General features: G+C 41.8%; 67 protein-coding genes (1 of these 67 running past the window's edge). 43 read left to right on the top strand and 24 right to left on the bottom strand.

The window, feature by feature from the left end; translation table 11 throughout:
• On the top strand, window positions 1-136 hold the final stretch of the coding sequence (locus AB5217_RS13095; RefSeq protein WP_032843054.1) for an ATP-binding protein. Its footprint begins 2,675 nt before the window's first position; 136 of the gene's 2,811 nt are visible here — the last part of the coding sequence; the start codon falls outside the window, past its left edge; the stop codon is at window positions 134-136.
• Window positions 137-276: 140 nt separating this feature from the next.
• On the opposite strand, the gene AB5217_RS13090 is transcribed toward AB5217_RS13095, so the two are convergent.
• The 11 genes from AB5217_RS13090 to AB5217_RS13040 form a co-directional block, all read right to left on the bottom strand.
• Window positions 277-1,716 (bottom strand): NADH-quinone oxidoreductase subunit N, encoded by a 1,440-nt coding sequence (locus tag AB5217_RS13090; protein WP_032843055.1) that lies wholly within the window; start codon window positions 1,714-1,716, stop codon window positions 277-279.
• Between the two features lie 37 nt (window positions 1,717-1,753).
• On the bottom strand, window positions 1,754-3,238 hold the full coding sequence (locus AB5217_RS13085; RefSeq protein ID WP_004305342.1) for a NuoM family protein: 1,485 nt from the start codon (window positions 3,236-3,238) through the stop codon (window positions 1,754-1,756).
• A gap of 13 nt (window positions 3,239-3,251) precedes the next feature.
• Window positions 3,252-5,141, bottom strand: a complete 1,890-nt coding sequence (nuoL, locus tag AB5217_RS13080) for an NADH-quinone oxidoreductase subunit L (RefSeq protein WP_004305340.1) — start codon at window positions 5,139-5,141, stop codon at window positions 3,252-3,254.
• 55 nt (window positions 5,142-5,196) lie between these two features.
• Window positions 5,197-5,505 carry an NADH-quinone oxidoreductase subunit NuoK gene (gene nuoK, locus AB5217_RS13075; protein ID WP_004301460.1) on the bottom strand — a complete coding sequence of 103 codons (309 nt, stop codon included), beginning with the start codon at window positions 5,503-5,505 and terminating at the stop codon, window positions 5,197-5,199.
• 32 nt (window positions 5,506-5,537) lie between these two features.
• Window positions 5,538-6,050 (bottom strand): NADH-quinone oxidoreductase subunit J, encoded by a 513-nt coding sequence (locus AB5217_RS13070; RefSeq protein ID WP_004301461.1) that lies wholly within the window; start codon window positions 6,048-6,050, stop codon window positions 5,538-5,540.
• A gap of 2 nt (window positions 6,051-6,052) precedes the next feature.
• Entirely contained in the window at window positions 6,053-6,541 is a 489-nt protein-coding gene (locus tag AB5217_RS13065; protein ID WP_004305338.1) for a 4Fe-4S binding protein, read from the bottom strand.
• Between the two features lie 12 nt (window positions 6,542-6,553).
• Complete coding sequence (nuoH, locus tag AB5217_RS13060) at window positions 6,554-7,630, bottom strand: NADH-quinone oxidoreductase subunit NuoH (RefSeq protein WP_004315645.1); 1,077 nt, start codon at window positions 7,628-7,630, stop codon at window positions 6,554-6,556.
• 20 nt (window positions 7,631-7,650) lie between these two features.
• Entirely contained in the window at window positions 7,651-9,243 is a 1,593-nt protein-coding gene (locus tag AB5217_RS13055; protein ID WP_004312112.1) for an NADH-quinone oxidoreductase subunit D, read from the bottom strand.
• Between the two features lie 27 nt (window positions 9,244-9,270).
• Window positions 9,271-9,873 carry an NADH-quinone oxidoreductase subunit B gene (locus AB5217_RS13050; protein WP_004301465.1) on the bottom strand — a complete coding sequence of 201 codons (603 nt, stop codon included), beginning with the start codon at window positions 9,871-9,873 and terminating at the stop codon, window positions 9,271-9,273.
• On the bottom strand, window positions 9,864-10,214 hold the full coding sequence (locus AB5217_RS13045; protein ID WP_004312114.1) for an NADH-quinone oxidoreductase subunit A: 351 nt from the start codon (window positions 10,212-10,214) through the stop codon (window positions 9,864-9,866). The genes AB5217_RS13050 and AB5217_RS13045 overlap by 10 nt, the downstream gene beginning before the upstream one ends.
• A 118-nt stretch (window positions 10,215-10,332) precedes the next feature.
• On the bottom strand, window positions 10,333-10,710 hold the full coding sequence (locus tag AB5217_RS13040; protein ID WP_032843056.1) for a hypothetical protein: 378 nt from the start codon (window positions 10,708-10,710) through the stop codon (window positions 10,333-10,335).
• Window positions 10,711-10,970: 260 nt separating this feature from the next.
• On the opposite strand from AB5217_RS13040, the gene AB5217_RS13035 reads away from it, so the two are divergent.
• The 21 genes from AB5217_RS13035 (at window position 10,971) to AB5217_RS12935 (ending at window position 52,074) form a co-directional block, all read left to right on the top strand.
• Entirely contained in the window at window positions 10,971-12,575 is a 1,605-nt protein-coding gene (locus AB5217_RS13035) for a DUF6377 domain-containing protein (protein WP_032854614.1), read from the top strand.
• A gap of 192 nt (window positions 12,576-12,767) precedes the next feature.
• Window positions 12,768-13,292, top strand: coding sequence for an RNA polymerase sigma-70 factor (locus tag AB5217_RS13030; RefSeq protein WP_004301470.1), 525 nt, complete (start codon window positions 12,768-12,770; stop codon window positions 13,290-13,292).
• A 78-nt stretch (window positions 13,293-13,370) separates the two neighbouring features.
• Window positions 13,371-13,601, top strand: coding sequence for a hypothetical protein (locus AB5217_RS13025; protein WP_004305330.1), 231 nt, complete (start codon window positions 13,371-13,373; stop codon window positions 13,599-13,601).
• A 12-nt stretch (window positions 13,602-13,613) separates the two neighbouring features.
• Complete coding sequence (locus AB5217_RS13020) at window positions 13,614-16,178, top strand: glycoside hydrolase family 38 C-terminal domain-containing protein (RefSeq protein ID WP_032847476.1); 2,565 nt, start codon at window positions 13,614-13,616, stop codon at window positions 16,176-16,178.
• Between the two features lie 18 nt (window positions 16,179-16,196).
• Complete coding sequence (locus AB5217_RS13015) at window positions 16,197-18,536, top strand: GH92 family glycosyl hydrolase (RefSeq protein ID WP_032847474.1); 2,340 nt, start codon at window positions 16,197-16,199, stop codon at window positions 18,534-18,536.
• A 48-nt stretch (window positions 18,537-18,584) separates the two neighbouring features.
• On the top strand, window positions 18,585-21,320 hold the full coding sequence (locus AB5217_RS13010; RefSeq protein WP_032847471.1) for a glycoside hydrolase family 2 protein: 2,736 nt from the start codon (window positions 18,585-18,587) through the stop codon (window positions 21,318-21,320).
• Between the two features lie 45 nt (window positions 21,321-21,365).
• Window positions 21,366-22,772 carry an SGNH/GDSL hydrolase family protein gene (locus AB5217_RS13005; protein WP_050486436.1) on the top strand — a complete coding sequence of 469 codons (1,407 nt, stop codon included), beginning with the start codon at window positions 21,366-21,368 and terminating at the stop codon, window positions 22,770-22,772.
• A 9-nt stretch (window positions 22,773-22,781) separates the two neighbouring features.
• Window positions 22,782-25,457 carry an alpha-L-rhamnosidase gene (locus tag AB5217_RS13000; RefSeq protein WP_032847467.1) on the top strand — a complete coding sequence of 892 codons (2,676 nt, stop codon included), beginning with the start codon at window positions 22,782-22,784 and terminating at the stop codon, window positions 25,455-25,457.
• A 940-nt stretch (window positions 25,458-26,397) separates the two neighbouring features.
• The gene (locus tag AB5217_RS12995) at window positions 26,398-29,553 is read left to right on the top strand and encodes a glycosyl hydrolase (protein ID WP_032854330.1); all 3,156 of its coding nucleotides are present in this window, start codon (window positions 26,398-26,400) and stop codon (window positions 29,551-29,553) included.
• A 263-nt stretch (window positions 29,554-29,816) separates the two neighbouring features.
• Window positions 29,817-31,670 carry a RagB/SusD family nutrient uptake outer membrane protein gene (locus tag AB5217_RS12990; RefSeq protein ID WP_032854329.1) on the top strand — a complete coding sequence of 618 codons (1,854 nt, stop codon included), beginning with the start codon at window positions 29,817-29,819 and terminating at the stop codon, window positions 31,668-31,670.
• A 21-nt stretch (window positions 31,671-31,691) separates the two neighbouring features.
• Window positions 31,692-32,147 carry a DUF5004 domain-containing protein gene (locus AB5217_RS12985; protein ID WP_032844424.1) on the top strand — a complete coding sequence of 152 codons (456 nt, stop codon included), beginning with the start codon at window positions 31,692-31,694 and terminating at the stop codon, window positions 32,145-32,147.
• Between the two features lie 17 nt (window positions 32,148-32,164).
• The gene (locus AB5217_RS12980) at window positions 32,165-33,229 is read left to right on the top strand and encodes a DUF4961 domain-containing protein (RefSeq protein WP_032844425.1); all 1,065 of its coding nucleotides are present in this window, start codon (window positions 32,165-32,167) and stop codon (window positions 33,227-33,229) included.
• Between the two features lie 51 nt (window positions 33,230-33,280).
• On the top strand, window positions 33,281-36,403 hold the full coding sequence (locus tag AB5217_RS12975; protein ID WP_032844427.1) for a SusC/RagA family TonB-linked outer membrane protein: 3,123 nt from the start codon (window positions 33,281-33,283) through the stop codon (window positions 36,401-36,403).
• An 11-nt stretch (window positions 36,404-36,414) separates the two neighbouring features.
• Window positions 36,415-38,178 (top strand): RagB/SusD family nutrient uptake outer membrane protein, encoded by a 1,764-nt coding sequence (locus AB5217_RS12970; RefSeq protein WP_032844489.1) that lies wholly within the window; start codon window positions 36,415-36,417, stop codon window positions 38,176-38,178.
• 6 nt (window positions 38,179-38,184) lie between these two features.
• Window positions 38,185-41,274 (top strand): SusC/RagA family TonB-linked outer membrane protein, encoded by a 3,090-nt coding sequence (locus AB5217_RS12965; protein WP_032844428.1) that lies wholly within the window; start codon window positions 38,185-38,187, stop codon window positions 41,272-41,274.
• Window positions 41,275-41,292: 18 nt separating this feature from the next.
• Window positions 41,293-42,618, top strand: coding sequence for a DUF5005 domain-containing protein (locus AB5217_RS12960; RefSeq protein ID WP_032844429.1), 1,326 nt, complete (start codon window positions 41,293-41,295; stop codon window positions 42,616-42,618).
• A gap of 211 nt (window positions 42,619-42,829) precedes the next feature.
• Window positions 42,830-44,818, top strand: a complete 1,989-nt coding sequence (locus AB5217_RS12955) for a sialate O-acetylesterase (protein ID WP_050486401.1) — start codon at window positions 42,830-42,832, stop codon at window positions 44,816-44,818.
• Between the two features lie 54 nt (window positions 44,819-44,872).
• On the top strand, window positions 44,873-47,146 hold the full coding sequence (locus AB5217_RS12950; RefSeq protein ID WP_368112719.1) for a GH92 family glycosyl hydrolase: 2,274 nt from the start codon (window positions 44,873-44,875) through the stop codon (window positions 47,144-47,146).
• Window positions 47,147-47,175: 29 nt separating this feature from the next.
• Complete coding sequence (locus AB5217_RS12945; protein WP_032844432.1) at window positions 47,176-49,332, top strand: GH92 family glycosyl hydrolase; 2,157 nt, start codon at window positions 47,176-47,178, stop codon at window positions 49,330-49,332.
• A 176-nt stretch (window positions 49,333-49,508) separates the two neighbouring features.
• On the top strand, window positions 49,509-50,642 hold the full coding sequence (locus AB5217_RS12940; protein ID WP_032844433.1) for a glycoside hydrolase family 130 protein: 1,134 nt from the start codon (window positions 49,509-49,511) through the stop codon (window positions 50,640-50,642).
• Window positions 50,643-50,691: 49 nt separating this feature from the next.
• On the top strand, window positions 50,692-52,074 hold the full coding sequence (locus AB5217_RS12935) for an SGNH/GDSL hydrolase family protein (RefSeq protein ID WP_032844434.1): 1,383 nt from the start codon (window positions 50,692-50,694) through the stop codon (window positions 52,072-52,074).
• Window positions 52,075-52,287: 213 nt separating this feature from the next.
• Here AB5217_RS12935 and AB5217_RS12930 read toward each other — a convergent pair whose 3' ends face one another.
• The 3 genes from AB5217_RS12930 to dxs are packed head-to-tail and all read right to left on the bottom strand — an operon-like array spanning window position 52,288 to window position 57,009.
• Window positions 52,288-53,739, bottom strand: coding sequence for a TrkH family potassium uptake protein (locus AB5217_RS12930; protein ID WP_128857587.1), 1,452 nt, complete (start codon window positions 53,737-53,739; stop codon window positions 52,288-52,290).
• 23 nt (window positions 53,740-53,762) lie between these two features.
• On the bottom strand, window positions 53,763-55,103 hold the full coding sequence (gene trkA / locus AB5217_RS12925) for a Trk system potassium transporter TrkA (RefSeq protein ID WP_004305310.1): 1,341 nt from the start codon (window positions 55,101-55,103) through the stop codon (window positions 53,763-53,765).
• A 1-nt stretch (window position 55,104) separates the two neighbouring features.
• Window positions 55,105-57,009 carry a 1-deoxy-D-xylulose-5-phosphate synthase gene (dxs, locus tag AB5217_RS12920; protein WP_004301493.1) on the bottom strand — a complete coding sequence of 635 codons (1,905 nt, stop codon included), beginning with the start codon at window positions 57,007-57,009 and terminating at the stop codon, window positions 55,105-55,107.
• A gap of 167 nt (window positions 57,010-57,176) precedes the next feature.
• On the opposite strand from dxs, the gene AB5217_RS12915 reads away from it, so the two are divergent.
• The 5 genes from AB5217_RS12915 (at window position 57,177) to AB5217_RS12895 (ending at window position 65,246) form a co-directional block, all read left to right on the top strand.
• Window positions 57,177-58,196, top strand: coding sequence for a GSCFA domain-containing protein (locus tag AB5217_RS12915; protein WP_080706896.1), 1,020 nt, complete (start codon window positions 57,177-57,179; stop codon window positions 58,194-58,196).
• Complete coding sequence (locus tag AB5217_RS12910) at window positions 58,172-60,664, top strand: bifunctional UDP-N-acetylmuramoyl-tripeptide:D-alanyl-D-alanine ligase/alanine racemase (protein ID WP_032854328.1); 2,493 nt, start codon at window positions 58,172-58,174, stop codon at window positions 60,662-60,664. The genes AB5217_RS12915 and AB5217_RS12910 overlap by 25 nt, the downstream gene beginning before the upstream one ends.
• Window positions 60,665-60,821: 157 nt before the next feature.
• Window positions 60,822-61,043: a twin-arginine translocase TatA/TatE family subunit gene (gene tatA, locus AB5217_RS12905; RefSeq protein ID WP_008642149.1), complete on the top strand. Its 222-nt coding sequence runs from the start codon at window positions 60,822-60,824 to the stop codon at window positions 61,041-61,043.
• A gap of 17 nt (window positions 61,044-61,060) precedes the next feature.
• A complete protein-coding gene (gene tatC, locus AB5217_RS12900; protein WP_004324871.1) occupies window positions 61,061-61,897 on the top strand; it encodes a twin-arginine translocase subunit TatC in 837 nt (278 codons plus the stop codon).
• Window positions 61,860-65,246, top strand: coding sequence for an AAA domain-containing protein (locus AB5217_RS12895; protein ID WP_070782704.1), 3,387 nt, complete (start codon window positions 61,860-61,862; stop codon window positions 65,244-65,246). The genes tatC and AB5217_RS12895 overlap by 38 nt, the downstream gene beginning before the upstream one ends.
• A gap of 392 nt (window positions 65,247-65,638) precedes the next feature.
• Here AB5217_RS12895 and AB5217_RS12890 read toward each other — a convergent pair whose 3' ends face one another.
• The 3 genes from AB5217_RS12890 to AB5217_RS12880 all read right to left on the bottom strand — a co-directional run bounded on the left by AB5217_RS12890 (window position 65,639) and on the right by AB5217_RS12880 (window position 69,875).
• A complete protein-coding gene (locus AB5217_RS12890) occupies window positions 65,639-67,156 on the bottom strand; it encodes an MFS transporter (protein ID WP_032844438.1) in 1,518 nt (505 codons plus the stop codon).
• 327 nt (window positions 67,157-67,483) lie between these two features.
• The gene (gene kduI / locus AB5217_RS12885; RefSeq protein WP_004324875.1) at window positions 67,484-68,404 is read right to left on the bottom strand and encodes a 5-dehydro-4-deoxy-D-glucuronate isomerase; all 921 of its coding nucleotides are present in this window, start codon (window positions 68,402-68,404) and stop codon (window positions 67,484-67,486) included.
• A gap of 64 nt (window positions 68,405-68,468) precedes the next feature.
• On the bottom strand, window positions 68,469-69,875 hold the full coding sequence (locus AB5217_RS12880) for a PTS galactitol transporter subunit IIC (RefSeq protein ID WP_004301502.1): 1,407 nt from the start codon (window positions 69,873-69,875) through the stop codon (window positions 68,469-68,471).
• A 301-nt stretch (window positions 69,876-70,176) separates the two neighbouring features.
• Between AB5217_RS12880 and AB5217_RS12875 the strand changes: the two genes are divergently transcribed.
• The 4 genes from AB5217_RS12875 to AB5217_RS12860 all read left to right on the top strand — a co-directional run bounded on the left by AB5217_RS12875 (window position 70,177) and on the right by AB5217_RS12860 (window position 79,165).
• Window positions 70,177-71,376 carry a glycoside hydrolase family 88 protein gene (locus AB5217_RS12875; RefSeq protein ID WP_032844441.1) on the top strand — a complete coding sequence of 400 codons (1,200 nt, stop codon included), beginning with the start codon at window positions 70,177-70,179 and terminating at the stop codon, window positions 71,374-71,376.
• 9 nt (window positions 71,377-71,385) lie between these two features.
• Window positions 71,386-72,357 carry a pectinesterase family protein gene (locus AB5217_RS12870; protein ID WP_004309409.1) on the top strand — a complete coding sequence of 324 codons (972 nt, stop codon included), beginning with the start codon at window positions 71,386-71,388 and terminating at the stop codon, window positions 72,355-72,357.
• 358 nt (window positions 72,358-72,715) lie between these two features.
• Entirely contained in the window at window positions 72,716-74,464 is a 1,749-nt protein-coding gene (locus tag AB5217_RS12865) for a pectinesterase family protein (RefSeq protein WP_032844442.1), read from the top strand.
• 165 nt (window positions 74,465-74,629) lie between these two features.
• Window positions 74,630-79,165 (top strand): two-component regulator propeller domain-containing protein, encoded by a 4,536-nt coding sequence (locus tag AB5217_RS12860; RefSeq protein WP_022199668.1) that lies wholly within the window; start codon window positions 74,630-74,632, stop codon window positions 79,163-79,165.
• Between the two features lie 144 nt (window positions 79,166-79,309).
• Here AB5217_RS12860 and AB5217_RS12855 read toward each other — a convergent pair whose 3' ends face one another.
• The 7 genes from AB5217_RS12855 to AB5217_RS12825 all read right to left on the bottom strand — a co-directional run bounded on the left by AB5217_RS12855 (window position 79,310) and on the right by AB5217_RS12825 (window position 93,008).
• Complete coding sequence (locus AB5217_RS12855) at window positions 79,310-80,806, bottom strand: pectate lyase (RefSeq protein WP_032844445.1); 1,497 nt, start codon at window positions 80,804-80,806, stop codon at window positions 79,310-79,312.
• Window positions 80,807-80,841: 35 nt separating this feature from the next.
• On the bottom strand, window positions 80,842-82,503 hold the full coding sequence (locus AB5217_RS12850; protein WP_032844446.1) for a pectate lyase: 1,662 nt from the start codon (window positions 82,501-82,503) through the stop codon (window positions 80,842-80,844).
• 31 nt (window positions 82,504-82,534) lie between these two features.
• Complete coding sequence (locus AB5217_RS12845; protein WP_004309414.1) at window positions 82,535-84,118, bottom strand: hypothetical protein; 1,584 nt, start codon at window positions 84,116-84,118, stop codon at window positions 82,535-82,537.
• 93 nt (window positions 84,119-84,211) lie between these two features.
• Window positions 84,212-85,840, bottom strand: a complete 1,629-nt coding sequence (locus AB5217_RS12840) for a pectinesterase family protein (RefSeq protein ID WP_004305292.1) — start codon at window positions 85,838-85,840, stop codon at window positions 84,212-84,214.
• An 84-nt stretch (window positions 85,841-85,924) separates the two neighbouring features.
• Entirely contained in the window at window positions 85,925-87,802 is a 1,878-nt protein-coding gene (locus AB5217_RS12835; RefSeq protein WP_032844450.1) for a DUF5123 domain-containing protein, read from the bottom strand.
• 15 nt (window positions 87,803-87,817) lie between these two features.
• Complete coding sequence (locus AB5217_RS12830; protein ID WP_004301514.1) at window positions 87,818-89,725, bottom strand: RagB/SusD family nutrient uptake outer membrane protein; 1,908 nt, start codon at window positions 89,723-89,725, stop codon at window positions 87,818-87,820.
• A gap of 25 nt (window positions 89,726-89,750) precedes the next feature.
• Window positions 89,751-93,008 (bottom strand): SusC/RagA family TonB-linked outer membrane protein, encoded by a 3,258-nt coding sequence (locus tag AB5217_RS12825; RefSeq protein WP_004301515.1) that lies wholly within the window; start codon window positions 93,006-93,008, stop codon window positions 89,751-89,753.
• Window positions 93,009-93,354: 346 nt separating this feature from the next.
• On the opposite strand from AB5217_RS12825, the gene AB5217_RS12820 reads away from it, so the two are divergent.
• From AB5217_RS12820 to AB5217_RS12765, 12 genes are all read left to right on the top strand, one after another.
• Window positions 93,355-94,149, top strand: coding sequence for a LiaF transmembrane domain-containing protein (locus tag AB5217_RS12820; RefSeq protein ID WP_004301517.1), 795 nt, complete (start codon window positions 93,355-93,357; stop codon window positions 94,147-94,149).
• Window positions 94,150-94,152: 3 nt separating this feature from the next.
• Entirely contained in the window at window positions 94,153-94,971 is an 819-nt protein-coding gene (locus AB5217_RS12815; RefSeq protein ID WP_004301518.1) for a LytTR family DNA-binding domain-containing protein, read from the top strand.
• A 118-nt stretch (window positions 94,972-95,089) separates the two neighbouring features.
• On the top strand, window positions 95,090-96,619 hold the full coding sequence (locus AB5217_RS12810) for a pectate lyase (protein ID WP_004320967.1): 1,530 nt from the start codon (window positions 95,090-95,092) through the stop codon (window positions 96,617-96,619).
• Between the two features lie 395 nt (window positions 96,620-97,014).
• Window positions 97,015-97,899 carry a hypothetical protein gene (locus AB5217_RS12805; protein ID WP_032849846.1) on the top strand — a complete coding sequence of 295 codons (885 nt, stop codon included), beginning with the start codon at window positions 97,015-97,017 and terminating at the stop codon, window positions 97,897-97,899.
• A gap of 12 nt (window positions 97,900-97,911) precedes the next feature.
• Complete coding sequence (locus tag AB5217_RS12800; protein WP_008650719.1) at window positions 97,912-99,717, top strand: DUF5123 domain-containing protein; 1,806 nt, start codon at window positions 97,912-97,914, stop codon at window positions 99,715-99,717.
• Between the two features lie 34 nt (window positions 99,718-99,751).
• The gene (locus tag AB5217_RS12795; protein ID WP_032849848.1) at window positions 99,752-102,139 is read left to right on the top strand and encodes a BACON domain-containing protein; all 2,388 of its coding nucleotides are present in this window, start codon (window positions 99,752-99,754) and stop codon (window positions 102,137-102,139) included.
• Window positions 102,140-102,183: 44 nt separating this feature from the next.
• Window positions 102,184-105,396 (top strand): SusC/RagA family TonB-linked outer membrane protein, encoded by a 3,213-nt coding sequence (locus AB5217_RS12790; RefSeq protein WP_368112721.1) that lies wholly within the window; start codon window positions 102,184-102,186, stop codon window positions 105,394-105,396.
• A gap of 25 nt (window positions 105,397-105,421) precedes the next feature.
• Window positions 105,422-107,323 carry a RagB/SusD family nutrient uptake outer membrane protein gene (locus tag AB5217_RS12785; protein ID WP_004301526.1) on the top strand — a complete coding sequence of 634 codons (1,902 nt, stop codon included), beginning with the start codon at window positions 105,422-105,424 and terminating at the stop codon, window positions 107,321-107,323.
• Window positions 107,324-107,343: 20 nt separating this feature from the next.
• Window positions 107,344-108,996, top strand: a complete 1,653-nt coding sequence (locus AB5217_RS12780; RefSeq protein WP_008777425.1) for a DUF5123 domain-containing protein — start codon at window positions 107,344-107,346, stop codon at window positions 108,994-108,996.
• A 55-nt stretch (window positions 108,997-109,051) separates the two neighbouring features.
• Entirely contained in the window at window positions 109,052-110,908 is a 1,857-nt protein-coding gene (locus AB5217_RS12775) for a fimbrillin family protein (RefSeq protein WP_368112720.1), read from the top strand.
• A 41-nt stretch (window positions 110,909-110,949) separates the two neighbouring features.
• Complete coding sequence (locus AB5217_RS12770) at window positions 110,950-113,361, top strand: pectinesterase family protein (RefSeq protein ID WP_032844456.1); 2,412 nt, start codon at window positions 110,950-110,952, stop codon at window positions 113,359-113,361.
• Between the two features lie 25 nt (window positions 113,362-113,386).
• Window positions 113,387-114,961 carry a glycoside hydrolase family 28 protein gene (locus AB5217_RS12765; protein ID WP_032844457.1) on the top strand — a complete coding sequence of 525 codons (1,575 nt, stop codon included), beginning with the start codon at window positions 113,387-113,389 and terminating at the stop codon, window positions 114,959-114,961.
• Window positions 114,962-115,343 lie beyond the last annotated feature (382 nt).

Here is a 115,343-nt window from a genome sequence, read left to right as displayed (position 1 = left end):
ACTTTCTATCTGTCAGAGCATCGTTGAACAATTAGGTGGGCGGATTGGTGTTGATTCTGAAAAAGGAAAAGGATCAAGGTTTTGGTTTACTATTCCCGGGGTGATCGTGACGGAAGAGGTGGGCTGTGCCCGGTAGAGTGGTAATGAGGCAGGTGAATATCTTCCTTCCTCATTAATAAAAGTGGGTTTTATATAAAAGAGACGGTCTTGGTTTTGATGTCGATTGATACTGACATGAAACCAAGACCGTTTCTTTGGTGAAAAGGTGTAGTCCGTTTAAATTCCGAACGACAGTTTATCGATGGATTGATATACGATACTTGCGATACCCAGTCCGATAATACCTAGCGTGCAAAGTGCCAGTCCCCATTTTGTGCAACGGTCGCTGCGAAAAGTAGGAATCGGGTTGTCGGAAGGAATGATATACATTGCTTTTACAATCAATAGATAGTAATACAACGAAATCACTGTATTTACCAATGCGATGAATACCAGCAAGTGGAAACCTGCATCGAAAGCAGCCATGAAGATAAAAAACTTAGAGAAGAATCCGGCAAACGGAGGGATGCCTGCCAATGAGAACAGAGACAGAGTCATCAAGAGAGCGATTTTGGGATTCGTTTTATAAAGTCCTGCGTAATCTTCGAGCGTGAATTTCTGACTGCGTAATGCCACGATAGTGATAACGGCAAATACTCCGAGGTTGGCGGCAGCGTACACTAATACATAATATACCAATGCCGTCATGCCTTGTGCCGTACCACCGATAACGCCTAACATAATGTATCCCGCTTGCGAAATACTGGAGAACGCCATCAAACGTTTAAGGTTCTGCTGACGGACAGCAAATATATTGGCAATCGTGATAGAAGCGATGGTTACCCAATAAAGTACTTCCTGCCAGTCATTAATCATTGGAGCGAATACTTTGATAAGGACAGCCAATAATACAAATGCTGCCGATCCTTTTGATATAACACTCAAATAAGCGGTAACTGCACTCGGAGCACCTTCGTAAACGTCTGCTGTCCATAAGTGGAACGGAACCAGTGATAACTTGAATGCCATTCCTGTGAAGAAGAATACAAATGCCATGATCTGTAACGGATTTCCGTCGATATGGGCAGGGAGGTCATCGAAATAAAGAGTCCCGGCAGAACCATAGATCATGGACAGACCAAATAACAGCAATGCACTGGAGAAAAGAGCTGTCAGAATGTATTTGGCACCTGCTTCGGCAGAGTTGTGACGGTATTTATCGAAGGCAATCAATGCTGCCATCGGAATAGAAGCTGTTTCGAGTCCGATGAAGAACATCAGGAAATGTCCGGCGGAAATCATGAGGTACATACCAAACAAGGTAGAGAGTGTAAGTACATAGAATTCTCCTTGCTTGAATGAAGTATCTTCTCTTTTCATCCATTCGTGCGCCATCAGGAAAACAATCAGTGTGCCGACGTTCAGGATGGATTTAACCACTGTGTGCATCGGTACATAATGATACATACCGCCGAATGCATCGGCAGCAGTCCCCGGAATTAAGTTGATAGCTGTATGGATAGCCATCAGAATAACGGGCAACATTGTGTTCAGGCGTGCTTTCCCACCATTTTTGTGTGCATCCGGACTCATGAAGAGGTCAGCTAGAAATAGCAGCAGTAGGACAGCTATGAGCGACAGCTCTTCTCGCATATATAGAAATTGTGAATAATCCATATTTACAAATTAATTATTAAAGATTAAAAATTAAAGGTTATGGAATCAGTTGTGAGACTACGGGGAGTACACTTTCACCAATCATGTGGCTAACCCAGAAAGGAGCCATACCTAGTCCGGCTACACAAACGATGAGGCAGATAACGGCTACACGTTCGTCCCAAGTCGCATCAGTCAGTTCGAGATGATGTTTGTTGGTGCAGGTTCCGTATAGAATTTTACCTACCAGACGCAGAATGTAGACTGCAGTAATCACAATCGAAGAACAAGCGATGATAGTCAGTACACGGTGGAACTGGTCGTTGTTCTGGAAAGAGCCGACGAAAATAGTCATTTCAGCAATAAAACCACTTAATCCCGGCAGACCGAGGTTGGCAAGACCGGCAATTACATAACATACACTAAGGAACGGCATCACTTTCATTAAGCCGGCAAGCTCGCGAACGTCACGTGTGTGTGTACGTCCATAAATCATACCGATAAGAGCAAAGAATAAGGCTGTCATCAATCCGTGTGAAAGCATCTGAAGGATAGCTCCTGTTGCTGCTGTCTGATTCAGCATCAGAATAGCGAAAAGAACCAGTCCGCAGTGAGATACGGATGAATAAGCATTAATATATTTCAAGTCGGTCTGTACGCAAGCGGAGAATGCACCGTAAACTACAGAGATACCTGTCAATATCAGGAATATCCATGAAAGTTCGTTAGCAGCTTCCGGCATCAGATACATGGCGATACGAAAACATCCGTAACCTCCCAGTTTCATCAATACTCCGGCATGAAGCATAGATACGGCAGTCGGGGCGGAAGCGTGACCGTCAGGGCTCCATGTATGGAACGGGAAAAGGGCACCTAATACACCGAAACCAAGGAAAGTCAGCGGGAACCAGATGCATTGCTGTGCAAAAGGTATGTTGTGCAACTGTGCGATTTCAAGAAGATTCATGGTCGTTGCTCCCGAACCAAAATAGATTCCGAGAATACCGATCAGCAGGAAGGCAGAACCACCCATCAACATGAGGGTCAGCTTCATGGCTGCATATTCTTTACGTCCTGATCCCCATACACCAATCAACAGGTACATCGGTATCAATGCGATTTCGTAGAACATGAACATGGTGAATAAATCGACGGATATAAAGAATCCGAATACTCCCATAGACAATAGGGTGAACCAGAGGAAATATTCTTTTGTCAGCGGTTGCAGACGCCAGGAAGCGAATGTACCGGTGAACACAATGACAGCGGACAATAACAACATGGCTACCGAAATTCCGTCAACACCTACTGAATAGGATATGTGAAGCGGGGCATACCAAAGCGTATCTGCACGGAAAAGCATTTCTGCCGTGTTTCCGGCACTACGCTCTCCCAGATACAGGAATGTAAGTACGACGGAGGCAATCAGAAGTGCCGATGCGCCAGTAACCATAACCCCTCGGATGGCTTTGATTCCTCGTGCTGCCCAGAGTCCGGCCAGCATCAATAAGGGGATAAGTACGAATATTGATAAGAAATTCATATCGTTCTGTGCTTTATAAGATTAATAGTAGGATAAGTGCCAGTGCACCGCAAAGGAATACGTATGCATATTGTTGTACCTGACCGCTCTGCAAACCACGGATCTCGTCGCTTGTTGTGTTGGTTGCCCATGCCAGGAAATCAAAGAATCCATCCACTACATGACGGTCGAACCATGCGATAGGAGTAGAGATGCAGCGGAAGATAATCTTATGCGTGATAAACTGGTATATATCGTCAATATAGAAGCGGTTATAAGCAGCCTTGTGCAGACCTTTGAACTGTTTTTCCAATGAATCGGCAACTGGTTGTTTGGCATTCTTGTACATCCATGTAGCGATTGCAATCGAAATAATCGCAATGACAACGCTCGTAATAGCCACCGACGGATCGAGATGGATAGAATAAGATTCACCATTCGAACTGATGAAGTGTCCGAAAGGAATAAATCCGGCTCCACAAGTTACTACTGCCAGGAACATCAGCGGGAAAGTCATAGCCAGCGGACTTTCATGTGGTGTGTGGTGTGCGTGGAGTTCTTTGTTTTCCTTGCCCCAGAAAATACCGTAGTACAGACGGAACATATAGAAAGCAGTCATCGCAGCAATTACTGTCATTACCCATCCCATTACAGGGCTGTATTGGAAGCAAGCAGCCAGAATTTCATCTTTCGAGAAGAAGCCCGAGAACGGAGGAATACCGGCAATAGCAAGACAAGCAATCAGGAATGTCCAGTGAGTGATCGGCATATATTTGCGTAAACCTCCCATCGCGGACATTTCGTTAGAATGTACAGCATGAATGATACTACCTGCACCGAGGAAGAGCAATGCCTTAAACATAGCATGTGTGAAGAGGTGGAACATGGAAGCCATGTAGCCCAAACCTCCTTCGTGAGGATCCATGGAAGTACAAACACCCAGAGCTACCATCATGAAACCAATCTGTGAAATGGTAGAGAAAGCCAGTACGCGTTTAATATCTGATTGTACGCAAGCCACACTTGCTGCATAGAATGCGGTGAATGCACCTACCCAAGCAACCATGTGCAACGTATTCGGTGCATAGGCAATGAAAAGCGGGAACATACGTGCCACCAAATATACACCGGCAACGACCATTGTAGCCGCATGAATCAATGCACTGACCGGAGTAGGACCTTCCATTGCATCCGGCAACCAGATATGCAACGGGAACATGGCACTTTTACCGGCACCACCGACAAACATCAATCCGAGAGCCAACGGGAGCATAGAAGCTCCACCGCTTATCAAGGATACCGTGTCCGGGGTAAATCCGAATGTACCACCATAATATCCGTAAATCAGGATACCGATCAGGAAACCCAAATCAGCAAAGCGAGTAACAATAAACGCTTTCTTGGAAGCAGCGATGGCAGCCGGTTTTGTATAATAAAAACCGATTAGCAGGTAAGAACTTACCCCCACCAGTTCCCAGAAAAGGTACATCTGGAAGATGTTGGTTGCAACGACCAATCCCAGCATAGACATGGTAAACAGGGATAGGAAAGCGTAATAGCGTTGAAAACCGACTTCTCCTTTCATGTAACCGAAAGAGTAGATATGTACCATCAGTGACACGGTAGAGATAACAATCAACATCATTACTGATATAGGATCGAGCAGGATGCCCAAATCAAAGTGTAAGGTCTCTGTAAAAGGAAGCCACGTGAAGTTGTAAGGTATCAGTGTGGCGAATGTTCCGTCTTCCAGTCGTGGAGCCGAGAAATATTGGATAGCTGTAACGTAGGATAGTACCGCTACTGCTCCCAGTATCAGCGTGCCAATTGTGCCCGCTGTCCGGTGGGACATCCATTTACCTCCGATTCCCAGTATGAGAAAGGAGAAGAAAGGAAGAAGGAGTATTAGAATTGTTAGTTCCATACAGTTTTATTTTTATTACTTGATTTATTATTATTTGTTCTTGGTGAGAAACAAATCACCACTTCAGCTCGTCCAAGTTGCGCACTTGGATGCTTCGGAGATTACGATAAATGTTAATCATGATGGCGATGGCTACTGCAGTTTCCGCAGCCGAGATGGCGATGGAAAAGAGTGCAAAGAAATAGCCTTCCATTCCCTCCGGAAAGAGAAAACGGTTGAACACGGCAAAGTTGATGTCCGTGGCATTCAGCATTAACTCTACAGAAATCAGGATAGCCAGTGTGTTCCGGCGGGTAAAGAATCCATAGATTCCTGCAAACATCATGATGGTAGAAACTACCAGATAATATTCCATGTGTATCATATTCGAACTCTATTTTGATAGTTAATACTTGTTTATCTCTTACGTGCAATTATGATACCACCGATGATACAAGCCAGCAACAGGATGCTGACAGCTTCGAAAGGTAATATATAACCGTATTTGTCGCTACTAAGCAAAGCGTTCCCGATAGCATGAATGTTGATCTCGTGCGGGGCAAGATTAGCCGTCTGCATGAAATTATGTTTCAACGTGATAGTCAGGATAATTGCTAAACCGGCAATCATGGTAATGAGCCCGGCCAGGAGCTTACTTCGTTTTGCTTTCTCGGCGCGATCACCTTCTCCGCTGGTCAACAGGATGGAGAATACATAAAGAACGACGATACCACCGGCATAAACCATTATCTGAACAGAGCCCAGGAAGGTGTAACCCAGCAAAAAATAGATGCCGGCCGTGCCGAAGAGCACGAAGAGCAGGTAGGTAGCCGAGCGTACGATACGTTGGGTAGTCACCGTCATGATGGACATTGCAATAATAAATGCTGCCAAAAAGTAGAATACTACTGTTTCAAGTGTTGATCCCATATCTAAACTTCTTTTTTCTTTTCTATTACTTTACTACCGTCATGATTTAATTTCAGGACAAGTTTCGTCCGGTCGAAGACTGCATGTTCGAAGTTCTGGTCGAACGTGATGGCATCGTGCGGACAAGCATTGACACAGAGCTGGCAGAACATACAGGCGCCCAAATCATATTCATAGGTTGCCAGGATTTTCTTTTTCTTTCCATCTTCTGTTTCGACGGTTTCGCTGGTCACTTTGATGGTATCGTTCGGACAAGCCATTTGACACAGTCCGCAAGCTACACAGCGATGTTCATTATTCTCATTGTGGGGCATATTCAGCGTACCACGGAAACGGTCGAACATTTTCAGCTCTTTCCGGTTTTCGGGATATTGCTCGGTCACTTTCTTACGGAAGTATACCTTGATGCTGGTTTTCATACCCGTTGCCAGTGTGCTGATGCCGTGCACCAGACCACCTAAGTACGTATATTTTTTATCTTTATATTCCATAATTTTCATTTATCAAAAGTGGAAGCCGAAAGCTACGCAGCATGCCATTAATAATAGATTTACCATAGAAATCGGAACCAGATATTTCCATTCCAGATTCAAGATCTGGTCGATACGCAAGCGTGGGAAAGTCCATTTGATCCACATCAGAAGGAATACCACAAAGAATGCTTTGGCGAAGAACCAGATAAAGCCCGGAATATAATCCATTACAGTGTTAAATCCATCCAAACCAACAATGTGCAGCGGCATCCATCCTCCCAGGAAGATAGTGGCGGCAACACTGGCTACGATAAACAGATTCAAGTATTCTGCCAGATAGAAGAAACCGAAACCCATACCGGAGTATTCAGTATGATATCCGGCTGTCAGCTCACTTTCCGCTTCGGGAAGGTCGAACGGGCCACGGTTACATTCTGCATTTCCGGCAATCAGATAGATGATGAAAGCAATGACCGCAGGAATATGTCCCTTGAAGATGAACCAACCATCAGCTTGTCCTTCTACGATTTCAGAAAATTGCATGGTTCCCGTCAGCACTACCATTGTCATGATACTCATACCAACAGAAAGTTCATAACTGATAATCTGTGCACCGCTTCTCATGGCACCAATCAAAGAGAATTTGTTGTTACTACCCCAACCGGCCAGCAAGATACCGACAACTCCAATGCTGGAAGCTGCCAACAGGAAGAACACGCCCACATTGAAGTCCAGAATCGCCGCACCTTTATTAAAAGGAATACAAGCGAAAGTCAGGAATGAAGCGATAATCACCATGAATGGAGCCAGGTTATAAAGGAAATGGTCGGCACCCTTCGGCATGAAGATTTCTTTGGTCAGCATTTTGAGCACGTCGCAGACCACTTGGATAGAACCCCATTTACCAACACGGTTCGGTCCAAGACGACACTGGAAGAAACCGCAGACCTTACGCTCCATGTAGATCAATATGATAGCCAGGATGGCATACAGTGCTACGAGGCACACGCCGACAGCTACACATTCTATAAAGATGGCTAATCCCTCCGGCATAATGGAGAGCAGTAGCTCATGTATCCAGTTTGTTACTATACTAAAGTCGAACATATATTTTTAATAATTAAGTATTATCTGTCAATATCCGGAACGACATAATCTATTGTTCCGCCAATAGCAATTAAGTCGGCAATCTTTGTTCCCCGGCAAATGGTGTCAATTGCAGCAACAAGCGGCAATCCCGTAGCACGGTAGTGCAGACGGTAAGGCGTTTTGTCACCCTGACTTTCCAGGAAGACACCAAATTCACCACGACTTCCTTCTACTGCTGCATAGTAACTGCCTTCCGGAACACGGATGATAGGTTTCATCTTCTCCTGATAAGGTCCCTCGGGAATATTGTCTATTAATTGTTCGATGATGTTCAGACTTTCCATGATTTCATCCATACGCACCAGGTAACGGGCAAAGCAGTCGCCTTCCGTATAAACGATTTCTTTGAAATCGACTTTGTCATATACACCGTATGGCATTCGTTTACGTACGTCACACGCCCATCCTGATGCACGGCCTGTACCTCCGGTACAACCGAAAGAGATGGCATCTTCACGGCTTAACACACCGACGCCTTTCATACGGCTCTGTGCGATGATGTTACCCGTGAATATATCGTGATATTCGTGGATAATTCCTCTCATATATGGAATGAACTCTTTTACTCGTTTGACGAAGTTAGGATGAAGATCAGCCTGTACACCGCCAATCGTATTGTAGTTCATAATCAGACGCCCGCCGCAAGTTTCTTCAAAGATATCGAGAATTTTCTCGCGGTCACGGAATCCATAAAAGAATGCTGTCAACGCTCCTAAGTCCATAGCAAGACAAGAGTAGAACAGCAAGTGAGAATCGATACGTTGCAACTCGTCCATTATGGTACGGATGTACTGTACGCGTTCACTGACCTCAATGCCCATGGCTTTTTCAATGCACATACACAATGCATGGCGGTTCTGATGCGCGCCCAAATAGTCCAGACGGTCTGTCAAAGCCAATGTTTGAGGGTAAGTGAGGCTTTCATTCATTTTCTCGATGCCTCGGTGGATATACCCGCAGTTCGCATCAATCTTACGAATAATTTCACCTTCCAGAGAAACACGGAAGCGCATTACACCATGAGTAGCAGGGTGCTGCGGACCGATGTTGACTACATATTCTTCTTCGCCGAACAATTTCGTCTCTTTGTTCTTGATGGTTCCGTCCGGGTTCAGTTCTATTTCTTGAGTCGTATCAAACGTCTCTTCATTAGTCATGCACAGTGGGTTATCCTTTTCCGGGTCGTTATCTTTACGCATCGGATAACCGATCCAATCGTTGCGCAGGTAGAGCCGGCGCATATCAGGATGACCGACAAAGGTGATGCCATAAAAATCAAAAACTTCACGTTCGTAGAAGTCGGCTATCTTCCAGATGTCGCTGACAGACGGAATTTCCGGTAGCTCGCGGTTGGTTGTCGCTGTTTTTAGTGCTATCCGTTCGCCTGTAATGGTAGATTCCAGATGGTAGACTACGCCTAAGCCGCGGAGTTTTTCCGGAGCGTCTTTCTCATCGGCTACTCCCCAGTCCATACCGGTGAGGCTTTCGAGAAAGTCCATCTGTTTTTCATTTCGCAAGCGCAGCATCTCGTCGTGTAACGCTGCAGGAGCTATAAATTGTATTTCTTGCATAAATCCTTTAAATTACAGAATGTAGAATCATTCTTCATTTTTTAAATAATCCGGTTTCTTCTCTTTTCTGTTTACTCCACCAAAGAACTTTTCTATTTTCACTTTGCGTTGCAATTGCATCATGCCATAATAGAATGCTTCAGGACGTGGCGGGCATCCGGGAATATATACATCTACCGGAAGAATCTTGTCCACTCCGTTCACTACGTGATAGGACTTCTTGAAAGGACCTCCGCTGACAGCGCATCCGCCTACGGCAACCACATACTTCGGATCGGGCATCTGGTCGTAAAGTCGTTTCAGTACCGGAGCCATTTTATTGGTGATTGTTCCGCATACCATAATCATATCAGCCTGACGCGGGCTGGCACGTGCTACTTCAAACCCAAAGCGGGCCATGTCATAACGCGCGGCACCCAGTGCCATAAATTCGATACCACAACAACTGGTTGCAAAGGTAAGCGGCCACAGTGAATTGCTGCGCCCCCAGTTGATAAAGTCGTCAAGTACTCCGAGGGCAACATTGGCTCCTCCTGCATTAAGTTCTTTGACCAACTTTTCCAATGATTCATTGTCGATAAACTCATCATACGGAATAGATTTTATTTTTGGCTTTTTGGTTATTTCCATTCCAAAGCTCCTTTCCTCCAGGCATAAGCAAGACCCAGAACTAAAATGATAAAGAAAAAGAGAACACTAATAAGTCCCTGTGGTCCCATGTCACGCATAACTACCGCCCACGGAAACAGAAAAGCTGTTTCGACATCGAACATAAGGAATAGGATGGCAAACAAGTAGTAGCCTACACGGAACTGCATCCATGATTTACCACGTGTCGGTATACCACATTCATAAGCCTCAAACTTTTGCAGGTTGTATGAACGGGGAGAGATAGCACGCGAGAGGGCTATTACTACACCGACAAAAGCAAGCGCTGTCAGTAAAACAACAACTAAAAATGTAAAATTCATAATTCAATAGCTGTTTAGATTGAATATTATATAGAAATAAGCAATTAGTCTATTCGCCCTATGGAGAATAAAACCAACTGTAATAAATGACGAGCAAAAGAGTCTACTGTACTGTAGGCTAAATGACAATCTTTCTCAACCCATATATATAATAGGAGATAGGATCGTAATAATATGTAGGAGAATGGGATGAGACAGGGTAAAGCGGACTTTGATGTTTGTAATGGTCACAGAAATAAGCGATTAACAAAAACATGCTTTTATCTGTCGGAACATGTGCGACGTCTGTATGACTCATGTCACAGGTTTGAGTCGTATAAAGATTATAAAGACGTTCTAAAGCATCCTGAATCGGACGATCTTGTGATACATAGCATTTCTCCTGCCGATAAGTCGGGGAGGAAACTTTGCACATATCTTCCATTGCTCCATTAGTTGCACAATGGATGAGCAAAGCCAACACTAAAAGTAGTCCGAATTTTAAGCTTTGTTTCATCTTTCTCCTTTAACGGCTGCAAATATAGAACTAATATTTATACTTTTTGCAAAGTCCGTATGGCAAAAAAGCTTTTTTTAACTCCATATCTTTTAGATTCATTTTTTAGTCAGCATGGTTTCACAAATATCATTTAGAATGGGGTAATTTCTCCATCTTCATTTGTTAAAAGATGCAATAAAAAGAATGATTTACGCTCTTTTTGGCGAATAACACAAAGAAAATACATTTTTTTGCAGATTAAGAAAGAATACATGATTATGAAACGCACACTTTGGTTTATATTTTTCCTTCTAAACTCCTTGTTTTACCTCTATGCAGATAGTGAGAATGATTCTTTGTTGAAGGTGTTAGACAAAGTGATTTCTGAACGTTTGATATATACCCAGAAAAAAGAAGCTACCATAAAAGAATTAAAGAAAAAGAAGGTTGGCCTTAATTCGTTGGAGGATATATACAATTTAAATAAAGAGATTATCCATCAATATGAAACCTTTGTCTGTGACTCGGCAGAACAATACATTCATGAGAATATTGATATAGCAAAAACAATCGGTAATAAAGAATATCTTTTGGAAGAGCAGCTCCGGTTGGCTTTTGTCTATTCTTTATCCGGTTTGTTTATTCAAGCAAATGATATTTTTAAGTCGATAAAATGTGCGGATTTACCCGATCATTTGAAAGCTTTGTATTGCTGGAATCGTATACGTTATTATGAAAATCTCATTAAATACACGGACGATGTACGTTTTTCAAACGAGTATATATCGGAAAAAGAGGCTTATCGGGATACCGTGATGAGCATCTTATTTGACCAATCGGATGAATATAGAAAAGAAAAAGCTGTGAAGCTTCAAGATAAGGGAAGTACCAAAGAGGCTCTTCTGATTTTGACAGAGATATATGATAAACAAGAGCCGGCATCCCATGGCTATGCTATGATGGCTATGGGACTTGCCAGGGCTTATCGGTTGATTGGGAATTATGCACTGGAAGAAAAGTTTCTAATGCTGGCTGCTATGACAGATACAAAACTAGCTGTCAAAGAGAATGAGGCATTATTGACATTGGCAGTTAATTTGTATCATAAAGGAGATATAGACAGGGCTTATAATTATATAAAAGTAGCGTTGGATGATGCCATCTTTTATAATTCCCGTTTTAAGAATACGGTAATTGCTCGTATCCATCCGATTATTGAAAATACATACTTGATCCGGTTGGAAAAACAAAAGCAGAACCTCCGTTTCTATATATTTCTGACTAGCTTGTTTGTGGTAGCTCTTGCTATCACCCTGTATTTTACATATAAACAAACAAAAATTGTATCCCGGGCTAAACGGCATCTTAAAGCTATGAATGAGGAACTGGTCGGACTGAATAAGAATCTCGACGAAGCTAATCTGATTAAGGAAAAATATGTGGGGTATTTTATGAATCAATGTGCTGTTTATATTAATAAACTCGATGAGTACAGGAAGAATGTGAACAGGAAAATCAAGACCGGACAGATTGATGATTTATATAAGTCATCCTCCCGACCTTTTGAAAAGGAACTTGAAGAACTATATCATAACTTTGATAAAGCGTTCCTTAAATTGTATCCTAACTTTGTGGAAAAGTTCAATTCTTTGTTGAAACCGGAAGAGCGTTATAAACTGGAAAAGGACCAACTGAATACAGAATTACGCATATTTGCATTGATACGATTAGGAATTACCGATGTTGGACAGATTGCTGTATTTTTGCATTATTCTGTGCAGACAATCTATAATTATAAGAGTAAAGTGAAGAGAATGTCCACTCTTGATAGTAATATCTTTGAGGAGGAGGTAAAAATGCTTGGTTCTTTGTCTCAAAAATGATTCTATCCGGTTTACCAAAACTAAAAAATGGTCTTGTTATAAACTGTTGATTATTAAATGTATATATAATAATTGATCTGTAAAACGTTTACTTTCCCGCCTACTTCCATTAAGAAGTAGGCTTTTTTCATCTCTATATTTGCATCACAAGATTTTTGATAACTGAATACTAATCTAAAGAAACACACAACTATGAGTTTTTCAGAATTGTATCTTATTTATTATCCCAAACTAGTTCGGTTTGCAAAAGAATTTGTGATGTCGGAAGAGGATGCGGAGAACATAACACAAGATGTGTTTACAGACTTATGGGAAAAGAGAGAGTCAATGAATCATATTGAGAATATGAATGCTTATCTTTTCAGGCTTGTAAGAAACAAATGTTTGGATTATTTAAAGCATAAAGTATTCGAGCAAAAGTATGTCGAGAATGTGAAGGCTTCTTTTGAGATTGAGTTGAATCTGAAATTGCAATCTTTGGATCGTTTTGATGTATATGATATATCAGAAAGAAATCAGATGGAGAAACTGATACGGGATGCTATCAATAGTTTGCCTAAAAGATGTCGTGACATATTTTTGTTAAGCCGCATGGAAGGATTGAAGTATAGGGAAATATCCGAACGTTTGGGCATTTCGGTAAATACAGTGGAATGTCAGATGGGAATAGCACTAAAAAAGTTGAGAGCAAAACTCAATGTGACATTGGCTGCATAACTTTTTAATGAATTTATCGGTATTTTTTAGGGGTATTTATTGAGATAATCGTTCTTTGATAAAAAAAGGACTGTGTATATGGAGAATTGTCTGAATAAATATTTTGCGGATGAATTTACTTCTGATGAAAAAACAGAGTTTCTCATAGAAGTGGAAAACAACGAAAGGCTGAAGGAAGAATTTATAGAAAATCAGAATTTGCTGGCACTCGTTGATTGGATATCTCCGGAATATGAAAATAATAAAGAAGTTGTCCAACATAAATTATATGAATTTATGCGTAGAATGGAGCAACACAAAGATAAATAGCTTTAGGATACTATGAGTAAAATTTATATCATATTACTGACTGTTTTCTTTTATGCAAATGTTTATTCTCAACAAGCTTATTTTGTTGATGGGTATCATGGCGGGATATATGGACATTATCCGGTAAAGTGGAAAACTCAATTTATTGTGGATCAGCTGGCTATGCATCCGGACTGGCGGATTTGTATGGAGATAGAGCCTGAAACATGGGATACAGTCAGAGTACAGACTCCGGAGGCTTATTTGCGTTTTAAAGAGATGGCTACTAGTAATCAGGTAGAGTTTACGAATCCTACTTATGCACAGCCTTATTGCTATAATATCTCGGGAGAGAGTATAATAAGACAGTTTCAATATGGTATTGCTAAAATAAACAAACATTTTCCGGGGATGGATTTTGTAACCTATTCGGTAGAAGAACCTTGCTTCACAAGTTGCTTGCCACAAATCCTTAAACAATTCGGCTTTAAATATGCTGTATTAAAATGTCCCAATACCTGTTGGGGAGGGTATACTGCTGCTTATGGCGGAGAATTGGTTAATTGGGTAGGACCGGACGGGACTGCAATATTGACTGTTCCCAGGTATGCTTGTGAAAAACTGGAGCCGGGATCAACCTGGCAGACAACTGCGTGGGGAAATTCGGATGCTTATTTAAAAGATTGCCGTAACGCAGGTATCAAACACCCCGTTGGTATGTGTTTTCAGGATGCGGGATGGAAGAACGGCCCATGGCTGGGAAGTGGAAAGAACACAAAAAATAATTCTATATATATGACATGGAGAGATTACATTAAAAATGTCTCCATCGGAAAAACGGATGATAATTGGTCTTTTTCACAGGAAGATATACATGTGAATCTTATGTGGGGAAGTCAGGTTTTGCAAAAAATAGCGCAAGAAGTACGCGTTTCAGAAAATAGAATTGTCATGGCAGAGAAAATGTCTGTAATGGCTTATCTGGAAAATAAATATATTTGTCGACAGGCAGATATGGATGAGGCTTGGCGTACACTGATGTTGGCACAACATCATGATTCGTGGATTGTGCCTTATAATGGACTGAATAGGAAAGGAACATGGGCTGATCAGATTAAGCGATGGACAGACAGTACCAATCATCTTGCAGATGGAATTATTGAGGCATCTATGCAGAGCTTTAATGAAAAGTTTATTCCGCAAAATAATGCTCAACAGCAATATATACGTGTTTTTAATACATTAGGAATGAGAAGAAAGGAAGTCGTAAGTGTTCTTCTGCCTACGGAATCTGAAAATGCGGATTTAAGTGTCTATGACTGGAAAGGTAAAGATATAGGTTATTTGGTAGAAAATGAAGGTAAAGAGATAAGATTATTTTTTGAGGCAGAGATTCCTCCCTTTGGTTATTCCACGTATTGTATAAAAAAGAAAGAAGCCGGTAAGAAAGAGGCTTCGGAGAGTAGATTCGTTTTGGAAGGTAATAAGGTGAATAAACAGGAATACGTGGTTGAAAATGATATGTATAAAATTGTTTTTGACTTATCAAAGGGAGGAACCATAAAAAGCCTGATAGCTAAAAAAGAAGGGAATAAGGATTTTGCAGGTAAAACGGAGAAATATGCTTTAGGGGAGTTACGAGGCTTTTTTTATGAAGAAGGCAAATTTCGTTCTTCTATAGAGACTCCGGCCAAGCTGACAGTAGTAAGGGATAATGTATATGAGCAAAAAATTAAGATAGAGGGTGAGATTGCTTCCCATCCGTTTACACAGGTAATCACTCTCACTAAAGGAACGAGACGGATCGATTTTGATTTGACGGTTGACTGGAAAAAGAATGTAGGTATTGGTGAATATAAAGAGGAACGTTGGCGTGATAATCGTCGAGCTTATTGTGACGATCGGTTTAAACTAAGTGTATTATTCCCGACTGATTTACATGCTCCCCGTGTCTATAAAAATGCACCGTTTGATGTATGCGAAAGCAAACTGACTGATACTTTCTTTGGTTCTTGGGATCAAATCAAACATAATATTATACTTCATTGGGTTGACTTGGCTGAACAGGAAGGCGACTATGCTTTGGCTTTATTATCAGACCATACTACTTCTTATTCTTATGGAGAGGACTATCCGCTAGGACTGACTGCTCAATATTCGGGTGGAGGACTTTGGGGACCTGATTATAAAATAACACACCCTTTGAGGATGAAGTATGCAATTATACCTCATCGTGGCAAATGGGACAAAGCATCAATCGCAGATGATAGCGATTGTTGGAATGAACCATTGCTGTATTCTTGCTATCCAGTGGCAAAACCGGAATCGAAATCATTTATTGATTTACAGAATACTGGTTATCAAGTGAGTGCTCTTCAAATGAAAGATGGAAAGGTACTATTGCGCCTGTTCAATTCTGAAGGAGACGAAAGATTACAAAAGGTTACCATTGACATGCCATTATCCGGAGTGGAGGAAGTTGATTTGAATGGACAATGTATCGAAAGAAAGAAGATAAAAACACGTGCAGGTAAATCGGAAATGACGATTTCAATGCCTCGTTTTGGTATTAAGACTTTCGTTCTTAGTTTGACTTAAAATAATTAGATTATTGTTATGTATAAAGCGACTGCTAATCTTTTAATTGTTTGCTTTTTGTGTTGGATGACGGGTTGCTCATCAACCAATACCGTATCGGAAGATTTGGTTCCGACTGATTATGTAAACCCGTTTATTGGTGCCAGTACTAGTGTAGGGGCTGCCGGTGTTTATCACGGATTAGGTAAAACTTTTCCCGGAGCTACGACTCCGTATGGTATGGTACAGGTTAGTCCTAATACAATAACGGGAGGTGATAATGGTTCCGGATACAGTGATGAACATAAGACAATCGAAGGATTTGCCTTTACCCAGATGAGTGGTGTGGGATGGTTTGGTGATTTGGGCAATTTTCTTGTGATGCCTACAACTGGTGAATTATATAAAGTGGCAGGTAAAGAGAATAATGATAGTATAAAAGGATATCGTTCGGTTTATAACAAAGCCACTGAAACGGCTAAGGCCGGATATTATTCGGTAGAATTGACTGATTATCATATCAAAGTAGAAAGTAGCGCGACACCGCACTGTGGAATTTTACATTTTACTTATCCTTCTAGTGACCAATCGCGTATTCAGATTGATTTAGCTCGTAGAGTAGGGGGAACATCTACTTCGCAGTATATTAAAGTTGTAGATGATTACACCATTCAAGGATGGATGAAGTGCACACCTGATGGTGGTGGATGGGGTAATGGTGAAGGAAAAGCCGATTATACTGTTTATTATTATGCACAATTTAGTAAACCTTTGACTAATTATGGCTTTTGGAGTGCAGATATTCCCGAGCATTGGGTTCGGAAACGTGATGAAGTAGTGAGTATTCCTTATTTGACTCGTGTATCACAAGCTCCGGTTATAAAAGACAAGAAAGAACTGACGGGTAAACATCTGGGCTTTTTTACTGAATTTCCAACGAAGGAGGGAGAGACTGTAGAGATGAAAGTTGGTATCTCTTTTGTTGATATGGAGGGTGCTGCAAATAACTTTGAACAAGAAATAGCCTCTAAAAATTTTGGACAAGTAAAGCAGGAAGCTACTGAATTGTGGAATAAAGAACTTAATCGTGTCCGGATATCCGGTGGTACGGATGATGAAAAAACGATATTCTATACTGCCATGTATCATACGATGATTGATCCTCGTATCTATACAGATGTAGACGGACGTTATGTAGGCGGTGATTATAAAATACATACGGCTGACAGCACTTTTACAAAACGTACTATATTCAGTGGATGGGATGTATTTCGTAGTCAGTTTCCTTTGCAGACTATAATTAATCCGCGTTTAGTAAGTGATGAACTGAACTCATTGATTACTATGGCAGATCAGAGTGGGCGCGAATACTATGAACGTTGGGAATTGCTGAATTCCTATTCCGGCTGTATGTTGGGAAATCCTGCTTTGTCTGTTTTGGCAGATGCGTATATCAAAGGGATTCGTACGTATGATGTAGAGAAAGCGTATCGTTATGCCATTAACACATCCCGTCGTTTTGGTAATGATTCATTGGGGTATGCTCCGGAACCATTGAGTATTTCAACAACTTTGGAGTATGCTTATACTGATTGGTGTATATCTCAATTAGCGAAAGCTATGGGGAAAGAAGACGATGCCAAATGTTTCTATGAAAAGGGACAGGCATATCATTCTATTTTTGATAAAGAAAAGGGATGGTTCCGTCCCCGTAAAGCAGATGGTGCATGGGTAGAATGGCCGGAGAATGCACGTCTTAAAGAATGGTATGGGTGTATAGAAGCAAACTCTTATCAGCAAGGTTGGTTTGTACCTCACGATGTTCCGGGAATGGTGAACTTGATGGGTGGTAAGGAGAAAGTTATTGCGGATTTAACAGATTTCTTTAATAAAACTCCTTCTAATATGCTGTGGAATGAATATTATAACCATGCGAATGAACCTGTGCACTTCGTTCCTTTTTTGTTCAATCAGCTTGAAGTTCCCTGGTATACTCAAAAATGGACACGCTATACATGTGAAAAGGCTTATGCAAACAAAGTTGAAGGGATTGTTGGCAATGAAGATGTAGGTCAGATGTCAGCGTGGTATGTGTTGGCTGCTTCCGGTATTCATCCTTCCTGTCCGGGAAATACACGTATGGAGATTACAAGTCCGGTTTTTGATAAGGTAGAGTTCAATCTTGATCCCAGTTATTATACTGGTAAGAAATTCACGGTGATAGCTCATAATAACAGCATAAATAACGTCTATATACAAAAAGCTTTGTTGAACGGTCAGGAATACAATAAATGTTATCTTGATTTTGCGGACATTGCAGCCGGAGGTACATTGGAGCTGTTTATGGGTGATAAACCTAATGTTGAGTGGGGACTTTGATTGAATAACATACTCTAAAACAAATTGTTACTTTAAAATCTTGATAGTATGATGAATAAACTTGGGCTTATCATTGTATCGGTTATATTAGCTCTAATCCAGACAGGGTGTGCAGAGCAGAGTACATGGATGTCTTTGAACAGCTCTAATCCTCGGATTATCTGGGAAGTGAAACCCCAGGCAGATTTAGAGAACATAACCGGAGAGCAGATTTCTACTCCGGAATTTAAAATGTCCGATTACGTTAAAGGTGTGGTTCCTGGAACTGTTTTTACTGCTTATGTTGAAGCAGGAATCGTTCCTGATCCTAATTATGCCGATAATATTTATAAAGTAGACGAAACGTTTTATAACCGTCCTTTCTGGTATCGTACGGAATTCGAACTCCCGTCTTCTTATTCGGAGGGGAAGCGGGTATGGCTTCATTTCGACAATACGAACCGCTTTGCCGATTTCTATTTTAATGGCGAGAAGATATCAGGAACAAAAACATCTACTAAAGATGTAAGCGGTCACATGTTACGTTCGAAGTTTGATGTAACCAATTTGATAAAGAAATCCGGTAAGAATGTGATAGCTGTTCTGATTACCGATGCCGATCAGAAAAAGACGCGTAAGGCTAAAGACCCGTATGGAGTTGCGTGTAGCCCCAGTTATCTGGCTGGTGCCGGTTGGGACTGGATGCCATACGTTCCGGGACGTCTGGCTGGTATCACAGGCAATGCTTATCTTGTGGTAACGGGAGATGTAGTGATGGAAGATCCTTGGGTACGTTCAGAGTTACCGACCTTGCAGAAAGCAGAGCTTTCTGTCTCAACAGATATTAGAAATGCTTCTTCTTCCCCCAAAGAAGTCGTTGTATCCGGAGTGATTCAGCCGGGGAATATTTCTTTCTCTAAAGACATTCGGGTAGAAGGAGGAACAACAGCCAGACTATCTATTAACAAAGATGATATAGCGCAATTGGTTGTTGATCATCCGAGGCTTTGGTGGCCGAATGGTTATGGTGATCCCAATCTCTATACTTGCAAGCTGACTTGTTCTGTAGATGGAAAAGTGTCGGATGTAAAAGAAATGACATTCGGTATCAAGAAGTATGAGTATAAAATGGTCGATAATGTAGTGGGATATCCTGTTCTTACATTCTTTATCAATGGACAGAAGATTTATCTGAAAGGGGGAAACTGGGGAATGAGCGAATATCTGCTTCGCTGCCAGGGCAAAGAATATGAAACGAAAATCAGACTTCATAAGGAGATGAATTACAATATGATCCGTCTATGGACTGGTTGTGTTACAGATGATGAGTTTTATGATTATTGTGATAAATATGGAATTATGGTATGGAATGATTTCTGGTTATATGTAGCATACAATGACGTGGCGCAACCGGAAGCATTTAAAGCGAATGCCCTTGATAAAGTCAGACGCCTCAGAAACCATCCTTCTATTGCTATTTGGTGTGGAGCTAATGAAACGCACCCGGCACCTGATTTGGATAATTACCTGCGTGAAATGATTGCGAAGGAGGACAATAATGACCGTATGTATAAGTCTTGCTCCAATCAGGATGGATTGTCCGGAAGTGGTTGGTGGGGAAATCAACCTCCAAGACACCATTTTGAAACTTCAGGCAGTAATCTGGCATTTAATACACCGGCTTATCCATACGGTATTGATCACGGTTACGGTATGCGTACAGAAATAGGAACGGCCACTTTCCCCACATTTGAAAGTATCAAAGAGTTTATCCCGCAAAAAGACTGGTGGCCTCTGCCTACTGATGAGCAGTTGAAGAATGATGATGACAATGTATGGAACAAACATTTCTTCGGTAAGGAAGCGTCTAATGCCAACCCGGTTAATTATAAGAATTCAGTGAACACACAGTACGGAGAATCATCCGGATTGGAAGAATTCTGCGAGAAAGCGCAAATGCTGAATATCGAAGTGATGAAAGGTATGTATGAGGCTTGGAACGATAAGATGTGGAATGATGCAGCCGGACTTCTGATCTGGATGAGCCATCCGGCTTATCCCTCGTTTGTATGGCAGACTTATGACTATTATTACGATCCTACAGGTGCTTATTGGGGAGCAAAAAAGGCTTGTGAACCTTTACATATCCAATGGAATGCTTCCAATAACAATATAAAAGTAATAAATACTACAGCAAAAGACTTGAAAGGCGCAGTAGCTAAAGCTATAATTTATGACCTGAATGGAAAAGAAGTACCGGCCTACGGACAGACAAAGCAGGTCGATGTGGCAGCCAGCAATATTGCAGAAGCATTTTCCTTGAATTTTAACCCTTTCGAAATTGATGATGAGAAACCAAAGGAGATAGAAGAAGAGATCGAAGAACTGACTCCGCTTCATTTTATCAAGTTGGAACTGATAGATGCCAAAGGTAATCTAATCTCTGAAAACTTCTATTGGCGGAATGGCGTGAATGATCTTGATTATACATTGCTGAATACACTTCCAGAGGCCGATTTGTCTTGCCGATTGGTGGATAAATCGATGTCTGACGGAAAGATGAAGATTGCTGTAAAGAACAATTCCGGGACTGTGGCTTTTGCTAATCGGGTGAGGCTTGTTAATAAGGCTACGCAGAAAAGAATACTTCCAATTATTATGTCCGATAATTATGTGACGTTGATGCCGGGCGAAGAAAAGGTTATCACTATGGAGGCGACTCCCGAACTGTTGAAAGGAGGCGTAAGTGTATTGGTGAAACAGTATGGGAAAGCAGAGAAGAATAAGCTGGATATAGCAGATTGATTGTTGTACGGTTATCTTTATGGTTTGATTAAAAGAATAAAGAAAATGGCTAATAGACTAAAAATGAGGATACTCTTGTTGTTATCTTTAGTTTATATAAATTGCGATTACTTACAGGCACAAACAACAATACCCCGGTTTGAAGAAGGGGAACGTGTCGTATTTGTAGGAAACAGCATTACTCACGGCGGACATTATCATTCATTTATCTGGTTGTATTACATGACTCGTTTCCCGGATAAACCGATTACTATCATGAATGCCGGAATTGGTGGAGAGAGTGCGTGGGATATGAAGGATCGTTTGGACTATGATGTTTTCAACAGGAAACCAACTTATGTGACTCTAACTTTCGGTATGAACGATACCGGTTATGATATTTACATGAAAGACAATGCAAAAGAACTGTCGGAACAACGGATTGCAAAGTCATTGGAAAGCTATCGGGAAATAGAAGAACGCTTACTGGCTAAAAATAAAATAAAGAAAGTATTGATTGGTGGTTCTCCTTATGATGAGACTTCCAAGTTTAATAATTTTATATTGCGTAATAAGAATAACGCTATTTTAAAAATAATAGATGCCCAACGTACATCGGCTAAAAAGAATGGCTGGGGTTTTGTTGATTTTAACCAACCGATGCGTGAGATAAGCAGAAAAGAGCAGGAGGCAGATTCTACATTTACATTCTGCAGGATAGATAGAATTCATCCGGATAATGATGGACAGATGGTTATGGCCTATTTGTTTCTGAAAGCACAGGGACTGGCTGGGGATGAAGTGTCATCAGTATCTATTGATGCATATCATTCATCTGTAATAACTCATAAGAACTGTAAGATTTCAAAACTGAAAAAGAACGGAACTGATCTGACTTTTGATTATCTGGCGTATGCTCTTCCTTATCCGCTGGATTCTATTTCTAGAAGTGGCTGGGGAAATAAAAGGTCACAACGCGATGCAATGCGGTTGGTTCCATTTATGGAAGAGTTTAATCAGGAACGTTTTCAGGTAACAAACTTAGAGAAAGGAATGTATCGGTTAACTATAGACAATCAGTTTATTGACAATCTCTCATCCGAAAAGTTGGCGAATGGAGTGAATTTGGCAGATTACCCGAATACTCCCCAATATCAACAAGCTGCGAAAATCATGTATCTGAATGAAGAACGGTTTGAAGTGGAGAAACGCTTCAGAGAATACTTGTGGACCGAATATTCATTCTTGAAAAAGGAAGGATTATTGTTTGCTGATGATCAGAAAGCTATCGATAAACTAAAAGAATATTTACCTAAAGACGGGTTTCTTAGGATGAGCTACGATTGGTATATAAAAGCGATGAATCCCGAAATACGGGAGGTTTGGAGCAATTATATGAAGAATCTTGTTGAAACAATTTATAAAATCAATAAACCTGTCACTCATAAAGTGAGGCTGGCAAGAGTTGAATAATAATAGAAAATGAATAGTATGAAACGGTTATTATGTTTAGTTTGTTGTTTCTGTTGGCTGTCTGTGATAGTGTATGGAAGTAAGAAAACATCTACTTTTTATTTGTCAGAGTTGAAATGTGAAAATCTTATTAATCCTTTGGGGATTGATAATGTGACCCCTCACTTCAGTTGGAAGTTAAAGGGGGACGGCTGGAAAGGCGGGCAAACTTATTATGAGATACAGGTAGCTTCGGATAGTATTCTGTTGGCACAGGATAAAGCTGATTTATGGAATACTGGGAAATTGAAATCCGATGTTTCTGTTATGGTGCCTTATCGAGGGAAGACTTTAACTTCTCGTTCTTTGTGTTATTGGCGGGTACGCGTTTGGGATGCTAAAAAACAAATTTCTTCATGGAGTCCTGTTGCTCGTTTTGGGGTTGGTATCTTAAATAAATCACAGATGCAGAGAGAATATATTGGGGCTTCTGCTGAAGGTGGTAAGATTTGTGCTCCTATTCTTCGCAAAAAAGTGAAGCTGACTCAAAGGGAGACTTCTTTCCTGCATGTAAACACGTTGGGGTATCACGAAATTTATGTCAATGGGAAAAAGGTAGGAGAAGATGTCCTTACGCCTGCTGTATCACATTTATCTAAACGTTCATTGATTGTTACTTATGATATTACTCCTTATTTACGAGAAGGAGAAAATGATTTGCTTATCTGGCTGGGACAAGGTTGGTATAAAACGACGACTTTCGGAGCTGCTTATGAAGGTCCGCTGGTAAAAGCAGAATTGGATGTGTTGAGAAATGGTAAATGGGAAGTCGTAACGAAGACAGACGGATCATGGTACGGACGTGAAAGTGGCTATTCGGATACAGGTACTTGGCGTGCTTTGCAGTTTGGAGGTGAGAGGGTGGATGGAAGGATTCTTCCGCGAGATCTTTCAACACAGGCTTTAGACAAAATGGAATGGATTCCTGTTGTGAAAGTGAATGTTCCCGATCATATCGCTTCCCCTCAAATGTGTGAGGTAAACAAGATACATCAGATTTTGCCGGCTGTTTCTGTAAAGAAGCTGGCTGAAGGTCTCTGGCTGGTAGATATGGGAAAGGTTCAGACCGGATGGTTTGAGATGCAAATGCCTATATTGCCGGCAGGTCATGAAGTTATTATGGAATATAGTGATAATTTGACGAAAGACGGTGAATTTGACAAGCAAGGTGAAAGTGATATTTATATATCTGGTGGTAAGCAAGGAGAATACTTCAGAAATAAATTCAATCATCACGCTTTTCGATATGTGCGAATATCCAATCTTCCTCAGAAACCGGAAACAGGTGCAATGAAATCTATGCAAATTTATGGAGATTATAAACAGACCGCAACTTTTGAATGTTCGGATACCGACTTGAATGCTATTCACCAAATGATTCAGTATACGATGAAATGTCTGACTTTTAGTGGATATATGGTAGACTGTCCGCATTTGGAACGTGCAGGATATGGTGGTGATGGAAACTCCTCAACGATGTCTTTGCAAACGATGTACGATGTAGCTCCAACATTTGAAAACTGGGTGCAAACATGGGGAGACTCCATGCGTGAAGGAGGAAGTTTGCCGCATGTTGGTCCTAATCCGGGTGCCGGTGGCGGTGGTCCGTATTGGTGCGGATTCTTTGTACAGGCTCCCTGGAGAACGTATGTCAACTATAATGATCCCCGCTTGATTGAGAAATATTATTCTCAAATGAAAGAGTGGTTTAAGTATGTTGATAAGTATACAGTAGATGGTTTGCTGAAACGTTGGCCCGATACCAAATACCGTGACTGGTATTTGGGAGATTGGCTGGCACCTATGGGGGTAGATGCTGGTAATCAGGCTTCTGTGGATTTGGTAAGTAACTGTTTTATCAGCGAATGCTTGGGCACTATGTATAAGACAGCCTTAACATTAGGCAAAAAAGAAGAGGCGGAAGAGTTTGCTATCCGTAGAGAAAAACTCAATAAGTTGATTCATCAGACATTCTACCGTGTGGATGAAGGGATCTATTCTACCGGCTCACAGTTGGATATGTGCTATCCTATGTTGGTAGGTGTTGTACCCGATTCTTTGTACAATAAAGTGAAAGAGAATGTCGTTACGATGACCGAAGAAAAACACAAAGGACATATTGCTGTTGGTCTGGTTGGAGTGCCTATTTTGACAGAATGGGCTGTTCGGAATAAACAAGTGGATTTCTTCTATCAAATGATGAAGAAACGTGATTATCCCGGTTATCTGTATATGATTGACCATGGTGCGACAGCGACTTGGGAATATTGGAGCGGAGAACGAAGTCGTGTGCACAATTGTTACAATGGAATTGGTACTTGGTTTTATCAGGCTGTAGGAGGAATACGTCTTGACGAGGCTAAACCTGGATATCGTCACTTCTATGTCGATCCTCAAATTCCAAACGGTGTGACCTGGGCAAAAGTAACGAAAGAATCACCTTATGGCACAATTGTTGTTAATTGGAAGTTGAAAGATGATAATCAGTTGAATCTTCAATTGACAGTTCCTGCCGGAACAATGGCTACAGTTTGCATCCCTAATAATGCTGTCTCATGTAAAAAGAATAAGAAGAAAGTGAGCGTTAAGGAGCAGACTGTTGATGTAGAAGCAGGGCATTATGATTTTCTATTTAATTTGAAATAGATACCCTACTAGAGTGTATTTATGATTTTCATTTCTCATATTCTCATTCATTAATCATAAATAGCAGAAAACTAATAGAATAGACTATGAGAAATGATTTCTAAGACGGCATTTCTCATAGTTTTTCCGTCAAATACCCCGTATTTTACCTTGTTTCTCATACTTGTTAGATTCATTTCTCATAGTGTTTTTCCAATCAACCTATACAAGAATAAAGAAGCAACTAGTCAACGATTATCAGGGAAGTACATATTCTTCTTGTCCCATATATTGTGGGAAGGTATTCCCTATTAACAGGGAAAAGATTCTCTTATTTTGTGGGAATAAATTCTCATAATATTAGGGAACATTTTCCCATAATATATGGGACAATCGGAACTACAGTTTATCTTCAACCAGAAAAAAGGAGAAGTATAGTATTTAACTATGAGAAATACTCTGAAATACTATGAGAATAAGGTGAATTTTAAGCTAAAATAGAAGGTGTATTATGAGAAATGCCGTCTTAGAAAGTATTTCTCATAAGCTATTTATTTGACTATTTGTTGTTTATCAGTCACCTATGAGAATATGAGAAATGAAATTTAAAAATCTTCTCTAGAGACTGCTGAATTTTTTATTGATACATTTAAAAACGTACCGTAATAAACTAAATTATCATTTAATTTAAATCTGTGCAGAAACAAAATTAACTTTAGGAAAATTGTCTTGTGAATTGACTTGAAGTTAATCGCCTTGATTATTATTTTTATATGATTCTTTTTTAGTGGTTTCCCAAATTTCAAGCGTTCATAGGATAAAGTTCAATAGATATAGGTAAAAAGTTAGGATTGGTGTTTGCATTTCCACAATATTTCTCCGGTTTATACATTATCTTTTTGTAAGTTGACCGGAGGAGTTGCTGGGAATTTCGTTTGACTAAAATGAAAAATATGATATCATGAAAAATGTTTTAGTAATGATTACGTGTGCTTTGATTTGCTTTTTATCAGCGTGCTCGAATGTAAAAGATGTGCCTTCTATAGTAACTATTGAAAAAGGCTTCCGGGAAATTCCCGATAGTATCCGAGTGGGATGTTATTGGTATTGGATTTCAGATAATATTTCAGAAGAGGGAGTGGTTAAAGATCTGTATGCTATGAAAAAGGCAGGGATTACTCGTGCTTACATAGGAAATATTGATATAGGAGGAAATGCTTATGGAAATGTGAAGATATTTGCGCCTGAATGGTGGGATGCTGTACATGCAGCACTGAAAACTGCGACAGAACTGGATATGGAAATAGGAATGTTTAATAGTCCCGGATGGAGTCAGTCGGGAGGACCGTGGGTGAAGCCGGAACAGAGTATGCGTTATCTGGCAGCCACCGATACGATGGTGAAAGGTCCGCGAACACTTTCATATACGATACCTGAATATTCGGATTCGATGCAATTGGTCCGTGTTATAGCTTATCCTACACAAAGTGATGTGTTTAAAAAAGAATGGAAACTGCAACAGAAAGGATATGAACCCGTAGTTTTTGAAATGCACCTTGATGAACCACAGCCTATTCGCAGTTTTACTTTTACAACAAACAATTATGTATGGACCAAAGCGGAATTGCAAGCTAAAGTCGGTGATGCCTATAAAACGATCCGGAAGTTTGAGATAGACCGTACCAATGGTATGCCTTCTGTTGGCTTTTTTACCAATGCTCCGGTCGTTCTCTCACTTCCTGCTACGAAATCTGCGGACTTTCGTTTATTGCTGGATAAGCCGATTAATTCTTATGGGGATGTAGAAGCCACGGCCACTCTTTCTGCCGCAAAAATGATAGAACGATATCCGGAACAATCTCTGGCAAAGATGTATCAACGTCCCGATCCAAAATGGGATTCGTATATGTGGGCTAATCAAGATTGGTATAACGACTCGGAAGGCTTTGTGATACCACAGAATAAGGTGATCGATTTAACTGCCTCTCTTTCTTCAGACGGAACGCTGACGTGGAATGTACCGGAAGGTGACTGGATTATTTCTTGCCTGAAAATGAAAACGACAGGTGTGACAAATACACCTGCCACACCTGAAGCAACCGGACTTGAAGTGGATAAAATGAGTAAGCAACATGTCAACACACATTTTGATGCTTATATGGGTGAAATTCTTCGTCGTATCCCTGAAGCTGATCGTAAAAGCCTGAAAATAGTAGTGCAAGACAGCTACGAGACGGGTAGCCAAAATTGGACGGATGATATGCTGGAACGTTTCATAAAAGCTTATGGATATGATCCGCTTCCTTATCTGCCTACTCTGTATGGTAAAGTAGTAGGGAATGAAGATATGTCTTCTCGTTTCCTTTGGGACTTGCGCCGTCTGATTGCAGATGGAGTTTCATACGATTATGTAGGTGGTTTGAGGGATATTTGCCATCAACATGGACTCACAACTTGGTTGGAAAATTATGGGCATTGGGGATTTCCGGGAGAGTTCTTGCAATATGGCGGTCAATCTGATGAGATTAGTGGTGAATTTTGGAACTTTGGTGATTTGGGGCTAATTGAGAATCGTTGTGCTTCCTCTTGTGGACATATCTACGGTAAAAAGCGTATTTGGGCGGAGTCTTGTACCAGTGGAGGACCTAATTTCACGAATTATCCGGCCAATATGAAAGCGCGGATAGATCGTTTCTTCACAGAAGGTATCAATGCATCATTGCTTCATCTGTATATTCATCAACCGTATGAGGATCGCAATCCTGGTATGAGTGCTTGGTTTGGAAGTGATTTCAATCGGAAAAATACTTGGTTTAGTCAGATGGATTTATTTACAGACTATCTGCGGAGGTCGAACTTCCTTTTACAGCAAGGTACTTATGTGGCGGATGTTGCTTATTTCATCGGTGAAGATACTCCCAAAATGACCGGCTCGATAGACCCTCAACTACCAAAAGGGTATTCGTTTGACTTCATTAATGCCGAGGTATTTTTAACGAGGGCTGTTGTAAAGGATGGTCATTTAACCCTGCCTGATGGAATGAAGTACCGTTTACTAGTATTGCCAAATCAAAAATCAATGCGTCCCGAAGTACTGGGAAGGATTAGTGAATTGGTACACGATGGTTTGGCTGTTTATGGTGAGGCTCCTGAATATTCTCCGAGTCTGTCCGGTTATCCTGAAGTAGACAAGGAGGTATCACGTATTGGTACAGAATTGTTTGCTAACGATCATTATGGAAAAGGAAGGGTATTTCAACGAGGCATTGTTTTACAAGATGTGTTGGATGCACTGAATATACATCCTGATTTTAGATGTGGAAAGGATATGCCAGTTTTGTTTATACATCGAACTCTACCGGATGCGGAAATTTATTTTGTGTCCAATCAGCATAATGAGAGAGTGGTTTTTAACGGAGAATTTCGTGTGTCGCAGGAATTCTCCCCAGAACTTTGGAATCCTGTTACGGGAGAGATCCGTTATTTACCGGATTTTAAAAGTAAAGAAGGCTATATATCTTTACCGGTTGAGTTGGAAGGAAATGAAAGTGCCTTTATCGTTTTTCGTAAGAATAACAAGCTAACAGAAACGAAAGATAATTTTCCGCAGAAAGTAACAGTTTGTAAGATAAATACCCCTTGGAGGATCACGTTTGAAGCAGGTAAGCGTGGACCGGAAACACCGGTAGTCTGGTCTCAATTGAAAGATTGGATGAATTCAGAGAATGACAGTATTAAATACTTCTCTGGCCAGGCTGTTTATGAAACTACTTTCACATTAGAAAAACTTCCGCAGAAGAACTTGTATATTGATTTGGGTAATGTAATGGTGATGGCAAAAGTGACACTGAACGGACAATATGTAGGTGGGGTATGGACGTTCCCATATCGTTTGAATGTGACAGGCTATTTAAAGGAAGGTGAGAATAAATTAGAGATAACAGTCGTCAATAATTGGCAAAATCGTCTAATCGGCGATCAACGTTTTCCTGAAGACCAACGTCTGACGTGGACGACTATTAATCCTTGGAAAGCTGATTCTTCATTACAGTCTTCGGGGCTGCTTGGACCTGTAGAAATTCAGGCTTTTGATTATAAAATAGTTAAACCCGAATGAATTGTTTTTTATCCTTGTAGTGGCATTTTCATTCATAACCGTTCTTTGTATAAGTATAGTTTTTCAAAAACGTTCTGAAGTGCATATTTAACAAAGTGATATTGTATACCACAAAAAAAAGTAATTCTGTTTAGTGGTGTATTGTTTTTTAATCGTTCTAATTGAAAATGAACAAATGTAATCTGATAAAAAAAACTAATAATAATGAATATTACTGTTTACAGAGTTTATAAACGATTTATTAACCGCTATTTCTATTGTATATGAAAAGCTTGTTTTATTTATTTTTACCTATTGCAGGTGTATGGTTGTTTTCATCTTGTGCTAATTTAGAGCAAGTTGAGACGACGGATCTTGATCGGGAATCTGTTTTTGCAGATAGTGCATATACGGCAGGATTCCTTTCTCAAATTTATGTAGATGTTGGTTATGATGTTAAGCCCAATCGATACACTACTAATATTTTGGGGGTAACAAAAGAACATGGAGGCTTGCAGACTGCTTGTGACGAGGCTGCTTATAAAGTAGTCTCTGATGTTACTAATGATGTAATGTTTGCAACCGGGACTATTAATTCGCTTAATGTATTGGAAGATGATGTTTGGAAGAAGGCATATACTAATATCCGAAGGGTGAATTTATTTATGAAGTATGTAGATGGTGCTCCGTTACTTGAATCCACTAAGATTCAGTATAAGGCGGAAGCCCGATTCTTGCGTGCATGGTATTATGCAATGATGTTACGTCATTATGGTGGAGTGCCTTTGCTTGGTGATACCATATATGAGGTAGAAGATGATATGAAAACAAAGCGTGACACATATGCTGATTGTGTGAAATATATTGTAGACGAATGTGAGTTGGCTGCAAAAGATTTGCCTGTTGTATTCAGCGGTATGAATAATGGACGCGCCACAGCTGGCGCATGTAAGGGGCTGATTTCGCGTATTCGTTTATATGAAGCTAGTAAATTATTCAATGGTAGTGATTTTGGTACATCTACTAATTGCCCAAAAGAGTTGATAGGTCATCCTAATTATGATAAAGAACGTTGGAAGGCAGCTGTTGATGCAGCTCTCGATGTGATAAAACTGAATCGTTATGCTATTTACACGCGTCATGTAGAAGCTGATGGATACAATCCAGGAAGATCAGAACCGGGATGGGGATTTTATGCAATCTTCCATAATAATGACTTTGGTAAAGTGTCGGATGGTGCCTATGTGACGTATTCAAATGGATCGTACTGCGAAATGATATTCGAATGCAGGCCAGGGGAAGGTAATCAACGTGAAGCATTGTTTGGTCCTCCCACGTGTGGTGGTAACGGTAATGGAGGTTATATTTATCACGACTTAGTAGAACAGTTCCCGATGAAAGATGGAAAGAAAATAGGGGAAAGCGATAAATATCCTTATGATCCCATGAAACCAGCAGAAGGACGTGACCCACGTTTTGCTAATACAGTTGTTTGGAATGGTAGTGTAATAATGAGTGGAGGTGATAAAGATCACGTCGTCTATACTCATAAAGGAGTGGGATCGACTACTGATGCTTTTGGAAGTGGTACGCCGACCGGATATTATATTCGGAAATTTAGTCATCGTCAATTAGCTGGAAATTGGTTTGTAGGTACTTCACAGGCATTCGACTTGATTCGCTATGCTGAAATTCTGTTGAATTATGCAGAAGCAGTCAATGAATATTACGGTCCAGATCATAAAGATGTTTTAGGAGAACAAATTATAAGTCCATTTGAAGTATTGAAAGTACTTCGTGAACGTGCTGGTATCGATGCTGGAAATGATGGTAGGTACGGATTAGAAGAGGGTGTAGAAACAGATTACAGGAAAATGAAAGACGCTATTCGCTTGGAACGTCGTATTGAGCTAGCTTTTGAGGGACATCGTTTCTTTGATGTGCGTCGATGGATGATTGCTGAAGATACTGAAAATATGCAGATGCATGGATTCGAAATAACAAAAACTATAACAGAAAAAGGTAAGGTGGTTCCGGTCCGTAAACATACTTTCCGTAAAGCGATGTACTTCTTTCCTATTCCCTATAAAGAAATAGTGAAGTCTGAAGATTTAATACAAAATCCTTATTATGAATAATTTTAAGATATAGAGTATAGTATGAAATTAAATGTGCGATTTATAATGGGGGCTTTCTTTGCATTAACAATAATTGTTAGCTCTTGCAATACGTTTAAAGACGAAATAACCCCTGATAATTATTCAGAAGTAGCTAAAAATATAAATGCCAACTGGCAATTATCAGCTGTTTCTCGAAATGGAGTGGACATTACGGATATGATGGATTTTACGCGTTTCCATATTGTGCTGAATGAAGATAATACATATAAAATAGAAAACTATTTACCTTTTATAGTGAAAGGTAATGGTAGCTGGAGTGTAGATGATCCCATATATCCGTTTCATCTTTTTTTTAAAGAAAATGGGACAGAGAAAGAAATAAAGACGCTTATTGGGTTTCGAACAGTAAATGGAAAGCGTCAGATGTCTATCACTTTGAGTCCGGGATGTCATACAAATAAGTATGTATATACTTTTAAGCAAGTAACAGAATAATGTTTTAAAGTAATTTTATGAAAACGAATATCAAAAAAAATAGGATTGCTTGGGTAAGCAGTAGCATTCTGATGGCGCTTGTTGTAGTCGGATGTGTTTATCTTGATAAAGTTAATGTCAACCAAGGCACGGAAGAGAATCCCATTTATTGGGCAAAAGCTGGAGAAATTGCAACTTTTACTATTGATGCTCATATTGACTGTGCAGAAAATCAAACGAAAAAATTTCTTATGGCAATCTTGGTTCCGAAAAGTTGGAATGCACGTGAGAATACAACTGTAACCTATACGGCTACAGGTAAGGAAGATGGAGTTACTTCGTTGCCCATGTCACCTGTTAACCCCCAATTAGTGCCCAAAAATGTGGATGTACCTTGGTCGGAAGTATTAAGGGCTGAATATGGTGTGGGTACCAATGTGTTGAACGATATGGAATGGGTAGCTTTTAGTACGAATAAGATCTATACGATGCTTGAGCATGAGAATGCTACTATCAAAATAACTTTGAAATGTAAAACCGGACCTAAAAATCTCCGTTTTAAGCCTGCTTTCTTCATTAACTTTGCGGAAGACGACTTTCCTGCAAATGACGAACACGGTATGAAATACAAAAAGTATGTACCTAGCAACGATTGCTTCGAAGTGGTAGAAGGAGTAGGCGAAGTAACTGATTTCTGTGCTTTTCACTATAATAAAGTTGAACCGCTAGCAGCATTACAAGATGACTTTGTGACATTCACTTTCCTAGGTGATACATATACCAATAACCTTAAGGAGGCTGCTGTCTATTTGGAAGCTGTAGCATATACAGATAATGGCAATACGTATGAAGTAAAAGAAAAGAGTGCAAAGACGTTGATGCCTAAGGAAGACAGTTTTCTTAGTAATATCTTTAATTTAACAATTTGGCCGGCAGAATATTTTGGAATTCAAGAGGGGGAAACGATCACCCGTATTGAGTACATCTTTACAAATAAGGATGGTACACTTAGCATTACGGGTACTGATGATAAAATAGCTGCGGAAGGGGGAGAGGTAGAAGGTGAAAAAGAACCTTTTATTTGCGAACTTGCCTGTGAATAAAGCCATCAAGCATTTGTTCTTTTTATTAATATTAAAAGATAGATAAATTATATGTATAATATAGTAACTAAAATAAGTAGACGGTTTTATTTTGTATTGCTTGCCATGGGTATGCTTTGGGGAATGATGTCTCCAAAAGTATTTGCACAGGAAGTAGGTGGTGCTAATATTACTGGTAAGGTGGTTGACCAATATGGTAATCCGGTTTCGGATGTAACGATCACCATGAAAAATAGTGATTTTAAAGTTATAACAGGGATTGATGGAGTTTTTACATTTCAAATGAAAAAAGGAGATGTATTGCGTTTGTCACATCCGGAGTTCATTCACAAAGAAGTTAAGGTTAATAAGTTGAAGAATACAGAGCGTGTGTTCAAGGTGACTTTAAATGAACAATTTATCAAAGACAAGGGAACTGTTAGTGGTCCTTATGAACCAAAAAATAAGAAAAACTATTTAGGATCTGCTGCTACTGTGTATACGGACGAGTTGTCATCTATGATGGGGACAACTATCTTACCGGCTTTGCAAGGCCGTATGGCAGGTTTGAATGTTAGTCAGTATGCAGGAGCTCGTGCGCATCAGATTGCTGCTAATTCAAGAAATGATTTGATTGGTGCTATACCTTTGTTTGGCCAGGGATTTTATAGTGATAACACTGAATTCAGTGTCGGTTCACGTGGCAATGCTCCGATCGTAGTTGTTGATGGTATCCAGAGAGAACTATATTCACTCGATCCCGAAGCTATCGAGTCGGTATCTGTACAGAAAGATGCGTTGTCATCAATGTTTTTGGGCATGCGCAGTTCGCGTGGTACTTTACTAATTACAACTAAAGAGCCGATTAAAGAAGGTTTTCAATTGTCTTTTACGGGACGTTTCGGCGTACAGAGTGCATTAAAAACTCCTAAGCCTCTATCAGCATATCAATATGCATATTTGTTGAATGAAGCATTGCAAAATGACGGAAAGGATCCGCTTTATTCATACGATGACTTTAATAAGTTTCGTACACATTCTAATCCTTACACACATCCTGATATAAATTGGTTCGATGAAATATTGAATAAAAATGCTATTACACAAGCATATAATCTAAATGTAACAGGAGGTAATAGGGTTACACAATATTTTGTAAGTGTTGGTTATCAGGGTGAAAAAGGGTTGTTTGCAAATCCCACAGATAATGATGCCCACGATACGAATTTATCATATTCACGTTATATGATTACTTCGAAGGTGAACATCAATATAACTGATGACTTTACAGCAAAAGTAACTTTACTTGGTCGTGTGGAAGATGGTAATCAACCTGGAGTATCTTATGGGAACTTATTAAATTCTATTTATAATACTCCTAATAATGCTTATCCTATTAAAAACCCAAATGGAACGTGGGGTGGTAATAAAACGTTTGACAATAACCTGATGTCTCAATCGATTAACTCAGGCTATATCAAGGATAGCGCGAGAGATATGGTGGGAGGTGTTAACTTGAAATATGATTTTGGTAAATTTGTGGAAGGTCTGTCAGTTCGTATGGTGGGTAATGTCTCTATTCAGAACCGTTCGTATGTTCAAAGAAGCAAACGTGCTCCGGTATATGCTTATGGATTTGATAAAGAAGGGAAAGAATCCTATATTTTGCATGGGGCCACAAATACACAATCTAATTTTTTTAATTCAGTGACTAGCTATCAACAAATGTATGGTCAGATTGCTGTCGACTACAATCGGCGCTTTGGAAAACATGGAGTAAAAGCTACTTTAATGAGCGATACTCGTCAAACCTTGGTCAATTATGATTTACCCCAGTTGCCTTCCAATATTATAGGTGACGTAGCTTATGATTATGCGGAGAAATATTTTGTACAGGCTGCTGTGAGTGAAAGTTATTTCAATCGTTATGCTCCGGGTAACCGTTGGGGAACTTTCTACGCATTTGGTCTTGGCTGGGATGTGAGCAAAGAAAATTTTATGGAGGATGCTAATTGGTTGGATCAGCTAAAGTTACGTGGAACATTTGGTAAGACGGGGAATGGTATGGATAATTCAGGTTATTATGGATATCGACAAACATTTTCTAGCAACGTGGCAGCTGGTTACCCAATGGGAATAAACTTGGGTATGGGAAATCTAACAACGGAAAATACTCCGTTGGCAAATCCTTACTTGACATGGGAAAAAGCGTATAAATTGAATGTGGGAGTTGATTTATCATTATTTGATAACCGTTTGAAACTGACCGCAGATTATTATAATGACAAATATTTTGATTTGCTCCAAAACAGAGGCAAAAGTATCCAGTTAATTGGACAGTATTATCCGTCAGAAAATATTGGTAAGGTGCGTCGTTATGGTGGAGAACTTTCAGTGACTTATCAAGACCGTGTGAGCAATTTCAATTATTATATTTCTGCTAACTGGAGTTGTGACCAAAGTAAATTGCTCTATATGGACGAACAGTATGTTCCAGAAGAATATTTGCGTCAGACAGGGCGTCCTGTAGGAGTCATGTACGGATTGGTAGCCGATGGATTCTTTACTTCCAAAGAAGAAATAGAAAATAGTCCGGTAATCGAAGGATTTAATAATATTCAGCCAGGTGATATTAAATACAAAGACTTGAATGGTGATAAAGTGATTAATGAGTTTGACCGTACTGTAATTGGTGGCGATAAACCGTATTCTTACTTTGGAATTGATTTGGGTTTTGAGTGGAAAGGACTAGAATTCTCTATGCTTTGGCAAGGAGCATATAATCGTGATTACTATTTAGGTGATGTGACTCTGACTGAGGGCTTCCAACAAAATGGTCAATTTTATGGTCAGGCTTATGAAAATATGTTAGGGAGATGGACTCCGGAAACAGCTGAAACTGCTACGTTCCCAAGACTGACGGCTGGTGGAAATAATTATAATCGTGGTAATGGCTGGAACTCCTCTTTCTGGTTACGTTCCGGAAACTATATCCGATTGAAGAATATTAGTTTGGGATATAACTTACCCGATTCATTTTGTCGTAACAATTTGGGCGGTTTGCGTGTAAAACTGTTTGTCAATGGACAAAACTTGTTTACGAAGTCTGCGTGCGATTTAGTTGACCCGGAAGTTAGCTTCACAAGCTATCCGTTACAACGTTGTATTAGTACAGGTATTAATATCAGATTTTAATGAATTATTGTATGGTACGAAATAAATATTTAACATTTTTTGGTGCATGTTTGTTGTTCATGGCTTCGGCTTGTAACGATGGATATGAGAAAGAACCAGTGGAACAATTCACACTTGATTATTTGTTTTCCAAAGTCGATTCGGCTGGTGTACAATCCAGACGATTTCTGAACAATATCTATTATGAACATTTATATAGTGGATACAATCGGGTGGATGGTGATTTTTTAGATGCTGCTTCGGATGATGCTGTTTCCGTCAATAATAATGACCCAGCAGTCTATAAATTGTTAGTTGGACGCTATTCGGCATTGACTCGTGTAACAGATATGGAATGGGGTGAATATTATCAAGGGATCCGTAAAGCGAATATCTTGATTAATAATATTGACGTAGTGCCTTTCAACATGAAATATACGAATGCGTTGGGAGAGGTAAAAACATTGAATTATACAATGAAAGCGGAAGCTCGTTTTTTGAGAGCCCACTTTTACTTTGAATTAGTGAAACGTTATGGCGGCGTTACTTTGGTGGGTGATCAAGTATACGATTTGAATGATGATATAGAGCTTCCCCGGAATACATTTGCTCAATGCATTGATTATATTGTTCGTGAATTGGATGAAATTAAAAATGATCTTCGTTCATTACCGATGTCGGATGGCGGTGACTATGCACATGCACCAACAAAAGAGGCTTGTATGGCAATGAAAGCCAGAGTATTGTTATATGCGGCTAGTCCGTTGTTTAATGAGAAACCTATAGAACCTGGAAATGAATTGATTGGATATGCTTCTTATGATCCGGAACGATGGAATCTGGCGGCTCAAGCAGCTAAAGATTTAATTGATGAGTTTGGTCCTAATGGTAAAAAGACGTTGGATTTGACAGATGATTTCCGTAAAATATCTACAGAATTTTATAGTTCAGATAATAATCCGGAATTGATTTTCTTTCGTCCTATAGGTAAAGGAAAAGGTTTTGAAACAGCTAATGGTCCATTGGGATTTTCCGGAAATGCGTTGGGATATGGAAATACTAATCCGACACAAAATTTAGTGGAATCATTTTTAATGAAAGATGGAAAAACTCCGGGTAATAGTACAAAATATGAATATAATGAGAAGAATGATCCGTATAGAGATCGTGATCCCCGTTTAGAGTTAACAGTATTGCATCATGGTTCTTCTTGGTTGAATACGCAGCTTCAAACAAATTTCGGTGGAGCGAATAATCCTTCAGGGGCCGAATATAGCCGAACTAGTTATTATATATCTAAGTTCATGAAAGATTATAAAACGAAAAGCGAGTATGATAGTGAAGCACTACACTTGTGGGTGATGTATCGTTATGGAGAGGTATTGCTAAATTATGCTGAAGCGTTGAATGAATATCAGTCGGCACCTTCACAAGATGTGTATGATGCTATTATTGCGTTGAGGAAACGTGCGGGTATCGATGAAGATGATAATTATGGCTTAGGAGCATTAGGGTCGATAAATAAAACTGATATGCGTAAAATTATTCAAAACGAGCGACGTATTGAGATGGCTTTTGAAGAACAACGCTATTGGGATATCCGTCGTTGGAGAATAGCTGAAGAAGTTTTCGAGAAACCTCTGGAAGGTTTAAATATTCAAATTTCTGGTGCTGTAACGACTTATTATAAGATAAATGTATTGTCTACTACGTTTAATGTGAAACGTTACTTCTATCCTATTCCGTACTCGGAAGTGATAAAGAATAAAAATATGGTTCAAAACCCGAATTGGTAATATGTTATGAAAAGAATACTTTTAATATTATTAAGTATAAACCTGTTTGCGTTTGCCTTTGGACAATCGATAACAGTAAAAGGAAAGGTGTCTTCCACAGATGGTGAACTGCTTCCGGGAGTAAATGTAAAAGTGAAGGATGCGACAATTGGTACAATTACGGATTTTGACGGTAATTATCAGTTGAAGGTAAATAAGGGTGAAGTGTTGGAATTCACTTATATTGGTTTTAAGAAACTTACTGTGAAGGTCGGGAACCAGCGGGATTGGAACGTAGAGCTAACGCCAGACTTGACGAATCTTGATGAGGTAGTGGTAGTAGCTTATGGTAAAGCTAAGCGTATTACGATGACTGGAGCTGTTAGTGGTATACAAGCACGTGAAATACGTAATGTACCGACTAGTAGCTTGCAGAATGCATTAACCGGAAAATTACCGGGCTTTTTTAGCCAACAGCAATCCGGACAGCCGGGCAAAGATGCTTCTGATTTCTTTATTCGTGGTGTGAGTTCATTGAATAATGATGGTAATAAGCCATTGATTATAGTGGACGATGTTCAGTATACGTATGAACAGTTGTCTCAAATCAATGTGAATGAAATCGAAAGTATATCTATCTTGAAAGATGCTTCTACAACGGCTATCTATGGTATTAAGGGAGCTAATGGAGTATTGGTGGTGAAGACCCGAAGAGGAGAACAGGGTAAGCCTCAAATCAATGTACGTTTAGAAGGTGGTATGCAGATTCCAGTACGTACTCCAAAATTTTTGGACTCATACAATACGGCCATTTTGGTGAATGAAGCATACGAGAATGATGGGATGCCCAGACTATTCTCAAAAGCAGATGTGATGGCTTTCAGGGATCATACAGATCCTTATGGCCATCCGGATGTAAATTGGTATGATGAGATTTTTAAGAAAAGTGCTTTTCAGGAAAATGTAAATGTGGATGTTTCCGGTGGTTCTAAAAGGTTGAAATATTTTGTTTCTGCTGGTTACTTTACGCAAGATGGTATGGTGAAAGACTTTGGGACGAAGGATAGTGGAGTGAATTCTAATTATTTTTACCGTCGTTTCAATTATCGTACTAATATTGACTTTGCTGTGACGGATAATTTGAGTATGCGTTTGGATATATCATCGCGTTTTATGAATATCAATGAGCCTTGTAATATGAATGCGACAGGTGAAATTTATGATTTTTCAAAAATGCATCCTTATTCAGCTCCGGTATTAAATCCGAATGGTTCTTATGCTTATTTGAATGATACGGAAGGATATAGACCAACATTGAATGCTCGTTTAGCAAATGAAGGATATAAGCGTACCCGTCGTAATGATAATAATATTCTATATGGAGCTACTTGGAAAATGGATTTTCTGACACCGGGACTTTCTGCTAATTATCGCTTGGCATATTCGAGTGTAGACGAAAATCATCGTCAGGCAAACCGATCTCAATATCCTACTTATCATTATGATTCGTCAACTAATGGATATGTAATTAATCCTAATAAAGTATATGAGTATGGAACGTTTTCTGTGACTAGTGGTACGGAAAAGGCTACAAAAGACTTGAATATTCAAGCTTCGGTGAATTATGCACGCGTATTTAATGGAGGAGATCATGATGTCAGTGCTATGTTTCTGTATAATCTTCAAACTACTACAGTAGACAGAGATGGTCTTGTATCAGCAGCTGTTCCCAACAATTTTGAAGGATATACCTTAACAATGGGTTATAAGTATAAAAGTAAATATTTGATAGATCTCAATATGGCCTATAACGGAACCGACCGTTTCGGAAGGAGTAATCGTTTCGGATTTTTTCCAGCTGTAGGTATTGGTTATGCTATTTCAGAAGAAGACTTCTTTAAAAATGTAGATTGGCTGGCAGATAAAATACAACTTTTGAAAGTTAGAGCTTCTTACGGTCTTGTTGGTTCGGATGTGGCAGCGGGCAATCGTTATTTGTATGATCAGGTATATCAGAAGGGTGATGGTTACTCTTTTGGCGATTATCCAAAACTTACTGACTCGTATAAGGAAGGTGATTTGGGAACTCCTAATGCTACTTGGGAAAAGGCGAAGAAATTTGATGTTGGTTTGGATATGAACTTTTTAAATAAATTTTCATTTACTATTGACTACTTTTTAGATAAGCGCTATGACCAGTTAGTGACGAGAGAATACATTCCATTAGTTATTGGTATCGGTTTTTCTCCAAATAATATAGCAAGGACAACTAATCAAGGTTTCGATGGTCAGATTAGCTATCAAGATCGATTCGGTGATTTTGATTTCAATACAAACTTGGTATTCTCTTATGCAAAGAATAGGGTCGATTATAAAGCCGAAGCTCAACAAAAATATCCATGGTTGGCTGCGACCGGAAAGTCTTTAAATCAGCCCTTTGGTTATAAATGGATTGGGTACTATACTCCAGAAGATGTTGCGAAGATACGGGCCGGTGCTTCAGATGCTCCAGCAGCTCCCTATACAGATATTCCTGTACAAGCTGGTGATTTGAAATATGCCGATCTGAATAATGATGGAACGATTGATGATTATGATAAAAGTGCTATTGGTAAGCCCAATTTGCCTTCTACAACTTTGGGATGGTCGTTTGGTGGATATTGGCGAGGATTTAGCTTCAATGTATTATTTCAGGGCTCATTCGATTATAGCTTTGCTATTAATGGTACAGGTATTGAATCATTTAAGAGTCAGTTTCAGCCTATTCATACTAGCCGTTGGACATTGGAACGCTATCAAAATGGTGAAGAAATTGGTTTCCCGCGCTTGACGACTAATCCTTCTACAATTAATAGTGCCAGTACTTATATGTCTGATTTCTGGTTGATTAATGCTTGGTATATTCGTTTGAAAACTGTCGATTTGGGATATCAGCTTCCAAAGAAGATATTGCCGAAAGCTATCGATAATATTCGTTTCTATGTAAATGCTTACAATTTGTTAACATTTACAGGTTATGATAAGTATCAGCAAGACCCGGAAATAAAAACAAATACGGCTGGTGATGCATACATGAATCAACGTGTTGTGAATTTAGGTGTACAATTGACATTCTAATTACTAAAAGATATAGTTATGAATAAATATAAAGTTGGAAAGTTCTTATTACTTCCTTTGTTGTGTGGAACAATTGAAGCTTGTGACAAATTTGAAGCCTTTCCTTTGGAATACGAGAATACCCCGCAGGATGATGCAGTAGAAAATGTATTAAATAATATAAATCCGGCATGGGAATTAGAACTGTTGGAACGTAATGATTATGTGGTAGCTTTTAAAGATAAGAAATATGACAAGTTGTTTACTCGTACTTTAGGATGGAATGGAGGTGATGGAGTGTTGACGACGCAGTTGCCTGATGGAAATACCTTTTGGTCATTTAATGATAGTTGGTATGGAGTAGTAGATGGGGAAACTCGGTCACGTGATGGAAACAAGGTGAACTTCCCTCGTAACACGATTATGGTACAAACGCCAGGTGATAAAGAAGAAAATCTTGTTTGGTTAGCTGATTTTATCCAGACTACTGATCCGAATGCTCCACGCTATTATCAGGCACGTACTCATATTCGTCATCCGAAGGCGTCCAAAACAGATGAACAGATTCAGGAAGGAGATATTGATCAAAATTGGTTATATTGGGCGGGTGATGCTACTGTTTATAATAATCAATTACAGGTTCTTTGGAATGGAGTAGATAATACTGATGAAGAACATCAAATGAGGCACGAGGGTATTTGCCTGGCTACTTATAGTTTAGAAGGGAAGCCGGGTGATGAAAACTATATGAAACTCATTAGTGTGAATCATCATTTTAATGATGCTGATATTTATGGATATGGCTCTACTTTATATGAAGATGAAGACGGACATATTTATTTATATGGTACGTATGATAATTATAATATTATAGTTGCACGTACAGCTACACATAGTTTAGATAGCCCATGGGAATATTATGTATGCAATGAAGAAGGAGAATATTCTTGGCAAAATGCTTATCCGACGCAGGAACAAGTTGCTCTTTCCAAAATTCAAGAAACTGATTGTAGTATGCCTTGGGTTTTTAAGAAAGGAGATAGCTATTATATGGTAGCACAAGCTAAATGGTTTGGGCGTGAAATGTATATTTTCCGGAGTGATAAGCCTTATGGACCTTTTACAGATCGTAAAACCTTATTCGGACTTCCAAATACTTTGGATAAATTGGGTGTGCAGACTTATGGTAATTTATATATGGTGAATTTACATCCTCATTTATCACGAGAAGGTGAATTAGTATTTTCTACTAATACAGACCCAGCTGATGGCTTTGGAGGAAATTTTAATGCAGTAGGTAGTGCGGATTTTTATCGTCCATACTTCTACCGTGTATATAATTGGGAAATGCTTTTTAAAGAATAAATCTGATAGGCATTAATTTCATTCATTTAAGAGGATCATTTCTAAGCTTTATAAACAGGAAATGATCCTCTTAAATATTATTGAAAGAGATATTCCCGGGTACTCACAGGCTAGCTAATCGGGAAATCTAAATAATAGATATTAGTGGTAAATGTCCTTTTATTCGTTCTTATAATAAATATTTTGTAAATTGATAAAAGTATACTTAGGAATGAATAAGTTGTATATGTTTTCATTATTCTGGTCATTATGTGTGACTAGTTTATCAGCGCAGGTGAACTTGCCTCCGATATTCTCGGATAACATGGTGTTGCAGCAACAAACACAAGCTCCTATATGGGGTGAGTCTAAACCCGATAAGGAAATAGTAATCACTACTTCATGGGATCAGAAGAAATATACAGTTCAGGCTGATGCGCGAGGTAAGTGGAATACAAAAGTAACCACTCCGGCAGCTGGAGGACCTTATGATATTATAATTTCCGATGGGAAAAAAGTGAAACTTTCTAATGTGATGATCGGAGAGGTATGGGTATGTTCCGGCCAATCCAATATGGAAATGCAGGTAGAAGGTTGGGGTAAAGTGATGAACTATCAGCAAGAAAAAGAGGAGGCGGACAATTATCCGAATATTCGTTTCTTATTGGTAGAGAAAGCAACAAGTCCATTACCAATAAATGACATTAAAGCAGCAGGAAATGGTTGGCAGGTTTGTTCATCAAAAAGTGTAGCAGACTTTTCGGCAGCCGGTTATTTTTTCGGACGTGATTTACATAAGTATCAGAATGTGCCAATCGGCTTGATAGATACTTCTTGGGGAGGTACCTATATTGAGACATGGACGAGTAAAGAGGCTTTAGCAACAATGCCGGATATGCAGAAGAAACTTGATGTTTTGAAAGAACTTCCGATTTCATCCGAAGATCGTGAAAAGAAATTTCATTCAGATGTGGAAGATTGGAAAAAGGAGATTGAAAAGATTGATAAAGGATTTGTGGATGGCAGAGCCATATGGACAGTTACAGACTTTGAAGACAGTGCATGGAAAACAATGAGAGTGCCTGGTTTGATGCAAGAGCAAGGTTTGAAAGGATTTAATGGTATCGTTTGGTTCAGAAAAACAATAGATATTCCGGCGAAATGGGAGGGCAAAGAACTGACGTTGAATGTCGGAGTAATTGATGATAATGATTTTACCTATTTCAATGGCGTGCAAGTAGGACACACCGAGGGATGGATGTCCCCTAGAAGCTATAAGATACCCAAAGAGTTGGTGAAAAGTGGTAAAGCAGTGATTGCTGTGCGTGTTATGGATACAGGAGGTACGGGTGGTATAAATGGAAGTCCTGAAAGTATTTCACTTCATCGTTCCCAATTGGATGCCATACCATTGGCCGGTGATTGGAAGTATCAAATTTCTTTGAATATTAAGGATATTCCACAGATGCCTGTTAATACAGCCAATGAACCGAATATTCCTGGCTTCTTATTTAATGCGATGCTGAATCCGTTGATTCCTTATAGTATAAAAGGGGCGATTTGGTATCAAGGAGAAGCTAACACAGGACAGGCATATCAATATCGTGAATTGATGCCATTAATGATAAAAGACTGGCGGGATCGTTGGGGATATGACTTTCCATTTTACATGGTGCAACTGGCAAGTTTCACAGCTCAACAGACAGCTCCAGTGGATGCAACTTGGGCTGAATTGCGAGAAGCTCAAACACGAACATTGCATCTTGCAAATACAGGAATGGCTGTGACAATTGATATAGGTGATGCTTTTGATATTCATCCGAAAAATAAGCAGGAAGTCGGCAGACGTTTGGCATTGGCTGCGCGGGCACAGACTTATGGTGAGAAAATACCATATTCCGGTCCAATGTATGATACGTATCAGATGGAAGGTAATAAGATCCGTATTTATTTCAAACATACAGATGGTGGGTTGAAGACTGCAAATAACGAAGTAATAAAGGGATTTACCATTGCCGGTGTTGATCATAAATTTCATTGGGCTGATGCTGTGATTGAGGGTAATACCATCGTTGTATCTTCACCGGAAGTTGCTTTCCCGATAGCTGTTAGATACGCATGGGCTGATAATCCGATCTGTAATTTGTATAATGGAGCCAATCTTCCGGCATCTCCATTCCGTACGGATGATTGGCCGGGAATCACTTTCGACAATAAATGATTCATTCAATCTATTTATCAGTAAAAATAGTACGTTACACATTAAAGAATAACCATGAGAAAACTAATTTATCTAGTAATCTTTCTTTTTATTTCGACAGGAATATATGCCCAAATGAAAGACCTTGTGCAATATGTCAATACACTGCAAGGTACCGACTCTCATTTCGGATTAAGTTATGGAAATACATACCCTACTACCGGTATGCCTTATGCCATGCATACGTGGTCTGCCCAAACAGGGAAAAATGGAGAAGGCTGGAAATATCAATATGCAGTAGATAATATTAGAGGATTCTGCCAGTCACATCAATGTAGCCCGTGGATGAGTGATTATGCGGTGTATTCCTTTATGCCGATGGTAGGGAAGTTAGTCGTTAATCAGGAGATGCGGGCAACGAAGTTCAGCCATGATAATGAAATTGCCAAGCCGCATTATTATAAAGTGATGCTGGATAATGGAATTACAACCGAGATGGCTCCAACTACTCGTGGTGTACATTTACGCTTTTCTTATCCCTCTACCGAAGACGCCTATCTGGTAATTGACGGATATACAGATATGAGTGAAATCAAGATTGATCCGGTTAAGAGACAAATTTCCGGTTGGGTGAATAACCAACGTTTTGTAAATAACTCTAAGACATTCCGTAGTTACTTTGTAGTGCAGTTCGATAAAGCATTTGAGGATTACGGTATGTGGGAAAATCAGAAAGATGAGATTTTCCCTAAAAAGTTGGAAGGAGAAGGCAAAGGCTATGGTGCTTATATCAAATTTAAGAAAGGATCGAAAGTACAGGCAAAGGCTGCTTCTTCCTATATCAGCGCAGAGCAGGCTGTGATTACACTGAACGACGAACTGGGTAAAGATAAGAATTTGGAAGCCACCAAAATACGTGGACATAAAACGTGGAATGAATTATTGAACCGAATCCAGGTAGAAGGTGGAACAGACGAACAAATGAAAACTTTCTACTCCTGCCTGTTCCGTGCCAATCTCTTTTCACGCAAATTCTATGAACGTAAAGCAAACGGAGAACCTTATTACTATAGTCCTTATGACGGTAAAGTATATGACGGATATATGTACACCGATAATGGATTCTGGGACACTTTCCGTTCTCAATTTCCATTAACTAATATTTTGCATCCTACTATGCAGGGACGTTACATGAATGCCTTGCTTGCCGCACAAGAACAATGCGGATGGTTACCTTCCTGGTCAGCTCCCGGAGAAACAGGAGGAATGTTGGGTAATCATTCCATTTCATTACTGGCAGATGCGTGGGCAAAAGGGATTCGGACTTTTGATCCGGAGAAAGCTTTGAAAGCCTACGCACACGAAGCCATGAATAAAGGTCCTTGGGGAGGCGCCAACGGACGCAGTTTCTGGAAAGAATATTTTGAACTGGGATATGTTCCTTATCCGGAATCAATGGGATCGAGTGCACAGACAATGGAATATGCATACGATGATTTCTGTGGCTACCAACTGGCTAAAATGACCGGAAACAAACATTATCAGGAAGTCTTTGCCCGTCAGATGTATAATTATAAAAACGTATTCGATCCGTCTATCGGTTTTATGCGTGGAAAAGGCGTTGATGGTAAATGGCAGGAACCGTTTGACCCGTTGGAGTGGGGTGGACCTTTCTGCGAAGGTAATGCCTGGCATTATACCTGGTCCGTATTCCATGATGTAGAAGGATTAATAAACTTGTTCGGAAGCGACCAAAGATTTACGACCAAAATGGATTCGGTATTCACCCTTCCCAGCACTATTAAACCGGGAACTTACGGAGGAGTGATCCATGAAATGAAAGAAATGGAATTGGCGGGTATGGGACAATATGCACACGGCAATCAGCCGATTCAGCACATGCCTTATCTGTATAGCTATGCCGGTCAACCGTGGAAAACCCAGTATTGGGTACGCCAGATCGTTGAAAGATTGTATAATTCCACAGAAAGAGGATATCCGGGAGACGAAGACCAAGGCGGTATGTCATCATGGTATATCTTGAGCTCATTAGGCATTTATGCCGTTTGTCCGGGTACGGATGAGTATGTAATTGGCAGTCCGTTATTTAAGAAAGCTACTATAACGATGGAAAACGGCAATAAATTCGTGATTGAAGCGAACAACAATAGTAAAGAGAATCTCTATATCCAGTCTGCTACCTTAAATGGACGTGTGTTGGATAAGAATTTTATCAGATACGACGATATAGCAGACGGAGGAATCATCCGCTTCGAAATGGGGAGTCAGCCGAATAAAGAACGATGTACGTCGAAGTATGCCGCTCCTTTCTCTTTGTCGAAAGAATAAGAAACTAAAAAGTGTAACGAGAATACAGTATGAAAAATAAAGTTTTAACAGGTTTATTATTGGTTTTGATTGGAGGGTGGGGGAGTCTCTCGGCGCAGAGCGCCGGGAGTAATTATTCCCGTCAGGTAAATACCCTGATAGGAACGAAAGGTGTGGGTCTGACTTCGGGATATCTTTATCCCGGAGCCACCTACCCTTATGGAATGGTGCAGTTTACCCCCTCTTACTTTTCTAAACGTTCCGGATTCGTCATCAACCAATTGAGTGGCGGCGGTTGCGAACACATGGGCAACTTCCCTACTTTTCCGGTAAAAGGCAAACTGAAGATGTCTCCGGACAATATTCTCAACTATCGTATCAATATCTCTGAAGAAAAAGGACATGCAGGTTATTATGAGGCAATGGTGCAGGAAGACATCAAAGCTAAACTGACTGTGACCGAAAGAACTGGTATGGCGAGTTATGAATATCCGGCCGATCAGCAATATGGTACGGTAATTATCGGTGGAGGTATTTCTGCTACTCCGATAGAGCAGGCCGCCATCGTTATTACTGCACCGAATAAGTGTGAAGGATATGCAGAAGGCGGTAATTTCTGTGGACTCCGTACACCGTATAAAGTCTATTTTGTAGCAGAGTTTGATACGGATGCGTTGGAATCGGGAACATGGAAAAGAAATGAACTGAAGCCGAACACGACTTTTGCTGAAGGAGAATACTCCGGAGTCTATTTTACTTTTGATGTAAATAAGAAGAAAAATATCCAATATAAGATTGGGGTTTCTTATGTATCAGTAGAAAATGCACGCGAGAATCTGAAAGCGGAGAATACCGGATGGGATTTCCTGCAGATTCAGAATCAGGCAGAATCCAAATGGAATCATTATTTGGGTAAGATTGAAGTAGAAGGAACCAATCCGGATCGTACCACTCAATTTTATACCCATCTGTATCGTTCATTCATTCACCCGAACGTATGTAGTGATGTGAATGGGGAATACATGGGAGCTGATTTCAAAGTGCATAAATCCCGTTCCAAGCACTATACTTCTTTTAGCAACTGGGATACCTATCGTACACAGATTCAACTATTGTCAATCCTTGATCCTGAAGTAGCCTCTGATATTGTTATTTCTCACCAATTGTTTGCCGAAGAGGCTGGTGGTGCTTTCCCGCGTTGGGTGATGGCTAATATAGAGACCGGCGTGATGCAAGGAGATCCGACTCCTATCCTGATATCCAATGCTTACGCTTTTGGTGCCCGCAATTATGATCCGAAACCAATTTTCAAAACCATGAGAAAAGGAGCGGAAGAACCGGGAGCAATGTCACAGGAGGTTGAGGCTCGTCCGGGACTGAAACAGTATTTGGATAAAGGATATTACAACGCTTCTATACAACTAGAATATACTTCCGCTGATTTTGCAATCGCACAATTTGCCTTACATGCCGTAGGAGATGAGTTTGCAAGCTGGCGTTATTTCCATTTCGCACGTTCATGGAAGAATCTGTATAACCCGGAAACCGGATGGTTGCAATCACGTAATCCGGATGGTTCGTGGAAACCACTGACTGAAGATTTCCGTGAATCGACCTATAAGAATTATTTCTGGATGGTGCCATACGACATTGCCGGACTGATAGAAATTATCGGAGGCAAAGCAGCGGCAGAAAAACGCCTGGATGAATTCTTTACTCGTCTGGATGCCGGCTATAATGATGCCTGGTTCGCTTCCGGCAATGAACCGAGTTTTCACATTCCTTGGATATACAACTGGGTTGGAACTCCCTATAAAGCACAGGAGATTATTAACCGTGTATTGAATGAACAGTATTCAAGTAAAATTGATGGTCTGCCGGGCAATGATGATTTAGGGACGATGGGCGCCTGGTATGTGTTCGCTTGTATCGGTCTTTATCCCGAAATACCGGGAGTGGGAGGCTTTACGGTGAACACTCCGATATTCTCATCCGTGAAAGTTCATTTGAAGAAAGGGGATATGGTGATAAAAGGCGGTTCGGAAAAGAATATTTATATCAAGTCCATGAAGCTAAACGGTAAACCGTATGACAGTACATGGATCGATTGGGATCAACTGAATAATGGGGCTACGATAGAATACACTACCTCGTCCAAGCCTGACGTGAAGTGGGGAACTAAAGTGACACCTCCCTCTTTTCCTTAAAGCAAATTAACGAGGCATATAAGTTTATATCATAAATTTAGGCACGGATTACACGGATTAACGCTGTTGTTCTATATATTCATCACTCTAAAAACCGTGAAATCCGTGTAATCCGTGCCTCCTAACCATCTAAGATTATTTTGTAAAAGTACTTATTTATAATATCAAACGTGAAAATGAAAAGAAAGCTACAAAACATAGCTTATCTACTGGTGGCTGCCGCATTAGTCACTTCCTGTGGCGGGAAGAAGCAGACATCTGAATTCCCGGATTGGGCATGGGCAGATTTCCAGCGTCCGGAAGGTATTAATCCGATTATTTCTCCTGACACTACAACCTTTTTCTATTGTCCGATGAGACAGGATTCAGTAGCATGGGAAGCGAGTGATACGTTTAATCCGGCTGCCACTGTTTATAATGGAAAAGTAGTAGTCCTCTACCGGGCTGAAGATAACTCGGCAACCGGTATCGGATCACGTACCTCCCGTTTGGGATATGCCTCTTCTGACGACGGACTACACTTCAAACGAATGTCCGTACCTGTATTTTATCCGGCAGACGATAGTCAGAAAGAACTGGAAAATCCCGGCGGTTGCGAAGACCCACGTGTTGCTGTAACAGAAGACGGGCTTTACGTAATGCATTACACACAATGGAACCGCAAACAGGCACGTTTGGCAGTGGCCACCTCGCGTGATCTTCAAACGTGGGAAAAACATGGACCGGCTTTCGCAAAAGCATACAACGGAAGATTCATAGATGAATTTTCCAAATCTGCCTCTATCGTAACCAAATTAATTGACGGCAAACAAGTGATTGCCAAGATTGACGGCAAATACTGGATGTACTGGGGAGAAAAGTTTGTGAATGTAGCCACTTCCACGGACCTTGTCAACTGGGAACCGATGTTGGATGAAAATGGAGAATTCCTGAAAGTGATGACTCCCCGCGCAGGTAAGTTCGACAGTGACCTGACCGAATGTGGTCCTCCTGCCATCCTGACTGACAAAGGAATCCTTTTATTTTATAACGGCAAAAATAAATCGGGCGCAGAAGGAGACACACTGTATACAGCCAACTCTTATTGCGCCGGACAAGCCTTATTTGATGCCAAAGATCCTACTAAACTAATCGATCGCTTGGATAAGCCTTTCTATATTCCCGAATCAGACTTTGAAAAGAGCGGACAATATCCAGCCGGAACCGTATTTATAGAAGGACTTGTATTCTACAATCAGAAATGGTTCTTATATTATGGCTGTGCCGATTCACGCGTGGCAGTTGCCGTATATGATCCTCTCAAAAAATAAAGAAAACGTTCATAATGAAAATAACAGTTTATAAAATAGAAATTAAGACATGAAAAAACTTTTTGTATTGATTGCAGCGGCTTGTATGACATGTACTGCTGCGTTTGCACAAACTGTGAAACCTTTTAAGGAGGGTGAGAGAGCAGTGTTTCTGGGAAATAGTATAACGGATGGTGGGCATTACCATTCATACATCTGGTTATACTATATGACCCGTTTTCCGGATATGCCTATCCGTGTTTTCAACGGTGGTATTGGTGGAGACACGGCCTATGATATGAACAAACGCCTGGATGGTGATATTTTTGCGATGAAACCTTCCGTGTTGATGGTTACTTTTGGTATGAATGATTCCGGATATTTTGAATATAACGGTGATAAGCCCAAAGAATTCGGTGAGCAGAAATATCAGGAAAGTATAAAGAATTACCTGCAGATGGAGAAGCGTTTTAAAGATCTTCCTGATACCCGTATCGTGATGGTCGGAACTTCTCCGTATGATGAAACCGTACAACTGAAAGAGAATACACCGTTCAAGACAAAAAATGAAACCATCAAACGGCTTGTTGAATATCAGAAAGAATCGGCAGCTAAGAATAATTGGGAATTTACCGATTTAAATGCTCCTATGACAGCTATTAATCAGCAATATCAGCAGAAAGATCCTACCTTTACCCTTTGTGGCAGTGACCGTATTCATCCCGATAACGACGGACACATGGTAATGGCCTATCTTTTCCTGAAAGCCCAGGGATTTGTAGGTAAAGAAGTAGCGGATATGGAGATTAATGCTAATAAAAAACAAGTCGTTAAGTCGGAAAATTGTACCGTTTCAAATATAAAGAAGAACGGAAAAGATTTGAGTTTTGACTATTTGGCAGAAGCTCTTCCTTATCCTTTAGATACTATTGCCCGTGGTTGGGGACAGAAAAAGAGCCAGGCAGAAGTGCTGAAAGTTGTTCCTTTTATGGAAGAGATGAACCGTGAAACGTTGAAAGTAACAGGACTGAAAGGCAATTATAAGTTGTTGATAGACGATGAAGAAATTGGAATCTGGAGTGGAGATGAACTGGCAAAGGGCATTAATCTTGCTGCTGAATCCAAAACTCCCCAATACCAACAAGCATTGACGGTGATGCACTTGAATGAATATCGTTGGGAAATTGAAAGAACATTCAGAGAATATGCGTGGTGTGAATTCGGCTTTTTCCAGCAAAAGGGATTGTTGTATGCTGACGACAGAAAAGCGATCGAGGTGATGGATGAAAACTTGGATAAAAACGTTTGGTTGAAGGGACGTCGTGATATGTATTCAAAGATGATGTTTGAAGCTGTCCGTGATGCTCGCCAACAGGAAATGGATGTTCTTATCAATAAAATTTATGAAATAAATAAGCCTGTTGTAAGAAAGATTTTACTTAGAAAGGTCTGATGTGATAACAGCGTAGAAATACGATAGAATACTCACCGTAATGAGAAAGAATTCTCACTATAATGAGAACTTTTTCTCATTGCGATGAGTATTTTTTCTCATTACAGTGAGTATCGTTGAGAATATATGAATAGATAAGTACTCTTTGTAATAGCTTGATAATGTACTCCTTATTGTAGCTTTTGCATTAAACAGACTACCTTTATTGAATTCTTAATTCTTTTTCCAGAAATCGGAAGTGAAAAGCAATAATACTGTAAACAATTCCAAGCGTCCCAAGAGCATTAAGAAAGAAAGCAGCCATTTGGCAGCATCAGGCAATGCACTCCATGAGAAAGCCGGACCACATGTGCCGAGGCCTGGTCCCATATTACCTATGCTTGAGATTACGGTTCCTATTGATTCCAGAAAACCGACTCCTAAGCCCATCATGACAAGTACACTGATGATAACAATGACCACATACAAAAAGGTGAAAGCCAATACAGTAGACTGAATGGAAGGAGAAATAACTTGCTTATTTACCCGCACCGGGAGTATGGCGTTAGGGTGAAGAATATGTTTGAATTCATTTTTCACTACTTGAAACAGGATAACCATACGAATACACTTGATACCTCCTGTTGTACTGCCGGCACAAGCTCCGATAATCATCACAATGATGAGACAGCCCCAGAGGATAGAAGGCCAGAGCATATAGTCAGCTGTGACGAATCCCGTAGAAGTTTGCAATGAAACCACTTGGAAAAGCGATTTCCGGAATGCCTCCTCTACTCCCATAGAAGAAGTCTGATGGAGCCAGATAGCAATGAATAGAGTGAAGAATGAAACACAAATAAAGTAGAACTTCAGTTCCGCATCATGTAGGAACTTCTTAATTTTCCCATTAAACATCAACAGTAGCAATGTGAAGTTAATTCCTGAAAGGAACATGAAAATGGAAATTACATAGTCTATATAAGGTGAATGGTAATATTCAATGCTGGCCTGTTTAGTAGAGAACCCACCGGTACTGGTCGTTGCAAAAGCATGACATATACTATCGAATATGCTCATGCCACCACCTATTAATAAAATAATCAGTGTTCCCGTCATTCCGGCATAAATACCCCAAATCCATTTAGCAGTGATGCCAATGCGGGGATGCACTTTATCATGAGTAGGTCCGCTGGCTTCTGCTGCGAACACCTGAATTCCGCCCACACCAAAAATCGGCAGAACAGCAATGGTGAAGAATACAATACCCAAACCACCTATCCATTGCGTCATAGCGCGCCAGAAAAGTATTCCGTGGGGCATCGACTCTATATTATTCAGAATAGTGGCACCTGTACTGCTAAATCCGGACATCGTTTCAAAAAATGCATCCGCAACATTGGGAATATATCCTCCTATATAATAAGGTAACATTCCGAAAAGGGAAAAGGTAACCCATGCTGCGCTGACGATGACATATCCATCACGGCGATTCAAGGATTTCACAGCGTCTTTCCCGATGGCAAGCAGCAGAAAGCCAATACAGGCTGTGACAGCAGATGAAATCAGGAAACTCTGCAAGTCATTCTCTTTATAAAAAAGAGAGACCGCTCCACAACATAACAGCATCGCTGTTTCTATCAGAAGCAGAAAGCCCAGAATCCGGAATATCATCTTTGAATTAATCATAAATTGGTTTAGTTATCTTATGCTTAATTAAAGAACTTCTCAATCTTTTTAATCATCATACTCAGACAGAATACGACTACATGGTCGCCGGGACGGATTTGTGTATCACCCGTCACCAAGATACCTTCTCCGTTGCGGATCATTCCTCCGATGGTAGTTCCCTTCGGGAGTCCCAGGTCTTTAATCAGGTGTTTGGTGATTTTTGCACCTTCCGGTACAGTGAATTCTGCAACGTCCGCATTGGCAAAAGTCAGGCATTTCACATTAGACACGTCGGCGTCCAGCATCATTTGGTAGATATGGCTGGCAGCAATCATTTTTTTATTGATAACCGTGCCGATGTCGAGACTCTCTGCCATACCGATATAGTCGATGTTTTCCACTTCTGCCACCGTCTTTTCCACTCCCATACGTTTGGCGGCGAGACAGGCAAGGATATTCGTTTCCGAGTTGCCGGTCAGGGCTACAAATGCTTCGGTATTCTTTAGCCCTTCCTCGATAAGCAGATCCATGTCGCGACCGTCTCCGTTGATAATCATTGTTTTGTCATCCAGTAGCTCTGTCAGACGGTTGCAACGGTTCAGATCATTATCCACTATTTTCACCTGCATATAGTCCGGCACATATTGTGCGGTACGGACTGCGATACGGCTACCTCCCATAATCATTACATTGCGTACATCGGCATAGTCTTCTTTGCCGGCTATCTTACGTATATAAGGAATGTACTTGCGGGTAGTGGTGAAATAAACAATATCATGCAATTTAATAACATCGTCTCCGCGAGGGATAATCGTTTCCGTTCCGCGTTTGATGGCCACTACGTGGTAAGGAATGTTGGGACCGCCTAATTGGTGCAGCGGTATATTCAGGATTTCAGCCTTTTCGCGCATCTTCGTACCAATCAGAACCAGCGAACCTCCGCAGAACTCCCACCATTGGCGTACCCAGCTCATGCGCATGGAAGATACGATTTCTTTAGCAGCCAGCATTTCCGGGTAAATCAGAGAATCTACTCCCAGCTTCTGGAAAAACTCTTTATTTTTGGGTAGAAGATATTCATAGTTGTCGATACGCGCCACTGTCTTTTTGGCTCCCAGGTTGGTAGCCAGCATACAGGCAGTCATGTTGCGGCTTTCGTCCGGTGTGACTGCGATGAACAGGTCGGCTTCTTTGACGCCCACTTCTTTCAATCCGGAGATGGAAGAAGGAGAAGCGGCAACAGTCAGCAAGTCAAAGTTGGCGCTAAGAGCACTTAGTTTCTCTTCGTCATCATCCATCAAGATAATATCTTGCTTCTCGCGCGATAACAGTTTGGCCAAATGGGTGCCTACGTTGCCGGCACCGGCAATAATAATCTTCATGTCAATTGATAAATTCTTTTATTTTAGTCAGAATCCCTTCTTCATCCATGCCGCACAGTTGGTATAATTCGGCAACTGCCCCATGTTCTACAAATATATTAGGAATACCGATACGCTTTACGGTCGGTTTGTATTCGTTGTCTGCCATAAATTCGAGGACAGCGCTACCCATACCGCCTTTGATAATTCCGTCTTCGATGGTCAGGATACGTTGGAATTTACGTCCTGCCTCATGCAACAACTCTTCATCCAGTGGTTTCAGGAATCGTAAATCGTAATGGGCGATGGACAGACCTAAATCTGCTTCTGCCCGGGTGATGGCACGGGCGGCTACATTTCCTATCGGTCCGATAGTAATCACTGCAAGGTCGCTACCCTCTTTCAGTTTCCGTCCTTTTCCTACCGGAATTTCTTCCAGCGGACATTTCCAGTCCACCAGTACGCCGCGTCCACGGGGGTAGCGGATCACGAACGGTCCCTTGTCCGGCAATTGTGCCGTATACATCAGGCGACGTAATTCATGTTCGTCCATGGGGGAACTGATAGTCAGATTAGGGATCGGGCGTAAACATGCCATATCAAAAGCTCCGTGATGAGTGGGACCGTCTTCGCCAACCAGTCCGGCGCGGTCGAGACACAAAACAACAGGAAGATTCTGAATCGCTACGTCGTGGATGATATTATCATGCGCCCGTTGCATAAAAGAAGAATAGATATTGCAGAACGGTTGCAGTCCGTCTTTAGCCATCCCTCCGGAGAAGGTAACCGCATGTCCTTCGGCAATACCGACATCGAAAGCGCGTTTCGGCATTTTCTCCATCAGTATATTCATCGAACAGCCGCTGGGCATGGCGGGAGTGACACCGACAATCTTCGGGTTAGCTTCGGCAAGTTCCACCAGTGTATTTCCGAATACATCCTGGAAAAGCGGAGGCATTCCTTCAGTGTTGGCAATGAAACGTTCGCCGGTGACCGGATCGAATTTGCCGGGAGCATGCCATTCGGTAGCGTGTTTCTCCGCCGGACCGAATCCTTTTCCTTTGATAGTATGTAGATGCAGGATTTTAGGTCCTTGCATATCTTTGATATCACGTAATACTCTTGCCAGGTTCTTTACGTCGTGTCCGTCTATCGGACCGAAGTAACGGATATTCATCCCTTCGAAAATATTCTGTTGCTGTGCAGCCATTGATTTCAGGCTGTTCCCGAAACGTATGAGCGCTTTGCGACGTTCTTCGTTTAAAATGCCAAGCTTGAACAGCATGCGCGAGAGCTTGAAACGCAGCTGATTATAGCGGTTGGAAGTCGTTAAGTTGAAAAGATACTGCTTCATGCCTCCTACGCTGCGGTCGATTGCCATATCATTGTCATTCAGGATAATGAGCAGGTTGTTCGACGTGGCAGATGCGTTGTTCAGTCCTTCAAAAGCCAGTCCGCCACTCATTGATCCGTCGCCGATAATGGCTACTACATGACGTTTGGCATCTCCTTTCCGGGCGGCTGCGACAGCCATACCGAGAGCGGCAGAAATAGAATTGGAAGCGTGTCCGCACGTGAAAGTATCATATTCGCTTTCTTCCGGAGATGGGAAAGGGCGGATTCCACCGAGTTTTCTGTTCGTAGAAAATGCTTCACGGCGTCCTGTCAGAATTTTGTGGCCGTATGCCTGATGTCCCACGTCCCATACGATACGGTCGTATGGTGTATTGTAAACGTAGTGCAGGGCTACGGTTAGTTCCACGGTTCCCAGGCTGGCGGCGAAGTGTCCGGGGTTGCAGCAGAGTTCTTTAATAATGTCTTGCCTTAGTTCACCGCATACTTCCGGCAGTTGCTCTACGGTTAGTTTACGTAGGTCTTCGGGGTAATTGATGGAGTTTAGCAAGTTATATGTTGGTTCACTATTCATGATTCTAGGAAATTTAGTGCAAAAATACGAAAAGAAAGTATATTCGACCTCCTTTTTTTTATAAAATCTTATCCGGTATAAAGACGTATCTGTTTTTCTATGCTTCCTAAGATTATTGAATCGTGAGGAAAAAGAGGGCGGAAATAGTTTTTTGATTACTTTTGCACATGAAACGTAATGAAATGATGGAAAATCGTATGAACTTTCAAACATCTGTAGAATTACCTGCCGGGATGCCGTCGGTTAGTCATGCAGATCATATTCTTCTGATGGGGTCCTGTTTTGCGGAAAATATCGGGCGACAATTAATGGATGCCGGATTTCAACTGGACCTGAATCCTTTTGGTATTCTTTATAATCCTTTATCCGTCTCATCTGCTTTGAGGGAGATTATAAGGAATAAGGAATACAACAAACAAGATCTGTTTGCCTACAAAGATTTATGGCATAGCCCGATGCATCATGGCTCTTTTTCTGCTTTTACGCCCGAAGAGACATTGAATACCATAAATTCACGTCTTCATCACGCTTATAAGAAACTGCCGGAATTGAACTGGCTGATAGTGACAATGGGGACTGCTTACGTTTATAAACAAAAGGAGAGTGGACAAGTGGTAGCTAATTGCCATCAATTGCCGGAGAGTCATTTTTTGCGTTACCGGCTGTCTGTTGAAGAAATTGTAGAAGATTATACAGCACTCATCACCGAAATGTCAGCCCGGAATCCGGAACTAAAATGGTTGTTTACAGTCAGCCCGATCCGTCATATACGCGACGGGATGCACGCCAACCAGTTAAGCAAATCGACTCTGCTGCTCGCCATCGACCGATTGCAACAACTGTTTCCGGAACGAGTGTTCTATTTCCCCTCTTATGAAATCATATTGGACGAATTACGTGATTATCGCTTCTATGCCGACGACATGTTGCATCCGTCTCCTCTGGCGATTCGTTACCTGTGGGAACGCTTCTCCGAAACCTTCTTTTCTCCTGAAACAAAGCAAGTTATCGTAGCTGTGCAAGACATCCGCCGGGACTTGGCACACAAACCCTTTCATCCCGAGTCAGAAGCGTATCAACGCTTTTTAGGACAAATAGTGTTAAAAATAGAACGACTTATCGGAAAATACCCGTACTTAGATTTTCAAAAAGAAACAGAACTATGTCATATGCGATTGAATCCATAGCCAAAAGTATCGGTGCCCGCCGTGTGGGCAAACATAAAGCGACTATTGATTGGCTGCTAACAGACAGCCGCTCTTTGAGTTTTCCGGAAGAAACTCTTTTTTTTGCTTTAACTACCAAACGAAATAGCGGAGCCCGTTATATCCCCGATTTATATGACCGGGGCGTACGTAATTTTGTAATTACGGAAGAAGACTTTAAAGAAGTTGAGAATGGAGAGTTGAGAGTTGAGAGTTCTCTCAACTTCCTCATCGTTCCCAATCCTCTGAAAGCTTTGCAGAAGCTTGCCGAAACACATCGTGATAAATTTAAAATCCCTGTGATCGGTATCACCGGCAGTAATGGAAAAACCATTGTGAAGGAGTGGTTGCATCAGTTACTTAGCCCGGATCGATGCATCGTTCGTTCTCCACGCAGTTATAATTCGCAGATCGGAGTCCCACTTTCTGTGTGGCAACTTTCTGAAGAAGCCGAACTGGGTATTTTCGAAGCCGGCATTTCCGAGATGGGGGAGATGGGAGCTTTGAAGCGAATGATTAAGCCTACCATTGGTATTCTGACCAATATCGGTGGTGCCCATCAGGAAAACTTTTTCTCCTTGCAGGAGAAATGCATGGAAAAGCTGACGCTTTTCAAAGACTGTGATGTCGTGATTTACAACGGTGATAACGAGTTAATCAGCAATTGTGTCGCAAAATCAATGCTGACGGCACGTGAGATTGCCTGGAGCCGTACCGACATTGAACGCCCGTTGTATATCAGCCGTGTGACCAAGAAAGAAGATCATACCGTTATATCTTATCGTTATCTGGAGATGGATAATACTTTCTGTATCCCTTTCATCGATGACGCTTCCATTGAAAATGCACTGAATTGTCTGGCAGCTTGTCTTTACCTGATGACACCTGCCGACCAGATAACCGAGCGGATGGCCCGTCTCGAACCGATTGCCATGCGTCTGGAGGTGAAAGAAGGAAAGAATAACTGTGTACTGATTAATGATAGCTATAATTCAGACTTGGCATCATTGGATATTGCTCTCGATTTCCTTGTACGCCGTTCGGAAAAGAAAGGCTTGAAACGGACGCTTATCCTGTCGGATATACTGGAAACCGGACAAAGTACCGCTACGCTTTATCGGCGTGTGGCACAATTGGTGCAGAGTAAAGGTATTAATAAACTGATTGGAGTAGGGCAGGAGATATCTTCTTGTTCCGCCCGTTTTGATGATGATCTCGAACGCTACTTCTTCCCTAATACAGAAGCACTCCTTGCATCCAATATACTTAAATCGCTTCATTCGGAAGTGATTCTGGTGAAAGGTTCCCGCGTGTTCAACTTTGATTTGGTATCCGAAGCCCTCGAATTGAAGGTACATGAAACCATTCTTGAAGTAAATCTCGGAGCGATGGTAGCCAACTTGAACCATTACCGTTCTATGCTTCGCCATCCGGAAACAAAGATGATCTGTATGGTGAAAGCATCAGCTTACGGAGCCGGTTCGTATGAAATAGCCAAGAGTTTACAGGAACACCATGTCGATTATCTGGCCGTAGCCGTTGCTGATGAAGGTTCCGAACTCCGCAAGGCAGGCATTACCGCCTCTATTATCATTATGGACCCGGAACTTACCGCATTCAAAACCATGTTTGATTATAAACTGGAACCGGAAGTCTATAATTTCCATCTGCTCGACGCACTTATCAAAGCTGCGGAGAAAGAAGGAATCACCAACTTCCCCATTCATGTGAAACTTGATACAGGTATGCACCGTTTGGGCTTTGCGGTAGAGGATATTCCATTGCTTATCCGTCGACTGAAGAATCAGAGCGCGGTGATTCCCCGTTCGGTATTCTCTCATTTTGTAGGAAGTGATTCGTCACAGTTCGACGCTTTCACCCGCGGACAGATTGAATTGTTTGAGAAAGGTTCGCAAGAATTGCAGGCCGCCTTCTCTCATAAAATTCTCCGTCATATCTGTAATACGGCAGGAATCGAGCGTTTTCCCGAAGCACAGTACGATATGGTGCGCTTGGGAATCGGACTTTATGGAGTCAGCCCGATAGACAATTCGATAATACATAATGTAAGTACGCTCAAAACTACTATTCTTCAGATCCGGGATGTTCCTCAAGAAGATACAGTCGGATATAGTCGGATGGGGCATTTGGTACGTCCTTCACGCATTGCAGCTATTCCTATCGGTTATGCGGATGGACTGAACCGCCACTTGGGACGCGGCAACGCCTATTGCCTGGTGAACGGAAAGAAAGCTCCTTATGTGGGGAATATCTGTATGGACGTTTGCATGATCGATGTGACGGATATTGATTGTCGGGAAGGCGATCAAGCTATCATCTTCGGTGATGATCTGCCGATTACGGTGTTGTCCGATAAGCTGGAAACGATCCCTTATGAAGTGTTGACAAGTATATCGACACGGGTGAAACGGGTATATTATCAGGATTAATTCACCACAGATTACACGGATTCACACAGATTTATAGCTTATCTTTCGATTTATTTCTACTATATATTCTCTTCAATCTGTGTGAATCCGTGTAATCTGTGGTGAAAATGATTATATTTGCAGCAACTATTAAAAACCTCTTATATCAAATAAACTTATGACAAACTTATTATTGTTAGGCTTTTTGCCCAGTGGTTCCGAATGGATTATTATCGCTTTGGTTATCCTTCTTCTTTTTGGTGGAAAGAAAATTCCTGAACTGATGCGCGGATTAGGCAAAGGCGTAAAGAGCTTCAAAGACGGTGTGAACGAAGCGAAAGAAGAAATAAACAAGGCAAAAGACGAGTTGGACAAACCTGTAGATCCTTCTAAGAACTAAAAGAGCACAACATACGGATGGCAGAAATGACCTTTTGGGATCATTTGGACGAACTGCGTAAGGTACTTTTTCGGGTAGTTGGAGTTTGGTTTGTATTGGCAATAGGCTATTTTATTGCTATGCCCTACCTCTTCGACCATGTGATACTTGCGCCTTGCCACAATGATTTCATATTCTACGATTTATTACGGCATATCGGTAAAACATTTGATTTGACCGATGACTTCTTCACGCAACAATTTTATGTGAAGCTGGTCAATATCAACTTGGCTGCTCCTTTCTTTATTCACATGTCGACAGCATTCTGGATGTCGGTGGTGACGGCTATGCCTTATATCTTTTTTGAAATATGGCGTTTCATCAATCCCGCCCTTTATCCGAATGAGAGAAAGGGCGTGCGTAAAGCATTGACTATCGGAACACTAATGTTCTTCATCGGTGTACTGTTGGGCTACTTTATGGTTTATCCGTTGACTCTCCGTTTCCTTTCTACTTATCAGTTGAGTTCGGAAGTGGAGAATATCCTGTCGCTCAATTCTTATATCGACAATTTTATGATGCTGATTCTCTGCATGGGATTGGCTTTTGAACTTCCATTGGTTACATGGTTGCTTTCTTTAATGGGAGTGGTCAACAAGTCCTTCCTGCGGAAATACCGCCGTCATGCGGTTGTCATCATAGTGATAGCTGCTGCTATTATTACTCCAACGGGCGACCCGTTCACCTTGAGTGTTGTCGCTATTCCGCTTTATCTGTTGTACGAGATGAGTATTTTGATGATAAAGGACAAGAAGAAAACAGAAGAGGAAGTTGAAGATGAAGCTGGAGATGAAGTTGCCCTGTCCGAAGAGTGAAGCGATAGAATCTTATGAAATCCTTTTAGCAGTTTGCCGGGCGGAAGATGCTTATCTTGCCGTAGGATATAAGCAAATGCGCGACTTGCTGGAGCGTATTTGTCGCGCGCAAATGCAAAACGAAAGCTTACAGATGACCGACCTTTCCGCACGAATCAGTTTCGTGGCGGCTAAGGTCGGTCTCTCTGTTGCAGAGCAGAACCGGCTGCATACTTTCCGGCTCACTTCGAATGCTATCTTGAACCGCCAGCAGGAGCCCAACCGGGAACAACTCTTGCGCGATGCGAAAACATTAGCTTTCTTTATTCGTAAACTTCTGGAAGAGGATATTCCCTTGGAACTATACCGGCTACTTCCGCGTGCGGATGCTACCTACCTGGTTGCGCCTCCTGCCCGCGAACGAGTGCAGCGAATGCGTGTCTGCTTCCAGTATGCCGACGAGCAATATTTGTATGTAACTCCCTTGGATGAAGTCTCGGAGAAACCGTATTTAGTTCGTTATAATATCCCTCAAATCAATGAAGAGTTTGCAGAAACGTGCAAACTGCTTTGGCGTCATGCCCAGGTCAATTTATTGGATGTTGCAGTGGATGAGGCGGGAATCCTGACTCCTTCTTTCATTGTACTCGAACCGGATTATTTACTTGACATCAGTTCTTTGGCAGAGTGCTTCCGTGATTACGGGCATCATCCGGCCAATTATTTTCTTTCCCGTCTTCAACCGATCGAAAATGCCCGGCCTCTGTTACTGGGAAATATAGCCAATCTTTTTCTGGACGAATGGATTCATGCGAAGAGTGAAGACATAGATTATCGTACCTGTATGCAGAAAGCCTTCCGGCGTTATCCTATTGAACTGGCTGCCTGTTCCGATTTGCGCGACAAAGAGAAAGAGCGCCAATTCTTTGAGGACTGCAAACTGCACTTCGATCATATTCGTGAAACGGTCAATGATACCTTTCATGCAGCCGGTTATGAACTGGACAAGACAGATGCCGTGCTCGAACCGTCTTATATCTGTGAAGCACTCGGACTTCAGGGACGTCTCGACTATATGCAGCGGGATATGTCTTCTTTCATAGAAATGAAATCCGGCAAGGCGGATGAATACGCTATCCGGGGCAAGGTAGAGCCGAAGGAGAATAATAAAGTACAGATGTTACTTTATCAAGCAGTCTTGCAATATTCAATGGGAATGGATCACCGGAAAGTGAAAGCCTATTTGCTTTATACCCGTTATCCGCTTCTTTATCCCTCCCGTCCTTCGTGGGCGATGGTACGTCGGGTGATTGATTTGCGTAACCGCATTGTGGCCGATGAATATGGCGTCCAATTACGCAACAGTCTGGAATATACGGCACAAAAACTGGAAGAAATCAATGCTTCCACCTTGAATGAAAGAGGATTGAAAGGACGTTTTTGGGAAACATACCTGCGTCCTTCTATTGATAACTTTCAATCGAAGCTGAAAGCTCTTTCCGCATTGGAAAAGAATTACTTCTATGCGGTGTACAACTTTATAACAAAGGAACTTTATACCTCAAAATCCGGTGACGTGGATTATGAGGGACGTACAGGGGCAGCTTCTTTGTGGCTCTCTACATTGGCGGAGAAATGTGAGGCTGGAGAAATCATTTATGATCTGAAAATAAAGGAGAACCATGCCGCCGATGAATATAAAGCCGGACTTACTCTTACCGCTGGAAGTGAGATGCTTCATGCTGAAACTTTCCTTCCTAATTTCCGTCAAGGCGACGCCATTATCCTTTATGAACGAAACTGTGATACAGATAATGTCACCAATAAAATGGTTTTCAAAGGCAATATCGAGTATCTGACAGAAAACGAAATAGGTATCCGCTTGCGTGCTACCCAGCAGAATCCATCCGTACTTCCGGCCGAAAGCCTTTATGCCATAGAGCATGATACAATGGATACGACATTCCGCTCGATGTATCAGGGATTATATGCTTATCTTTCTGCAAGAAAAGAACGTCGTGACTTGTTGCTGTCACAACGTCCTCCGAGGTTTGATAAATCATTGGATTCCATGATTTTCTGTTCGGAAGACGATTTTACGCGAGTCGCCCTGAAGGCAAAAGCCGCACAGGACTATTTCCTTCTTATTGGACCTCCGGGAACAGGCAAGACTTCATGTGCCTTGAAGAAAATGGTAGAGACTTTCCATGCAGACAAGGATGCGCAGATTCTTTTGCTTTCCTATACCAACCGGGCGGTTGATGAGATATGCAAGTCGTTGGCTTCCATTGCTCCGGCAGTTGACTTTATCCGGGTAGGAAGTGAATTGTCATGTGATGAAGCCTACCGCGGGCATCTGATTGAAAATGAATTATCCTCTTGCAACCGTCGTTCGGAAGTTTACGAGCGTATTCGGAATTGTCGGATTATTGTGGGAACGGTAGCGGCTATTTCCGGTAAGCCGGAACTGTTTCGCTTGAAACATTTTGATGTAGCTATTATTGATGAGGCTACCCAAATCCTGGAACCGCAGTTGTTAGGAATCCTCTGTGCACGTGGAGAAGATGAAAAAGATGCAATAGATAAGTTTGTATTGATCGGAGATCATAAGCAACTGCCTGCTGTTGTGCAGCAAAACGCGGAACAGGCGGCAATCTATGATGAATCATTACTGTCTATCGGATTGAGCAATCTGAAAGATTCTTTGTTCGAACGTCTTTATCGGAACTGTACGGCAGCCTGTTCATCGTCTGCTATTCATCGTTCCTATGATATGCTTTGTCGTCAGGGACGCATGCATCCGGAAGTTGCCTTATTTGCCAATCGTGCTTTTTACGGGGGGCGGCTGATTCCTGTCGGACTACCTCATCAAATAGAGGACTCGGACACGATCTGCCGTTTAGCCTTTTATCCGTCTGTGCCGGAGAAAGCAGGAGCATCTGCCAAAATCAACTATTCGGAAGCACGTATCGTTGCGGATTTAGCCGTTCGCATTTATGAACACCATCAGTCGGATTTTGACGAATCCCGTACTTTAGGAATCATTACTCCTTACCGGAGTCAGATAGCATTGATTAAAAAAGAAATAGAATCAGTAGGTATTCCGGTTTTGAATCGCATTCTGGTTGACACGGTGGAGCGGTTCCAGGGAAGCGAGCGTGATGTAATAATCTATTCCTTCTGTGTCAACTACCCTTATCAATTAAAATTTCTATCCAATCTGACAGAAGAAGAGGGTGTTTTGATTGACCGGAAACTGAATGTTGCCTTGACCCGTGCAAGGAAACAGATGTTCATCACGGGAGTTCCCGAACTCTTGGAACGCAATCCTCTCTATAAAAGTTTATTAAAATTAATAGAAGGCTCCTGAAAAATTGCATCATTTTTGCAGATGTTAGTTTTTATTCTCTCTTTATGCAATTCATTAACACCTCTATATTGAACAAACGCCTATATTTGCAACACGTTTTTTTCATAGAGATTTAGATTTAAGGTTAGAAGAATTGTGGAAGTCGTGAGACTTCCCTTTTTTTCATCTTAACGTTTACTATACTTCATTATAGGAATGCAAAACACTGTTTTTTAGTGTTACGTTTAAAAAAATTGCAGGAGGATGATGCAGGATAAGTAAACCTAAAAAGCCTTCTTCGTGAGAAGAGGCTTTTTTATTTTTCATTTTTTGAATAATTGGTTAAAAACAAAAGAGTAATCCGGCGACGGATTACTCTTTTGTTTTTATTGATAGTATCTATTGAAATGGAATTAATCCAATACGATAGGTTTGTATTTCGGAACTAATGCCTTCATGATGACCCAACCAAGCAGATAAGCTACTGCACACACGCAGAAAATTATGAAATATCCGGCAGGTTTACCTTCGAAGCCCATGAATGTCATGGCAGGGTGTACGAATTGTGCTCCTTGTTCGAGCAATTCTTTCGTCATTTCCACCTCTTTGCCGTCAACCATTGTTGTTCCGGAAGCATATACGAACAAGTTACCTGCCACTTTCTGAAGAATCATAGAACCTACGCCTCCTGCCATACCACCGATACCGGTAATACTTGCAATAGCCGTTCTTGGGAACATATCACCTACAGTAGAGAAGATGTTAGCTGACCAGGATTGATGAGCAGCACCACCGATACCGATTAAAATAACCGGGAACCATGGAGAAACCGTACCTAACGGCTGTGCCAACAATACAACCAATGGGAAGAAGGCGAAGATCAACATCGCTTTCATACGGGCTGCATAAGGATTCATACCCGTTCTGTTGATGAAGATGGTAGGTAATTTACCACCATAGATGGATAACATGGTTACCGCATAAAGCGTAAAGATTAATGCCATACCCAACGGGTCGGAGGTTTTGATGCCGAATTGAGTATTCAGATAAGACGGAGTCCAGAAAAGGAAGAACCACCATACGCCGTCAGTCATGAACTTACCGAAGACAAAGGCCCATGTTTGTTTGTAGCTGAAACATTGCCAGAACTTCATTCTCTTTTCATCTTTTTCGTCTGTCATTGGAGCACTGCCTGCTTCGCGATTATCTTGCTCGATGTAGTCAAGCTCTGCCTGATTGACATGTTTGCTTTTCGACGGGGCATCATACATAAACACCCAGAATCCCATCCAGATAAAGCCAAGTCCACCAATTACGATAAATGCCATTTCCCAACCGAACATTTTTGCCAGAATAGGAATGGTAAGAGGAGCGATCAATGCTCCGATAGATGCACCGGCATTGAAGATAGAAGTAGCATAAGCACGGTCTTTTTTAGGGAAGTACTCTGCGGTTACTTTAATAGCGGCAGGGAAGTTACCGGCTTCTCCTAAAGCAAGGATACAGCGGGCGGCGAGGAAGCAGTACATACTGACAGTAGCAATAGTCACTACCACATCTCCTGTGGCACCGGCCAGTTCTGCTGCACTATGAAGCCCAACTTGTGCTTCTGTAACAATACCACAAACGGCATGAAGACAAGCACCTGCCGACCATACACCGATAGCCCATAGAAAACCTTTTTTAGTTCCCATCCAGTCGACAAAACGACCGGCAAACAGCATACATATAGCGTATACAATGGAGAAAACAGAAGTAATAGTACCGTAGTGAGATTCGTCCCAGTGGAATTCCGGTTTGATAAATTCATCCCACGTCAATGAGAGAACCTGACGGTCGAGATAGTTAACTGTAGTAGCAAAAAATAGCATAGCACAGATGGTCCATCTGTAGTTTGTCATCTTTTCGCCTGTTTTTTGAAATGCATTCATGATAATGGATTTAAATAGATTTTGTTTCGTTGACAAAGGTCGGTATTTCGACTGAATTTTATTTGTAAAAATTGGTCAAAATCATGTATTATTCGTTGCATTATATATGCTATTTGTTTCAAAGGATATAAAAATGTCTCATAGCATTATCATTTGCAACGTTGGGGGTAATACAGAAAGAAGATAAACGAGTTTGTGAATCAAGAGCAAATGAGTCTAATCTTTTAGACGCAGATGACGCGGATAATGCGGATTCTTATTTTTGATCCGTGCTATCCGCGTTATCTGCGTCTGAAAAATTATATGTCATACAGGAATACGCAACGGTTAGCGCATTTCTGTATATTTGATCTTGTCCATGTCTCCGTAGTCGAGATTTTCACCTGCCATACCCCAGATAAACATGTAGTTGCTTGTTCCGGCAGCAGCGTGGATAGACCATTCCGGTGACATGATAGCTTGTTCGTTCTGCATCCATACGACGCGTTCTTCTTGAGGTTCGCCCATGAAGTGGCAGATAGCATTTCCTTCCGGTACATTGAAGTAGAAGTATGCTTCTACACGACGAGAGTGAGTGTGTGCCGGCATGGTGTTCCATACGCTACCCGGTTTCAGTTCAGTCAATCCCATTTGCAGTTGGCAGGGGCCTTCTTCAAGTACGTTGTTAACAATCAACTGGTTGATAACGCGGTCGTTGCTTTCTTCCAGCTTTCCGGCAGCGAATGAGTTTGCTTTCAGAGAACCTTTACGTCCGTCGATAGTAATCAATTGAGTCTTGTATTCCTTGTGGGCAGTAGCCGAGTTGATGTAGAATTTGGCAGGATTGCTGGAATCTTTGCTCTTGAAAGTCACTTTCTGCTTGCCTCTACCTACGTACAGGGCATCTTTGAATTTCAGCGTATATTCTTTACCGTCTACGGTTACGATACCTTCGCCACCAATGTTGATGACACCCAGTTCGCGGCGTTCGAGGAAGAATTTAGATTTCAACGGGTCGATTGTTTCAAGTACCAATTCTTTTGTTGCAGGTACTGCGCCACCGAAGATCAGACGATCGTACATAGAATAAGTAACGTTGATTTCGTTCGGAACCATAACTTTTTCCATCAGGAAGCTACTGCGCAAGCGGTTAGTATCATACGTTTTCACGTCTTGCGGGCTGCAAGCCACTTGCATCTTGTAATTCACCTGGGCGGAGGCAGACATTGCTGCGATACCCAACATCATTGCAATTGCTAATTTTTTCATCTTTCGAGTTTTTTATTGAGTTATATATTATATACTACTTATTATCAGTTAAAGGCTTTTCGACTTATTCCTTATTACTGTTCAATGCGTTCTTTGCGTCGTTTCTAGTCATGCGGATACGGTTGTAGATAGCCATTCCGAGTGCTAGTGCTACGAGGATGGCAGGGCCGATAATCTTCAGACTGTAAGTCAGGTGGAAGATACCCCAGCAGAAGAGACTGGAAGCAAAGTCAAGCGCGCCGCCTTCAAAACCGGCGGGGATGTTTACTGTCGGGTCGCCTGTTGCTTCGTATACATCTTTAGCAGCCAGTGTAAAGAAGCCTGCCAGTCCTGTTACGAAATACAGACCTACAATCAATGCCACCAGGCCGATAATAAATGATTTCACTACGTTACCTTTTGTAATAGGCAGAATCATCGGGAACAGGTAGAACATACCTGCCAGAGAAGCCAGCGGTAAGAAACGGTTGCCCGGAAGGATAACAGCCAGGAAGATAGTGACAGGGATCAACAGCAGAGATACCACCAGGGTAGTCGGGTGACCGATAACCAATGCAGGGCTCATACCGATGCTCAATCCGGTGTTATTCTTATATTTCTTAGCGATCAGTTCGCGGGTAGCGTCAGAGATCGGTTTCAAACCTTCGATAAAAAGGCTGGTGATACGTGGAATCAATTCCATCACCGCACCCATCTTGATACCCAGTCCTAAAATGCCCGGAATATTATCCAATACTTCTTTCCAGCTGGCACAACCCAATGCGCCGATACCGCAACCGATTACGATACCCAAGAACAGCGGTTCACCCATCAATCCGAATTTCTTTTTCATACCTTCAGAATCGATATTCAGCTTGTCGAATCCCGGAATTTTATCCAATAGTTTATTGATTACAATAGCAAACGGAACGAAACTTTGGCAGAACGGTTGAGGAATAGAGATACCGTCCATTTTATCATAGAACTTCTGGAAAGCAGGAGCAGTCATATCAGCCATTACCAGTGTAATGATGTAACAGATGATGGCAGCGAAGAATCCCCAATAGATATTGTCGGAAGCAAAGTAGACGATAGCACCGATAAATGCGAAGTGCCAATAGTTCCAAAGGTCGATATTGACGGTACGGGTTGTTTTGGTAAGCAACATTAATAAGTTAACTCCCAAGCAAACAGGGATAATGAAAGCACCGACTGAAGTGTTGTAAGCTACCGCCGCAGCAGAAGGCCAACCCATGTCGAAAATTCCCAATTCCAATCCGTAGATTTCAACCATTTTACTTAATGCCGGACCCAGACTGCTGGTGAGCAATGCCGTCACTACTGATAAACCAACGAAACCGACACCAACCAACAAACCGCTCTTCAGCGCTTTGGGAAGTTTAATACCGATACATACTCCTAAAATCGTGAAAATGATTGGCATCATTACTGCCGCTCCAAGACCGATAATGTACTTAAATACTTCTTCCATTCTGTTCTATTTTTTCTCTGTTTTAATGATAAATTACCTGTGTTTCCCCAGAGGGTATTAGTTGTAAACCGTGCCAAAAGTAAGACCTTTTTTGCTTTCTTCCAAAATGAAACTCTTAATTTATGAGATATTGCATCAAAAATGGACATTTTTGACGTTTGCGTGCACAAAATTAGTCGTTTCCGTGCACGAAAAACAAAAAATGCACCTACTTGACTAAAAAATCCCACTGGGTTTAGAGGAAAAACACTACTTTCGTAGCGTGAAAAAAGACTATGTTGAATCCTTAAAATAACAAACCATGAGACGAACTCCTTTTTATAATTTTTTTATAGTGGCTTTATTGGTTACAATGACCGCTTCCGTATCGGCACAACAGGTAGACAGCAAGCTTCCCTGGTCTGTACGACTGACTGAATCGGAAATGATCCGTTACCCCGAATCCTGGCAGCTCGACTTTCAGCCGAAACTGAAGTGGGATTATTGCCACGGACTTGAACTGGGAGCCATGCTCGATGTGTACGACGCTTATGGCGACAAGAAAATTCGCGATTACGCCATCGCGTATGCGGATACAATGGTGCACGAGGACGGAAGCATTACCGCTTATAAATTAACCGATTACAGTCTTGACCGTATCAACTCCGGAAAAATCCTTTTCCGTATCTATGAGCAGACCAAGAATCCTAAATATAAGAAAGCACTCGACCTGCTTTATAGCCAGTTTGAAGGACAACCGCGTAATGAGGACGGTGGTTTTTGGCATAAAAAGATTTATCCCCACCAAATGTGGCTGGACGGAATTTACATGGGAGCTCCTTTCTACGCGGAATATGCATTCCGTAATAATCTTCCGCAGGACTATGCAGATGTAATCAACCAGTTTGTCACTTGTGCCCGTCATACGTACGATCCTAAAAATGGTCTTTATCGTCATGCGTGCGATGTAAGCCGCACTCAACGTTGGGCGGACCCGGTGACCGGACAGTCGAAACATACATGGGGACGTGCAATGGGATGGTATGCGATGGCATTGGTGGATGTGCTCGAATTTATTCCGCAGCATGAAGCCGGAAGAGATTCCCTGCTTGATATATTGAATAATGTAGCTGTGCAGGTGAAGAAACTTCAGGACCCGAAGACCGGAGGATGGTATCAGGTGATGGATCGGAGTGGTGATAAGGGTAATTACGTAGAATCTTCCTGTTCCGCTATGTTTATTTATTCGCTCTTTAAGGCGGTTCGTTTGGGATATATTGATAAGTCTTATCTGGATGTGGCATTGAAAGGCTACAAAGGATTCCTGGAGAATTTTATCGAAGTGGACAAGAACGGATTGGTAACCATCACCAAGGCTTGTGCAGTGGCAGGATTGGGAGGAAAGGTCTATCGTTCCGGCGATTATGACTATTATATTAATGAAACTATCCGCAATAACGATCCTAAAGCCGTAGGACCTTTTATTATGGCTAGCTTGGAATACGAACGTTTACAAAAGTAATTTCCGACAATGAAAAGGAGTATTTTTAAAGGAATGATGTGTTTGCTTCTACTGGGTGTGGGAGCAACATCTGTTTATGCACAACAACAGCAACGCAAAGACACATTAGTCGTGGCACGCGACGGGACAGGGGAGTATCGTAACATTCAGGAAGCCGTGGAAGCTGTCCGCGCTTTTATGGATTATACGGTGACGATCTATATCAAGAATGGTATATACAAAGAAAAGCTGGTCATTCCTTCTTGGGTGAAGAATGTGCAATTAGTGGGCGAAAGCGCAGAAAAAACGATTATCACTTATGATGACCATGCCAATATCAATAAGATGGGTACTTTCCGCACCTATACGGTAAAAGTGGAAGGGAATGACATCACTTTCAAAGACCTGACGATTGAAAATAATGCGGCTCCACTGGGGCAAGCAGTAGCTCTTCACACCGAAGGTGACAGACTGATGTTTGTCAACTGTCGTTTCTTGGGAAATCAGGATACTATTTATACAGGAACCGAAGGAGCGCGCCTTCTATTCACGAATTGCTATATCGAGGGAACTACCGATTTTATTTTTGGTCCTTCCACTGCTCTATTCGAATATTGCGAACTGCATAGTAAACGTGATTCGTATATCACTGCCGCTTCTACTCCTCAAAGTGAAGAATTCGGTTATGTATTTAAAAACTGTAAGCTGACAGCCGCTCCGGGAGTGAAAAAAGTATATTTGGGTCGTCCGTGGCGTCCTTATGCGGCAACGGTCTTTATCAATTGTGAGTTTGGTAATCATATCCGTCCCGAAGGATGGCACAATTGGAAGAATCCGGAGAACGAAAAGACAGCCCGTTATGCCGAATTCGGAAATACGGGTGCGGGTGCAGATACTTCCGGGCGTGTGGCATGGGCTAAACAGTTGACAAATAAGGAGGCAATGAAGTATACTCCGCAAAATATCTTTAAGGAAAGCAGTAATTGGTATCCCTATAAATAAAAATACGTAGGTTTTCCGACTGTTTATGCAGCTTGAAATTTTTGTTTCCGGGCTTGGGCATTTGCTTTCCTGGCTTGAAATTCCCGTTCCAAGGCAGGAAACTGCAGTTTCCCTATGTGGGAACTGTCGTATCTCTACGTGGAAACTAGCGTTTCTTACCGGGGAAACTGTAGTTCCTATACGTGGAAACTGAATTTGTCTGCGTGCAAAACAGGATTATATAAGGTGTTGCAGATAAACATCTGCAACGGTATCTGCAACAGTATCTGCAACGCTGCAATCGGTTGATTGCAAGTAAGATATGAGCAAAACGTTGCAGGTGGCAGATAAAAACAAAAAATAAAACTCATAGGAGGGGATGAAGAATATGAAAACACTTAGGGTTAAAATGGTAGGGCTACTTGCAACGGCTCTTATTCTTTTTTCTGCATTTCGTGCAGACAAACCGGTCGTCACTATCTTTATGATAGGTGATTCGACAATGGCTAACAAGAAAATAGACGGAGGAAATCCCGAACGTGGTTGGGGAATGGTACTTCCCGGATTCTTCTCCGAAGACATACGGATAGACAATCATGCAGCCAACGGTCGAAGTTCCAAGAGCTTTATCAGCGAAGGACGCTGGGAAAAAGTAATTTCTAAGGTGAAGAAAGGAGATTATGTCTTTATCCAGTTCGGCCATAATGATGAGAAAGCAGACTCTACCCGTCACACCGATCCGGGTAGTACTTTTGATAAAATTCTTCGTCGGTATGTGAATGAAACCCGCGCCAAAGGTGGAATTCCGGTATTGTTCAACTCTATCGTCCGTCGAAACTTTGTGCAGCCGAAGGATGATGCCATCGCAAAAGATGTCCGCCGTACACCGGGGGAAAAGGAACAACCGAAAGAGGGAACCGTTTTATTTGATACGCATGGTGCCTATCTGGATGCTCCCCGCAATGTGGCAAAAGAACTGGGAGTGACTTTCATCGACATGAACAAGATTACTCATGACCTGGTGCAGGGACTTGGACCTGTAGAATCAAAGAAACTATTCATGTTTGTCGAACCCAATCAGGTGCCGGCTTTCCCGAAAGGTCGTGAAGACAATACTCATTTAAACGTATACGGAGCACGAACAATTGCCGGACTGGCAGTGGATGCCATCGGCAAGGAAATTCCGGAACTGGCGAAATATATCCGTCAATTCGATTATGTAGTGGCCCAAGACGGTAGCGGTGATTTCTTTACCGTGCAGGAAGCTATCAATGCTGTTCCCGATTTTCGCAAAGACGTTCGTACCACTATCCTGATTCGTAAAGGAACTTATAAAGAGAAGCTCATCATCCCTGAATCCAAGATTAATATCTCTTTGATTGGAGAAGACGGTGCGATACTGACTTATGACGGTTTTGCAAACAAGAAAAATGTATTCGGCGAGAACATGGGAACTTCCGGTTCGTCCAGCTGTTACATCTATGCCCCCGATTTTTATGCGGAGAATATCACATTCGAGAACTCATCAGGTCCCGTAGGACAAGCAGTTGCCTGTTTCGTATCTGCCGATCGTGTCTATTTTAAGAACTGTCGTTTCCTCGGCTTCCAAGATACCCTCTATACATACAGCAAGCAAAGCCGCCAATATTATGAAGACTGCTACATCGAAGGAACGGTTGATTTTATCTTCGGCTGGTCTACGGCTGTTTTCAACCGTTGTCACATTCATAGCAAACGGGATGGTTATGTCACCGCTCCCTCTACAGATAAAGGAAAAAAATATGGCTATGTATTCTATGATTGCAAACTGACTGCGGAACCGGAAGCTACAAAAGTATATCTGTCTCGTCCCTGGCGTCCGTATGCGCAAGCTGTATTTATCCGTTGCGAACTAGGTAAACACATTCTCCCTGTCGGTTGGAATAACTGGGGCAAGAAAGAGAACGAAAATACAGTCTTCTATGCCGAATATGAGAGTCGGGGCGAAGGAGCCAATCCGAAAGCGCGTGCCGCTTTCTCCCAACAACTGAAAAACCTGCAAGGATACGAGATTACGACTGTACTGGCAGGCGAAGATGGATGGGGTCCGGTAGCGGACGGAAACAAACTGATAACAGTGAAACGTTGACTTGACGAATATGTAAAGAAATGAATTACTAAGCAAAAAACAATGGATATATAAAAGACAATAGATCACTTGTCCTATAGAATGGTTCGATTCTGTTAAATAGCCGCTAAAGATTGCATAAAAGTACAACTATTTTTCTATCTTTACGGCACAGAACCTAGTTATATGATGAAGAAAACCTTAATTTCAGTAATTCTTTTGCTAGCTATTGTGTTCTCGACACATGCGCAGCAGCACTGTTTTTTCACCCACTATTCTACTGAAGATGGATTGTCCCAAAATACGGTGATGAACATCTTGCAAGATCACAAAGACAACCTTTGGTTTGCCACTTGGGATGGAATCAACCGTTTCAACGGTTATACCTTCAAAACATATAAGGCTCGTCAGGGAAATTACATCAGTCTGACCAATAATCGCGTAGACCGTATCTATGAAGACCGTTATGGTTTTTTGTGGCTACTGACTTATGATAATCGTGTCCATCGTTTCGACCCGAAGACAGAGACTTTCGAACAAGTACCTGCTGCCGGAGAGGAGGGGAGTGCTTTCAATGTGCATACCATTGAGGTGATGCCGAACGGAACCGTCTGGCTGCTGACAGAAAATGACGGAGCTATCCGCATCCTGACTCATCCAAATGAGAATCATCGCCTGACATGGGATATTTATTCCAGTAAGACGGAACTGTTTCCCTCTTTACATGTATTCAAAGTTTATCAGGATAAAGCAGGCAATGACTGGCTGTTAACAGACAACGGCCTCGGCATGATCCATCCCGGAAAGAAAGAACCGGATTCCTATTTCACGGAGACAAAAGGAAAGTTTGGCGGAATGAATCAGGCTTTCTATGCAGTACAGGAGCGGGATAAGGACATCTGCTTTGCTTCGGATCAGGGACGTATCTGGTCTTATCAGAAAGATAGCGGAGAATTTACGTTGATCGAACTTCCTACAAAAGGGCAGATCACTTCCATTCACCCCGTTGCACCGGACGTTTCTGTAATTACTACCGATTCGGATGGTTTCTTTACTTATAACCTGCGGACCAAAACAAATGTGCATTACTCATTCCTGACTTGTAAGGCTTTACCCGCAAAACCAATCCTTTCTGCTTATGTAGACCGTTCTTCGGAAGTGTGGTTCGAGCAGGAAGAACCGGGTGTTGTAGCCCATTTTAATCCCTCGACCAGAGTGGTGACCCGTGAACAGATTCTTATTGAATACAGTAATCCTGAACGTTCCCGTCCGGCCTTCCATATCCATGAAGATGTAAACGGTTATCTTTGGGTACACCCTTATGGAGGAGGTTTCTCTTACTTCGATCCTCAAAAAAAACGATTGGTTCCTTTCTATAATGGACTGGGTAGTCGTGACTGGCGTTTTTCCAATAAGATTCATTCGGCTTTCTCCGACAAACAAGGTAATTTATGGCTTTGCACCCACTCCAAGGGATTGGAGAAGGTGACTTATCGGAATGTACCTTTTGCGATGATGACTCCCATGCCGCATGAACATGAATCATTGCATAATGAGGTACGTGCCCTGTGCGAAGACAAACTGGGTAATCTGTGGGTTGGCTTGAAAGATGGTATGCTTCGTATGTATGATGCCGATAAAGCTTATAAAGGATACCTGACCGAAAGCGGCATCGTTTCTACTACCGGTACTCCCATGTTGGGAACTGTTTATTTTGTTATTCAGGATTCGAAAGGAATCATCTGGATTGCAACAAAAGGAGACGGACTTGTCCGTGCCGAGCCGACTTCTTCCAACGGAATGTCTTATAAACTGACCCGTTATCTTCATCGTGAAGAGGATATGTACAGTTTGAGCGATAATAATGTGTATTGTATCTATGAAGATCATTATGGTCGTATTTGGGTAGCTACTTTTGCCGGAGGTATCAATTATATCACGCAGAATGAAGCAGGAAAGACATTGTTTATCAATCACCGGAATAATCTGAAAGGGTATCCGATTGATCCTTGCTACAAAGCGCGTTTCATTACTTCCGATAATAATGGACGCCTGTGGGTAGGTACAACTACGGGAGCTGTTGCTTTTGATGAGAACTTTAAGAAACCGGAGGATGTGCAGTTTTATCATTTCTCCCGTATGCCGAACGATACGCAAAGTCTGAGTAATAATGATGTCCATTGGATTATTTCCACTAAGAAAAAGGAACTGTATCTGGCTACTTTCGGTGGGGGACTCAACAAACTGATATCTATCAGTAAGGACGGCCACGGAGAGTTCAAATCATATTCCGTACTGGACGGTCTTCCTTCCGACGTCTTGCTTTCTGCCCGCGAAGATAGTAAGGAGAATTTATGGATTAGTACGGAGAATGGAATTTGTAAATTTATCCCGTCTGAAGAACGTTTTGAAAGTTACGACGAACGTAGTATTACTTTCCCAGTGCGCTTTAGTGAAGCGGCTTCCACATTGACGGCTAAAGGAAGTATGCTTTTCGGTGCCAGTGGGGGAGTCTTTATATTTAATCCCGACTCTATTCGTAAGAGTAGCTATATCCCACCTATCGTATTCTCCAAACTGATGGTGACTAATGAGGATATTACGCCCGGAGATAACTCCTTGTTGAAGGTGGATATTGACGATACCGACCCATTGGTGCTCTCACACAAAGAGAATATTTTCTCCGTTCACTTCGCTGCACTCGATTATACTAATCCGCAGAATATACAGTATGCTTATATTCTCGACGGATTTGAGAAACAATGGACTTTTGCCGACAAGCAGCGTAGTGTGACTTATACGAATCTTCCGAAAGGAGAGTATGTGCTCCGTGTTCGTTCAACGAATAGTGATGGTGTGTGGGTGGATAATGAACGTATACTGAACATTGTTATTCTGCCTTCTTTCTGGGAGACGCCGGTAGCTTATGTGCTTTATGTTCTTTTTATTCTGATTATTATTCTCGTAGCCGTTTATATCCTGTTTACTATTTATCGGTTGAAGCATGAAGTTTCGGTCGAACAGCAGATTTCAGATATAAAACTGCGTTTCTTTACTAACATATCGCATGAGTTGCGTACTCCGCTTACGTTGATAGCTGGTCCGGTGGAGCAGGTCTTGAAGAATGATAAATTGCCGGCTGATGCTCGCGAACAGTTAGTGGTGGTTGAACGGAACACCAATCGGATGCTCCGTCTTGTCAATCAGATTCTGGACTTCCGCAAGATTCAGAATAAGAAGATGAAGATGCAGGTGCAGCGGGTGGATATTGTACCTTTCGTCCGTAAGGTGATGGATAATTTTGAAGCTGTGGCCGAGGAACATCGGATTGATTTCCTGTTCCAGACCGAAAAGGAACATCTTTATCTTTGGGTGGATGCCGATAAGCTGGAAAAGATTGTATTCAATTTGCTTTCCAATGCATTTAAATATACGCCGAATGGCAAGATGATTACGATGTTTATCCGGGAAGATGAAAAGACAGTTTCTATCGGTGTGCAAGATCAGGGGATCGGTATCGCAGAAAACAAAAAGAAGTCACTGTTTGTCCGTTTTGAGAATCTGGTAGATAAGAATCTTTTCAATCAGGCTAGTACGGGTATCGGACTTTCATTGGTGAAAGAGTTGGTGGAAATGCATAAAGCGACTATTTCCGTTGATAGTCATTTGGGAGAAGGGAGTTGCTTCAAAGTCGATTTCCTCAAGGGAAAAGAACATTACGATAAGGAAGCCGAGTTTATTCTGGAAGATGCGGATGCTCCGGCAAGAATGGGACAGGTAGTGGATATTGCCAATTCTTCCATTCAGTCTGAAACGTTGGTAAGCGATGATTCGGAGAAGATTGATGATGTGTATGGGGAAGAATTTGCGAAAGAAGAGAACTCCAAAGAATTGATGCTGTTAGTCGAAGATAATCAGGAGTTACGTGAATTCTTGCGCAGTATATTTTCTCCGATGTACCGGGTGGTGGAAGCTGCTGACGGTAAGGAGGGGGCAAACAAGGCTTTGAAGTACCTGCCGGATATTATCATCAGTGACGTGATGATGCCTGAAAAAGACGGTATCGAAATGACGCGTGAACTGCGTGCGGATATGACGACCAGCCATATACCTATCATTTTGCTTACTGCCAAAACTACGATTGAAAGCAAACTGGAGGGATTGGAATATGGTGCGGATGATTATATAACGAAGCCTTTCAGTGCTACCTATCTGCAAGCACGTGTGGAAAATCTGTTGATGCAGCGTAAGAAACTGCAAAGTTTCTACCGGGATAGTCTGATGCATATCAATATTTCTACCGGTCAGGAGGAAGTGCCTGTGGCTACGGATATGCCGTCTGCTGAAGAAGATGTGTCCGAAACTCCACCTACAACTCTCGAAATGTCTCCCAACGACCGTAAGTTTATGGATAAATTGATTGAATTGATGGAGCAGAACATGGATAATGGAGAACTGGTGGTAGATGATTTGGTTCGGGAACTGGCTGTCAGCCGTTCTGTCTTCTTCAAGAAGCTGAAAACACTTACCGGATTGGCTCCGATTGAATTTATCAAAGAAATGCGTATCAAGCGGGCTACACAATTAATAGAAATCGGAGAATTTAATATGACCCAGATTTCGTATATGGTCGGCATTAATGATCCGCGTTATTTCAGTAAATGCTTTAAAGCACAGGTTGGAATGACGCCTACAGAGTATCGGGATAGAGTGGGGAGATAATAATAGGAAAGGAAAGAAATAGAAAGGGGGATGTTCAAAGCTCCCCTTTTATCGAAATCACCCTCACTACAACTATCTGTGGCGAGGGTGATTTTTTGTTTATGAGAGTTCCGATACATTTACCCTCATCTTGGTTATCCGAAATTATTTTTTAGGGTATAGATGATTCACAAGGCTGTTCATATACATTTCTAGGTTTGTATATTCCGGGCTTAATGTATATTTGGCTCCGTCTGAAGGATCATTGGGATTAAGGTTGTGTTTCTTTTCCCATTCATCGGGAATACCATCACCATCTGTATCAACAAGTGCTGTTTCTGATTTATATTCCGGCCATCCTCCTACATCAGACGGTTGGTCAATCATTCCATTCGTGCTTCCGTGAGAACCTTCGTAAGTATAAGTGCCTTTGAGAGTTTCATCTACGATGCGTTGGTCTATGGCGTCACGGCGATATGAAGCACCGGCAAACTCGAGAACATCTTTGTAGGCTTTCTTGGCAGGTTGCAAAGAAGTATGTTCGGCTATGTCAAATGCTTTTTTAGACAGTACTTCCTTTTCTGTGGCAAAGTCCTTTTTGATAACCAGTCCGTAAGAGTTATCCATATTCACTTTATAAAGAGCCTCTTTCTGCTTATCGGTCAGTTTGGGACAGGTAGGATCCATATAGTTACCTTTGAAATAGAATACACCATGAACACCTGCTTTATTGTTGTTTTTGCCATCATCGGCATACGCTGTAAACAAGCGTTTGAAAGAACCTTTTGTCGCACTGAAAGGTCCCGGTTTATAGTAGTTATTGATAAAGTTGTAGGAACCTCCTTCACCGGCATAAGCACCGTCACTGCCATAATTATAAATCACATTATTGAATAATTCCACTTTTTCATCTTCCGGACGACCCGTATAACGGCTTCCGCAAAGACGGGGTGTGCGGTTAGTGTGATGGGCGAGTAAGTTATGGTGAAAAGTAGCAGGTTGTCCACCCCAGATACCCCCATAACCATGTGCTCCCTTTTCGTGGATAGAATTGGCGAGACTTTCACTGATGATGCACCACTGAAGTGTGAAATTACGGTTATCATAGAATGTGGCACATTCGTCCGTACACCAACTCATGGAGCAGTGGTCTATGATAATGTTTTGGTGCGCTTTAGTACCATTCATTGAGTCGTCACCTTTTTGTTTGATGTCGACTCCCATACGGGAACGGATGAAACGGACGATAACATTGTCTGCCTGAATAGAGAATGTATAGTTTTTCAGGCAAATGCCATCACCCGGAGCTGTCTGTCCTGCAATGGTCACATCACCATTGCTGAGTTTTAATGCTTTTTGTAGTTCAATAATTCCGCTAACCGCAAAGACAATGGTGCGGGGACCTTTCTTGCTGATAGCCCAGCGAAGTGTCCCTTCCGAACCGTCGTCTGCCAGGGACGTAACAGTGTATACAGCACCTCCGGCACCACCGGTGGTATATTTTCCTGCTCCGTCGGCACCGGGGAAGGCGAGAACTTTGGAACGATCCGGGGTAGGATAGTCCTTTGATGTTTTTTCAACCGAAATGGCAGGTTGCATGGCTTGTCCCACTAGAGGAAAAGCCAATATCAAACTACAGATTGCTAATATATTCTTTTTCATTACTAATTTATCATTTGGGTTCGAATTTACTAAATTTATTCTATAACACTGCCACCTGTCGCACCATTTACCATGATTTCGTGCACCAGACTATTGAGATACATTTCCAGATTAGTGTACTTCCCGTTTTTGTCAATAGTCGTTTCTTTTCCATCAGCAGATTTCTTGGGATTCAAACCATATTCTTCTTCCCAGTAGTCGGGAATACCGTCACCGTCCGTATCTTTCACGTTTGCATTGGTTACAGATTTCAGAACATCGTAGGGATCATTTACTCCTAAGGCTGTGCAGACATCTTTCGGGTCGTTGATATATCCACTTTTGTTTTGTGAGTAGCCGGAAAGATCTTTCCATTTGCTGGCATCTCCCGTGCAACTTGCTTTTCTGTTTTTAACGTCGCTGATTATCAACTCGTCGACTTTATCACGATAGTTGCTGGCTCCTGCATAGCTCATCACACGTTCATAAGCCTCATCCGGCGTATGAGTTCTTACATTTCCTGCCTTAACTACCGGTGAACTTGATTTTATCTGGGTATGTTGGTTCCAAAGCTCCGTAGTTGCACAGTTTTTATTATCCATTTGTTCAAATACGCCTTTTGTCCAGTTATCATTGCTAACAGTCGTATTGCCTACCACTTTATTTCCGTCGATATAAAACTTCCCCCAAGTTTGAAGCCATTTTTTGTAAGCTTCGCCGGAGTAATTTTCCGGATATACATCCGGCTTGGCGATACGGTAAGCACGGTCTGCTTTACCGCTTTCATCGGTTCCGGGGCCTGGCTTGTAGTAGTTGTTAACGATATTCACGTGTTGCGCTTCACCACCGTAGCAGCCTTCGCCTCCCCAATTGTAGTAAACATTGTTGCGCATATCCACTCGCTCTCCATCGTTGTTGTTCAGTGCTAATGTAGTATATCGGGGACCAAGGCGTGGAACACGGCTTTCGCAATGGGCTATCAGGTTATGGTGGTAAGAGGCATAGTTTCCTCCCCAGTTACCGCCATATCCGTGAGAAGCGAATTTACCTGTGGCAGCATTGATCTTTACATCAGTCACACGTAAGGCTTGATAAGCTAAACACCATTGTACGGTAGAATTTTGCATACCATAGACAGAAAGACATTCATCGCTTCCCCAGCTTACCGAACAATGATCGATGATTACATTTTGTTTGTCACAACCTCCTAATCCGTCGCAGTCTACGTTAGAGTTTCCGGGGCGGAAACGGATGAAACGAATGATGATATTGCTGGAATTAATCGTAAATGGATAATTGGCGATACAGATACCGCCCGGTGATGTTTGTCCGGCAATGGTCAGATCATCTTTCTGGGTTTTTAATTCCGATTTCAAATAGATGGTACCCGACACATCAAATACAATCGTTTTAGGACCGTCTTGTTTCATAGCCCAGCGCAGACTTCCGCTGATACTTCCACTGGTGTCGTCTTCAAGGCTAGTCACATGATAAACTTTTCCTCCGCGTCCTCCGGTGGTATTGCGACCGTGGCCTTCGGCGTATGGGAAAGCAAGAAGTTCTCCATAATCCAGTTGCTTGACATCAGAAGATGTCCCACCTGGATTATTTGTTCCTCCACCTGTATCATCTACAGGATCGTCGGAAGAGCATGAGGTACATAATCCTGCGATGCTGAATGCAATAGCTACATAAAATAGAGATATTTTCTGCTTCATTATCTTTTAACTGTTTGGGGATATAGACGATTTATTTGTTGGGATACAACGTTTCTACCAGACTGTTGAGGTAAACCTCCAGATTGGTATACGTTTTACTTAGAGTATATTTGGCACCGTCGGCCTTACTTTTGGGGTTCAAACCGTTGGCAGTCTCCCATTCATCAGGGATGCCGTCGCCGTCGGTGTCTTTTGGACCGGTTTCCTTTTTATATTCCGGCCAGCCACCTACATCGCTGGCTTTATCAATGAGTCCCTTTTCACTGCCATTGCTGCCGTCTGCCGTATAATCTCCGTTGCGAACGTTGGCTATGATGCGTTTATCGACATCATCATATTTTAAGGAAGCACCGGCATACTTTAATACTGATTCATAAGCTTCTTTTGCCGATTGAGTGAATTCGGATGCATCTTCGGAAATAGTAAATTCGTTACTTGACTGAAGTGCTTTTTCTCCTCCATCGGGTAAAGGAACGGCTTCTGTTGCATTGGGGTGTAACCCTTGCCAGTTGTCATTGTTTACAGAAGTAAGCAGAGATTGATATTCGGCTTTCAATTCAGGACATGTGCCATCAAAATAGTTTCCTTTCAGATAAAAAGTACCCCATATACCTTTGGTGTTTTTATTTGTACCGTCATCACCGTTAGGTTGGAAGATACGGTTTACAATATTTTTCTTGGTATTGGTAACTGGTCCGGGCTTGTAGTAGTTGTTCACGAAATTATAGCTTCCTCCTTCTCCTGCATAGCCACCATTGGTCGGTCCCCAGTTATAGAAAACATTATTTCGTAAATCGAGTTTTTCATTTTCCGGTTTCCCTGTATAGCGGCTACCGCATAAACGTGGTGTACGGCTGCTGTGGTGGGCTAATAAATTGTGGTGGAATGTAGCGGGTGATCCTCCCCATATTCCTCCGTAACCGTGATTACCTTTGGTGTGTACCGAACGATTCAAACTTTCGCTGATGATACACCATTGCATGGTAAAGTTAGTGTTATCGTAGAAAGAAGCACATTCATCAGTGCTCCAACTCATCGAACAATGGTCAATGATAATATTTTTATGTTGCTTTCCCCACAATGCATCACCGCTGTCGGCTTCTGCTTCTGTTGTAAAGTTGTCCGATCCCATGCGGAAACGCATGAAACGGATGATTACGTTGTCCGCCTGTACGGATACGGGATGTCCTTTCAGGCAAATACCGTCACCCGGTGCACTCTGGCCGGCAATCGTTACATCTCCGTTGGTTATCCTCAAGGGGCTTTTCAGTTCTATCAATCCACTTACTGCAAATACGATCGTGCGCTTTCCCGTGCGATTTAATGCGTAGCGTAATGTTCCTTGTGTTGTCTTATCGTTGTCTTCAAGCGAAGTTACTATATATACATCTCCGCCTGCTCCGCCGGTAGTATAACGACCTGCACCGTAAGCACCCGGAAAGGCATAACGCGTTTCGGCAGGTGTCTCTTCTTCACCACCTTCGTTCTCATTACCACCGTTACCGGTATTCTGTCCCGGTGTTTCATCGGTGATACTTGGGTCTTCGCTGCTGCAAGCAACCGATAGGTTGATTACACAGAAGCACAATAATCCCATTTTAATAGATTTGAGCATACAAATTATCTTTTAAAAAAATAGAGTTCTTTGTCTCATACATTATATTTGCTGATGATGTGACAAAGAACTCTTTATTAAATCTTATTGGTTTTATTCGCTTACTGTACCGTACTGGCTTACAGTTTTCACTGTATAAATATTGCTTTCGTCAGTGTTGGTCAGTGTAACGGTAGTGTCTGTCGTTTGCCCTGCATAGTTACCATTCATAAAGATGAGGTAGCCGGCAGCACCGGATACTGCATCCCATGTCAGAGTGTTTCCCGACAGATTGACATTGGTAGGTGCTGCAAGGGGAGTTTCCATATACTCTTTCGGGTTCCAGCTGTCAATAGTTATTATATTCTCATATGTATATTTAGCAGCTTCGGATGCTGTTAGCACTGAACTAGTGAAGGAAACGTTTCCGGAGGTGATTGTTTTACTTTCCGCAATCATATTTCCATTCTTGTCGATAGTGTTATATTCAGCATATAGTGTAGGTACTTGTCCACCATATCCCCAGTGTGAATCTATAATATCCATTTTCAACTTGGTGTTGATCCAGACAGTTTTCGTGGTTGTGGCTTGGGAACGTCCGAATGAGAATTTTGTATCATCACCGTTTACCGTACAATCTTTTATAACATATCCGTATTTATCGCTTTCACTGGTACGCGAAGCAGTTATAACGCTACCACCGTCATTGCCTGTATTATAGAATGTACTGTTTTCGATAAGTACATCGCCACTTCCCCAGATATAATCTGTATGACCTTCAATCCATGAGTTATAAACGTATGCACGATGAGGGGTTGTATTGTTCCAATAACGGGTCCACCATGTATCCTGGTAGGAGACAAGCAAACAGTTATTCAAAGCAAAGCGGTCTTCACGGTTTATCAAGGCTTCTGCCTGTCCGTTTTTACCTAAACCACCAGTGTGACGATTTGAGAATGCACCATAAAGATTGATGATTGAAATATTTTCAGCATAAAAGTCTGTGGCTTCAATCAACACTACTGTGTTTTGGTCTTCACTATATCCGGCTTTGCGGGCTGGTGAATTTTCGTTGAAAATAGAATAAGGCCATGAGGTAGCATTACTTGAATCATCTACACGGTTTACTGCAAACTGGATTTTAACACCATCACGGCTCTCACCGATTAAATGAACAAATGGTTTATTCTTATTGATCCGGACACATTCATTATAAGTTCCGTTGGCAATGAAGATTTTATAAGGACTGGTAGGTGGGGTAGTGATGGCGTTGATTGCAGCCTGGAGAGTAGTGTAATCACCATTCCCTTTTGAATCAACAATTGCATCGAATACTTTTCCACCGCCCGAAATTTCAGATTTGGCAGTAAAGCTTAAAAAGAAGTCTTCGTCGTAAGCTCTTCCCTGCATATCCGTTAATGCTCCGGCAGGAACTTCGAAAGTACATTCTTTGTTTTCCATACCAGAGAAGGTATAACGTACTTTTTCGTAGTTGATGGATACACGCACTACTCCTCCGTTGAAATAGATTTCTGTATCCGGAGCCTGACGCATAGCTTTGCTGAAAGTCAGTTCTACATATCCGCTCGGACCTACTACATCACCATCATTGATATTCTGTGAAATCAGAACAGGGATGCTTGTATCTTCTGCATCATCGTTGTCATTACAGGAAGCACCTGTAAGAATCAACAAGAACAGAAGTAAGTATTTACTTATTGTATTGATTGAATTTGTATTCATAATATCTGTTGCTTTTTAGAGAAGATTCTCCGTCAAGTAAATGCAAATTCCAGACTTGACGGAAAACCTTGTAGTTTTATTTAGTTATTTGTTCCAACGTTGGTCACCGACTCTGTATTCTTCAGGAACATCTGCTCCAAAAGTCAAATCTTCACTTGAACCATTAGGGAATAGCTGATCGGAAGTCAGAGGAAGACTAGTATAGTCTTTTCCCCAGTCGGGTGTAACAAATGAAAAGTCAGAAGCCTTATACAAGCCGTTTACGTTCAGGGTTGTAGCTACGGAACTTGTGTTGTAGAAAGGTTTAACTCCACCTTTGGCAAACAGGGTGTTTGATATAGTTATTGTCATGTCTTTTGTATCTCTGCAGAAAGCATCACTTGCTGACATATCATAGAATGTACAATCTTTGATTGTTATTGTACCGGGTTGTCCTGACTTGTGTCTTATGAATTGAGACGCAGAAGCTCCCTTGGATACAATAATAGAAGTGTTGGAAACCACTAAATTGAGAGTTGTTAATGTTACCTTGTCAGAAAGAAGTAATCCATAATGATTGGATGTTGCTGCTCTTCCCAATCCTTTGATGATACAGTCGTCAATAGTAACAGACATAGCATTACTTGTACTTGCATTCATACGAACGATACCACGGATATTGGTAATTGTACACGAGGTAACTTCTATTTCTTTGATGCAACCTGAAGCACCGTTTTGATAAATAAGGGTTGTATTTCCTTCATCGGTAATATTCAGATTATGGAATTCTACTTTATCACATATTCCGCTGGCACCTATGCCTTTTTTAATAGTCATATTAACCTGTCCGTCTTGACTGTCACCCCAGAAAATAAGGTGAGTCACGCCAGCAGCAATGCTTTCTTTTTCTTGTGCAAATCCTTCTGTTCCGGAAACATTGATTAATACTTTTCCTGAAAGATTATCCCAGTTGGCAAGGGCATCTTCCCATGTCATTTCAGTATACCCCGTCGGTTTACCTTTCTTAGTTGTAAAGGTGATACGAGAACATATAGAGCCGTTTGCGAAAGCATAAGCCGTATATTCCGTACTGGAAGCCAAACCTGTGATTGCCACCTTATGTGCAGCAATATCTGCTGGTGATAATTGGGTTCCTGATTCAGGTACTCCTTCGGTAGAAAGAACACAAGCATATTCATCTACATCCACCGTTTCTTCCCATGAGAATACAGCTGAATTTGCTGTTATATCACTGATGGTAGATTCGATTTCCAAACCAGGGATGGTAACAGTCTGTGAACCACGCGGATTATTTCCATTATAAATAGTAATCGTGTATTCAGTGAATGACTTCAAATTTTCAACCCATGCTTCACCTGCGGCAGCTTCTGTTGACGAAATAACACGTGAAGTTGCTTCTGTGGCACCCGTTTCCATGATTTCGAAATGATCGACTGCTAATCCGGCTTCCCATGACATACGTACTTTTCCTTGACCTTCAGGTAAGTCTTCAGTAGTTGGAATATTTAGGATAGCTTCTTCCTTAACTGAAGCAAAAGTCTTTTTATAATTTACCCAACGAGATTCCTTCTCTCCGGAAATAGACTTGATACGCATATAATAAGTCGTATTTACCGCCAGATTATCCATTGTGTAAGGTGACTGCTTGATCCGGTTGGCAGGATCATTTCCATAAACGATATTTCCATTTTCTTCTGATCCCATTGGAGTTTCGTCAGTCATCTCGTTAGGACTAATCTCGATAATGTAATAGTCGGTATTGGATGTTGAGCTCCAAGTTACTACCGCTCTGGCTACTTTACTGTCTGTTTCTACACTGATTCCGTTTTCATCAGTTCCGAAAGGACGGCTATAGGAAGAGTCAATATCCCAATCACTTTTCTCTGTACACGAAGATACAGCCAAAGAGGTCAGGAGCATGAAAGCTCCCATTCCCAATATATTTTTTATATTCTTCATCATTTTACGATTTTAAGATTAATCCGAATAACCATAAGAGTTATGTAATTTACCGTTTGAGGTAGAGATGGTTGTAGAAGCTATCGGCAATAAATAACGATTCTTCACAGCCTTGTTCAATCCGCCAGAAATACTAGGCAAGTTTACTTTCAGATTCTTTTGCTCCTTGTCACTGGTTTCAGCTCCGAAAAAGCTCTTGTTTTCATATTCTCCACCTACTTTAGCTCCAAATACGAGAGAAGTCATATCGATATACATCGGATTGTCCGTGCGATATTTATAGTTCACATACTGTGGATATGTACCATTATACACTGCATTTGTATATTCGTTTTTGAATTCGTCTATTTTTTCGCTCAACAGGTTCCAACGGATTAGGTCGAACTTACGAACACCTTCTCCTGCCAGTTCCCATGCATTTTCGTCAACAATTGCATCGAAGAAGTCTTTTCCCATTAGAGCAGTCCATGCAGCATCACGTTTGGTTGCATCGGTGAAAGCACGGTCGTGTACTTCTTTCAGGGCTGCTGTGGCTGTTAATGTACAACCTTCGGCTGTTGCACCCTTACCATAAAGTTCGTTCACAACTTCGGCATACATCAGCAATACTTGCGGATAACGCATTTTCACTACGTTGATACCGGAACAAACTTTCTGATCGCTGGCCAATACAGCTGCGTACCATTCAGAGTTTTCCATCATCTTACGATAATCCCATTTTCCACAATAAAGACCGAAAGGAGCATTTCCTAACATATATTCTTTAAATACTTTGGTGTTTTTGTCTGTAGAAAGTTGTGAAATAGCACAAGTCAGATCGCGGCGGATATCTCCTTCGCCAAATGACAGATAATAAGGAGCAGTCAGTTTCAACTTACCGGATGAGTTACCTTTCGGACCGAATAGGGAACTGGCACCGTTTATACGATATCCGATAGTATATCCCAGCTCACCACTTTTGTTTAGTCCCATTGGAATCTCGAACAGGTTTTCTTGATAAGTCTGATCTAGTTGTCCGATATTTATTAAACGCCAGTATTCTTCTACAGAAGGATTCAGTTTATGTTTTCCTGAACTGACAACAGCTGCCAGATGTTTTTCGGCCAATTCGAATAGTTCTCTACGTTTGGTATCGCTGCAACGTTGAGTAGGATAAGTAGCGTCACTGTTATCTCCGGTGATATATCCGTCTTTAGCTTGTTCGCGGATAGCATATCCGGCACGTGTCATTGCAATGTTAGCCAAGAGAGCGTGAGCATAGCCTTTGCTTACATGTTCGGTTGTATAACCGTCTTCACCAGCCCAAGGTAAATATCCGATAGCTTCCTCGAGTTCAATTATCAATTCATCCATGATATCGTCACGATCTGCCTTTCCAATGTAAACATTAGACAGGTCGCTGTTGGAAGATTCTGTTTTGAAAGGAATATCACCGAACAAGCGGATCAGATCGAAATAAATCATCGCACGCAATGTCATCGCTTCTGCACGGAATCTCATCATGCTGGTACGGGTTGCTCCTGCTTGTTGTATCAGTTGGCTATTGTTTATACCATCTACTACCAGATTCGCATTCTCGATTACTCCGTACATGGCATCCCATACTTTGGAAAGTTGTGACCATCCCGGATTAGCGTTGTAGTTCATATTACCACGTTCGCTGGACGTGTTGCTTGCATCCGTACCCAAACCGTCAATCAGTTCACAGTCGGTATTGGTTCCGGCAATGATAGGTAGGAAGTTAGAATAAGTCTGGTCTTGCGTCAGGCTGCCGTAAACTTTATTAAGTGCCAATTCTGTATAATAGGCATTATTAAAAGTTGATTCATTATCCAATTCAGACGGTGAGGTCTGATTCAGGAAGTCCGAACAGGAAGACAGGGCAATTAACCCCAGCCCCAGGAATAATGTCTTATATATTTTCATACGATCAATCTGTTTAATGTTTTAATTAGAATGTAACGTTAATACCACCCACAAATGTGCGGCTCTTAGGATAAGCGGCGTAATCTATACCCGGAGTCATCGCATTTTTCTTACTGCTTGTATCGACTTCAGGGTCTGCTCCGCTGTAGTTAGTCCAACAGAACAGGTTATATCCTGTCAGATAGATTCTCACATTCTGCATAAACGCTCTCCTTACAATTGTTTTCGGAAGAGAGTATCCGATAGTAATGTTATTCAAACGCAGGAATGAGGCTTTTTCTACTGCATAATCAGTCAGCTGCATGGTAGTAGCGCTGGCCGGATTGTACATATTGGCGTTAGCGTTTATTTCATTCAGACGTAATCCTGCTGTTGTCATGTCTCCATAGGTATTAAGGACATCTGTAGAGCTGGACGACAGGTTCAAACCAGTTTCCGGATCAATCCATGTGTAACGGTTAGACAGTCTGAAATCATTGTTTAAGTTATAACCGGTTCTTGAACCTGAACGGAAAGAAGCTGCCAGTTTTGTTCCATTGACAATTACATTTCCGAGAGAGTAGTTGAAGAATACATTGAAGTCGAAATTACCTACGCGACCATCGAATCCAAAACCACCGGTTGTAGGAGCGATAGTGTTACCCAAACGTTGTTTGAGAGGGTTACCATCTTTATCACATTCCAGTTTCAAACCACCCGGATAGTATTTACCACCGGTGATAGTAGGACTGTTATCTTGCATTCCGTCTTTTAATCCCCATTCGCTACCTGCCCAAACCAGTTCGCCGGTAGGGTTGGTGACAGGATCATATACAGTATAATAACCGTTTGTCTTATATCCCCAAACTTCACCCAAACGTCCGCCTTTCTCTACGCGGAAGTCTTCGTATTTGGCCATTGTACTACCTGACCAGTTACTACTTTGCCAGGGAGAGTCTGTATTCAGTTTATCAATGCGGTTGCGGTTGTAAGCAATGTTGGCATTGAAGTTCAAAGAGAAATTCTTTTTATCAAATAAAACAGCACTAACAGACAATTCTACACCTTTATTGGATGTCTGTCCGAAGTTCTTGTACTGATAGTTATATCCGGAGAGAGAAGGAATTTCAGTACGCATCAATAAGTCTCTGGTTGTATTCCAGTAAAAGTCGATAGCACCGGAGATACGATTGTTCCAGAATCCATAGTCAATACCGATGTTACGGGTAACTGTTGTTTCCCACTTCAAATCGGGGTTGTATAAGTTCGTTCCATGTTCCAACATGGTAGTGCTTTCTCCGTTGAAGAAAGGATTGCGTGCATCATTACCTCCCAAAGAGTAAGTGGTGGAAAGCAAACCGGAATTGATACGGTTGTTACCGGCAGTACCGAAGCTTAAACGTAGTTTCAAAGCTGACAGCCAGTCTTGAGTGTTACTCATGAAAGCCTCGTCAGAGATACGCCATGCCAAAGCTGCTGACGGGAAAACACCCCAACGATTTCCGGAACCGAACTTGCTCGAACCGTCTGCACGTACTGTAACAGCAAGCAAGTATTTATCCATCATAGTATAGTTCACACGACCAAAGAATGATAATATGTTTTCTTTTGCAGCAATGGTAGATTGGTTGGCTAAAGCTTTGCCCGAACCCATATTTGCTTTCATATCATCGAAATTCATAGTAACAGGGAAAGCTACAGATACATTTTCTATTGATTTCCTTTGGCTGCTGCTTACTTCATGTCCGATCAATACATTGAGTTTATCACGACCTTTGAACAGTTTTTTGTTATCATAGGTCAATGTGTTGGCATTACGCCAGCTCATCGTCTTTTCTCTCAACAGGTAGGCTTGTGGCTGACCGTTATATCCATATTTAGAATTAGATACTGCATCTACTCCCCAATACTGTTCTGTATCGTCAAACTTCCATCCATATCCGAATTCGGAACGGAATGTCCAGTTCTTGAATGGTTTCCAGTTTAAACCTACATTGTAGTTCTGGTTGAAAGTATTGCGGGTTTTATCCGTTGCAAGCAGACGTTCCAATGGAGATTTCTGTTGTGCCGAACTGTTTTCTTCGTCGTCATCACTGTATTTAAGTGAATCAACCGGACGGAATACGGTAGCATTAGCCACAGTTGAATTGGCAGCATTGGATTCATTGGTATCAGCACCACCACCTAAACCGTCAATGGTAGAGTAACTTAACCGGGCGTTAAAGTCCAGTGTCATCCATTTATTCAGTTCTGATTTAATTTTTGCATTTACATTGTCTTTTTTGAAGCCGGAATTAAGCATGATACTTTTTTCTTCATTATGGGCATAGCTGACACTATAAGTCATTTGCTTGGTTCCGCCACTTACATTAATGTTGTATTGTTGCTGGTTTCCAGTACGTCCGAACATCTCGTCTTGGTAATCGGTACCATCAATAGAACGCCAGATATCCATATCGGCAAAGTTTCCATAATCCAGAGAACCGATTTCACGCTGATAAGCAACGAAATCGTAAGGACTCAAGACTTCAGTCAGTTTGGTTACCTGTTTAAAACCGAAAGAAGCACCGAAGTCTACTTGCGTTTTACCTTCTTTTCCGCTCTTGGTAGTAATGATGATTACACCATTTGCACCACGGGCACCATAAATGGCTGTGGAAGAAGCATCTTTCAATACGTCGATGCTTTGAATTTCCGAGGGAGCGATATCACTAATGCTTGAAACAGGGAAACCGTCTACAATATATAAAGGAGAGTTATCCTGTGATAGTGAACCACCACCGCGAACACGGATCTTTATATCTGCATCGGGAGAACCTTCAGTAGTAGTAACACTAACTCCGGCAAGTTTACCGGTAAGGGCTTCAGATGCACTTGCTACTGGTATAGCAGCTAAGTCTTTGGCACTAACAGAGGCTACAGAACCGGTTAAATCTCTTTTATTGACCGTACCGTAACCAATTACTACGACTTCGTCCAAAGCTTTCGAGTCGTCGACCATTTGTACATTAATTGTTTTTCTACCTTGAACGGCTACTTCTTGAGTTTTCATACCTATGTATGAAATAACCAATGTTTTTTTGCCATCAACTTTAATAGAAAAATTACCATCTAAATCTGTAATCGTACCATTGGTAGTATTACCTTTTTCTACAACAGAGGCTCCAATAACAGGCTCTCCGCTGGTGTCTTTCACGTTACCTTTTACGGTAATCGTTTGCGCAGATACGCTAAGCGATATTGCTGAAAATAGTATTAGCAATAAGGAGCGCATGTTTTTCACTTTGTTAGACATTCTTTGCATGTTTATTAATTAATGGTTGTTGTTTGATATTTCATAAAAATCCCGATGAGAGTTCATTCATCGCTACAAAAGTATGAGAATGAAGATATAGTGATGTGCAATATTTGTTTTTCACCTCGTATTTTTTGTTTTTTAGTTTGTTGCGAGGTGTAGTTATTAGCTTTGAAGGGTGTTATTTGTGTTCTAAAGGCCGGCAAATATACGAATCAGAGATTTATAAATTGATTTTTTCACCGGTTTTTATCCGGCATTCATCGGAATTTATACCGTAAATCAACTGAAAAGCCTGTGGAAGCATAGGGAAATGATGTATCTTTGAACCATTAATCAATTAATAATAGAAACAATGGAAGAGAAACAAAATTTTCCCCGTGCTACAGGCTTTTCCGGTAAAATACTGATAGCTTTGCTTTTTATCCTTTCCGGGATTCTACTGTTTGCCCGTAATATGGGATGGATAACTTCAGAAGTATTTGATTTGATCGTATCCTGGCATTCACTCCTTATATTATTAGGTATATATGCAATGATTCGCCGCCATTTCATCGGTGGAATCATCCTTTTTCTGGCGGGTGTTTATTTTCTGATAGGAGGACTTTCCTGGTTACCGGAAAATTCACAGGCAATGGTGTGGCCCCTCGCTCTGATAATAGCAGGTGTTTTATTTATCTTCAAACCCGGCAGAAATAAGAGGGCGCAATGGGCTCGTCAGCATACAATGGAACATCGTCGGCAATGGATGAAGATGCATCAGGGTAGACCCGGCATGAACTTTGAGAGTGAGCAACAACAATCGGAATCAGTAGATGGCTTTTTGCGTTCGGAGAATGTCTGGGGAGCTGCACGTCACGTAGTACTTGATGAGTTGTTTAAAGGAGCCATGATTCGTACCTCTTTCGGGGGGACGACTATTGATCTTCGCCATACCCATATTGCACCGGGAGAAACCTATATTGATTTGGATTGCAGTTGGGGAGGAGTCGAGATTTATGTCCCGTCGGATTGGACAGTCGTCTTCAAATGCAATGCTTTCTTTGGAGGATGTGATGACAAACGCTGGCAAAATGGGAATGTAAACAAGGAGAATATATTGGTCATTCGTGGAACGCTTTCTTTCGGAGGCTTGGAAGTTAAAGACTAGCGTATGAAACCACATCCGATAATAGATTATCCATTCCGCTGGATTCCGATGCTGGTGCTGGCGTTTATTCTGGTTGCGACACAGGTGGCTTTAGTCTGTGGATATACCGGAAACGACTATCTTCCTGCTCTGGTAGATGGAGTGGCAACAATTGGTTGGCTGGCAGCCATAGCCTATTTGGCCTGGTTTGTGGTCGGTCTTGTTTCGTTGTTCCAGACGGATATAATCATGATAATCGTTGGAAGCCTATTATGGCTGGCGGGTAGTTTTATGATCTGTGATATCATGGTGAGGATTGTAGGCATATCCTATATTCCTTTTGTGCAGACCATACCTTTCCGGTTATTGTTCGGGCTGCCAACCTTGATTGCCATTACTTTATGGTATCGCTTGATCGTAACTAAAGAAGAAGTACAGAATCAGGAACTGGATAAAGAATTGGCTGCACATCAGCTAACTGTGACCGAACAACAAGGAGAACCACAGACAGAATTAATAGATCGCATTACGGTGAAAGACGGTTCCCGCATTCATCTGGTAAAGACAGACGAACTGATCTACATACAAGCCTGTGGAGATTATGTAATGTTGATAACCCCTACCGGAGAATATCTGAAAGAACAAACTATGAAATATTTTGAGACCCATCTGTCTCCTGATACTTTTGTGCGTGTGCATCGTTCTACGATTGTCAACGTAACACAAATTTCGCGGGTCGAGCTTTTCGGAAAAGAAACTTATCAGTTGTTATTGAAGACTGGCGTGAAACTTAAAGTAAGTCTTTCCGGTTACCGGTTATTAAAAGAGCGGCTGGGGATCTAAAATTTGTTCAATCTTATCATAAAAACTGATTTTTCCCCCATATCGGTCAAAAAATGAATGTCAGAATGAAAAGCTTCCACTACTTTTGTTTCCATCATCTAATAATGTGAATAAGGAAATGAAAAGAAAATTAGTTTATGTTTGTCTGCTGGCAATGGTTGCGGGAGGAATGATGTCCTTTTCCTATGACATACCCGAAAAACAGGAGACAGGCGGCCGGGAAGATCGAGTGATCTCTTTTCCCGGAGCTGAAGGACACGGTAGATACACGACAGGCGGCCGTGGTGGTAAAGTGTATCATGTGACTTCTTTGGAAGACGATGGTTCGCAGGGGACTTTACGTTGGGCTTTGAAACAAAATGGACCTAAAACGATTGTCTTTGATGTGGCAGGTACGATTCATCTGAAATCGGAATTACGAACAGGGAAAGATCATCTCACCATTGCAGGACAGACTTCTCCCGGAGGAATCTGTCTGGCTGATTATGGCTTTTCTATTAATTCTAATAATGTAATTATCCGTTTTCTTCGTTTCCGCCCCGGAGAAGCCAGTGGGAAAGAACCCGATGGGTTGGGCGGCTGTGATAAGAAAGATATTATGGTAGACCATTGCTCTGTCAGTTGGAGTGTAGATGAATGTCTTTCCGTTTATGGTATGGAAAACTCTACGGTACAATGGTGTATTGGCTCTGAAGCATTAAGAAAAGCGACTCATGTAAAAGGGGCACATGGATATGGAGGCAATTGGGGAGGACATAAAGCTTCTTATCACCATAACCTGATCGCTCACTGTGAGAGTCGCGTGCCTCGTCTGGGCCCTCGTCCTTCTACATTAGCTCTTGGCGAATGTGTTGATATCCGGAATAATGTTTTCTACAACTGGGCTGGAAACGGCTGCTATGGCGGGGAAGATCAGCATGTCAATATCGTCAATAACTATTATAAACCGGGACCGGCAACAAAACAGGCTTCCAAACAGGTGCAATATCGTATTGCCAAAGTCGGAGTTTATCCGCAAGCTTATGTTTACGTTGATGGAGAACCCAAAAAGAACTTGGCTTTTCAACCTTACCTGCAGAAATGGGGAACTTTCTATATTGATGGAAATAAGATAGAAGGTAACAACAAAGTTACTGCCGATAACTGGACGGATGGAGTCTATGCCCAGTTGAAGAATGATGAAAAAGTAGATTTCCTCTGGACAGAAGATGCCAAAGAATCTATCCGTCTGAAAGAACCTCTTGATTTTGGAGTAATCACTACTTATTCGGCTGACAAGGCTTATGAACAGGTGATGAATTATGCAGGTTGCTGTAATTATCGTGATGAAGTAGACAAACGTATCATTTCCGACACCCGGAAAGGAACGGCAACTTTCACCGGAGAAGGAAATAAACCCGGATTTATCAATAGCCCCAAAGACACAGGCGATTCTCCCTGGCCGGAATTATCAATAGCAGGTCTTTCGGCACCGGTAGATTCGGACGGTGATGGCATACCTGATGAGTGGGAAATAAAAAACGGACTTGATCCGAATAATCCCGTAGATGGAAATACAAAAACGAAAGATCCGAATGGACAATATACGAATCTTGAGGTATATTTGAATAGTTTGGTGCAACATATAGTCGATGCACAGAACAAATAGGTAATCAGCAATTCCCCGTTCAATGCGGAGAATTTAGATGATATGCCCTTCAGGTGTTTTATGATAACATTTGAAGGGCATATCTTTTTTGTGCATGGCTATACCAGAGGGGCACTTTTTTACCCCAGTCCGTTTTTTACTCCTTTTCTACTAAATCTTACTCTATCTTCTCTTGCTTAATCCTCAATTTTGCACTGGTGAAAGAACAAAAAAATCACTCTAGCGAAAAACATCATTAATGTACAATGAAAATCTAAACAAATGAGAAACATGAAGCCAGCACTTATAATAGCCAATCCTCCTTAGGCTTGAATCCGCCTTTTAAAGAAAAAGGGCATAGAATTTTTATTCTTTTAATAATTGTATATCTTTAAATTATATATAAACTAATATTTATGAAACATCTAGCAAGTTTATTTCTTCTGTCATTTCTGCTTTGCTCTTCTTGTTCACAGCAAATGGATGATGAATGGAAACCGAATGAACAACTTCCCAATGTGCCCGAAACCCACCCGGTTGGCGTTTCTTTCAGTAGGGCTAGTCTTGAAACTTTTGCTGAACATGGAATTACAGAGGTCGGTGTTTATGTCTACCTGCAAGATTCCATGGTATATGGAAAAAATCTCCCTTTAAATAATGGAGATTTAAAAGTCGACCTTCCTTTAGGAGAAAATCTGCAAACCTTCATCGTGGCAAATGCCGATCATCTGGTGGATACAGATAGTCTTTCCAAAGTGGTAGTTTATCAGGATGCTCATATTCAAAAGCCGGTTTATATTTCGGATGTCGTAGGCTTTACTTCAGATAACTCGGTCAGTTCGCTCAACGTAGAATTGAAACGTTTAGTCGGGCAAGCAGTGTTCCAGCCGAAAGAGACGGAGGAGGAATTGAGTGCTATCACTCGTTTTGACCAGTTGAATGTCACTTTTACAAATGTGGCAATAGGCTATAAAGTAAAGAGTAAAGAATGTATTACAGAAAATGTGACTATCTCCACTAATCTTTCTACCGGCTTTGGAGCTTCCGTTTATTCATTTCCCACAGTGAATGGAGATTCCAGAACATCTATAGATGTGGTATATCTGAAAGGAGGCGAGGAGGTGAATCGCATCATCAGCCCTCTTGATACCGGTATAGGCTTTGAGTCTTCCAAGCGTTCTACCGTACATATGAAAATTACGGATGAGAATTACTTGGACGAGCCGTGGCCTTCGGTACGCACAGTCATGTATAAGAGTACATCCACTCAACCGTTTACAATAGAAGTTTCAGAATTTTAAAACAGGAGTTATATGAGAAATATATTCTATTCACTGACGGGAATAATGCTCCTGTTGGGAATAACAGCTTGTTCGGAAGAAGAACGATATGCCACTTCGGTAGTAAAAGAGATACAACTGTTTCTGGATGACGAACCGTGGGCGGTGAACACAGGTGCCTCTAACAAACCCCTGTTTATCTATACAGCCGATGGTGAGTATGTAGCCAACTATTCGTCGCTTTATCGCTTTCAGTTGCCCAATGGGAGTTATAACATTATTTCTACCACACAATCCGATTCTATTCCCAGTCCGAAGAATCTGAATGATATTGTGATACATCAGGATCCGACGGCTAAAACAAAATATGCCATTTCGGCACCGGTGACGTATAAATCCCCGTTCGACGAACCGCTTAGTGTGCGTATGTACAATCGTACAGGTGTGCTTCGTCTGAAGTCTACCGATCGTAAATCGGATAAAAGCTACTCGAAATTACGCGCAGTCGTTTCTTCACCAATATCAGGATATAAACTATCGGATGCTACTTTTGTAAAAGCTCCGACAGATGTGCAACGCGAGAAAGAGACAACAACCGGTGGAGTGAACTACACCGATGACTTTGTATTGTTTCAAACGCAAAGCGAAGGCGGAACAGTATCTGTGCGTATCGACTATCTGGATAAGAATAATACGGTAGTCCAATCTAAAGCTATCGATGGCACATTCCCCATCTTGCCTGATGATACGGTACAAGTGGCGTTTGCACTGAACAACGTAGATGAACCGATCATACAAGATTACACTGTAACAATTGCTTCGGAAGGATGGAACGAAGAAGATATCAATCCGGAAGCTCCGATGAGAATTCCTGACGGATACAGATATGTAAGTCCGGAAGAGAACCTTGAATCAATCTGTAAATCAATGCTGGCGGATGCTTCTGTAAATGAGGTGAAACTTTTCCTGAAAGCGGGTGCTACCTATAAATTAGGTACACAGACCGAAATACCGAAAGCTCTCTACATCATGGGACAGGCACCGGGTGATGGTGAAGAATTGGCATTTATGGAAATGGGCAACATGAGTATCAACTGTCCTGATGCCATTATTGAAGCCTTCCACTTCGAGAATCTGAAAATAAAGGTGACAACTTCCGATTTCTTTAAGTTTAAAAACCAAGCTTTCCATGTATCTACTATCTCTTGGAAGAACTGTGAAATCAGCGATTTGGTACGTACAATGTGGTATCAGGAAGTAGATGCTGCACAGAAACAGATTGCCGATCATATTGTGATTGAGAATTGTCGTTTCTTAGGTTTGAATTCCGGTGGAAGTGGCCTGTTCGGTCTTTCTACCAAGCAGGACGCGCCGGTACACAACTTTGTGTTCAAGAACTCTACGTTCCATGCCAACAATCTGACAAGAGCTTTGATAACCGGTTTGGGTAGTATGACAGGCGAATTGAATGTGACAATAGAGAATTGTACATTTGTGAGTATGGCTCCTGCTGCAATGACCTTCTTCGACTTAAACCCGAAGAATACCTCTTCATTCCACTTAGTTGTCCGTAATAATCTCTTTAGTGGTGTTTGTGAAGTCGGACAGGGAACTTGGTTCACTACAAGAAACGTCACAAGCAAGACTTTCGAGAATAACTATCGCACCAATGGCTTTGTAGTGGCTAACTGGGGAGTTGATACTGCTGAAATACCGGTAGAAACAGCTCTCCCTATGGAAACACTCTTCAAAGATGTGGCTGGTAGAGATTTCACTATTACCGATAAAAACTCCGAAGTATATACAAATGGAATTGGTGATCCGCATTGGATTAAATAATCAATAGAGTATTAACAATATAAAGATATAAAACATGAGATATTTTCTATTCATATTATTGGTAGGATTGTTGAGCGCATGTAGTTCGGACGACGAATCTAATGCGGGTGCAACAGCTGCCAAACTGGAAGTGTCGAAGAATGAGGTGAAGTTGAGTAACGTAGACGGTTCGTTTACAATCAACGTAACGGCTACCTCTACATGGACTGCCGAAGTGACCTCGACAGGCGACTGGTTGACTATATCAAAAAGCTCCGGAGAGGGGAATGGTGATCTCCGTTTGTTTTTTACCGAGAATACAGACGGCCCCAAGCGCACCGGAACAGTAAAAGTATCAATGTCGGGTGCAGGCTCGACATTGGAACAAGAGATTAGCGTAGAGCAACTGGGGGCCGATCCCGATATTTTGTTTGATTATTCATCAGCCCCTTTGTCATTCCGGGGAGGTACATTCACCTGCAAAGTAGTGGCAAATGTGGAATGGGAACTGGAGATAGCAGCAGAGTACGACTGGATCAAGTTGAAGGAAGCAACTCCCAGAACCCGCAGTTTTGTGACGGATGAAGTAACATTTGCCGTAGATGCAAATGCAAACAAAACCAGAACAGCCGTCCTGATATTCAAATCCGTAGGAGATTATACATTGCAGCGTGTCCTGAAAGTGACACAAGACGGTGTAAGCGGTGAGGTGACGATAGAACAGGATGAGTATATCATTCCTTATAAATGTCCTAAACTGGTTATCTCGGCTCCGCAAGGAGAAAACCCGGTAGATTACGATGCTGTAATATCCGAGAGTTGGATTACGCAGGATAAGAAAAACTCTACTGCCAATGAAGTCGTATTGAATATCGAAAATAATGAAACAGTCTTTCCACGTACAGCAACGGTAGAGATGTTGGATAAAGTAATTACCATCTTCCAATATGGTAAACCCGATACAAGCATCGGTGACGATCATTCTACTTCTATACTCGCTTTCCCGGGTGCCGAAGGTGGCGGTCGTTTTACTACCGGTGGTCGTGGCGGCGAAATCTATCGTGTGACCACGCTGGCAGATTATAACAAAAACGAAACCCCTATTGAGGGCAGTTTACGCTACGGAATTGAGAAATCCAACCAACCACGCACCATCATTTTTGATGTATCCGGTATCATCGAACTGAAAAGAGGGCTGTATCTGAATGAATATCCTAATTTGAGTATCATTGGTCAGACCGCACCGGGCGACGGTATCACATTGAAGAATTACAACTTCACCTTTAACCTGTCGAAAGATCCGGCTATTGGTGCAGGTGGCAGTCTGAATGCTATTGTTCGTTTCTTGCGTTGCCGTCCGGGCGATCAGTTTGCCGATTATGGAGAAGATGCGATTGGCGGACGCTATTTCAAAGATGCCATTATCGACCATATTACAGCCGGATGGAGTGTGGATGAAACACTGACTTTCTATGGCGTACAGAACTTCACGGCACAATGGTGTATCGCTTCTGAAAGTATGAACCTGTCTAACCATGCCAAGGGTGCTCATGGTTATGGTGCTATGTTTAGTGGAGATAATGCTTCTTTCCACCACATACTGTTAGCACACCACGGTAGCCGCTGCCCGCGTATCTCCGATTTGTCTGCTCCCGGTACACAAGAATCTTATGACTTTACCGGATATTTCGATGTGAGGAATAATGTCTACTACAACTGGAGTGGAAGAGGACAAGGCAGTTATGGCGGAAAGTATGCTGCTTTCAACCTGACCAACTGCTATTATAAACCGGGGCCAGCTACCGGAACAAACAACCGTTCTTACCGTATCCTGTCAAGTGATCCTACTGCCAGAGCTTATATCAATGGCAATTATGTGTTAGGTAACACAGGTGTCACGGCTGATAACTGGACAGAGGGTGTTTGGGGACAATTCGATTCTTCACTGGGTACGGTTCCTGAAGCAGAAAAGCAAGCTATGAAGATGGCAGATTACCAACCTTTCAGCAAACTGACCAGTCACACGGCTGAACAAGCTTACGATAAAGTATTGGAATATGCCGGAGCTTCTTTGCGTAGAGATGTGATAGATCAGCGTATCGTTCGCGAAGTAAAGAATGGTACTTACACCTATATCGGTTCCAAACCCGAAGAAGACGGCAAAGCCAAGCAACCCGGTATCATTGATACAGTATCAGATACTGAAGGTTACATTAAGGTGAAGTCGTTGAATCCTTGGCCTGATACGGATGGTGATGGAATTCCTGATATTTGGGAAGAAGCTTACGGGTTGAATCCTAACGATCCGAGTGATGCACAAAAAATCAGTTCGTCGGTTGATCCTAACGGACGCTATCCGAACATCGAAGTTTATTTCCACAACCTGGTTCAGCACATTATCTATTATCAGAACCAAGGCGGAATAGTAATGGAAAAGAAATAAAGGTGTGGAGCAAATAAATCTATTTACAATAAAAGCATAGAATGATGAATAAAATAATCATAAGCATATTTATCCTGCTGTGGGTAGCAGTGGGTGCTATGGCACAGACTGCTACCGTGACCGGTACGGTGACCGACGATATGGGACCGGTAATTGGTGCCACAGTAACGGTGCAAGGCACTTCAATAGGTGCAACGACCGATTTGGATGGTAAATTTACATTGACCAGTGTGCCCAATGTAGCCAAGGCCGTGTTGATAGTTCGCTATGTAGGTATGGAAGAAGCAAAAGAACCGTTGAAAGGACGTACCTCGAACATTAATATCCACATGAAAGAAGCTGTCGGAATGTTGGACGACGTAGTCGTAATCGGCTATGGTACGCAGAAAAGAGGTAACCTGACCGGTTCTATCGCCAGCGTATCCGGCAAGATATTGGAGAAAGTACAGACCACTTCTGCTGCTGAAGCCATCGTCGGTAAACTGCCGGGTGTGCAGGTGACAGCTGTAGACGGTTCGCCGGATGCTGAAATTAAGATTTTGGTACGTGGTGGCGGTTCTATTACACAAGATAACAGTCCGCTTATCATATTGGACGGATTTGAAGTAAGCAGTCTGAACGATGTTCCACCTACCGATATTGAATCTATCGAGGTCTTGAAAGATGCGGCTTCCACAGCTATCTATGGTGCGCGTGGTGCCAACGGTGTAATCTTGGTGACAACCAAACGTCCTGTTGAAGGACGGGTTGTCATTAGCCTGAACACTTATGTGCAGACCAAAGAACTTTCCAACAAACTGGATGTGATGGACCCTTACGAATTTGTATTGATGCAATATGAAAATGCGCGTCAGAAAAGCTCTAATCCTACAGCTTTTAATAATAAGTATGGACATGCTTACGAACACTACATCTATCAGGGAAATGCCGGAACTGACTGGCAGGACGAGGTGTTCGGTTCCAATCCGGTGGCCAAATATGTAGACCTTAGTGTGAATGACGGTACGGAGAAAGCCAAATATAAACTATCCTTTATCCATCAGGACCAACCGAGTGTGATGGTAGGCAACGGACTGAAACAAAACAATATGAACGCTTCTTTCAACTTCAAACCTTTTAAATTCCTGACGTTGGAATACCGCACGCGTTTGTTGCATAAGGAAGTAGATGGATCCGGTACGGAAGGCGTTAGTTTGTTGACTGCTTTGCGTGAAAAACCGACTAAGGGTCTGGATGAATATATGAAACTTCCCGAAGACGATACGTATTTCGATCCCGATCAACTGGAAGAGGAAACTCTTTTTGATCCCAAAGAAGAATCGAAAAGAAATTATAAAAAGAGAATCAACAAGTCGCTCAATACGATGGGAGCCGTGACCTGGGATATTATGAAGGGTATGACTTTCCGTAGTGAATTTGGTTTCGAGAATAACTCTGAAGAACAACGCCGTTTCTGGGGTATGGAGACCAGTAAAGCTCGTAGCAACAATAACCAGCCGGTGGCGGAATGGAGCATGAAACAAGGTACCAAGTGGCAGCTTACCAACGTGTGGAACTACAACTTTATGCTAAAAGAAGCACATGATATCCGTCTGATGTTGGGACAGGAAATCAAGCATAACCAGACTACTACCAAAACTTACTCTACTCGTTTTTTTCCGGAAAATATCACGGCAGAAAAGGTCTTTGATAATTTGTCGCTGGGTACTCCTTACGAGAACTCCTCGTCAGCGGCCTCTCCCTCTCGTATTTCTTCATTCTTTGGCCGTATCAACTATGGCTATAATGATAAATACCTCGCTACGGTAACGCTGCGTGCCGATGGTTCTTCCAAGTTTGCCAAAGGTAACCGTTGGGGATTCTTCCCGGCAGGAGCGTTGGCATGGCGTATCTCTAACGAAGACTTTTTGAAAGATAATCAGGTCGTATCCAACTTAAAGTTGAGATTAAGCTACGGTTCTTCCGGTAACGACCGTATCGATGCCGACCTTTATCAGAAATTGTATGGGGTAAGCAGTTCCCGTCCTGCCGGATGGGGAGAAGTCAGCCACTATTACTATAACTTCTATAACTCTAAATATGTGTACAATCCTGATGTGAAATGGGAAACCACCATCACACGTAACATTGGTATTGACTTCGGTTTCTTTAAAGAACGCCTTAGCGGTACGATTGATGTGTACTGGAATACAGTCAAAGATTTGCTGGTGCCTTCGGATATTCCAGGTTACACAGGCTACACTAAACTGATGACCAATGTGGGACAGACATCCAATCGGGGTATAGAACTTCAACTGAATGCCTGGCTGATAGAAACGAAAGACTTCTCACTGAACGCCACATTCAATATCGGTCATAATAAAAACAAGATTGATAAACTGGCAAGTGGTGAAAAAGAATGGATTCTCACTTCGGCCTGGAGAAATGACGTCGTGAACTCTGATGATTATCGTGCCTATGTGGGTGGTACCAGTGGTTTGATTTACGGTTATGTCAATGATGGATTCTATACCGTAGCCGATTTTGAATCTTTCGACTCCAAATCCAGAACATGGAAACTGAAAGAAGGAGTGGTAGATTCAAGCCCATTGTCCGACACTCCGCGTCCCGGTAATGCCAAGTTCAAGAAACTCACTCCGGTAGATCCCAACAGCACCAATCCTTATCAGCTGACAGAAGCCGACCGTACTGTTATTGGCAACACTACTCCGAAATTCTCGGGAGGTTTTGGTCTGAATGCTACTTATAAAGGATTTGATATGAGTATGTTCTTCAACTTTATGTATGATTTTGATGTACTGAATGCCAACAAAATTATGCTGACCACTTGGGCGGACAATAAAGAGAACAACTTCCTGATGGACATCGCTTCAGATAAACGCTGGCGTAACTTCGACGACATGGGTAATGAGATCCGTTACAGTCCGGAAGTACTGGCAGAATTCAATAAGAATGCTACCATGTGGAATCCCACTTCCATCGGACGCCCCATCTGTATGTCGTATGCCGTGGAAGACGGTTCATTCCTGCGTCTTAATTCAGCTACCCTCGGTTACACCTTACCAAGTGTGTGGACGAAGAAAGTCGGTTTGAGTAAAGTGCGTTTCTATGTATCGGGCAATAATCTGTTTACCCTTACCGGATATAGTGGTTATGATCCGGAGGTGAACATCGCTACCGGTTTGACACCGAACATTGATTATAACCGTTATCCGCGTAGCCGTACCTATACATTTGGTGCACAGTTGACTTTTTAATTGAAATCTATAAAATGAAAGAACAATGAATAAGAAACTAATATACTCACTCATTGCCGGAACTATGTTCACTTTGACGTCTTGCGATGATTTTCTTGATGTGCAGCCCGCCTCCGGCTTTACTCCCGAGTACATATTTTCCAGCGAATCGGAGATGAAAGCGTTGATGACCCGTATCTACTCTTCCATGACGGAAGACGGATTGTACGGAAGTAACCTTGCCAGCGGTTTGAATACGAATACCGATGTGGAAATGAGTTCGTTCAAGAACAACACTGTCAGTACCAATGGCTCGGATATAGGCTGCTTTGATTCCCGTCCCACCTGGTCGGTATTGAACGCTACTTGGAACAATATCTATTATGCTATCAATTATGCCAACGACTTTTTGCAGGCTGTGCAGGAGTCACCATTGTTTTCCGATAAAGTAACAGGTGATACTCCTTCCGAAACACAACAGATGTATGGAGAAGTGAAAACTCTTCGTGCCATGCTCTATCTGGACTTGATCCGTACATGGGGAGATGTAGTGTTTATTATCAAACCAACGGAAGCGACCGATGACTTCTTCAGTCTGGGTACTACCGACCGCAATGTCATTCTGGAATATCTGATTGATGACTTGATAGCTGTAGAACCGATGATGAAATATGCAGTCGATTTGGATTATGGCGTAGAACGTGCTTCACGCGAATATTGCCAGTCGCTTATCGGACAGTTGGCTCTCTATCGGGGTGGTTGGACTCTTCGTGCCGACAAAGAAGATGTGACTCACGTAGGTTACATGGAACGAGGTGATAACTTTGAACATTATTATGAGATTGCCATCACTTATCTGGGGAAGGTAATCAAAGAAAGCAAACACGACTTGACTCAAAGTTTTGAAAACTTGTGGGTAAATGAATGTAACTGGAAGACTGCCAACAACGATGATGTCATGTTCGCTGTTCCGATGCTGAAAAGTGTCACCAGTCGTTATGGCTATAATATCGGTGTTACTATTGCAGAAGGTAAGCACTCTTATGGCAGCGCCCGCAACTATGTAACTTTCTGCGGTACGTATGTTTATTCGTTTGATAAGGATGATTTGCGTCGTGATATGACTTGTGTACCTTATAAATATGATAAAGACCTGAATCAGGAGATTGATATGGGAGTGACTGGTATGGGTGTTGGTAAATGGTCCAAACTCTATATGCAGTCTCCGCTGGGTGCTTCCAGTGGTTCTAATACAGGTATCAACAGTGTACGTATGCGTTTTGCAGATGTTTTGCTGATGTATGCTGAAGCAGTCAATGAACTTTACGGACCGCGTGACGATGCCAAAGAAGCACTGAAGCGTGTTCGCCGCCGTGCTTTCGATGCGGCTCAATGGACGGATAAAGTAGAAAGTTATGTAGAGAGCCTGACTAATGAAGCAGATTTCTTCCAAGCAGTCATGGATGAGCGTAAATGGGAGTTTGGTGGTGAAGGTATTCGTAAATACGATCTTGCGCGTTGGAATAAATATGGTGAAGTTATCTACAATCTTTATAACGAGATGACTAATTGGGGATTGGTAGCTAACGGAGCTTACGTACCAGGCATTGAGAAAGTACCGTCTAATATCTATTACAAGCAAGTGACGGACCCTGAACATTCTGATAGAAAGGTATTAGACATTGTAGGTATTGACGAATATGGTCCCGGTGTAGGTCGCCCTGCCGGTTACACAGTATTGGAGTATGCGTTGGGATGGAGAGTGTTGAACAAAGAAACACAGCTTTATGAAACGTTGGATGCTATTTCATGGAGTTTCCGTGGATTTATCAACAAGAACAACGATCAATTAGTGAAACCTACCGATCCTGTGAGATACCTGTGTCCTTATCCTGCAAAGGTTATAACAGACCATCGCGGATTGATTCGGAACTATTATGGATACTAATCAGTAAAAAGACAAACGTTATGATAAAGTTATTACGAAAACTTGCAACGGCTATGCTGCCCGCACTCCTTTGCGGCACCCTGTTCATAGGCTGCGAGGCAGATGATAAATATACGAAAGTGGACGACCTGTTCCAGCCCCGGTTTGTATTGGAGAAACCGGAGGTGAAAGCAAACTCTGTGACATTGGTATGGTATAAAGTGAACGATGCTATCTCTTATACGGTACAACTACATCAGGATCAATATTATACCAGCTTGTTTATGGAGATAGAAACCACTGATCCTTATGTGTTTATCGATGATATTCCTTACGGAACTACTTTCTATATTCGTGTACGCAGTAATGCTGCCAACGCTACCAACAACTCGCAATGGAAATACACCAGTGCCTCTACTGAAGCTCGTCCGGAATATGCCCAACTGGTGGAAGATGTTTCCAAAACCGAAATTACGGAATCATCGGCTATCATTCGCTGGAAGAAAGACAATAAACAGAATCCGGTGGATAGTATAAGCATTATCCCTATGATGAATACGACACTGCCTGGTATTAGCCGCTATCTGACCATTGAAGAAATGATGCAGGGATTTGCCGAGGTGGATGGTTTAACGAAGAATACACTGTATGCTGTCAACCTGTATGATACCAGTAAACCGCGTAAATATGACAAACCTTATAATCAGGTAACGTTCCGTACGGCAGGCCCGTCGGCTATGTCCATACCGGTAGGCTTGGATGACGATTTATCTGCGATGTTGCTGAACAACGATGTCGATCCTGAAGTGCCCGAAGGTACAGAATACTATTTGCCTGCAGGTTCTTCTTACCGCGTCACTCCGTTCGCTTTGATGAAAGGCTTCCGTTTGGCCGGTAGTCGTGATGGAGTTAAACCTATTGTTGTTTTGGAAGGTAGTTGGAGTATTGCAGAGGGTTCTTACCTCTCCAGTCTGGAGTTTGATAATATTGAATTCCGTCATGAAGCAAACAATAACTACTTTATGAATACCAGCAAGGCATACACAATAGAGAATGTCAGCTTTGTAAATTGCGATTTCATAAGTCTTCGCCGAGGTTTCTGGCGCCATCAGTCCGCTAATGCCAAGTACATTATGAATCTGGAAATGGAAGGATGCCGTTTCGAAGGTTGTGGATGGCAAACAAGTGCTTATGGTGCATTTAATCTTCAGTCTTTCGACAAAGATAACGGAGTTTCTTATGACCAGGTAGACCGTGCAATCTTCCGCAACTGTACATTTAGCAACGACAATGATGGAACCAATGGTTATGGCTGGGGTAACCTTTTCTATGCTCCTTATATGGATAAACCTATCGACCTGGAATATAAGAATGTAACTATTTACAACTACAGCCGTAATCAACGTCTGATTAACATTGAATCTGCCGTAGGTTCTAAATTGGTAATGGAAGGTATCTTGTTGGCATCCCCTTGCGGTGACTTGTTTGCTATCGGTGCTAACACTACTACTACATTCTCTAATAACTATACCACCGCAGACTATACATTGGGAGGTAAGAATATGAATGCGACCGATTTGAAAATTACGGCAGTCGAACTGTTTGCCGATCCGGCTAATGGAGACTTGACGATTAAGGATACCTCTTCTCCGATTGTAAGCAACCGTGCCGGTGATACTCGTTGGTTGCCTTAAATTTAAATTGAGAATATGAACTTACATGATTAAGAATAAATTAAAATATAATATTATGAATCTGAAACATTTATTTTTCTTAGCGGTTGCCGGAACGTTGGCAGTAGCTTGTAGTGAAGTTAATGAAAATTCTCTTACTGATGGCGATGGTCAAAGAATGCTTCGCACTATCAGTTCGGGCAACGACCGTTTCACTACACGATTGAATAGCGAAACCAGTGAATGGGAGAACGGTGATGCTATTGGTATATATATGTTCGATACGGAAGATAAGAATGTGTTGAACGATGCCCTTAACGTGAAATATACGACGATTGGCGAGGGGCTTACGGCGAACTTCTCGTCCGATCCCGGAATAGCAATCTATGATATGCCTACGAATTTCGTAGCCTATTATCCGCATACTACATCTGCAGATGTTATTGATGCCACAGCAGCACTTTATAAAGTAGATGTAAGCGATCAGTCTGACGGTATCTCTGCCCACGATTTAATGTGGGCAAAGGCTGCTAACCAGTCAACGGAATCATTGTTGGCAGGTGGATTGGCATTCACTTTCCATCATAAGTTAGTGCTTCTACGTGTTAAGATTACGAATGAAAACGTGTCGAATGTGACAAGTATAACGGTAGGGGGGATGAATACCACAGCTACTTTCAGCCTGATAGACGGGAAATTGACTAACATGGATACGCAGAAGTCTATTTCCCTGCAGAAAACAGGAGATAAATCTTTTATTGGTATCATGTTGCCTGCTGAAGAGTTGATAAATAAAATGTCGCTCACTATCATGGCAGACGGTGGTAAGTATCAGTACACAGTGCCTGAAGGCAGCAAGATAGATAAGTTTGTTGCAGGCTATGAGTATACCTTCAATATCAATGTAGGAAAAGAGACTAGCGGAGAAATAGGCGGTGGTTCCGGCAGCAACACACCTTGGGGTGATGGTGGCAGCGAGGATGGCGACGGTGATAAAGTTTCAGAGAATGAAGCAATTCCTGCTGATTATGCTCAAAAAGCGATTAATGCAGAAACAAACCTGTCGACAATATTGTCCGGTGCTTCCGGTAAAGTTGCGTTAGTATTTGCTGCCAATGCAGAAGGTTATACCTTTAGCGATGCAATGGTAGTGCCCGAAGCTGTAACAGAGTTGTTACTGATTGGTGATACAGAAAAACAAGTGAAGATGAATCTGAAACAGATACAATATACCAGTCTTCAAAAGATAGCATTGAATAACTTAGATATTACAGGTGATAACTCAACCGCTCTGCTGACTAACAATGAAACTGCCCAACTCGCTACTGATGCTGTGGTAGATTTCAAGAAGTGTAACTTTAGTAACATGAAGACTGTTTGTGACTGGTCAACCGGAGATAACGGGGCACAAAACTTACTTTCTGCTGTAGTGATCGATGATTGTCTGTTTGCCAATATGCAAAATGTCTTCAACTATTATGGTTCTAAAGCAATCACTATCACTAACTCTACACTTTATAAAATGACAGAACGCGTCATTTACGTGAAAGATGCCAATAGTGTAGTTATCACTGTCGAAAATTGCACATTGGCAGATATGGCAAAGACTCCATTTGAAAGCCGATATGCGAATGGTAATCTCTATTATAAGAATAATATTTCGGCCTGCTTCGTTACAAGTAACCCTAACATAGGCTATAAAATGGATGTACGGGAATTCTCCGGTAACTATGCAGCGGCAGCTACCGAAGCCGGACAGATGCCTGTATTGAATGTACATGGAAAAGCAATTGATACCAATACTTTTCCTAATGCCTGGATAGATACGTCCAAAACAGTTACCGAACTGTTTGAAGATGCAGGAAACGGCAACTTCAAACTGAAAATTGATGCTCAAGTAGGTGACCCGCGTTGGTATAAGAATGTAAAATAACCATTGAATTACTCTTGTAATACTGATTAAACATTACAGTTATGAAATTATTTCATTCATTATTATATCCCTTGTTAGGTGGTTTGTTTTGCCTCTCTTGTTCGGATGATGAGCAAGATTCAGGTACAAAACAACCTACTACTGCGGGAGAGGTTACCTTCGGTGTAGACCTCACAGGTTTCTCAACCCGTGTCACCCAAGACGGATCGTCATGGAATGACGGAGATAAGATCGGAACATACGTATTGGATATGAAGACTCTTGAACCTGTCACAGAAGCAGCGAATGTACCTTATGTCTGCTCGGAAGAGGGTGCGTCGGTTTCTTTCACTTCCACTACACCGCTGAAAGTGCAAAATGATGGAACACCGGTGAAGTTTGTGGCATACTATCCGTATAATGCCGATGTACGTAATTTTAATTATCCCGTGCAACTGGCCGCTCAAGAAAGAGGAAGTACGGCGTGCGACTTACTATATGCTGCCACGAAAGAAGAATACACCTACTCTCCGGAGAACGAACCCCATATCTCATTAAACTTTACCCATCGTCTGGCAAAAGTGATTCTGAAATTTGTGAATATGGAAAAAGAACCGTTGGAAGTAAGTGATGTACGGATTGAGGGGATGCAAACTGCCGCTTCATTCAATATACAAACAGATGTACTGACGGTTGACGAAAGCTCTGTTGCTACAATCAACCCTTATCACAATGCTACAACAGGATTCTACGAAGCTATCATTCTTCCATCGGCATTGACAGACAGCTATAAAGTGTCTTTCGTATTGGACGATAGAGAGAAAGAGTGGATATTTACTAATTTGGACATTGCTTTGCCGCAATTCCACAAAGGTTATAGCTACACATTCGCACTCTACATAGACGACAGCGGCTTTGTAGAAATGGGACGTCTTGAAAATGTGGAAGGCGGAAACTCATCAGCTCCCTGGGAAGACGGAAGCAGTGAGGACGGAACGGCCGAAGGTGACAAGACTCCTGTATCAGGATATGCCTTCACACCTGCCGACGGCACGCAGCAAGCACTAGCAGATACCGAACTGAAAATCGCCTTTGAAGGCACTGCACCCGAACTTGGTACGAGTGGTTGTATCCGCATCTATCGTATGAGCGACCATAAACAGGTAGATGAAATCAATATGGCAGAACGCAGACAGTCTATCGTAAACGGTCAGACCCAACTGAATACGTGGATGGATATTATCGGCGTTACGCCTACCGGTTCTTCCGTTAGTCGTCGTATCGTCAATTATTATCCGGCACGGGTGGAAGGTAAGAGCTTCATTATCAAGCCTCATCAACAGCGCTTACAACCCGACACCGAATATTATGTAACCATCGAACAGGCAGCAGTGAAACAAACAGACTTCAAGGGAGTATATGGCCGTGCATGGACGTTCAAGACGAAGCCGGCACCAGCATTGACCGGACCGAACTATGAGGTGAAAATTAGTCACACCGACCCCAATGCTGACTTCTATACTTTGCAAGGTGCTATTGACTTCTGTGCCACACATGTCGATTTGAATGCTGCTAAGACATTCCGGATGGATGACGGTATCTATCAGGAGATTATCTACTTGCGCGATCAAAGCAACATCACAGTAAAAGGAAATGCTAGTGATAATACGGCTGTCAATATTCAATATGATAACAGCAATGATATTAACGGTGGTATAGGCGGCGGAACCAATATCGATCAGTTTGCCCCTACCGGCACTATTGTGCCCTCTTCCGGAGGTCGTTCGGTGGTGATACTCGATGGTAACAGTGATAAAATCCGCTTTGAAAATGTGACGATAGAGAATGCGTATGGCTGGACACTAGGCAAGAATGGTCAGGCCGAGGCACTTTATATTAACAACAAATCGGCTGCTTTTATCAATTGCCGTGTCTTGAGTTTCCAGGATACTTTGCTTCCCGGTGGAGGTTACAACTGGTTCAAAGATTGTTTCATAGCCGGAGCTACCGATTTCATCTGGGGGTCGGGTAAGGTGGTACTGTTTGAAGATTGTCAGATCCATGCACCTAGCGGTACACGTGCTGTAATGCAAGCGCGTGTCAGTGCGGGTTACTTGGGTTATGTATTCTTGAACAGCCGTTTCACGGTAGGCGAAGGCGTTACTAACTCTACTTTGATTTATCAGTTTGAGCCGGACAATCTGACCTTCTTAAACTGTACGTTTGCCGATGTGTACGGTCCTAACTTTGTAGGAGAGAATAAACCGCTGACACCGGCTGTACCTACTGTTGCCACCGGCTGCAAACTTTACAACTGCAAGACTGAATCGGGTTCTGATATTTATCAATCCATTCCGGCAACGGTGCGCAATACAGTGCTGCAACTTAGTAAGGAACAATACGATCAATACTTCGGTACACGTGAAACCATCATGAGTTGGGATGGCTATACCGATGCGGCTTGGTTCAAATAATAAAATGTTTAGGTAAAAAGATACGATGAATAGATTGAATCGAATGACTGGCTTGGTACTGGTCATCATAGGACTATTTTGTGCTTGTCAGGGTACTGCCAAGCAGGTGGATGTGGAGACAGATTTGAAGGCAATGTATGCAGACCTTCCTTTCTCCATGCCCGCCATAGAGCGTCCTGTTTTTCCCGATTATCAGGTAAATATCTGTGATTTCGGAGCAAAAAGCGATGGGGTGACACTGAACACGGAGGCTATTAATAAGGCTATCAAAGTAGTGCACGACAAAGGAGGGGGTAAAGTAATCATTCCGGAAGGTTTGTGGCTCACAGGCCCCATTGTTTTGCAAAGTAACGTCAATTTGCATGCAGAAAAGAATGCTTTGATTGTGTTTAGCGGTGACACCTCGTTGTATCCGATTATTACGACTTCATTTGAAGGACTGGATACACGGCGCTGCCAGTCGCCTATCTCGGCAATGAATGTAGAAAACATAGCTATTACCGGTTATGGCGTTTTTGATGGAGCGGGAGACAGATGGCGTCCTGTGAAGAAGGATAAAATGACGGACAGACAGTGGAAGAATCTGGTGAACTCCGGTGGTAATGTGGATGAGAACGGCAAGGTGTGGTATCCTAATGAAGGGGCATTGAAAGCATCCGTTCTCATGTCTGGCCAGGGGAATCAACAGGCTGAAATCACGAGTGAAGAATGGGAGGAGATGAAAAGTTGGCTGCGTCCTGTACTGCTAAGTATTGTGAAGAGTAAAAAGGTGCTTCTGGAAGGCGTGACTTTCAAAAACTCTCCGAGCTGGTGTCTTCATCCGCTTTCGTGCGAATCTTTGATATTGAATGATGTAAAGGTGTTCAATCCCTGGTATTCGCAGAACGGAGACGCGCTCGATGTGGAATCATGCAAGAATGTGCTGATTGCTAACTGTTTCTTTGATGCGGGAGATGATGCAATCTGCCTGAAGTCTGGTAAAGACGAAGATGGCCGTCGCAGAGGTGAACCTTGTGAGAATGTGATTGTGAGAAACAATACCGTTTTGCATGGTCATGGCGGATTCGTAATTGGTAGTGAGATGTCCGGAGGAGTGAAGAATGTATATGTGTCCGAATGTTCTTTTATCGGCACGGATGTCGGGTTGCGGTTTAAAAGTGCCCGTGGACGTGGTGGCGTCGTGGAGAATATTTACATCAATAATATAAATATGATTGATATTCCTAATGATGCTTTGATTGCCGATTTATATTATGCGGCCAAAAGTGCTCCCGGTGAACCGATTCCGAGTGTGAGTGAAGAGACTCCTGCTTTTAGGAACATCTATATCTCGGATGTGTTTTGCAGGGGAGCAGGACGGGCGGCGTATCTGAACGGACTTCCCGAAATGCCGATTGAGAATATTTCCATCAAGAATATGGTGGTTACTGGTGCTAAAGAGGGTATTGTAGTGAATCAAGTGGCAAAGCTCAACATCGAGAATGTTGAAATTGACACTCCTGACCAATCTATGATACAGATCGAAAATACAACGGATATCACCATTAACGGAAAAGATCTGGGAACGATTTCAGAGAAACGGTTACTGACCAAGAACTAACTGTACTATCTGTTTTATACTGTTTTTATTGTCAATCTGTCAGGACGGTAGTTAAAGAAGTGAATTACAGTATAATACATGCTGACAATAGAAGCTGACAATAGGCTGACAATAAGAATTAAGAGTTCTATTGTCAGCCTGTTTTTTTATCGTATAGTTATGCTGACATCTTGGAATTGTTGTTTTAAGGTTCTGATATAGTTGCATTCGTATGCCTGTACAGTTGAGTAAGTATGTCTGTATAGTTGAGTAAGTATACCTGTATAGTTTGATTAGTGTGCCGGTATAGTTGGGCAAAGGTGCCGCAGGGAAAACGCATTATAAATCATGTAAAATAAGTTCCCATAAGAATTCATTATCCCACCCTGCTATTAATCTTTTT

Source organism: Bacteroides sp. MSSM.1001136sp1_RTP21357st2_D2_RTP21359_211015 (assembly GCF_040913205.1).
Taxonomy (GTDB): Bacteria; Bacteroidota; Bacteroidia; order Bacteroidales; family Bacteroidaceae; genus Bacteroides; species Bacteroides ovatus.
This window is presented reverse-complemented; position numbering and strand designations above follow the sequence as displayed.

What these genes read in the sequence shown, in the direction of transcription:
- AB5217_RS12850 (WP_032844446.1), bottom strand. Translation starts at nt 82,503, where the DNA reads ATGAAGCAGAAAATATCTCTATTTTATGTAGCTATTGCATTCAGCATC.
- AB5217_RS12855 (WP_032844445.1), bottom strand. Translation starts at nt 80,806, where the DNA reads ATGAAAAAGAATATATTAGCAATCTGTAGTTTGATATTGGCTTTTCCT.
- AB5217_RS13040 (WP_032843056.1), bottom strand. Translation starts at nt 10,710, where the DNA reads ATGAAACAAAGCTTAAAATTCGGACTACTTTTAGTGTTGGCTTTGCTC.
- AB5217_RS13000 (WP_032847467.1), top strand. Translation starts at nt 22,782, where the DNA reads ATGAATAGTATGAAACGGTTATTATGTTTAGTTTGTTGTTTCTGTTGG.
- AB5217_RS13035 (WP_032854614.1), top strand. Translation starts at nt 10,971, where the DNA reads ATGAAACGCACACTTTGGTTTATATTTTTCCTTCTAAACTCCTTGTTT.
- AB5217_RS12965 (WP_032844428.1), top strand. Translation starts at nt 38,185, where the DNA reads ATGAAAAGAATACTTTTAATATTATTAAGTATAAACCTGTTTGCGTTT.
- AB5217_RS12810 (WP_004320967.1), top strand. Translation starts at nt 95,090, where the DNA reads ATGAAAAGAAAATTAGTTTATGTTTGTCTGCTGGCAATGGTTGCGGGA.
- dxs (WP_004301493.1), bottom strand. Translation starts at nt 57,009, where the DNA reads ATGAATAGTGAACCAACATATAACTTGCTAAACTCCATCAATTACCCC.
- AB5217_RS12795 (WP_032849848.1), top strand. Translation starts at nt 99,752, where the DNA reads ATGAGATATTTTCTATTCATATTATTGGTAGGATTGTTGAGCGCATGT.
- AB5217_RS12815 (WP_004301518.1), top strand. Translation starts at nt 94,153, where the DNA reads ATGAAACCACATCCGATAATAGATTATCCATTCCGCTGGATTCCGATG.
- AB5217_RS12895 (WP_070782704.1), top strand. Translation starts at nt 61,860, where the DNA reads ATGAAGCTGGAGATGAAGTTGCCCTGTCCGAAGAGTGAAGCGATAGAA.
- AB5217_RS13025 (WP_004305330.1), top strand. Translation starts at nt 13,371, where the DNA reads ATGGAGAATTGTCTGAATAAATATTTTGCGGATGAATTTACTTCTGAT.
- AB5217_RS12835 (WP_032844450.1), bottom strand. Translation starts at nt 87,802, where the DNA reads ATGATGAAGAATATAAAAAATATATTGGGAATGGGAGCTTTCATGCTC.
- AB5217_RS13020 (WP_032847476.1), top strand. Translation starts at nt 13,614, where the DNA reads ATGAGTAAAATTTATATCATATTACTGACTGTTTTCTTTTATGCAAAT.
- AB5217_RS12940 (WP_032844433.1), top strand. Translation starts at nt 49,509, where the DNA reads ATGAAAAGAAAGCTACAAAACATAGCTTATCTACTGGTGGCTGCCGCA.
- AB5217_RS13010 (WP_032847471.1), top strand. Translation starts at nt 18,585, where the DNA reads ATGATGAATAAACTTGGGCTTATCATTGTATCGGTTATATTAGCTCTA.
- AB5217_RS12910 (WP_032854328.1), top strand. Translation starts at nt 58,172, where the DNA reads ATGTCATATGCGATTGAATCCATAGCCAAAAGTATCGGTGCCCGCCGT.
- AB5217_RS13045 (WP_004312114.1), bottom strand. Translation starts at nt 10,214, where the DNA reads ATGAATTTTACATTTTTAGTTGTTGTTTTACTGACAGCGCTTGCTTTT.
- AB5217_RS12830 (WP_004301514.1), bottom strand. Translation starts at nt 89,725, where the DNA reads ATGAAAATATATAAGACATTATTCCTGGGGCTGGGGTTAATTGCCCTG.
- AB5217_RS13055 (WP_004312112.1), bottom strand. Translation starts at nt 9,243, where the DNA reads ATGCAAGAAATACAATTTATAGCTCCTGCAGCGTTACACGACGAGATG.
- AB5217_RS12770 (WP_032844456.1), top strand. Translation starts at nt 110,950, where the DNA reads ATGAAATTATTTCATTCATTATTATATCCCTTGTTAGGTGGTTTGTTT.
- AB5217_RS12785 (WP_004301526.1), top strand. Translation starts at nt 105,422, where the DNA reads ATGAATAAGAAACTAATATACTCACTCATTGCCGGAACTATGTTCACT.
- AB5217_RS12990 (WP_032854329.1), top strand. Translation starts at nt 29,817, where the DNA reads ATGAAAAGCTTGTTTTATTTATTTTTACCTATTGCAGGTGTATGGTTG.
- AB5217_RS13015 (WP_032847474.1), top strand. Translation starts at nt 16,197, where the DNA reads ATGTATAAAGCGACTGCTAATCTTTTAATTGTTTGCTTTTTGTGTTGG.
- AB5217_RS12765 (WP_032844457.1), top strand. Translation starts at nt 113,387, where the DNA reads ATGAATAGATTGAATCGAATGACTGGCTTGGTACTGGTCATCATAGGA.
- AB5217_RS12880 (WP_004301502.1), bottom strand. Translation starts at nt 69,875, where the DNA reads ATGGAAGAAGTATTTAAGTACATTATCGGTCTTGGAGCGGCAGTAATG.
- AB5217_RS12870 (WP_004309409.1), top strand. Translation starts at nt 71,386, where the DNA reads ATGAAAAGGAGTATTTTTAAAGGAATGATGTGTTTGCTTCTACTGGGT.
- AB5217_RS12800 (WP_008650719.1), top strand. Translation starts at nt 97,912, where the DNA reads ATGAGAAATATATTCTATTCACTGACGGGAATAATGCTCCTGTTGGGA.
- AB5217_RS12975 (WP_032844427.1), top strand. Translation starts at nt 33,281, where the DNA reads ATGTATAATATAGTAACTAAAATAAGTAGACGGTTTTATTTTGTATTG.
- AB5217_RS12985 (WP_032844424.1), top strand. Translation starts at nt 31,692, where the DNA reads ATGAAATTAAATGTGCGATTTATAATGGGGGCTTTCTTTGCATTAACA.
- tatA (WP_008642149.1), top strand. Translation starts at nt 60,822, where the DNA reads ATGACAAACTTATTATTGTTAGGCTTTTTGCCCAGTGGTTCCGAATGG.
- AB5217_RS12780 (WP_008777425.1), top strand. Translation starts at nt 107,344, where the DNA reads ATGATAAAGTTATTACGAAAACTTGCAACGGCTATGCTGCCCGCACTC.
- AB5217_RS12930 (WP_128857587.1), bottom strand. Translation starts at nt 53,739, where the DNA reads ATGATTAATTCAAAGATGATATTCCGGATTCTGGGCTTTCTGCTTCTG.
- AB5217_RS12805 (WP_032849846.1), top strand. Translation starts at nt 97,015, where the DNA reads ATGAAACATCTAGCAAGTTTATTTCTTCTGTCATTTCTGCTTTGCTCT.
- AB5217_RS12995 (WP_032854330.1), top strand. Translation starts at nt 26,398, where the DNA reads ATGAAAAATGTTTTAGTAATGATTACGTGTGCTTTGATTTGCTTTTTA.
- AB5217_RS12915 (WP_080706896.1), top strand. Translation starts at nt 57,177, where the DNA reads ATGAAACGTAATGAAATGATGGAAAATCGTATGAACTTTCAAACATCT.
- AB5217_RS12865 (WP_032844442.1), top strand. Translation starts at nt 72,716, where the DNA reads ATGAAGAATATGAAAACACTTAGGGTTAAAATGGTAGGGCTACTTGCA.
- AB5217_RS12950 (WP_368112719.1), top strand. Translation starts at nt 44,873, where the DNA reads ATGAGAAAACTAATTTATCTAGTAATCTTTCTTTTTATTTCGACAGGA.
- AB5217_RS12980 (WP_032844425.1), top strand. Translation starts at nt 32,165, where the DNA reads ATGAAAACGAATATCAAAAAAAATAGGATTGCTTGGGTAAGCAGTAGC.
- AB5217_RS12945 (WP_032844432.1), top strand. Translation starts at nt 47,176, where the DNA reads ATGAAAAATAAAGTTTTAACAGGTTTATTATTGGTTTTGATTGGAGGG.
- AB5217_RS13070 (WP_004301461.1), bottom strand. Translation starts at nt 6,050, where the DNA reads ATGGGATCAACACTTGAAACAGTAGTATTCTACTTTTTGGCAGCATTT.
- AB5217_RS12825 (WP_004301515.1), bottom strand. Translation starts at nt 93,008, where the DNA reads ATGCAAAGAATGTCTAACAAAGTGAAAAACATGCGCTCCTTATTGCTA.
- nuoK (WP_004301460.1), bottom strand. Translation starts at nt 5,505, where the DNA reads ATGATACACATGGAATATTATCTGGTAGTTTCTACCATCATGATGTTT.
- AB5217_RS12875 (WP_032844441.1), top strand. Translation starts at nt 70,177, where the DNA reads ATGAGACGAACTCCTTTTTATAATTTTTTTATAGTGGCTTTATTGGTT.
- AB5217_RS13065 (WP_004305338.1), bottom strand. Translation starts at nt 6,541, where the DNA reads ATGGAATATAAAGATAAAAAATATACGTACTTAGGTGGTCTGGTGCAC.
- AB5217_RS12775 (WP_368112720.1), top strand. Translation starts at nt 109,052, where the DNA reads ATGAATCTGAAACATTTATTTTTCTTAGCGGTTGCCGGAACGTTGGCA.
- AB5217_RS13085 (WP_004305342.1), bottom strand. Translation starts at nt 3,238, where the DNA reads ATGAATTTCTTATCAATATTCGTACTTATCCCCTTATTGATGCTGGCC.
- AB5217_RS13030 (WP_004301470.1), top strand. Translation starts at nt 12,768, where the DNA reads ATGAGTTTTTCAGAATTGTATCTTATTTATTATCCCAAACTAGTTCGG.
- nuoL (WP_004305340.1), bottom strand. Translation starts at nt 5,141, where the DNA reads ATGGAACTAACAATTCTAATACTCCTTCTTCCTTTCTTCTCCTTTCTC.
- AB5217_RS13090 (WP_032843055.1), bottom strand. Translation starts at nt 1,716, where the DNA reads ATGGATTATTCACAATTTCTATATATGCGAGAAGAGCTGTCGCTCATA.
- AB5217_RS12960 (WP_032844429.1), top strand. Translation starts at nt 41,293, where the DNA reads ATGAATAAATATAAAGTTGGAAAGTTCTTATTACTTCCTTTGTTGTGT.
- tatC (WP_004324871.1), top strand. Translation starts at nt 61,061, where the DNA reads ATGGCAGAAATGACCTTTTGGGATCATTTGGACGAACTGCGTAAGGTA.
- kduI (WP_004324875.1), bottom strand. Translation starts at nt 68,404, where the DNA reads ATGAAAAAATTAGCAATTGCAATGATGTTGGGTATCGCAGCAATGTCT.
- AB5217_RS13050 (WP_004301465.1), bottom strand. Translation starts at nt 9,873, where the DNA reads ATGGAAATAACCAAAAAGCCAAAAATAAAATCTATTCCGTATGATGAG.
- AB5217_RS12820 (WP_004301517.1), top strand. Translation starts at nt 93,355, where the DNA reads ATGGAAGAGAAACAAAATTTTCCCCGTGCTACAGGCTTTTCCGGTAAA.
- AB5217_RS12935 (WP_032844434.1), top strand. Translation starts at nt 50,692, where the DNA reads ATGAAAAAACTTTTTGTATTGATTGCAGCGGCTTGTATGACATGTACT.
- AB5217_RS12955 (WP_050486401.1), top strand. Translation starts at nt 42,830, where the DNA reads ATGAATAAGTTGTATATGTTTTCATTATTCTGGTCATTATGTGTGACT.
- AB5217_RS12970 (WP_032844489.1), top strand. Translation starts at nt 36,415, where the DNA reads ATGGTACGAAATAAATATTTAACATTTTTTGGTGCATGTTTGTTGTTC.
- AB5217_RS12845 (WP_004309414.1), bottom strand. Translation starts at nt 84,118, where the DNA reads ATGCTCAAATCTATTAAAATGGGATTATTGTGCTTCTGTGTAATCAAC.
- AB5217_RS12860 (WP_022199668.1), top strand. Translation starts at nt 74,630, where the DNA reads ATGATGAAGAAAACCTTAATTTCAGTAATTCTTTTGCTAGCTATTGTG.
- AB5217_RS13005 (WP_050486436.1), top strand. Translation starts at nt 21,366, where the DNA reads ATGGCTAATAGACTAAAAATGAGGATACTCTTGTTGTTATCTTTAGTT.
- AB5217_RS12790 (WP_368112721.1), top strand. Translation starts at nt 102,184, where the DNA reads ATGAATAAAATAATCATAAGCATATTTATCCTGCTGTGGGTAGCAGTG.
- AB5217_RS12840 (WP_004305292.1), bottom strand. Translation starts at nt 85,840, where the DNA reads ATGAATACAAATTCAATCAATACAATAAGTAAATACTTACTTCTGTTC.
- trkA (WP_004305310.1), bottom strand. Translation starts at nt 55,103, where the DNA reads ATGAAGATTATTATTGCCGGTGCCGGCAACGTAGGCACCCATTTGGCC.
- nuoH (WP_004315645.1), bottom strand. Translation starts at nt 7,630, where the DNA reads ATGTTCGACTTTAGTATAGTAACAAACTGGATACATGAGCTACTGCTC.
- AB5217_RS12890 (WP_032844438.1), bottom strand. Translation starts at nt 67,156, where the DNA reads ATGAATGCATTTCAAAAAACAGGCGAAAAGATGACAAACTACAGATGG.